We start from the raw sequence: 115,343 nt of genomic DNA on the forward strand, positions 1-115,343 counted from the left end.
AAAAATCTTTTGATCTTCTGGTAACTCATCTTCTTGGAAAATGGCTTGTGCGTCACACTCAGGGACACATAAACCGCAATCAATGCATTCAATTGGATTAATGACCATAAAGTTAGGGCCTTCATGAAACGCATCAGCAGGGCATACCGCCACACAATCAGTGTATTTACATTGTATACAATTATCGCCTACGACAAACGCCATGATAAAAAGCTCTTAAGTTAGTCAAAAATTAAAGAATGGGGATAATACTCATCCCAAAACAAAATTCAACATTATGTGGAATGAATATTCACTCAAATTGCCGTCTACTTCCAATTTAGTATGACAGACAAATCAACTTAACGTAAAATGCGCGCCATTGTGAGCCTTACTGCTTTCTGCATAAACGAATTCTAAATAAGCGAATTGTTTACCGCTAGAAAACGTAAAGCTAAGACACCTATTAAAACGAGACATCAGCATGATACGTTTAACCGAAATTAAACTTCCTCTAAACCACGAACAAGAAGCTATTCAAGCGACTATCACCAAGAAGCTAGGTATTAGCGATGAGCAAGTTCTGTCTTATAACATCTTTAAACGTGGCTATGATGCTCGTAAAAAATCTAAAATTCTTCTGATCTATACACTTGATGTAGAAGTTGAGAATGAAGAAGCACTACTTGAAGAATTCATCAGCGATCCTCATGTAAAAGTCACTCCGGATATGGAATACAAATTCGTCGCTAAAGCGCCTACCGTTCAGCAAGAGCGCCCAGTGGTTATTGGCTTTGGTCCATGTGGTTTGTTTGCGGGTTTGATTTTAGCTCAAATGGGCTTCAACCCAATCATTGTTGAGCGTGGTAAAGAAGTTCGTGAACGTACTAAAGACACATTTGGTTTCTGGCGTAAACGTACACTAAACACAGAATCTAACGTTCAGTTTGGTGAAGGTGGCGCGGGTACATTCTCAGACGGCAAACTGTACAGCCAAGTGAAAGATCCTAAACATTACGGCCGTAAAGTGATTGAAGAATTCGTTGCAGCAGGCGCACCTGAAGAAATTTTATACGTAAGCAAGCCGCATATTGGTACTTTTAAGCTGGTGACCATGATCGAAAAAATGCGTGCAAACATCATTGCACTAGGTGGTGAGATCCGCTTCAGTACGCGCGTGGATGACTTACATATGGAAGACGGTCAAATTACAGGTCTAACGCTTTCAAATGGTGAAGAAATCAAAACTCGTCACGTAGTATTGGCTGTTGGTCATAGTGCTCGTGATACTTTCGAAATGCTTAATGACCGTGGTGTGTACATGGAAGCGAAGCCTTTCTCAGTCGGTTTCCGTATTGAACACAAGCAATCCATGATTGATGAAGCTCGTTTTGGTAAAAACGCAGGTAACCCTATCCTTGGCGCTGCCGATTACAAGCTGGTTCACCACTGTGAGAATGGTCGTACCGTTTACAGCTTCTGTATGTGTCCAGGTGGTACGGTAGTAGCCGCGACATCTGAAGAAGGTCGCGTTGTTACCAATGGTATGAGTCAGTACTCGCGTGCCGAGCGTAATGCAAACAGTGCGATTGTTGTTGGTATCGACCCTGAGCGTGACTACCCAGGTGACGCACTTGCTGGTATTCGCTTACAACGTGAATTAGAAGCAGGTGCTTATGTGCTTGGTGGAGAGAACTACGATGCTCCTGCTCAGAAAATCGGTGATTTCTTAAAAGGTCGTGATCCAAGTGATATTAAAGAAAATGGTGTTGCTCCTTCATTTACTCCAGGCATCAAACTGACTGATATTTCTAAAGCACTGCCTGATTTCGCGATTGAAGCTATTCGTGAAGCTATCCCTGCATTTGAAAAGAAAATCAAAGGTTTCTCTTCTGAAGATGGTTTGCTGACTGGTGTCGAGACTCGTACTTCATCTCCAGTTTGCATTAAGCGTGGTAAAGACTTCCAAAGCATCAACCTAAAAGGTTTCTACCCAGCTGGTGAAGGCGCAGGTTACGCAGGCGGAATTCTTTCTGCAGGTATCGACGGAATCAAAGCTGCGGAAGCGTTAGCCATTTCAATGGTTGAACAAGCTCAAGCAGAAGAAACAGAGACGGCTTAAGTTTTAGTTTCAGTAAGATGTATCTAGAAAAAATTAAATCCAGAGCCTAAAAGCTCTGGATTTTTTGTTAGGTGCAATTTGTTAAGTCTTAGCTGATAAAACTAAAAGATAGAGAAATTCTATCTACGCTTTGACTTACCTCTAACTCTAACCTTAGTCCAAATATTAATACTTCTCAGGAACAAATGTTTGCTCTTCAAGCGGCGCTCGGATGTAACCATCTTTGTTGATTTCAGGTAGTTCGATGTCTGGGTAAGCAATATCCTGATACTCAATTTGTTCCAGAAGATGACTGATACAATTTAAACGAGCCTTTTTCTTATCATCAGATGGCACAACCCACCATGGACACTGTTTGGTGTCTGTATAAGCAAACATTTTATCTTTTGCTTCAGAGTACTCCGCCCAACGGTTACGCGACTCTAAATCCATAGGGCTAAACTTCCAGCGTTTTATCGGTGTATCGATACGCTCTAAAAAGCGTTTCTCTTGTTCTTCATCGGAAACAGAAAACCAGTATTTCAGTAAAATAATGCCTGAACGCTGCAACATACGTTCGAACTCAGGGCAAGATCGAAGAAATTCTTCATATTGCTCTTGGGTACAAAATTCCATGACTTTTTCAACGCCAGCTCGGTTATACCAACTGCGATCAAATAAGACCATTTCTCCTGCACTAGGAAGGTGAGAAACGTAACGTTGAAAATACCACTGCGTTTTTTCTTTTTCTGTTGGGGCTGGTAACGCTGAAATACGACAAATTCGAGGGTTAAGCTTTTCTGTAATTCGCTTAATTACCCCACCTTTACCTGCCGCGTCTCGTCCTTCAAAGATCACCACAACTTTGAGCCCTTCTTGCTTGACCCATTCTTGTAATTTAACCAATTCGACCTGTAAACGTTCTAGCTCTTTTTCATAGAACTTTTTATCTAGTTTGCTTTTACCCATAGAACACTCCTTTTCTATAAAAAGGTTAGCACGAGCTGCCAGAGTACGAGACTATTTAAGCTGAAAAATTAGTCAATATAACGGCTTGGTAGCAGGCTTCTTGAATATAGAGCACTAGGCAGACACATAATAGCCATTGAATGGATTTGTTTGATTGAACAGCCCGAGTATTGCTAGCGGTATCAAGGCAACATGGTAGAATGCAGCCATTCTTCTTATCATCGTATAAGACAGTTCCATCTATTCAACACGTTGAGATACCTATGCCATTTTCCAAACTTGGATTAAGCTCCCCTATTGTTAAAGCCGTTACTAAACAAGGCTACGAAAAACCGACTTCAATTCAAGAAAAAGCCATTCCGATCGTTCTATCTGGTAAAAACCTAATTGCGGCAGCGCAGACGGGGACAGGTAAAACGGCGAGCTTTGTTCTGCCTATTTTAGAAATGCTCAGCAAAGGTGAAACTCAACGTAAAAAACGCATTCGTGCGGTGATCTTAACGCCAACACGTGAACTTGCGATTCAAGTTGAACAAAACATCAACAAGTATTCGAAATTCCTAAACCTAACATCCCTAGCGATGTACGGTGGCGTTTCTTATCAGCATCAAAAAGATCGCCTGATCGAAGGTGTCGACATTCTAGTAGCAACACCTGGTCGCCTTATCGACATGTACGGTCAAAGAGCTGTGCATTTTGATGAAGTAGAAGTGCTAGTACTAGATGAAGCAGATCGCATGCTGGATATGGGCTTCATTGAAGACATCAACAAGATCATTGCTCGCTTACCACAAGACATTCAAAACCTGCTGTTCTCTGCAACCTTGTCGACACCTGTTCGCGCTCTTGCGAAAAGTGCGATCAGTGAAGCAGAAGAGATCTCGATTGCGAAAACAGACGCGTCTAAAGCGAATATTGAACAGTGGTTAGTGACTGTTGATAAAGATCGTAAATCGGCACTGTTGAGCCACATGATCACCGATGGTGAATGGGATCAAGCGCTAATCTTCATTGAAACCAAGCATGGCGCGGCAAAACTTGTTGCTCAGCTAGAAAAGCGTGGCATTCAAGCAGAAGCATTCCACAGTGGACGAAGCCAAGCGATTCGCGAAAAAATTCTCGCGGATTTCAAAAAAGGTCGTTTAAAATTCCTAGTAGCAACTGGTGTTGCTGCTCGTGGTATTGATATAGATAACCTAACCCGCGTAGTGAACTATGACATGCCCTTCCCTGCAGATGATTATGTGCATCGAATTGGTCGTACTGGTCGTGCTGATGCCTCTGGTGAAGCGATTTCATTCTTATCAAAAGATAACTTCAAAAACTTGTGCATCATCGAAAAGCGCCTTGGTCACTTAATTGAACGTCGCGTTATTGAAGGTTTTGAACCTCGAAAAGAAGTGCCAATTTCTGTACTTAACTTTGTGCCAAAACACAAAAGAGATGCTCAAAACTCACAAGACTAAAGATCTTAAAATAAATATTATTGAGTCTTGAGTTAAAAGAGAAAGGCGAAGTGCTTAACCACTTCGCCTTTAATTTAGGTAGTATTATGATCACACCCATCGCTGTTCGCCTCACCAGAGGTCAAGATTTAAAATTAGAGATCCAACGTCTAGTCACTAACAACCAAATAAAAGCAGGCTCTATCGCTTCCTGCGTAGGCTGCGTTTCTCAGCTCAATATTCGCCTCGCAAACGCCGAATTCACGAAGACGTTAACGGCCCCTTTTGAAATTGTTTCCGTGATGGGTACGCTGACAGAATCTCATCAACATATTCATATTTCAGCAGCCGACGAAAACGGTAATGTTATTGGTGGACACTTACTTGAAGGAACCATTGTTTCCCACACTGCAGAGTTAATCATCCACCGCTATGACAATATGACGTTTTCACGAGAACCTGACTCTTCCACAGGGTATACTGAGCTTGTTATTACTTAACATCACCCCAGCCACACACTTACTAACTATTTACCTCTGAGCTTAGGAGCATTTTGTGTCCACACCTTTAGCAAACACCGTTATTGTCCTCGATTTCGAAACGACTGGATTATCGCCAAACATGGGTGATAGAGCCATTGAAATTGGTGCGGTTCGTCTAGTGGATGGAAAAGTAACAGACACTTTCCAGCAGTTAATGAACCCTGGGTTCAGAGTGAGCGGGTTTATTGAGAACTACACAGGCATTACTAATAATATGCTTAGAACCGCGCCAAGTTGTGAGGAGGTAATGAGTGAGTTTGCTGACTTCATCCAAGATAGCTGCTTAGTTGCTCATAATGCATCATTTGATAAACGCTTCTTAGATGCCGAATTGGATCTGATTGGAAAAGGTTACAGTGGTGAGTTTGCTTGTTCAATGCTGATTGCCCGAAGGCTAGTGCAAGACTCCCCAACCCACAAGTTAGGTGATCTCGTCCGTTTTTTAAATATAGACAATGATGGAGTATTCCACAGAGCGTTAGCCGATTCGGAAATGACTGCAAAGTTATGGTTAGCGATGCTTCAAGACATGAGTACTACTTACCAAATCGACAATCCCAGCTTTAAACTAATGCAAAAAATTGGAAAAACAACTAAGGCTGCAGTGCCACGTTTACTTCGAAGCGCTTAATTACGTATTACAACCAAGCGTGTATAAGCTAAAAGGGTATAAGCTAAGTTTTAAAGAAAGCTCGGTTAATTTAGCTCTGCAACTACTTCTTTCAAATCTCTCAATTCTGATTGAAAGTGAGTCCATTGTTTATCTGACGCTAAAGACACAATAGTGGATAAGTAATTAGCTGAAATCTGAGCGTTATAATCAATATCCACCTTCAATTCGGCTGAATAATAAGACTCGTGAGAAAGTAACAAAGACATCAAAGTCGGTTGAAAGGTATGCCTATCGGACTTATTGTTCATGAGTTTAGAAACTTCAGCATAAATCGTACTTTGGTAATCTAACCAGCCGGCGTTGGTGTTTTTTAAATCACCAACCCACCTCAAAATCACCTCTTCTTGTGATTCACTAATAGTACCCAGCCAGCGCTTCACACTTTTGCTTATTCGCTCTTCATATCGCTCTCTTGTTTCGTTTTCAGAAAGTAATAAGAACTCTTCAGCGCTCTCTTTTTGCTTTTCCTGTAAACCAACTAGGAACTCTTTATCTTGCAGATCTGTCATCTGCATAGACAAAGCATAAATATCAGGAGCAAATTTTGAAACAATAGTTTTGAAGTGCAGAGAAAGCTGCTTTCTCTGTTTTAAAATAAAGGCGGCATCAATTTGAGATTGTTTTTGAGCCTGTATTTCAGAAATTTGTTCAATATAAAGCGGCAATTCTGAGTGTTTATGCCACTCCTGCAATAGATTGATTCGGCTCTCTAGCTCATCTTCTTGAGAATCAGTTAAAGTTACAAAATCTTCTAAGTAGTCTAAAATTAACCAATCGACGTTATTATAAACAAACTTAGTTCCGCACCCTGTCATTAACAGGCATACGATAACAAATTGCCACCACTTTAATAATTTCATTTTTAGCAACTTCCTTTCTTAGACTCAGCATACAACCTTTAAATATCAGTAACTTAATTACGATGTGAAATCTATTGAGCCCTAATACATATCTTAATTCTTCGCGACTCCAAAGTTAATCGTTTAGATAAGCACTAAGTAAGCTTACTGCAAAATGATATGAAAGGAATGGCAATAAAGAGAAACAAAAATAAACTAATAAATGCGATTGAAATATCAATTTTCGGTATGGAAATTGCATTAATTCTCATAATTACCACAGGGGGGTAAGTTATGGCCGCTATTCCTCATTATGAATGCGAAATTGAATATGAAGTCTGCTACTTCGAAAATGGCAAGATAACAACAACAAGAATTATGGCAACAAATCGCCAGGAGGCTATGGATTGGTACTTGGGGGCAGGAAAGCACATGAATGACCTCTACTCAATCAGACCAGATGAATAGAGCTGAACTCTCAGTTTTTACTTTTCATTTTAGATATTTATAAGATCTTACAAAGTTTAACCTAAGCTTTTTGCCTAGGTTAAACCTTTGAGCGATTTTTTAATCGTTTAATTCTGAATGCGTTACTTCAAAATGCGAGCGCGGAATTGACGCCCTTTCATTTTGCCTGACTCAATTTTGTTGAGTGCTTTTTTCGCTAATGATTTTTCAATCGCAACGTATGCGCGCATTGCTGATAAATTAATCTTACCTACAGATTTACCATCAATACCGCCCTGGCCAGTTAGTGCTCCTAAGATATCACCTGCACGCAGTTTAGCCTTCTTACCACCATCAATTTGGATAGTTACCATATTCGATTGATATGGTTTAGCATTTGGCTTTTCTGGCAATGTAGAAGGTTCTATTGGCATATCCATGTACTCATCAATTTGAGCAACACGGTGCATTTCTTTCTCGCTGAAGAAGCTGCAAGCAACGCCTTTCCCACCAGCTCGACCTGTACGACCAATTCGGTGAACATGCACTTCAGGATCACGAGACAGTTCAAAGTTGAACACGGCATCAAGATTATCAACATCCAGACCACGAGCGGCTACGTCTGTCGCGACTAAAATAGAAATTGTCTTGTTTGAGAATTGAACCAAAGCTTGGTCACGTTCACGTTGCTCCATGTCTCCATGTAGCTCAGTTACGCTGAAACCACGGTGGCTTAATTCATCATTCACGTTCTGAACTTCTTTCTTAGTATTACAGAACACGACAGCAGATTCAGGCTGATGATGAAGTAACAGAAGTTCTAGTGCATCATCACGCGCTTCTGTGCCTTCAAGCTTATAAAAGTGCTGTTGAATACTTGAATGATCGTGAGTTGATTCTACTTTCACCATTTCAGGGTTTTGCATAATGCGTTCAGCAACAGATTTGATCTGTTTTGGGAATGTCGCACTGAATAACAATGTTTGACGCTGTTTTGGCGCAGCTTCGATAACCGCATCCAACGCGTCTTGGAAACCCATTTCAAGCATACGGTCAGCTTCATCTAATACAAGCGTGTTCAGTTCAGATAAATCAATCCGATCTTTTTCAAGGTGGTCCAAAATACGACCAGGTGTACCAACTAGAATATGTGCACCGTGCTCTAATGAACCAATCTGCGGTCCCATTGGCATTCCGCCACATAGCGTCAATACTTTAATATTGTGAATACCACGAGCCAATGTACGGATTTCTTTTGCTACTTGGTCTGCTAGTTCACGAGTTGGACAGAGAACTAATGACTGCACACGAAAGCGCTTTACTCGCAAGTTTTGCAGTACACCTAAACCGAAAGCAGCAGTTTTACCTGAACCGGTTTTACCCTGACCAATTACATCTTTGCCCGCTAAAATAGAAGGTAAGCTCAAGGCTTGAATAGGGGTCATTTGGGCATAGCCTAATGAATCTAAGGTTGTTAGAAGCTCAGGCTTAAGGTCAATAGAAGAAAATTTAGAAGTGCTCAATGGAAATGTCCAACAGATGAAAAACAGAGTGCATTATGAGTGTTTTTTAAAAATATACCACCCATAAAATCGCTTAATATTTAACCGTAAATTTTCGGTAATTCAAAAACCATCAGTTACAGGTTTCAATATGTTATAGACATGATAAAACTCAAATGGAACTATATACCATATAATCAACATTAACGGAGGTTACCATGAAGCCACGCAAGCATAACTCCGGCTTTACGTTACTTGAGTTAATCGTTGTTATTCTGATTTTAGGGGTTTTAGGTATTGTTGCTGCTCCTCGATTTTTATCCTACTCAAATGAAGCGAATGAGACCGCTGCTACAGGCTTATTAAGCAATTTTAGAACCGGTACTAACCTATTCCAAGCAGCGTGTCTAGCAAGAGGTGGCGATACTGCAGAGCCTCAAGGTGAAAACTCATCTTCATTTAATATAGAGGGTACTTACTCCAACTTTTCGGGATCTTGCTTCCCCGTTAAAAATAGCCGAGGCGGTGTCCGCCGTGACATTAATAACGTCAGATCTTGTTATGCGCTATTACAAGAAATAACGAACTCCGATCACTATGAAGATAAGATCTACGGTAATAACCCAAGCTCTGGAGGGAGTAATAGCCGAGGAAATGTATCTGGTGCGAACTTTCAAACTGCAAAAGATGCGGGTTATGAGTTTCTGATTCACCAATCTCGTGACTATTTCTCTTATTGCCACTTTTACAGTATTGAAGGCAACTTAGAAAATGCACCATATTTACTGTATAACGCTGTCGATGGTGAAATGGTTTCAGGAACAAAAGACTTAACTAATGGTGTGAATTGGCCTGATGAACTACTTGAGTATCTTATTGCAACGGAACCGACCAAGTCATAATAAACAAAGCGTATAATAAATAGAGCTCGTAATAAACAAAGCTCATAATAAATAAAGCCAGTAATTGCTGGCTTTATTTACATTCGAATGAGCTTCAGTTTATGGCACACCGTGACCTTTTGAAGCAACCCAAACGCGATACCACTGCTCTCGAGTTAACTCTATTTCTAATGAATCAACGGCTGCTTGAACACGTTCAATTTTTCCAGAACCGATAATCGCTAATGGGTTTGAAGGCAAACGTCTCACCCAAGCGTAAATCACTTGATCAATGCTGTTTGCGCCGACTTCAATTCGAATCGCTTCCAATTCTTCACGAACCCGCACTGCTTGCTTTGTATTACCCGTAAAAATACTTCCACCACCAAGACAAGACCATGCCATCGGGCGGATACGATTCATTTGAAGCTGATCCAATGTCCCATCATGTGCCACTTCAAAATTCAGAGGGTTAATTTCAACTTGATTAGTGACTAAAGGCTTACCTAGGCGAGACTGTAAAAGTTCCAATTGGCGTGGTGAGAAGTTAGACACACCGAAATGCTTCACTTTCCCGACTTTGTGTAACTCAGTAAATGCTTCTGCAACTTCATCAGCATCCATTAGTACGTCAGGTCGATGAATAAGCAATACATCCACTTCATTAACACCTAGACGTTCAAGCGAATTATTCACCGATTGGTAGATATGCTGAGCACTCGTATCGTAATGGTTGATCTTGCGATCTGGAGTATGATCACCGCACAAGTTGATATCGCACTTAGTAACAATTTGAATTTGCTCGCGGATACTAGGTTCAAGCGCTAATGCCTCACCAAATAACTTTTCACATTGATAGTTACCATAAATATCAGCGTGATCAACCGTCGTGATACCAAGATCGATATGCTGCTTAAGAAAAGTCAGACGCTCTTGAGGCGTCATATTCCATTCTTCTGTTCGCCAATAACCTTGGACTAATTCAGACAGCTCAGGACCTTGCGGTGCTGTCGTTACTTTTGCAACCATCGGTTGTCTCCTTCATCAATAATGCAATTATCCTATGCTTGTTTTACCGAAGGCTCAACGTATAAAAGGTGCAGCTAGGATTCCTTAATGAAAAGTGTGAATCTCGCTTTACTAAAGCGCTTCTCGAAACAACTCCTGAGTTAATGTTGATCCTTCCCTTAATAATCTAACTTTAGGAGAACGATCATGACCTGTCATCCATGTGCTAATTTGATCACTAACAAGCCTACGTTGATTCATAAATGTAATCAGTTTTTCATCCACTGACTGGGGGCTTTCATTCTGCTTTGCGGCAGTGGCAAGCGCTTCAATTACATTGAACTCTTCCCCTGCAATAACTATGGATTGAATAACAAAACCATCCCGTCGTAAGTTCGCTTGCAGCATTGTATAAGAGTGAGCGCTATAAGTTGCATTAAAGCGTACAACACTGACAAACTTGGTAGGCAACTTATCTTCAGTTACATCAACTTCATCACTTTTTAGGTCAGTTTTTCCAGTCTGTTTCGTATCTGTAAGTTCTAGCTCAACATAAACTTTTTCGTTGTAGTATTTAATTTCATCACTACACAATAGGGTCGCTTCTTTTTCCCCACAATCAAATAGCTCAGCTTCATTCAGCAAACTATTGGCTTCAGGTAGAGTACTGGCTGTATTAAAGACATGGCGAAGCCACCAAGGTTCTACCTCGGCAGCAGGTAGTGATGAAGAAAAACAAAGTAATAGCAAAGATAGACAGCGGCTATTTACAGAAAAGAAGACTTGCAACAAGAAAGGTTTCATAATGGAAAACTAAAGGGGCGATACTCTGATTATATTCTTTCGAAAAGCCGATTGGGTAGTCCCGCGCTCAATTTCAATAAATAATTCACAGATAATTGCAGATAAAAAACGGACACAATTTCCCTTGCTGTACCGTATGTAAAAGTTCTTGTCGATGTGCCTATTAAAAGTAAAAACCTCTTTACAATTACATTCACAATAACTTTCTATCGGTTACTCATCATTAACATTTAATATGACATAATGGAGACAATATTAAGCGTCAATTTACAGGGAACAAGATGACTGCTACTGCATACCTAAACGATCTCAATCAACGTTATTTATCGATTCACAGAACCAAAGAAAACTTCTTCTGGGAAACATATATGGGCATCAGTGATGACCATGATGGCTCTACTCAAGCCCAAACCAAATGGACAGAATTCTTAAGTGCTGCTAGCCAAATAAAAGAAATCAAGCATCAAATCGAACAAGCAGAACAACTTCAAGACGAAACCGAAAAGCAAAACACTTTAGTTGGGCTACAAGGTTGGCTTGCGACATTTCAGGCTCACGCAATCGAATCTGAAGAGTCTCAAACACTGAAAGCAGAACTCATCAAGTTTGAAGCTGAGTTGTTCGAGAAAAAACAAAACCACATCATGACCTACACAGATGAAAATGGTCAGTCGGTTGAAGGTTCTTTACCTGTACTTAGTTCAGCAATTCGTACCAATGCAAAAGAATCAGTCCGAGAGTCAGCACACCAAGCTTTCTTAGATTTAGAGCAATGGTTACTTCAAAATGGATTCCTTGAACTTGTAAAGCGTCGTAACGAATTTGCCCGCTCACTTGGATACAAGACTTTCTTTGATTATTCAATTGTGAAAACAGAACAAATGACCACTTCAGAGCTGTTCACTATTTTGGACGACTTTGAAGAGCGTACTCGCGACAGCCACCAAAACAGCTTAAACACCTTAGCGAAAAGCAAAGGAGATTCTTCTCTTAAAGGGCATAACTTTGTGTTCTCGTTCGCAGGTGATGTGATGCGAGATCTCGACCCTTACGTTCCGTTTTCTAAATCATTACGCCGCTGGGTTGAGTCATTTGGTCGTCTAAACATTACTTACTCAGACGCTGAATTAACTCTAGATTTGCTGGACCGTAAAGGTAAGTATCCGAATGGATTCTGCCATGGACCGATCCCATCTTTTTACGATCAAGGCGAATGGGTTGCTGCAAAAGTTAACTTTACAAGCAATGCTAAACCGGACCAAATGGGCAGTGGCTATGACGGCATCAACACGTTATTCCATGAAGGCGGCCATGCGGCACACTTTGCTAATGTGAAAATGAATTCACCATGCTTCTCTCAAGAGTTTGCTCCAACATCAATGGCATACGCTGAAACACAATCAATGTTTTGCGATAGCTTACTGAATGATGCTGATTGGTTGAAGCAATACGCAATTAACGCTGAAGGTGAAGCGGTTCCTGATGACATCATCAAATCGATGATCGACAGTAAACAGCCGTTCCAAGCTTTCCAAGAGCGTAGTATTCTTGTTGTTCCTTACTTCGAACGTGCTTTGTACCTGCTTAGCGATGATGAATTAACACCAGAACGCGTAACAAAACTCGCTCGTGATACAGAAAAACAAATCTTAGCGTTAGACTGTAGCCCTCGCCCACTAATGGCGATTCCTCACTTGCTCTCTGACGAAGCTTCTTGTGCTTATCAAGGTTATCTACTTGCTCATATGGCGGTTTATCAAACTCGTGCTTATTTCACTGAGAAGTTTGGTTACCTAACTGACAACCCAGAAATTGGTCCATTACTTGCCGAGCATTACTGGCATGCGGGTAATAGTGTAAACCACAACGGAACCATTCAAAGCCTTACAGGGGAAGGTTTCAACGCTAAATACTTAGCTGATGAATGTAACCTTTCTGCTGAGCAAGCTTGGGCTGTAGAGCAAAAGAAAATTGAGCAACTTAACACGAGAAAGCGCTCTGAAGCATCTCCTCTTCAAGCTTCAATCACAATTGTCGATGGCAGCACAGAATTAGCAAGTAACATCAAATCCAACGACGAGATGTGCGAACAATTTGAGAGCTACATTTTCGAAAAATATGGCTGCTAGTTAGGAATATCCTGTAAGCTAATCTTCATCCAATTAAAGGCTAACACTGCATGTGTTAGCCTTTCTATTCTTCTATTCTTCTATTCTTCTATTCTTCTATTCTCTACCATATTGAATATTCGAGTAATAAACCCACGTTCTTTCAAGCACGCTCATAGATGTAGTTTTGAGTGGATAACGAGTGACTAACTTCTTGCGTCATACTAAAAATGAAGAGCCTTAATGCGACGATTCAGATGTATTTTGCCATTACAAAGTTTCTTAACGTCTGGCCGCGCACTTCAATTTCCTGCTCTTTAACGACTTTAAAACCAAAATGTTCATAAAAGGGACGGGCTGTAATACTCACTTCTGAGTAGAAACGTTCCAACCCGCGCTGCTTCCCGATATTCAATACATGAGTCATTAGTGCCTTTCCGACACCTTGCCCTTGGTAGTCATGACGGCAAAAAAAGTGGTCTATGAGCCCTTTAGGCTGTAAATCTGTATATCCAACAATCTCCCCATTAATTTCAGCGACAAATGGCGATAAGTTTTCCATTACACTTTTCCAAACGGATAAGTCAGCACGTTCTGGCGCCCAAGCTTCTACCTGATCTTGCGAATAATCTTGAATATTAATATTTCGAATCGTGTAAAAGTGAAGATCCCACAACGCTTCAGCATCTGATTCCTTATATAACCTAATAGTAAGCACTTTGTTTTCCCCATTATTGCTAAAAAGAGCGTGTTTAGTATTACTACACAGAACGCATTTAGCCATTGTCGATAATATTGTTGGTAAAGAATAATGCTGGTAAATCATACAGCTGTAAGATGATCGAAAGCACCTTCCCGGGCTTACCACTTAAGAGAGTGGGTTACGTTGTACATCCGTATACCTGTCTTTTATCTCTGCTAAGTCGTTATACGACAGAATGAATGCCTTGACCACATCGGGGTCAAAATGGCAGCCAGACTCCGATATGATTAAGTCTTTCGCCTCTTGATCTGTCCATGCTCTTTTGTATGGACGAACGGAAGTTAATGCATCGTATACATCGGCAATAGCAATTATTCGAGCGGATAAAGGTATCATCTCACCCGATAGCCCATATGGGTATCCAGAACCGTCCCATTTTTCATGATGCGCAATAGATATATCTTTCGCCATTTTAAGAAGAGGACTGTTGTGATCACCAATTATTTTTGCGCCAAATGCAGGGTGCTCCTTCATGGTTTCCCACTCGTCTTTATCTAACTTATCGGGCTTATGAAGGATCTTATCTGGAATACCGATTTTCCCGATATCATGCATTGGTGCAGCCGTTAATAAGTCTTCACACCATTCACTTGTACAACCGTAGTTTTTTGCTATGGCTTTTGAATAATGGCTCATCCTTATTACATGCATCCCTGTATCGTTATCTTTAAATTCTGCTGCGTTGCCCAATCTTTCAATAATTTTTCTGTTTGCTGTTATCAGCTTTTTATTTGATCTCGAGCTAATCCGAATCGTTGAGGTGATTGCTCCAACAGTAAAAAGCGTCATCGCCCCAATGATCAAAACAATACTGTTTCTAAAACCATAGTGCTCAGCAAGAACCTCATCTACATCCATTTTTGCCACAAATACCGCTTCGAATGAATCCTGCCAACTTGCGACAACAAAGACATCATTACCAAGGTGATCTTTTGTCCGTATTAGCTGACTTAAATCTCCATTCTTAGATGGCATAGGGATATTGAGGTTACCATTGCAATTTCCGGCCTTACACCGAGACAAAATTGAGCCACTTAAATCAACAGCAATAACTTCACCGGTATTTTGGAAATACTTTTTATAACTATCAGGGAAATAAATTTCATCAGTGACAATGTTGGTAACGATTACACCAACAATTTCTCTCAAGTTGTCATTGATAATCGGTACTAACAAGTACAAGTTACCTACGTATTGATTAAGCTCTTGGTCATATCTCCCTCGAACAGGAAATAGTGACGGCTTACCTTCTAACACACTTAAGAAATGAGTGTAGATATCATCATTAAACGTGCTTCCATCAACTAAACCTCCATAGCTTGCCAGTGTCGCTCCTTTTGTATTCATTACAGAGAAAGAACTGGTCTCACCAATATGCAAAGAAGAGTACTTTTTTAATATCTCAACCATTCGTTGCTGCTCTGCAACGATATCATTGGTGAGCGATGAGCTAGATGTTTCGAGCAAAGATTGCAACGAATCTTTGAATTCAGAAGTACCGGCAACGTAGTAATAAGTATTTGCCATTGCCTTCATTTTTTCTTCAACACTCACCTTATAATCAACAATGACCTGGCTTAACTCACTATAAGCTTTGTTCGTTTCATAGCTTTCACTTGAATCAGATAAAGATGCGCCAACGGCACAGATAATGGTTACGAAAATAGTGACAGAAAATATGGCTATTCGAGTAAAGTTACTAGATGAAAAATCCACATCGATATCACTAGACTCAGATATCCTTAACACAAGCTTGAATACCGCCCAGAGAATAACAATAACGACTCCAAATACTGCAACAAGATACCAAATCTTAAATCTATCTCTAGAGCTGTACACCTCATCCTTAAGATACACTTCAACCTGACCCACGATCATATTGTTATGAACGATTTCTGAATAACCGTAAATAAAATAGGATCGAAGGTTTTTAGGAACATCTACCCCAAATTTAGGGGTCTGATCTTCTAAAAGGTAGCTTGCAATAATATCTCCGCTCACGGAGTCGGTAATCGCCATAGCCTTTATTTCTTCATCACCACTTGCCAGCGATTTAATTGTCGATTCAAGGCTTTCCTTATCGAGGCTGTAAACCATCGCGGCGGTTATCTTTGATATTTTATCCGCAGTTTTCGTGGCTGTATTAATATTGTGATTTAACGTGGTGGTATTGCTATCTAGGGATAAGGAGACCAGATAAAGAGCAGTAAAAATAGAGATGATGACTATCGCGTATGACAGATTAATTGTTTTAGAGAGCGTCATAACTTGTCGCCTTCTTGAATATAAGAAGAAAACAACTTATCTATGTATCCATCAGCAATAAGAGTCGAAATAGCGTTGTTCATTCTTGCCACTAAATGCTTGTGCTTCTTAGCAAGTCTAATTCTAAGAGAGTATGTTTTCATTGTTGCTGTAACACCTAAATGGTCACTTACCAGCCCTTTTGCATTGAGTACTACTCTCGGTATTAAAGTGTAATCACAACGTCCCAATTCCATCATTTTAAAAGAAATAGACTCACCTGTTATATCAACGTCTTGCAACGCTATATCAATATCGTTGAAACCAGGCATTGAACACGAAGATAGTGCTTCGAAATCTAACTCTTTAGTAGGCATGCTGCTTAATGAGGCTTTTCGATAAACAATAACTTCTTCTGATTCATAAAATGGAATGGTATACACACTGTTCTCATCTTCACGTAACTCAGTTCGCCAACTTTTATCTATGCCTGGTTCCACATCTAATTTCTGATATTTCATAAGATGACGAATTCTTGGCTGGGGCAAAAACTTGTACCTGAATTCAATATTAATCACCTCCCCTATTTTATCGAGAAGATCGATATAAGCCCCTCGATTGCTCGATTGTCTTGGGGAATTGATAAAGTAGGGGTAGCGATCTTGGTCAATTAATCCAACGTCTAAAATCTGTTTTCCATTACTAGATTCAAGAGGGCTTAACGATGCAAAAGCGATTGTTGAATTGAGTAAGCATAGAGTTATTGCTGACTTAATGATCAGTTTTATCATATTAAACCTTATCTAAGTAAGTTCGTTAATTGTGAGTCATTGAGTCTGACCTCAGTAGGCTAACATTTACCTGAAAAATAACAAATGATATCCGCTATTTTGATATTTACTGTTAGTATTAGACTTCACAGGTCAATTACGGCTAGTGATAAAGCATTTTTAAGTTATTAAGATCAAAACAGGTATTGAACATTGAAAGTAAATAAAGGCTTCACTCTCATTGAGCTCGTTGCGGCGCTTATCATTTTAGGGGTATTGGCTATTATTGCTGCACCTAGATTTATTAACCTGCAAACAGACGCAAGAAACTCTGCTTTACAAGGTTTAAAAGGCTCAATGGAGGACGCTTTTGGATTAGCTTATGGGAAGCTTGCTATTGAAGGTTATGAGAGGCTAAGTTATTTCGACTATGATGTAGAAGAAGTTTTTCCAGGTTGTACTGGCAACTGTAAGTTTTCATATGGTTACCCTGTTCCAACAGAAGATGCGCTTTCTTATATAGTGAATGGAATAGGCACGGACTTTTCTGTTGGTCAATTTCAAGGAAGCGGTGAAGAGCCTTTTGTATTTATCTCATTTCCTAAAAACATGTCCGCTTCAGGTACTCTAGTAAAAAATTCATGCTATCTAAAATATAAGATGACGACGATAGTCAGCGAAGGTGTAATCCCCCTTCCAGGTAAAATAGAACTCTTTGGGTGTGAATAGTGCCAATCACTTATTTACTCTACTTTTCAAAATTCAATTTTCTTCTTTAACTCTTTGCTAATGAAGAGCTAAACAGACTTCATCTAATTACCTTTCCAAAAGTGGCCATATAAAAAAAGCCACGCCCTGAGAGAAGTACATCGGACGTGGCTAGCTAATTAGCTATTGATGATTTACAAAAGTAGTTATCTACTCGGGATATTATACACAACCAACAAAAATAACAAACACCGTCCATTATTTATTTTTAAACATGACAGTGTTTTGATTGAGATTTTTCAGTCACCGAAAAGGGGAATATCAAGCCAGTTTTTTGAACAGATTTGCTGTAAGTATTTATGAAGTTAGCTATGTAGATATGTCGTGCTAGCCGAACATGGCTTTAGATAAAATTAAAGCCCCATAAGGGGCTGAGATTACGAAGCTCGATAATGAACAAACGAACTTCGCTGGAACATTTTCTCTTTTTTTGCGGTGTACATTGCTGAATCGGCAGCAGCTACAAGAGACTCCATATTAATGAGTACATCGTCGTTAAAAGCGATACCAATCGATATTCCAACCTCTACTTTTTCACCATCAATTTCAATGGGTTTATGGACTTCATTAATGATGCGTTGTGAGATTTTTGAAGCAATTTCTTCATTTATACCATCCACCGCTACTAGGAATTCATCCCCTCCTATTCTCGCGCATATGTCGGTTGATTTTACGCTTGATGAAATACGGTTAGCTATGATCTTTAACAGTTGATCTCCGGCATCATGTCCAAGAGTGTCATTAACGTCTTTAAAGCCATTCATATCCATAAAGAGACAACACAGTCTTTTCTTATCTGTGATTCGTTTATTCATTAATTCGTTGCAGTGCTTTCTATTCGATAGACCAGTGAGCGCGTCTTTTCTAGAAACTTCTTTTACTCTTTTGAGCCTAGCAGCCATAAATACGAGTGAGCAAATCATTAGAAGAGAACCAACAGTAACACTATAATTAAACATAATTTCTCGCTCACCAAGCGCTTTACGTTCTTTTAAGTATTGATCAAACTGTCCCCCTTTTAACTGGAAACGAACGACTGACGCATAGTTAACTTTAATAATGTTAATGGCGTCTAGAATGGCTAACATTGACTCTTTATTGCCTTTACCAGCCTCTAAATGCACCACTTCTAGCACGTTGATACTGTCTTCAAGTTCGTTCTTAGCAATGGTTCTAAGGCTTTCGATAACGTGCGGGCTAGTGGTTAAAAAGTCGTACGTCACGTATATAAAATCAATACTCGCAGCTTCTTTCGTATCTTGCTCCGTGAGCATTGCGTTAAGAGCCTTTGATTCGTACTTATAAACCTCTTTAATAAATCGCCATGAAGCCCAGTATGAAGCTCTTGTTTCATCAACGTAGCCTACGAACTGTTCTTCTTTAGCAACTTGCGCTTTATGGATCGAATTCAGAGTGACAAAGAAAACAGATAGTGAAAATAAGATTCCTAAGGTAAATAATATTCTTCTCACTTTTACGTCCTAATTTATGATCTTGATTTCACTAACAAACCAGACTTGATCATAGGCAATATCTAGAAGATTGTTACCTTGAGACTTGTCTGAAAAGTTTAATATGAGGGTAATAGGCCCCTTTTGACGAACAGGTATCCGTTTACCGTTTCTTTTAAAGGCGGCAAAATACCGTTTGTCCAATAAAGACTCTTGGGATATTTCAACCGAATAGTCATTAAGTGCCGTTACTTTCACTTCCTTGATATTCTTCACCTCAAAGCCATATATTTTAATCAAATCGTTCAAATAGATACCGTCATAGACATCTTCCTTATCTCTCCAAGGAGTAATAGTCATCATTTTTTCTGTCGATAAGTTTTCTAGTTGTTCAATTGAGTAGGTGGTTACTTTGTCAGTTTTGTTGTTAGTTAAGGAAAGGTCACTTGCAAATACCGACAGAGGGAAAATCGATAGAGCTAACAATACCGCTCTGATCGCTTTATTCTTATACATATTGCTTCTCCTGCGTGCTGGTGTTAATCACTGAGTCCAAATGTGGCAACAATACTTGAAGTTTGATCGAAAAAATAGCAGACGTTATATTCTATTTTTAAAAATATTATAATCACTCTTATAATTACTAGTACACAAACTAAGAGCTGACATGCCCCTTTATCAACCTTGGACTTAGATTTCCTTTCATAATCCAGTAAACAATCCTTAATTAATACATTGAAATTTAATATAAATTTCCGCATTCAGCTCTGCTTAAATAAGGGCGATAAGCAAAATGACAAGTGTACGTTTTTATGTATAATCACAATGCTTTTACGGAGAGAGAAATATGCCAAGAGTTAACAGAGCGACTTCTGAACGAACCAAGGAACGGATTATTGAAACCGCTGCTCGTATCGTACTTAATGAAGGTTTTGAACACCTCACTTTTACGAATATTGCAAAAGAAGCGAATATTAGTCGTTCTAGTACCAATACGCATTTCAAAAACAAAGAAGATCTTATTGAGGCTATAAAACCTAAGGTAGGAGAGGTCATTGTTCCTTTATTTTGCTACGACAGCCCAGAGAAATTTTTAGAATCGTGGAAGAAGGTCTACCTTACGGATCCTCATGCTCAAAAGCTTTTGTACAACACTCGTCACTTGGTGAGCTCTAATGAAGGTATTGATGGACTGATTAGCTTGATTCAAGGAGAAGACCGAGAAAAGGTCGAAGAAGTGGTTTTATATTGTATCGGCTACTCAATGTACAAAGGCATTTATGGTCAGAAGCCAGAGCCTATCTAATTTTAGCGCTTGTTTCTTTACCTTTTATACCTACCTTAAATTAATTTTCTTCTCAGCCTTTCTCTTCCACCTTATCAAGTAAGGCATCACTTCCTTTCAAGAGCAAAACCAGTAAAAATATGGCAAAAAGTAACAGTGGCATCCTTTCTATTGTTCGCATTTATCCATTTATCTATTTATCTATTTATCTATTGATTAAAAGTGCTCAAAGAATCAACACCTCAACATCTGTTGTGAACTTTTAGCCTATAAGTACTGCCCATTACGATACCTGAATCACAAACACTCAAATGCATATGGAAATTTTATAAAACCCTGCTATATGATTCGATTTATAAATCAATAGCTAGGTTAAAATAATGAAAAATAAAGCAATAATTTGTTCCACACTACTTTTAGTTCTATCCGGTTGTGCTTCAGTACCAACGGCGGAACCTGCGAAATCCAATCAACTAAAACAATTTGAAGCTCCTGAAAATGGCAGTGCTGGGGTTTACGTTTACCGCACGGATTCAGCTGTTGGTGCAGCTCTTAAAAAAGATGTTTTTATTGATGGAGACTGCCTTGGTGAGACAGCCCCAGGTGTATTCTTTTACCAAGAAGTAGAAGGTGGTAAAGAACATATATTGAGCACTGAGTCTGAGTTTTCTGCCAATGACATAACACTATTAACGGAGGAAGGTCGACTTTACTTTGTCAACCAATACATAAAAATGGGTGTCTTTGTGGGTGGCGCAGGTCTCGAGTTAGTTGATGAAAAAGTGGGTAAAGCCGAAGTTAAAAAAGTAGATCTCGCTATAAAGGGTAACTGTACATCTAACTAGCAATATCGACTAACAACAAACGCTTTAATATAACAGCCAACGTATGGCACTTTTAGAACTCCACCCATTTGATTGGAACATGTCTTTAAGTTTGTCATAGCGTTGGCCTGAATTTTTCAGAGCGATGTTTGCAGTTCAGCAAAGTGAATAGACAAACTCAAGGAACACACCAAATGGAAGTAAGCTGTTTAAAATGCACTAGAAAAATTGAGTCCAGTAATATAAATGTGGCAATGGATACCGCTTACTGTCAAAGCTGTGAGACACTTTCTTCTCTTTCATCCTTGCTTGAAACTACACCGAATCATAAGTTTGATAGTACTCAAACCGTTAAAGGAATTCACGTTACTGAAAGCGGTTATAAATGGTCTATTGAAGCTTCCAACCGAAGCTGGTCTGCACTTTTTTTAGTTCCGTTTACTGCTGTTTGGGCTGGCGGCTCTCTCTCGGGCATTTATGGGACTCAGTTGGCAAACAGTCAATTTGACCTTGAAGCTTCTCTTTTCGGATTGCCATTCCTTATTGGTAGTATTGTTTTAATCAGTGTCACCTTGATGAGTCTTTTCGGTCGTACCCATGTATCAAGCGATAATGGTAATGCTCTGGTTTTTATTGGGATTGGTCCTATCGGTTGGTATAGAAGGTTTGATTGGCAAAATATAAACAGAGTAACGGAAAATGAATCTAAGCAGCGTAAGTATATTTCTTTAGAAGGTAGCCGAAGAGTGAATCTAGCTTGGGGGTTAAGCAGTGAGAAAATCTATTACATGTCTAGCTTTCTAAAAACCAAACTAAACAAATAACTTTTATATGTCATAAGTTTAAATTATTTTTCTATTAAAAATGGCGACAGAGTGGCGACAAAAAAGGCAACAGTTTTACCTGTTGCCTTCTGATATTCAAAACCGGTAGTAACCTACTCCCAGTCTAAAATTACCTTACCAGACATACCAGATCGCATCATGTCGAAGCCTTTCTGGAAGTCGTCCACTTTGTAGTGGTGAGTAATGATTGGTGTTAGATCTAGACCTGACTGGATTAGCGACGCCATCTTGTACCAAGTTTCGAACATCTCACGACCGTAGATACCTTTGATAACCAAGCCTTTGAAGATTACTTGGTTCCAATCTACTGCCATGTCTGATGGTGGAATGCCTAGTAGAGAGATCTTACCGCCGTGGTTCATGTTAGTCAGCATGCTGTTGAACGCAGATGGGTTACCAGACATTTCTAGACCAACATCGAAGCCTTCTGTCATACCAAGGTCTGCCATTACATCTTCAAGCTTCTCTTCCATCACGTTTACGGCGCGAGTTACACCCATTTGACGAGCAAGGTCTAGGCGGTATTCGTTAACGTCAGTAATAACAACGTGACGAGCACCAACGTGCTTAGCAACAGCAGCAGCCATGATACCGATTGGACCAGCACCAGTGATTAGCACGTCTTCGCCTACTAGGTCGAAAGAAAGCGCTGTATGTACTGCGTTACCAAACGGGTCAAAGATTGATGCTAGATCGTCAGAGATTTCTGCAGGAATCTTAAATGCGTTGAACGCTGGAATCACAAGGAACTCAGAGAACGCACCAGTGCGGTTAACACCAACACCAGTTGTGTTACGACAAAGGTGAGTACGACCGCCACGACAGTTACGGCAGTGACCACATGTGATGTGACCTTCGCCAGATACACGGTCGCCGATTTCAAAACCACGAACTTCTTGGCCAATGCCAACCACTTCGCCCACGTATTCGTGACCTACAACCATAGGTACTGGAATTGTGTTTTGTGACCACTCATCCCAGTTGTAGATATGTACATCAGTACCACAAATTGCAGTTTTCTTAATACGGATAAGAAGATCATTATGACCCATTTCAGGTTTTTCAACCTCGGTCATCCAAATGCCTTCTTCAGGCTTAAGTTTAGAAAGTGCTTTAATTTTCATAATGTTACCTAGTTCATCTCGCCTAACCATGAGGCGAGAATCAAAAAATCGATATGTTCTACTGGATGTTGTTCTATCTAATCAAAGGATACACGAGGCACCCTTTCAAAATTAGATGATACCCATGTCTTTGCCAACCTGGATGAACGCGTCGATAGCGCTGTCTAGTTGCTCACGAGAATGTGCAGCAGACATTTGCGTACGGATACGAGCTTGACCTTTTGGTACGACAGGGAAAGAGAAACCGACAACGTAGATGCCCTTCTCTAGAGCACGCTCGGCGAATTCAGCCGCAACTTTTGCATCACCAAGCATGATTGGGATGATTGCGTGATCAGCACCGCCCATAGTGAAACCAGCGTCTTCCATGCGAGCACGGAAGTGAGCAGAGTTTTCCCATAGTTGAGTACGTAGGTCACCAGATTCTGCAAGAAGGTCAAGAACACGGATAGACGCCGATACGATTGCAGGAGCAACAGAGTTAGAAAACAGGTACGGACGAGAACGCTGACGTAACCAGTCGATCACTTCTTTCTTACCAGAAGTGTAACCGCCTGAAGCGCCGCCCATAGCTTTACCTAGCGTACCGGTGATGATGTCGATACGATCAACAACGTTGTGGAACTCGTGAGTACCTGCGCCGTTTTCACCCATGAAGCCAACCGCGTGAGAGTCATCAACCATTACTAATGCGCCATACTTATCAGCAAGGTCACAGATAGCAGGAAGGTTAGCTACTACGCCGTCCATAGAGAACACACCGTCAGTAACGATAAGAGTATTGCGTGCACCAGCTTCTTTAGCTGCGATTAATTGCTGCTCTAACTCTTCCATATTGTTATTTGAATAACGGAAGCGCATCGCTTTACAAAGGCGAACACCATCGATGATAGATGCATGGTTTAGAGCGTCAGAGATGATAGCGTCTTCTTTACCAAGAATGGTTTCGAACAGGCCTGCGTTTGCATCAAAGCAAGATGTGTAAAGAATCGTGTCTTCTTTACCAAGGAAAGTAGATAACTTTTGCTCTAGCTCTTTATGAGAGTCTTGAGTACCACAAATAAAACGCACAGAAGCCATACCGAAGCCGTGCTCATCCATTCCTTGCTTGGCTGCTTCAATAAGCGCAGGATGATTAGCAAGACCTAAATAGTTGTTTGCACAGAAGTTTAGAACTTCTTCACCGGTAGAGATAGAAACTGCAGCTTTTTGAGCAGAAGTGATGATGCGCTCAGACTTGTAAAGACCTTCAGCTTTTACTTCTTCGATTTGGTTTTGAATTTGTTGATAGAATGCAGAAGACATTATCCAATTCCTTCATAATTATTATGAAGCAGCTTTTTCGCTGCCTTATGTAGGGGAAGTACAAATTGGCTTGGTAGCCATTTACACTGTAAAACTAATGACAATATTCTAGTAGAACATTGCCGTTTCTATTATCCCTACAAACGGAAAAACATTAATGAATCTAAGGCACAAATTAAATGTAAGCTAAGTGACGTATAGCACAGTTAGGTTGTGGTTTTTCACGTCACTGCTCGTTTTTTCTTTTTCCAGGTTGGCTAAAGCAAAATCTCGAATCAATCATGTCGAGTTACGAGAATATGTATTTATCCATCATCGTCACCATTTTGCCAATCTCAGGCTTAGTGATCGTGTCGTTTGCTCCTAAAGCAATCGCTTTTGCACGGTTATCTTCACTCATCAATGATGAGAACATCACAATCGGTGTTACTGCATAAGCTTCACTATCACGTAAACGCTTAAGAAGGTGCATGCCATCCATTCTAGGCATTTCTACATCAGTCACAATTGCATCGATTAAATCATCAATAGGTAAATTCTCAGCCTTAGCAGATTCAGCAAGCTCCATTAGCTTGTCATGACCTTCACCACCATCTTTACAAGCAATAACGTTGTAACCTGCCGATGTCAGCGTATCTTGAATTAGGTTTCTGATAAACGCAGAGTCATCAACGACCATAATAGTTTTGCCATTACGCTTGGTGATCATTCGCTGGTTCAGATCAACCGACTTATCTACCGTGACGTCATACTTCTCCATGCTCAACTCTGGGTTGATATCCGCAATGATTTTTTCGAAATCTAGGATCATGATCAAGTTGCCATCTTTACGTACAACCGCAACAACACAGTCTTGTTCACCCGCTTCTAAGAATTGGCTTGGCGACTCCACATCATTCCAAGAAATACGGTGAATACGGCTAATGCTATCAATAAGGAAACCATTCGTCATTCTGTTAAAATCAGTCACGATAACGAATTTCTTCTCCATATTTTCGCTAGTACGAACTCCAAGCCAGCCACCTAAATCGACCAAAGGCGTCAAAATGTCACGAGAAGAAAACACACCTACCATATGAGGTTGAGCATTAGGATAGTCCGTCGTGTCTGGTACTTGAATCACTTCACGAACTTTCGCAACGTTAATACCGTAGTAGCACGTTTTTGTACCACCGTTTGGTAGCTGTTTAATTAAATGAAATTCAATAATCTCAAGTTCATTTGTTCCGCTTTCTGTCAATATCGTACTGTTAGACTGACTCATATTTTTTCTTCTTTGTGTTATCTATTTATTATCAGTGACTTCAATTTTACTGCGCACTGGAATTAATATGTTTTAACCCTATCAATAGCTTGTTGCAACTTTTCAATGAAGCAAAGCTCGACATCTTTTTCAAATACGTAAAGTACATCTCTTTCTTACGCAACAAGCTTCATCTTTAAATCTAAATCATTCCGGTAGGATACATATTCAGGTAAGTACACTATACCGACAATTTTGATTGCCCATTATACCGCCATCCCACTCAAAGGAAGAATAAAGGATCTGATTATACAACTTGGTATAATATTACATCTATCATTAAGGTAGGAGTACATCAAAGAAAGATCTAGAAACGCACGCTTACAGAATGAAAGCCGCAAAACTGTATCAACAGAATTACGGCTTATCAATCAATATAGTATTTAATGGCGTGGAAAGCCGAATTCAGAAATAAATCATCCCACTTAAAGCTAAGTTTGAGTAATGGGTTCTCGCTGAACACTGTCTTCAGTTCTTTCTGCTAACCAGTACAGCCACATCATCACTAGGCACAAAATAAAACAAAGCCCAAAGAGCCAATTCGAGTTGAGTGACTCTATGACAATGCCTCCAATTAAAGGTGCGATTGCAAAACCTAGAGAATACAAAGCCGCCGCGCCAAAATATGAACCACGTAAATGAGGAGGAGCAAGGCGGTCAATTTGAACATTTAATGTAGGGAAAGCTATCACCTCACCCATACTTAGTATGAAACATGCAATTGCCCAACCAATAGGCCAGTCTGCAGGTGTTAGCAAGAAGCCGACTTGAGCCAAAGCCATCAATGCCATTCCAATACGAGTTCTTACAAATAGAGGGACATGCTCTAGCCATTTGAGCATTGGAAACTGAAAGATAATGATCGTCATTGTATTTACGAGTACGAGCCCTGCCACAATTTGAGCCGCGTCTGAAATGGATGACCGAACAATAACTTGGGGTATAGAAGACTCTACCTGAGCATACACAAACATCATGATGAAGTTTGCTATCATCAACTTTACAAAAATATTGTCTTTACGAATCACATGCAGTGTCGCGGTAAAGTTAGGCAATGTTGATGGGTCTGGTTTATTAAAACTTTGGTTGCGTTCAATACCAAATAATAACCAAAAACCGTAAACCACGTATGTAGCACCGGCAATAAAGAATAAATTTTGAGGATGCGACAAACCAAGAGTAATACCCAACAAAGGTCCTAATGCACCACCTAAATTAAGTAAAAAATATCGGATATTCAGTGCCAATTCACGATCTTTCGGGTCATCTAAATTATCACCTAGCACCGCTTTTGCTGGGGCTTCTATCATTGGTCTCATTAAACCAGTGATAATAATTAGAATATAAAATTGCCATATTTCAGTTGCGAGACCAATACCAGTATAAGCCAGTGATGCCACCCAGCTTCCACATACCATGACCCACTTTCGCCCGAACTTGTCAGAAAGGTAACCTGAATATAACCCAGTTCCGGCACCAACCACGGCAGATGCTGCGAGCATCCCGCCCACTTCTATCGCAGAAGCACCAAAATCTTGATACAAAAACACAATAAGAAATGGCCAAGCCATAAAGTAACTGGTTCGCGCCAATAATGTACCGGTTAACACCGTCCAAACTGAGAAATTGAACCTTTTAACTCTTTGAACTTGAAACAAACTGTCCTTTTTTTCCATATAATCTCCCTATTAACTGACTGCTGATTTACATTTTGTTATTGCAACTTTTTGTTGCTTATTATTCGCCCAGTATATGATTTTGTTATGTAAAATAAAGCTTTCATTTATAAATTATTCCTTCAGCATTATTTGTAGACATTTACGAGTTGCCTCCCTCTTTATTTAGGCTATTTAATCAACTAAAACTAATTGAGTTAACTCGCTTAATCATCGTCATCAGATAGCGTGAAGCACCATAATCTAAGCCATAGAATTACTTACATAGCAGATTTAACTAACGGCTTACCTCTCATTTTTAACTTGATTCGTTTGGCGTATAGGGTAGTAAACATGCTTGCACTCGCAATCAAGACTATCCCGGTTATTTGCTGGTCGGTGAACCTATCGTCAAAGAACATCACTTGCCAAATTGCGGAAAAAAGCAGATTAGTAAATATCAACGGGGCAAGCTGAGAGCCACTTTCAGCTAGTTGGTAGGCTTTTGAACGAAAGATTTGTGTATTGATAGTCAACAGAGCAAGTAAGATTACAAAAGCAATGACTTTCCAATCCAATAAGCTATTCGCTTCCCACAGCCCGTCCCCTTGCGATTGCCAGCCACTTGTTAAGGTAATAGGAAAAATCATGATTCCAGCAATAAAAAACGTCCAAGCATTCGTTTCTACTGGTGTTAGAGTACTTTTTGATGCTCGATATAAGCTTAATTGCGATCCGGAGTTGAACACCCCAGCCAATAAACCAAACAATAGTTCACTCTTAAATTGGAAATGAGATAAGTCACCCGCCATTAATATTACGCCACAAAAGGTGAACAATAAGCCTAATATGGTTGATAACCTTATGGTGGCACCAAAGATTAGCTTTTCTAACAAAGGAATAAATAGAGGACCCGTGCTGAATAGTACAATTCCTTCAACAAGAGATAACGTTTGTAATGATGTTAGAAAACACCACTGACAAGCTGCGATACAAAAACCACGAATCAACAATGGCTTTAGCATCGTTGAAGGGATAACTCTTATTCGTGTAAGCATGAGAAAGGAAAACAACATTAAACAAGGCACCACAAACCTTAAAAAGCTAAGTAGTTCAACTGGGGTTAATTGCGCTAAATTTTTTGATAACAAGCCAGTTATCGACAAACTGAATGTCGACAGCAGCATGAAATATGTAGCTTTGGTAATATCAGACATAATTATCACCTCCTAATGCGCTTATATTAAGAAAGTGACGATAAGAAAAATAGCGAGTAATATTGACAAGACTTGTAAGGAAAACTTACCAATGAAAAAACTCGTTCCCTTAAAATCTATTTACGCTTTCATCGCAGTTGCAGAAACAGGCAGCATGACAGAAGCCGCTAGTCTTTTATTTGTAAGCCATTCAGCGATTAGCCAAGCTATAAAGTCACTAGAGCAACAAATCAACAAGCCACTTTTTCAAAGAGTGGGTCGCCGGGTTGTACTAAATGAGGACGGAAAACGATACTACCGAAAGGTTGCCCCTGCACTAGAGCAGATCATTGACGCGACAGCAGAGGCGGCTCACGTCGCTAATGAAAATAGAATTACTTTGAACATGGTTAACTCACTCGCGATGCACTGGTGGATCCCTAGAGTACCGAGCATCCAAGCTTTTTCTCCTATGCTTGATATAAGAATTTCTACTCTAACGGGAGCATTCAACTTAGATAGTGAAGGGGTTGATATTGCTCTAGTACATGGTGTACCCGATGAGTGGCAAAATTTCCATTGTGAAAAGTTAGGTAATGATGATCTCGTGCTGGTTTGTAGCCCATCATTACTTGAAAACCTTTCCGTGACTCAAGCTCATACCATTAACCCAAATACTGACCTTTCTATTTCTTCTACTACAAGCAGCCACGACACCGCGAATACAAACTTAGCCGCTGAGTTGAAAACCCTGCTGAAAAGTCAGCCAATCATTGGAGTGATCAATAATCGTAGAAAACACGACTGGCAAGTTTGGTGTGATAACTATGGATTCGAACTGCCTAACTTCCATAGCCATTTAACTTTCAATGTATCCATACAGGCGGTGCAAGCTGCGACACGATCACTGGGAATATTGGTGACTCACCGACTATTTGTAAAAGATGACATAAGTCTAGGTTCATTAGTGGAACTTGGAGAGCCTGTTGTAAACCCACATCAAGACTTCTATTTCGTGTGCTCTAAAAACAAACTAAAGCAAGAAAGTGTGTTAAAACTAAGATCATGGTTACAAAATGAGTTTGCTCAACCGGAGCCAAGCTTCAATGTAAAACAGCACTGATAACATCTACTTAAAATAAGTCATTTAATAAGGAATCATTATGATTGTCACAACGACCCAATCTGTTGAAGGGAAAAGAATCGTTAATTATAAAGGTGTGATTGCAGGAGAAGCTATTCTCGGTGTGAATGTATTTAAAGATATGTTCTCAGGCATTCGTGACCTAGTCGGTGGTCGCTCCGGTACCTATGAAAAGGAGCTAGAGAAAGCACGCTCTTACGCCTTTAAAGAATTAGAGCAAAAAGCGCACGACTTGGGCGCAAATGCTGTAGTCGGGGTTGATATTGACTACGAAGTCCTTGGACAAGGCAATGGCATGTTAATGGTTTCAGCAAGTGGAACCGCTGTTGTCGTAGCTTAATTGCAAGTAATCACCTCTTAATGACCAACCATCACACCTTACTGGCTCAACATAGGTTCAATGGTTAATCATAGGCTTAATGGCTCAATATTGGTTTAATGACTCAGTATTGGCTTAATGTCACAGCATGATTTAGCGGCTCTATATTTATAGTCTAGCGAGCCAATATATTGCTCTATTTCGCAGCTCAGAACTAGCAAGTCCTAGTCTGAGCTTCAGTCTTATAAACCGCCTATTGAAGTGACATTTATTCTTCTAGAAGTGCTTCAAAACGTTCCAGACCTCTTAGCATTTCAAAGTCAGGTTCATCAGCAAGCAGCTCTCGCATAGAGCCACTGGCTCCAATCGATCGAACTAGATCATCAATGGCTTGCCCTTCGGCCCCTAACCTCGCATAGGCGCAGGCTCTTTGGTAAAGCGCATGAGCATTTTGGTCATCCACCTCTAATACTCGATTACAGAGGCTCATAGCCCAGTGATACTCTTGCATTTCCATCGCAGCGTCCGCTTTGTATGTTAATGCTTCTAGATCTCCCGGGCGGATTTTTAATATTTCATCGTAGGCTTCTATTTTTTGCTCAGCTGTTTGAACACTTTGAGAACGAAGCCATAAGTTATGTATCTCATTAATGATTTCGATCTCTCGGTTATTCTCAGAAATAATTCGAGTTTTACGCTTTAAATCTCGCTCCAGAGCTAAGAATTTTTTCTCATATTCTTGCGCAATCTTATCCAGTCTCTGATCTGCCATTTCCTTGGTGTTATGTTTAATTTCTTTGAACGTCTGCCAGCCAATTAATGCCACCAGCGACGCTACACCTGCAATGATGTAGAAAAAGTAGGTCACCGTGACATTGACATAATTTAGCGACTTATCCGCGACTTCAAGTTCGCGATCGGTAATCTGAATAGTCAGTCGACGCTCTAAGTCCTGTTGTTGAAAACGAAGCTGCTTCAATTCATCGAGAATATAGCGCTCCATTAAAGGTCGATCTAAATACTCTTTCTCTGAATATTTCACATCTTCAGCGCTAAAAACTGAAGCAGTAAACAAAGCGAACATAAAAACGAGTAGTGTGCGAAACATCGCTAAATCCTTTTACTTGTTGATTAAATTAGTGAGACTTCTAGTACAAGTTAGCATTCTATCTTCTTATAGTAGCTGTTCCCTTGAGCCAGATTTAACATATTAACAACATCAGTACACCACCTCAGCGAGATAATTTAGTAAATATCAAACTATCGAATCCGCTTTATGCTGTTCAGAAACGATAAGAGCACCCTTATAGGTGCTCTTATTCATCATCTTACTGCTCATTCAACTCAATAAAGAGAGAGAAACCTTAAGAAGGTTTATTCAGCATGATTATCCACTGTTCACATTTAGCTATGAAGCCTTGTAAATATGCCGTCGGATTTGCTAACTTTTCGCCGCCTTTAACATCAGCTCCGGTCACACGCCAAAAGTTATTAGAAATTAGATTTCTGTGCGAAACAAAATCTTTAATCTCATTTGTATTCATAGGCAATTTGTCGCCAAAAGCTTGCTCGTATAAGCTGAGAGCAAGCTCTAATTTTTTAGGGCTTCCTTTTAAAAACGCCTCAGGTGTAATACTCAGAACTTTTTTTTCTTTTTCACAGCTATGCTCTGCCGTTAGTTGTGTAATTACCAGGTAAAGTCCAAATTCAACTTTCTGAGCTTCTAAAAGTGCACTACCAAGTAAAGTGAGTTCACTCGAATTATTTTTATTAACTTCTGCAGCAGCGAATTCTGTCACTGTATCAACCTCAATCATTTCACTTATACATTATGTTTAATATATCTATAGCTAAAACATCCACACTTAATATATTTGTGCTTAATACATATCTTTATCTAATAAAGCCAGTGTCTAGTAGATACCTGTTTAACCTATAGATTCAAAGGAAAATTAGACAACATCATCCCATTGAACAGCTTCAACTAAACTTACACGGGCTGAGTCAAAAACAACATAACTAAGAGTTTTTTCACTTTTGGCTATTTGTACATCGCCTTTAAAACCAGTTCTACTCAGTTTTTTTGCTAACTGTTGCGGGGCTTTATCAAAAACAACATTTAAAAATGGTAGTTCTTTTCCATGGATAATTCCCTGTTCATTAAACAAATCTAAAGATTTAGAAAAATGGTCTGTATCCGTAAATTCAATTATTTCAACTATTTCTTCCAACAACATCTTTCAATCATTCCATAAAAATCATAAGGTTAAATATAATTAGCTTCTATGTTATTTATACTTTATGTAAATAACAAAAAACCAACGCCCTCCAATAGCGGTAACCCACAAGCGAGTTATCAACCTAAACATCAGAGCAGCATGCTACGCGTGTTTTGCGTCATAATAACATATTGTCCGAAGTGAAATATGTTGTCTAGACCTACCTTTGCCAGCAAGGATAACAGCTTGCCAGCAAAATAAACCACAAGAAATCTAAGATCATGGTACGTCTATGATTCTATTATTATTCCCATAAAAAAGACCAGAAGTGATGGCTTCTGGTCTTCTAATTTTGGTTGCGTTGTGACCAACACTGAATTTTGTATCAGCTACCTCAGTTATGTATCTTTTTTGACTTAACTAACCTTGGACTGAGCGACTTACTCACTCTCATCGTGATTGTATATATGAACATCTCGCTGCGGGAATGGAATGCTGATGTTTTCTTGGTCAAAACGTTTTTTAACCGTTTCAGTCACATCCCAGTAAACTTCCCAATAATCTTCCGTTTTTACCCAAGGGCGAACCACAAAATCGACAGAAGATGTATTTAATGTATGTAACTTCACTATATGTTCTGGTTTCTTCAATACTGCAGGGTGGTTGGCTAAAATATCGTTTAGTACGACTTTTGCTTTATCGATATCGTCTGCGTAACCAATTCCAAAAACCATGTCGACACGGCGTAGTTTCTCTGCGGTGATATTATTAATCACATCCCCCCAAATTTTATTATTCGGAATGACTAAGATTTGGTTATCGATCGTTTTAACCGTTGTCGAAACTAAACTCATATCTTTCACAGTGCCTTGCACACCAGCAACTTTCACCATATCTCCGACATCATATGGGCGATAGATCAAAATCATTAAACCAGAAGCAAAATTAGACAATGTATCTTGTAGGGCAAAACCGATGATCACACCCGCAACACCAAAACCAGTTAATAATGGCGCAAGTTCAATACCAACCTGTGAAAGTGCAACGAGCAAACCAATGAATATCACACCCTTTGAAGCAATAGATACAAAGAAGTCTTGCATTAAGACACTGAAATCCATTTTTGAATGTGAAACACTCTTTCTGACAGTTTTACTGGTTAGACGCGATAAGACTCTGGTGATGTAAAGAATCCCTAGAAACAAGGTTAATTTAACGATCATGGATGGCGTGTTCTCAAACGCCCAATCTTTAAAAGAAGCTCCCCACTCTTCTAACAAGCCAAAGGCTACGTCGATATCCAAAACGTCAGCATTTATGTCACCCGTTGTCGCTAATAAAATTTTCCTATAAACCGTAACATCAATGCCTAAACCAGCCATTAAACCAACTGTAGATTCTAAGCTTAATGCCATAATGTTCGTGCGTTCACCAAGCCTAACAATTTCAGTCGTGAGCAGTGTTTTTTCATCAGCACCTACATACGTCAAACGCTTCTTAATATCTTGAACTTGAGTGTCGGTATAAAAAATTGCATTCGTCAGAAATTCAGCGCGATTTTGTAGAGCACTCTTTAACTCTGCGAGTGGCTCCACCACATCTAATTGGCGAGCCTGAGACCAACGCAATGTCTCTGCGAGTTGACGGTAATAAGTGTCCATCGTACTAATACGCTTTTGAACTTCCACCTCTAAGCTCTTTTTTTCATCACCTGATGATTTGCGACTCAACTTAGTTAATTCGAGTATTTTAACTTCACTTAATCGCAGCAATTTCTGTAATAACGTAGCTTGCTCGACCAAAACCATATTGAGCTCTTCACCTGCACCAGCCGCAACTTGTGCACCAATAAATTCTCGCAATGTTTGGTTTTTACGCCTTAGAATATCTTCAAGGAAGGATTGTTCGAATTCGTGTGCAGATTCTAAGATGATGTAATCTGCTGATAATTTATTTTGGACTTCTACCACTCTATCCAGATTTTCTGCAAACCCAAATGTTGAAAACAACGTGAGCATTAATACAACGCTGCCTATTAACTTCCTCATACCTATTCCTTAGTAACCGTTAAAAGCTTTCCTCCTAGAATAGTAAATAGCACCTAATTAACAATGAGTTATTTAACCTAAATAGAAATATATGAATGAGCTCATATTAAATGTGTGGGTAATCTTCCATATTTATAGAAAGTACGTTTATCTCCCCTAAAACGAAGGCGCTTCCACTGTTCATTGATTGATGTGCGAATGTTTACATTTGAGTGTTAGTTTTGAATGAGGTGATAGGTAGGGAGCTTTAATGTCCACCTTGAGAAATCTAAGGGTGGACATTAAATACATGCAATAACGTAAAAGGCTAGCTTAGGGGTGGCTAATAATTAAAATCATGTTTAAGAGGCTTTACTACACTATCTAGTCCTTCGACCTTTAACGCTAAGCATAGCTGCATGAGTTCACCTAGTTCGCCTTCTGGGAATTGCTTTTTATTAGCGAACCAAAGTAAATATTCTTCAGGGAGGTCAATAAGCACTCGTCCCGCGTATTTACCAAACGGCATAGGCATTCTTGCTAATTTAACTAAGTTCTCTTTCTGTAACATGACCGATTATTCAGGCTTATCAATTTTCTGTAGAGTAACACTTAAGCGATCAACCCAAAAGTTGATTGCATCTTTAGGGTCATCAAGTGAATCCAACATAGTGGAAAAATCTTTATTCCCAGCTTGCCTATCAACGACCGCAAATAATGCATCACCATTTTCAGCGTCACTGACCAATAGCTCGATAGTGGCGCTACCTACGTTAGTATGCTCACCCGTGGTGATCTTTGAGATAGTCGAGATTGCTAATCCATAGGGTAGAACGCTGCTGGTTACCGCTAAAATTGGATTTGGTGTTTCCACATTACTTAAAGCAATACTTAAGCGAAGTGAGCGATCTGTGGGTGACTCTACAACCGGTTTGTGTTCTTTAATTGTATCGCTTAATCGCTGAACAAAATAAGCCGTCAGCTCTTCAATTTCTTCATCCGAGATTGAGTCCTCCTCGGCAAGAACAAAAACCTGATCAATGACAACTGAATCGTACTTATCTAACTTTCTCTTTAACCTATCAGCATCTCTTAAACCAATTCTCGCCCATACTAAATCTACGCCGCCTTCAGGACCAGGTCTAAAATCTTCATAGCTTGTAAACTTAGTCGCATGAGTTCTAGGGGACTGAGCACACCCAAATATAAGTATGCTCATCAATGTAATAAAGGCTAAACGGGATAATTGAGATGTCATTAAAGTGCTCCTATCTTTTCATACAGAATACTATTCCACTCGTGAAATTTATATGAATAGAGAACATTCTTTAGAGAAAGTTATGAAATGCATCTAAAAAAAGCCTGTCATTAACAGGCTTTGGGAAGTTCAACAGGTTGTCCATTGAAGTACAAACATTTGATAAAACTACATTTTAAAACAAGTGTCTGCCCAACGCGCTAGTCCAGCCGTAACAGAACCAAAATAATTACCACTGACAATTGGCACATTCGGGACTGCTTGCTCAACCGCTTGGCGTAAAATTGGAGACCGAGCAGAACCACCTGTCATATAAATCACATCCGGCGCTTTTTGCCCTTGCTGTATTGCTTCTTTCACTAATTCAATCATTTTTGACTTAGGTGTTTCGATCGCTTCAATCATTTGCTCAACCGAAATATCAATTTCAACTAATTCAGAAGCAACGTTCACCGCAGCTTTGAATTGAGCTGAATCCGCTAAGCCAATTTTGGCTTCTTCGGCACGGCGAACAATACTGTAGCCTAATGTGTCTTGGTACACCTTAAGTAAACGATCAAGCTTTGCTGGCTCGGCGGCTTCTTTACGTAATAATTTAAGAGCATTGAAATTTTCACGGGAGTAGAAATTTTTCTGAGCTTCAACGTTATTAATAGCAATCGGGTTCCAGAATTGAGTAAGAGGCATATCAATACCAGACGTACTCTTACTCGCTAAGCCAAATGGCTGCATAAACTGTTTGAATGCCAGGTAAATATCCAGATCATTACCGCCCACTCGCTGACCACTGTGAGCAAGCAAACTTTGAGTACGATCAGTTCGTCCTATCCAACTTGGTCCCATGTCTAATAATGAGCAATCTGTTGTACCACCACCAATATCCACAACAAGCACGGTTTTGTTTTCTTTTAGCGTACTTTCATATTCAAGACCTGCGGCAACGGGCTCAAATTGAAACTCAATATCTTTAAAGCCTGCACGCCTTGCAGCACGATACAAAATGCTCTCAGCTTGTCGATTGGCCTCTTCACCACCACGACCGTGGAAGTTAATTGGGCGACCAATCACCGCCTGTAATATTTCTGTTTGGGTAGTCAGCTCGGATTGGGTCTTAATATTTGCCATCATTGAACAAACCAGATCTTCAAAAAAGCTAATTTGAACATCATGTAAACCGTTGGCACCTAAGAATGATTTCGGTGATTTTACGTAATAAACATCTCTTGGGTCTTCAAGGTAAAGATCTAAGGCAGCTTGCCCAAATGCCATATCTTCTCGAACAAGTTCAATGCTCTCGTCTCTGTTTGCAGCGATAGCTCTGCGAAGAACTTGCTCACCAACAGTATCACTTGGCTTAATATTTAAATGGCGAAACAAATGCTCTGAAACACTCTCACGGGTGGGAGCACAAACAGTGGACGGAATATAATAATTGTCACCTTCTAAAGGTAATAACGTTGGTTGACCATCAAGCACAGCCGCAACTGAACAATTCGCGGTACCATAATCAAATCCAATAAACATAGTATCCTCCACTCAAGAAAAGGGGAAAGATGCTACATCAAACCTAGAACGATTACGAGTGTTGGTAAGCACTTAACTCCAGAAATTCAGCAATTTACCCTGCGACACCATTGGTGATATTCATCACAAATATTGTACAAAGATCAATATAACCACAAAAACTGTATGAATTTTAAAGTTAGTATTATCAGTAATTTAAATAACTAGCAGTTAAAGCATAATAAAAACGATATAACTAATAAATAAATAGTCTTTAGTTTACAGCACTTTATAAAACCAACATCTTAATCAAGTTGAATAACAATATGATTCACATTGCTTGGCATGTTTGACGCAGGTAGTTCTATTTCCTAAGTTTTTATTGGACTTAAATAAGTACAGACAACTGTTTAGGATGAACAATGAATAAAAATAAAATTGTATTAGCACTCGGCTTAACATCAAGCTTAGGCTTAGTCGGATGTTTTGATAGTGATAGCTCTAGCGGCTCCGCATCTTCATCTGGTTATAGCGTTACGGCAATTGATGGCTACTTACAAAATGCCCAAGTCTGGCTCGACTTAAATGGTAACTTTGCATTGGATGCAAATGAACCATCAGCGACCACAGGGGCTGGAGGTAAAGCTACTCTCGATGTTAACGGCATACCTAACCCCGAAAGTTACTCTGTTATTGTTAGGGCAATAAAAGGACAAACCATTGATGAAGACACTGGGACTGAAGTTGCCAGTGATTATGTAATGTCAGCGCCTGCTGGTCAGCAAGATGTCACCCCTCTTTCCACCTTAGTTCACGTTATTTTAGAACGTGATGATTCAATGACCGAAGAACAAGCGGTTATGACAGTCGCGACACAATTAGGCATTGAAACCGATGAAGTTCTCGGAGATTTCATTGAAGACGGTAATACTGCCGCCGCATTTGGTGCGGAAAGCTTAGTTGATAACAATATACTCCCAACCACAACAGAAGACCTTGCAAGTGATGCAGATGAAGATAATTCAGGGTCAACCCTACTGGATGACGCTCAAGCAGTTAATGAAGGCGTAGCGAATTATATAGATGAACTTGAAGCTAATTTAGAAGAAGGGGAAGAACTCGACATAGACGATAATCTGGTTCTGATCATTGATGAAAACGATCCTGATGGCTACGTGATTGAAACCGATTCAGACGGTGATGGCGTTATCGACGACAACGACTTTGCCCCTGATGATGCAACTGAATGGGTAGATTCTGATGGCGATCTTACTGGTGATAACGCCGACTTGGATGACGATAATGATGGTACCCCTGATTTAGAAGATGACCTTCCTTTCGATCCAACAGAAACATCAGATAATGATAATGACGGCATTGGTGACATCAAAGATCCTGATGATGATAACGACGGTATTCTAGATGGAGATGATTCTTCACCGAATACGCCAGATTTATCCCCAATTGAACAAGTTATTGCGTTCATGCAAAACAACAGCACATTCTACAGTTTATGGGCTGATGAAGACTCTTACCAAGATTCCATGGGTGAACAACAAACCGATATCAGCATTTTCATGGAAGAGTTCGAGGTGGCAAATAACATTGCTTCACTTCAAGCAAACTATGAAATTCAACCTGATGGTGCGATGTGGGAGCAAGATCTATACGACGAAGATGACCAAGATATAGCGTTAACCTCTACTGGATGGGTAGCCTTTAACGATGTGTTTGAGATAGCTATTTCGAGTGATTCTGTCAGTGTTTATCCAAAACAAATCCCGGCTTTAACTTCTACAGCATTTGGATATGTTAAAGCATTAGCAGGACAAAGCATTGCTGATAACGCTGGTGAACTTTCGGATTACGTCGACACTGAAGCTGTCTTCCCGGAAGGGGCTGAAGGTGGCGTTGTACAACTCACACCAGATACTGATCAATACTTCTTATGGAATCAACCATGGTTCTGGCGTGCTTCTGGCAATACCGATGATGATGGACACAATGCCGTCACGTTTGATGAGTTAATGGTAGCGGCCGCAGATAAAGCTGAAACCGGTGATGTTACTTCAAGTGTGAAAGGTATCTCGTTAGGTTGGGATATCGGTGTGCAATTTGTCGATGATAATACAGCGGTATACGTCTCTATGGATTGGAGCTGGAATGAGCAAACCAACATGCCTGGTAATGTCACGGTTGTTGGTTCTGGTACATGGGAACAAGTAACCGTAAATGAACAAAGTATCATTACGTTCAATGTACCTATGGCAGCGAGCGATGCATGGGGAGACAATTGGGATGAAGATACCAATAAACTCATTCTATCGATTTACGACAATAAAGTTTATCAAGGCGATCGATTCGAAGCAGGAGAGCGAATTGAAGACGATGACGGCTTCTTACTCAATGAAGTTGCAAAAACTGCACTGCTTGGTGCTATTAACCTAGAGGGTTGGTGTCCTATCACTGAGGTTGAATCCGGAGCGACACTTGCAGACTTCAAAGCACAGTTAGAAGGTTGTAACCTCGAAGAAATGCAACTTGAAGGTGAAGTCCTATACCGAGTGAATGGTTCGAGACAAACACGAACAGAAGCATTTGCTGCAAATAACCAATTACTTCGTTTCAAAAATGGTGAACCAAGAGATAACTATTGGAACATAAATGAAGACGGGCTATTAGAAATCGGTGACGATGCTAATAACCTTTGGGATTACCGAGCTTACATCTCTGACGGTAGTGAAGAAGATCAATTACGTATCGCCAATTATGACCCAGAAGCTGGTGAAATTTGGATGGGTACCTATATTGAACTTGACCTTGATGCTGCCTTAAAAGAATGTAACACCAATGATTCTGAGTGGGATGACGTCAATGAAGTTCCAACTACTTTCTTTAGCTATGCTCAATATCTAGAAGCCTTAGATGGATGTAAGGACGAACAAAACTATCGAGTTCCTAAGTTTAGTTCTGACTTCATTTCAGATGAGCTTGTGTTCCACTCCGATGATGAACGCTTAACATTCTACGGGGAAGGACACGACACGGAAACTGCTGGTACGGGTCAATTTGAAGAGTTCAATGAGAATGGCGAACTTATCGCTGATGCAACCATGACCTTCACTTGGGCTATGCATGATGAAGAACGTGGCATCATCGCTTTGAGCTTCTCGTATACTGATGATAATGACGCAGCACAAACTGCAACAGACTATATGGCACTTGCTTATAGCAACGGCATAGAGTTCAACGTTAAAGTCTTTACTACTTCAACCGAGTGGCAAGGAAACGACATCAATTCAACGGGTGAAATTTGGTTTAATAACTATGCGCACCCAGATTCTGAAGGTGAGCTAACTGCATTAGGCTTTTTGAGCGAGGATGTTGTGAACCAACCTTAGAGATCGGTCAAACTGTAGAAGTGCTAAAAAAAGACTCTACATAATCAAAGAAAGTAATCATGAAGCCAAACATGCGACAGTATGTTTGGCTTTATTTTTATAAGCCCCTTAAATTAATATAAGCCCCTTAAATCGAAATAGTTCCACTTAATACGAATCTCAATCAACTTGTGCTAGAGTCCCTCTCCTCTTTAAAGCTAACGGTCTTAATAATGAAAACGCCTTGTAAAGCAGCATGTAAAAATGAGGGTGGTATTTGCAGTGGCTGCCACCGAACAATCAACGAGATTATGGGTTGGAGCAAACTTTCTGATGATGATAGAAAGATAATTATGGATAAGTTAGACGGTACAAGTACAACACACACTTGCCCGCAATGTGAAAAATCCGCGCAATGTGACATTAGTATGGGCAAAGAAACTTGCTGGTGCTTTGAGCTTGAAAAAAGAGACACAAGCTCTGTCCCTAAAGCTGGCTTATGCATGTGTAGAAACTGCCTGACGGCATTACCAGTTGAATAAATACAATATGTTGATTGCCAATAGTAAGAAGATCAAACAGCTGACCTTCTTACTTCTTACTTCTTACTTATTACTTATTACTTATTACTTATTACTTATTACTTATTAGCAAGAGCTTGCTGAGAAAATTGAACACCTTCCCAGCCAAATTTGATAAAGTTTCGAATATTTTGATGATCTTCATTCTCAGGAAATTCGAGCACATCTTTACGGTAAAACTGCCCAAAACAAGCCAATGTTTGGTCTACAGATAACTGCTGCAAGTTACCAAAAGCAAATATCTTGCATGACCCATTATTTTCACCAGCAAGATTCATCACTTCACCATTTTTAAATTCACTTGGTGAAAAAGTGTAATTCGCTTCAATTACCGATATTGTTTCTTCAAATTGAATACTTTCAGGCGAGGAAGTGAGTTTCGTTAAGAATGAATTAAGTTCCATTTAAGTGCTCCTTAGCAGTTGATGAATTAAAGTCTACCCTGTTTCACTTTGTTAAGTAAAAGATAATTCCTTCCGTTGTAAACCACGCTTTAAAAATTGGTTTAAGGAAATCACTATTCGCTTAGCGAATACATACCTTCAGCCAGTCTAGGTATATACTGATATAAATAATAATATGGACATTGCTAAATGTTGAATGAAAATGATTGCTTACTTGGAAACAAACCAACGCAATTAGACCTGTCAAAATGGCAACAAACCGTAGACCTAATCTCTGAAATTTATAACTCGGCATGCGGCACTATTGTTCAAATGCGTGAAGATGATTTTAATGTGGTAGTTGCCAGCAAAAATGAAGATAACTTTCTCAAAGAAGGTGACAACTGGCCACGTTCCATACAAAGCTTTTGCCGAACGATCATTGAAACCAAGCAAGAACTTTATATACATGATGCATTGGACAATCCAGATTGGGTAAACGCGCCAGCGGTAAAAAGTGGGCATGTCCAATCATATTGTGGTCTCCCCATTTATTGGCCGAGTGGAAAAATTTTTGGCACCATCTGTGTAATCGATACTAAACCAACGGAATATAACGAAACACTTCAGGCATTATTAACTCAGTTCTGTCTTCTGATTACAGCTGACCTAAAAATGATTTCTGATTTCAATAAGATCAAAGATCTTGCCATCACAGATGAACTCACAGGAGTGAGCAACCGAAGAGGCTTAAAAACTCTAGGGGAGCAAAAATTTAAAGATGCCCGCAGATATCAACATGCAATTGGCGTCGTATATTTAGACATCGATAACCTAAAATACGTAAATGACAACTTTGGTCACCACGCAGGCGACCGTTGCATAGTTACTTTAGCCAAGGTGCTTCAAGATAACTGTAGAGAGAGCGATATCATCGCTCGTCTGGGTGGGGATGAATTTATCATCATTTCTTTAATTGGCTCACGGCGAGAGTTGATGTTGATGGCAAACAGAATGGAAGACAAATATAAGGAAGCAGCCAACGCTAATGTTCAGCTCAATAATACTTCCATTAGCTTTGGTGCCAGTATTGTTGATTGCTACAGCCCCCTGTCATTCGAAACACTGTTAAGTGAAGCAGACCAAAATATGTATCGACACAAACAAATGAAAAAAGCCAAGAAACAAACCGAATAGTTTATGCAACCACTTCTAGAAGTGGTTCTAAATTTATCAAGCCCCTAGGTAATGTCACGTTGGTTTATAAAATATGAATTAATACGCATACAAATCGGTGAAAAAACTGACATCTATAGTATTGAACGTTATATTAATCATATACATAATCAATATTGAAATTGAATGAACTCAACTACAGATAAAAAAAACGATTTGAGTCGATACCTAAAATCAGGGATTAGAGCTGCAGCGGTTATCAACTTCGGGCCAAATGACTCAATCCCTGTTAACGGAATTTATATTGGCTGCAAACAAGAACAATACCTAATCATTGAACTCTCACAAAAGTCAGTCGAAAGTTTAACTCTACGCAAACTCAATAATGTAGACATTGTGGTTCGAGCCGTCACAGACACAGAACTCGGACATATTGTTGCTTTTAAAACCAGTATCCTAAGCTCAATTTCTAAACCTGCACATTTACTGTTTCTACGTCCACCAACGAACTATGCATCTAAACCGATCAGAGAGCACGAACGGTATAAAATCGATCTCGAGTGCCAAGTCCATTTCGGAACTCTTTTATTCGATGCAACTATTTTAGATTTCTCGGTTTCTGGTTGCGGGCTCTACTTTTCAGAACAGTCTGATATCGAAAACGGCATAAAGCTCAAAGTTCAATCAGCATTAAGTGCGCACTTACCAGACGAATTAGTTTACCAAGTAGTGAGCAAAAAGAAGCATAACAAAGGATGGTTGATTGGGGTTCAATTTAAAGAACCAGTAGAAATGAATGAGAACCTCAAAAAAGAGCTTTTAGAACAGGCTTTCCTTTCCGGCTCTCTCTGATTTATTTGGTAAAGAAATGAAGACTCTCATGTAACTTCTTTCTATCTAAAGCGTGCTTATTAAAGCGCTAAAGCATTCGTTTAAGTAAGGCAATTATCTATGAACAGACACAACTGCATGCTAAGTTCCCATACTTGTCACTAAAACCCGTTCAAACGATGAATCAGCTATTTACGAAATGCTGTTTAAAATGAACAAAAGCTTGGTGTAGCGCCTTTTCTTTAATTGGTTTAATAATGACATAGTTTGCACCAGCGGCAAGAAAGCTTTCCCGCGTAGACTCTTGTGTGTCTGCAGTACAAGCGTAGACTGGCGTAGATATATGAAACTCTTCTCTAATACGTTTTGTTGTTTCAACTCCACCAATGTTTGGCAGTTGGTTATCCATCAAGATCAAGTCAAACGACTCCTGCTGAACTATAGCAAGAGCTTCTAACCCATCTTTGGCCCAAGTCACTCTCATCCCATACTTCTTACAAAATGCCTGGGCAATAAAAGCATTGGTGTGATTGTCTTCAACAAGAAGTACATTCAATTCAACATCAAATAACTCTTTGGTGTCTAGTTCAAAAAGACTTGGTTCCTCGGGTAAAGTTCGTGTGACATATTCCACTGGAATTTCAACAATAAACTCAGAGCCAACCCCTTTAAAGCTCTGAACTTTAATATCACCTTGCAACATATCAACAAGATTCTTTACTATCGCAAGCCCTAACCCAGTACCACCATACTCACGGGTAGTCGTTTCTTCTGCTTGCATGAAAGGTTCAAAGACAACATCTAACTTGCCCTCTTCTATTCCAATACCGGTATCTTTCACAGAAATAATCAAATCAGCAGTATTGGTATTAAAATCTGAGCCTAAGTCAAAAGTGACAGACACTTGCCCTTGATGAGTAAACTTGATTGCATTACTCAAAAGATTGAACAGGATTTGATTCAAACGAACCTGATCGGTATTAATCTCAAGTTTGTCCGTAACTCGGTTATCTAAAATTAAATGTATCTGTTTATCTTCACAGAGTGGTCTATAAATACTATTCAGCGTACTAACGATATCTGATAGAAGGAATGCTTTTTTCTGAATGCTAAACTGCCCTTGCTCAATTTTTGAAAAGTCTAAAATATCATTCAAAACAGCAAGTAAATGTTCTGCACTATTACAAAGCATATCGACCTGTTTAATATTACTTTCGTGATCAACCGTTCGCTTGAGTAATTGTGAAATACCCAAAATACCATTCAATGGCGTGCGTATTTCGTGGCTCATTTTCGCAAGGAAATCGGCTCGAATATTGGCCAGATTTTCCGCTTCTTTACGGGCAATATTAGTTTGTTTTTCGGCATCAATCAGTTTTGTGATGTCTTGACCTTGCACCACCACGCCTGACACATCATGTTCTACCGTTATCGCAGAAATATTCCAACGGAATACCTTAGTTCCGATAGGCACATTGATACCTGTTAGTTTTGCTCCATCTAGAACCATTTTGATATTAGGCAGCATTTCTTGTTCAAATTTCTTGGCGAACATACGCTCTTCTTCATCATTTACAGATAAAGCCATTTGAGCCGCAGGGTTCATCTCAATCAGCACACCAGATTCAGACCAAACCAAAATAGGAGAATGTGAAAAGTTGAAAAGGTCTTGAAACTTTTGGTTTTGCTCTGCAATGCGCTCAAAAGCATCAGCAAGAGTGCAGCCAATATGATGAAATTCATAAATTTCAGAGCCTTCAAATTTTTGATGGGAATCACCTTCACTCGCGGCGCGGGTATAGTCCATCAATTTATCTAACTCTCCTGAAACCCGTCTCTGAATCCATGATCTTGCAAAAAACGACAATGAAAGAATTCCGATTACGATTACTACAATCGCTTTTCCGTAATTCTGTTCTAATTCGATAACATTATTATTCTTTTGAACCGCTCGGATGATGAGTGGTGTTTCCACATGATTAATCGTTATAGGGACAACCGTAACAAAGTGTTCAGCAAGTTCACTTTTAGATCCATAACGTAAGACATCTGAAATTGAGTAGCTTTCGCTCCCCTTAAAAGTTGAAGTTACAGGTTGACCGTGAGCTTCAATAATGATGTTTTCACAATTACTTCGTTGCTGGATAGATTCAGCTAATGAGAAGTTATTGTCGAGGATGACGGCTATATATAACTGCCCTAACACTTCACCAGATTCATTATCAATAATTGGAGTACGTCGAGACAGCAAATGGCGCTTACCCATATCTGTATCTAGCTTTAAAAAATGCCAATTACTGCTAAAAGCAACTTCATTGGATACATTCTCTAAACTTTTATGAGTGAATCCGTAAAACTGGGCATTGCCATCATCCCATTCAAGACCATTGTGGGTGGTGATGAAACGTAAATCTGGAGCGTGATTTGGCTCCCTTTGATCTATCCCAAAAAAGAAATAGTTCAATTCATCTTTATCGCCACTTTTAAAGTAACTGCGAAGAGTTTCATTATTCGAACTACTGTCTTGATGTATTTGCAAAACCGAAAGACGGTAATCAAACATGTTCTGAATCAAGCTAGAGGTTTGTTTAATAGTTCGGTTGGTTTCTTGCTTAATAATATTACTGCTAGTTTCATAGTTATGAATAAGCACGCCAATAGCCATCACACCGATAACCAGTATGATAATACGAGTGATTAGTCTTGCTAGGGTGTTACGAGGCATAATGGCGTAGCTTTTTTTCATTACTGTCCTGAATATCTAAACGCGCGAGCTTTAAGCCGAGACACTCGCTCCGGGGAATCATTTTTAGTGACTATGGCAAAATCTCCAGAATATACAGTCGGCACAGTATACCCCTCTAGATCCCATTTAATGCCTTCAGCCATGGCAATGCCAGTGTCGTCATTCATTCTCATGACGGTCACGTCTAACTCACCTTTTTCGAGTGCTTCAAGTTCAGCAGAACCGCCACCCCAACCGTTGACTAAAATATCTGTGCGACCCGACTCTTGAATTGCCTGAGCGGCACCAAGGGCTACATCTGTTGCACACGCATAAATAAAGTCTAAGTCTTCATTTTTTTGGATACTGAGTTTTGCGGCTTTATAAGCACTCTCTTTGGTTGCTTTTGTATAAAACGACGAGGTGAGTTTAAAGTCGGTCTCTGAATTTATGTCATGAATAAATGTATCACCACGAGCATCACTAATATAACCTTCAGAACGGTATAACACCGAGTACTGAGCGTTTTCTTTAGCATTTTCTTTGAAGTAGTCAGCGAGTTTCAAACTGCCTGTTGCATGATCAAAACCCACATACATAAATGGCTGACGTTCTTTCCATGCTCTTACCGGAGTGGTTATATTCTGTAAGATTAACTTTGTGTCGGTAGCATTTAATACATGCTCGATGAATTTTCGGTGTCTAGTTGTATCCAGAGTGAAAATCAAATAATCCGTTTTATTCTTAATTGCTTCTTGTAAAGAAATGCTTTGTTGAGTGATATCGCCATTAACACGAGTAAAAACTTGGTTAATTTGATAATCAATTTTCAACCGGTCTAAACGCTTTTCAAACGCTTGAATATTCCTCACCCAATAATCTGAAATTTGCTGCCCAGGATAAACTATAGAAATAGTTATAGGTTTATCTTGTCTTATTGTTAATGGCTTGGGACGATTTTGAACAACCTCATTCAGCTTCTGAGTTAGCTCATTTTGCTCCGAAAAATGATCAAGGAATTCTTGATATTCCCAATAATCATTTAGTATATGTGTTCCGTGCGACATGGCGGGACTAGAGCATAAAGCCATCCCAAGTAACATAAGTGAACGTTTCATTTTTTTCTCATTTGTTATGAGCTACTTTGGCTCATTTTCTTTACCTAGCACATTGTCATATCGAGGTATGACTTATGCCCATTATGTAGGACATATAGAAAAAATGATAGAAAATTAACATTACATTGGAACAACGTTCTGTTTTTGTTTTTTAGAGAATTTTATCAATACGACTTCATCATTTAAACGGATAAAAGCCACCATTTAAGGTGGCAATATTTATGATTGTAATGGGTGATTACTTCCCACTAGCTGATAAGTATCGACAAGATTAGACAGTGTGCTAATTAAAAAGTTAGTGCTAAGTTACCCGAAGCACCAAATTGATTATCACCAGCGTAACTTGCTGCTAAATCAAAGCTAACCACATCCCATGGGCTTATCCCGATACCTGCCGTTAATGAATCATCTAATGTATCTTCTAAATCAATCTCATAACCAGCTCTTAACTGAGCCCAGCCCCAAGCATTGCCTTCGATGCCCAAACGGATAAATTGAGTGTCATCGTCAAGGTTTTTAAAACGCTCTTGAGCGGTTAGGTCAGCATCAGCGGCTAGAGTGAAATATTCATGAGCATACGCAAAACCAACCGTTGCTTGAGGATTTAGCTCATAAGCCCCTGTAGTACCTTGCGAAAATTTAACTTCTTGAGCAATGACATCTTTCACAGCGAAACCGACTTGATAGTTGTCTTTATACCACATGGCACCAATATCAAAGTTAAACGCGGTTTCAGACACCTCCGACTCATCATAATCTTCCAAATCAAAGTCTTTTACTCTTTGGCGGTTAGAATATGTCGTCAGCTCTTGGTATTTTGGTGAAACACCAAATGAAAACCTTTGCTCATTAATCGTGAACTCTTTTGCAAATGAAATACCAAGCTCAGCATATCCAAAAGCCGCCATCGCAACATATGAGTCGTTATATCGGTTCTCTACATCAACGGCAGAATTACCCGTATTGTCTGCAATTTCTTCCACCGCAATCACTTCAACATATCCACGAGAAAATAAGTTTGTCGAAATAGCTTTGATTGGAAGTGCCACAGCGATACTCGCGCCAGCCGTCACAGCCAATGGTGAATTCCCTTGCAAGTCATCCATGTAAGCGTTCAGTTGGTCGATGTCACTTTGGGAAGGAATTTGGCCGTTGTTGATCATGTCATCATATCGATCAATAGCGTCTTGTAGATCATCTAGGGTGGTAAGTGAATCATCTGTATCTCTTGCTGTTACCCCTATTGCTGGTAACAAAAGACCAAAATCGTCATGTTCACGAAAGTTTGCGCCAAGCGCAGGGTTATAAAAAGGAGCCACTAAGTAATCAGCGGATGCTACACCCGTATTACCCATTGCATTACCACGTCCGTCAGCCACGTGGTTTGCTGCATTTACTGACAATGTTGTACACGCTAAGCCCACTGCCAACGTTAACTTGTTGAATTGTTTCATATCCGTATTAACCTTATTATTTTATATGTCGCATAAATAAGATTAGCACTATCAATGGAATATATGCATCAATAACCACAAATAATGAGTTGCCCATCAACAAGCTGCAGCGATGTTTGCAAAGATATAATTTTCTCTTTTTTAGTTTTTGTCAGTTGCTTAATGGCATATTCCATTTTGAGAGCAATACTTTTGGATTCAACTGAGAGGTGCCATTCAAGCGTTAGAGGTCCTTTGCCTTTTAAAGCTTTTGCCCCTTTACCTGTTTGGTGTTGTTTAAAACGCCGTTCAAGGTTATTTGTCACTCCACAATACAATGCATTGTGGCAATTACGGATTAAGTAGACGACCCAATCCGCATTATCATTAGTGGTATTCATTCAAAGAGAATATTCAAAATAAAAGATTTAACCGCTATGCATTACAACAATGAATTCACGAGTTCTTTTAGCTCACGTAACTCTTCTTTTAAGCTCGCAACTTCAGACTCTAGTTCAGCAAGCTTTTCATCATTGGCCGCCGAAGGTGCCGCCTTGCCAGAAGAAAAACTGGTAGGTGCTGCACTCTCCATAGCTTCAACATCCACTTCACCACTCAGTAGATGTTGGTAACGAGACTCACGTTTACCCGCTTCACGTGGTAACTTCACCACAAGAGCACCGGCTTCTCTTACTGAAAGCCTATCTAACACAGCCTCTACTTCTTTAACATCGCTAAACGCAGCTAAGCGGTTAGTACGAGTACGAAGCTCTCCAGGCGTTTGAGCACCACGTAATAACATGCAACAAATGATGCCTCGCTCTTGCTCAGAGAATTGCAGATCACCAAATTCCGTATTACAAAAACGATGTTGGTATTTGTTCACGCGGCTATTAAAGCTACTTTCATCACTCACTAAGCGGCGATTAATCAATCCATCAACGGCATCCAAAACATCAGATTCTGATAGTGCCAAAACAGGTTCACGGTTACTTTTTTGATTACAAGCTGTCGTCAAACTATTCAGAGTCAATGGGTAATGGTCCGGTGTTGTCACTTCTTTCTCAATCAAACAACCAATGATTCTAGCTTCAATAGGTGAAAGCACAATATTCATAATTTTTCCTTATTATTGTTTTGAATTCCATCTAAACATTTTTGAATGTTTACGAACTTATAAGCTAGTGTTCAGACAAAATAGGGACTTTACGTTTACGACCTTGCTCATCAATCATTATGATTTTAGAACGATTTAGCTCAATTTCTATCACTTCTAAATATCTGCGCTCTTTAACGTACGCAGAGCGAATTTTCTCATGCTCTTTAGAGTAGCCAGGATCATAATCATCTTCGAAGTCATCCTGTATTGTTTGTTGATTCATTTCGCATTTTCATATCAATGTTATTTCTAGCGTAGATAATATAGTGAACTATCGATGAAAGACAATCGTCCTTCTATGTGAGTGTCCAATTAATACACAACCTTACTTTTGCTTTGATCTAAAGACTGTTACATCGCCATTTGATGTGTTTTAATCAAAGACAGACAACGTATTATCAAGATTAGGAAAAGGGAATCTATGAGCAGCGTATTTGAAATCGTGAACCAAGCACGTCGTAAAAACAAACTTAAACGTGAATTGCTAGACAACGAAAAGAAAGTTCGTGACAACCGTAAGCGTGTTGATCTACTTGATAACCTTCTGGATTACATCAAACCAGAAATGACCCATGATGACATTCTTGGCATCATTAAAAATATGAAAGCCGATTACGAAGATCGTGTTGATGACCACATCATCAAGAGCGCTGAAATTTCTAAAGCGCGTCGTGATATCAGCCGCCGTATTCGCGAATTAACAGAAGAAGATAAGCAAACTCAAGGCAAGAAGTAGTTTACTTCCCTTAGTTCGATTATTTTACAAACTCACGATTAGTCGTGAGTTTTTTATTACTTGCTAATTAAACCCAGCTACTTAACCTCCTCAGTCAATTCTAAACAACGTCTATACTCTCTACATCTCTAAAGGAGCTAGACTATGTTTTCACATCTATTGGCAGCACTACTTCTTACTACGACACAACCGCATTCTGAAGCTTTACAAAAGCTTCAAACCGACGACATGGAAATGACCTATGATGATTTAGTTGTTGATATTCACGGTTATAAAGTGCCCACCAGAGCCGCATTCAGAGGCTGGATTCTTCTCAATCATGCTGAAGACAAAGTGCTGAAGATTGGTACACAGTTAAGAGAGGCTGGTATAACCACAAAAATGCCACTGCATTTGATTCTATTACAAGGCACCGACTGGGTAATGAACAATACAACCTTGTTCACGCTGCCAAACGCGCAACATCTTCCTAATATGATTAATACGCTGAAGTTTATTCAAACGTACATAGAGCCCGAACTTGGTATCGTTATTCCTGTATCAGGTGAGCGGACTGATATTTATAATAAACAAGCGGGAGGAGCACTACGGAGCAAACACCTAAACTTTTGCGCTTTAGATCTTGTTCCTTCACAAGATATTAGCCGGTCTGATCTGCACACAAAACTGAAAGCTATCCACGCTAAAGTAGGGCAAGAGTACAATGTGGGCTTAGGCTTATATTCCGGAGTACGCTTTCACATAGACACATGTGGATTTAGGAGCTGGTAAAAAAACACCAAAGGGTCAATTGGACTCACTACAGGTAAGGTCTTATTGACTCAATAAGTCATAAGAAAAACCCTAAAACATTGATCTAAATCAATTTAGGTTTTTGGCACGAATATCGCTATAAGAATAATAGTAGTTATCATTATCTTTAGGTGATTAATATGTCTAGCTCAACACAACGCTTTCAAACTCTTTTATCTGTATCGAACATAGCTTTGCTATTAACTGCTACGCTCATGCTTGTAAGCGTGATTATGGCATACCCATTAGCAGACAAGTTTTCTTTACCCGTACAAATCGCAGCTCACATCAGCACGATCTTAATTGCAGCTTTTTTGAAAATCAGTTATGTCACACGCTGTTTGGCTCAATATAACCTAGGGTTAGAGGTTCGGTAAGTTCAGCTAAATAGATAATTTCCAGATCGGTTTGGTTAATAGCCAGCAGAAATACCTCTGTGCAAATAATGGTATAAATGCTGGCTTAACCCCTTACTTGATTTTTCATCTTGATCAGTCTGATGAAAAATACGAAATAGCCCCGCTCCATTCAGCAAATCAGTTTAAGCTAGTTGCAGCGTGTTAAATAAGTCGTAGAGCTGATGTGACTTATAAGGCTTAGGCAAATACGCGTTCATTCCTGCATCAAAGCAATGCTTAATATCTTCATCTAGCACACTGGCAGTTAGTGCAATGATTGGCAGCTTTCCAAGACCTTGCTGGACTTCCCAATCTCGGATTGCACGTGTCGCAGTAATACCATCCATGACAGGCATCATACAATCCATCAGAATCGCATCAAATTGCCCACCTTGAGTAATTGCATCAACCGCTTCTTGTCCATTACTCGCCACTAAATAATCGTACCCCGCTTTCTCTAGAAAAAAACTGGCTATCTTTTGATTCATTAAGTTATCTTCAACGATCAATATTTTCCTATTAAGTGGACGGCGGTTTAGATCACTCCCAATCGCAGCCTTTTGATTATTCAGATGCTCTTTGAGCTGCGGTTTATATTCATCCAATGCAACTAGACTGTTGAAAAAGCGCTTACCGAGAAAAGGTAAAGTATGAGTTGAATGTACAGCTTCATGAATCACATTTGTTTTAAATAAGTGATGCTGACATACGATAATTTTTTGTTGCGGGTACTTTAAATGTAGCTCTTCAAGATCTTTATTGAGTGAATGATGCATGGTGTGGCAGTACAGAATGAAATCATAATCTAAACTATCGCTTTCTAAATTCTTCACTGATGGAAACAATTCAACTGTGATACCATTTCTCTCACATTCTTTATGTAACTGACTCACATAACTAAATGAATTAGAAATGATCACTGCGCTTTTCAGGTGTTCCAGCACTTTCTCACGGCTTTCCACCACATCCGCAGAAATATTGAATTTAAATGTAGAACCTATACCTTTAATGGAGTTTGCTTCAATCTTGCCATCCATAAGTTCCACTAATTGGCGACAAATCGCTAGACCAAGACCAGTACCACCAAACTGACGAGTAATACTTCCATCTTCTTGAGTAAATGGTTCAAAAATAGAATCGAGTTTTTCAGATTCAATGCCGATACCAGTGTCAGATACATGAAACTCCACCATCCCTTGCGAATCAGATAGTGCGATATAAGTCACCGAAGTGATGATAGTACCGGAAGGCGTAAATTTGATCGCATTAGATAATAGGTTTGTCAGTACTTGCCTTAATCTGTGCTCATCAAAAAATAATTGAGGGGGAACATTGGAATCTATATTAATTTCTAATTCTACATTCTGACTGATCGCTTTAGACAGAATGACACTGACTGAGTCATATACCGCCTCTCGTAAATCGGAGGAATTTGGCGATAATGTCAGGTTACCCGATTCGATTTTGGATAAATCAAGAATATCATTCAATAGCACGAGTAACGCGTGAGAAGATGACTCAATATCGGCAAGCACTTCTTTCTGGCTCACATTCAAATCACTTTGAGATAAGATCTCTGCCATGCCGATGATACCGTTGAGTGGTGTTCGGATTTCATGGGACATATTTGCCAAAAAAGCACTTTTCGCTTTATTGGCAGAGACAGCATCTTCTTTAGCCTCAATTAGATCAAGAGTATGCTGCTGTTCTTTAAGCATGATTTTATTTACAGCGTGAGCAAAAATGGCGAGCTCGTCATTACCTTCAACTTCTATCTTTTTCGGTGTTTTATCATCTTCATCTCTTTTGAGCATTCCATGTAGAATAATAGATAGCTTACGATTGATCCGTAATGAAGTGCTATAACCAAGTGAAATGACTAACACTGCCGAACTCAAAAGCAGCAAAGTCATGAATAAAATGTTTCTCTTCTGCTCTTTAATTCGATCAAGTAATTGTGTTTTTAGGCTTTCAGTATAGCCATCAATAACAACGAAAATATTTTCATGTCTTTGCTCTAGACTTTTAACATAGTCATAGATTTCACTGGGCTGCGCATTTTCACTCAAAATACGGCTTCTAATACGAAGGCTTTCTTGATAATCACTTTGAGAAAACACTTTAAGCAATTCACTGGTTTGATGCGAGGTAGCACCAAACTGTAAGAACCTTTCTAAATATTGTTCTTGTCTCTCGACTGCACCAAGGTAATTAAGAATTCCAGAACTCTTTGATTGCGGATCGATATATAAACAAAAGCTATGCCAAGCTTCCTTTTGCATCCAAAAAACAAATTGACTTAAATCTGAATAAAGCTGCTCAGACTTTGAAATATCATTATTTGTAATGTTTGCATTAATTTTTATTATTTCATTTAAGGTTTCTTGTAATACATCAAAAAACCAGTCTCCCACTGATCGAGTTTCCTGAATGGAAGCTCCCGACATTTCATTCACGATATCTATCAGTTCTTCAATTTCAGAAGAAAGCTCCAGTTGAGACTGATAAGACAACAATTGTTTGTTTTTTCTATCAAACTCCTGAAGGGTAGTGTTAATCTCATCAAGAAGAACTTCCCTTTCAGCCATACCTGATTCGCTGGTCAATAAATGGTATGAACTATTAGAAAGTGATCCAAATAGTTGTAACAATTCTGTTTTTATCTGCGTTATCTCATACCCGTCAACTTTACTCTTATTTTTAGAAAACTCATTAACAGTTAAGCCAAATATAATTAATACAGAAATTGTAGAAAGAATTATGAGTCGAAGCCTAATTGAAACATTTATCATTATAATAATCACTCCCTTCCTTGAAAGTAATTGTACCTAGCCTATGTTAATAGTAGTCAATAAATAGAAATAATTGTTCAAAATGGACTTTGGAATAAAATATAAATGACAAGATGGTCGCTTCTAGTCGTTCTTCCGACGTTACTGTTAGCAATTTTAATATCTTCTGCTATTAAGGCCGAAGAATACGCTGTGATATCAATGAATTCAGAGCTTCTTCAATTGAAATCCATACAGGTTAAAATGCTATACAGAGGCAAAATAGACCGTATTGGAGAGCATCATATTAAGTTACTGGATCTTCCTCCCAAATCTGACCTTAGAAAAAATTTTTATCTCTCTTTACTCAATAAAAACCCATCACAAATGCAATCTATCTGGGCGAAGCAAAGCTTTTCTGGCAGAGCTTCAGCCCCATTCCAATTGCAAAGTGAGGACTTAGAAAGTGTGCTTATATGGCTTAAAAGCACGCCTACAGGCATTGCTTATTACCCTATAGAACAATTGCCTACCCACGTAAAAATACTATATATAATAAAAATTAAGGAAGAGTTATGAAGATAGCATCTCTACTCTTGTTGGCTGTCTACTCCTCGATATCAGTCGCTGCGATTGATGTAACGGATACCTTTAGAGTAAGTGGCTTTGGTACACAAAGTGCGACGGTCACCGACCAAGAGATTCCAACGTTTTATCAATTGAATATTAATGATGAGTGGTGTTTTGACTGCGATACTACTTTTGGCATTCAGTTAGACTGGGAGATCAACAATGCACTTAGAAGCTCTGTACAACTAGTCAAAACACCTAATGATGAGTTTTCTGACCCCAGCCTAGAATGGGCTTATGTTGCATATCGAAATGGTGAGTTAAACACCAAACTGGGGCGACTACGTATTCCCTTGTTCATGATTTCAGAATATTACTATGTGTCTGAAGCCTACCCTTGGCTTCGTCCCCCTCAAGATGTTTATAACAGCGTATTCGGCTTTACTTATTTTGATGGCGCATCCATAGAGTGGAGCTCCTGGATAAATGATGAGGCACACTTACGCCTTCTTGCATTTGGAGCAACACCTAAAGAAACCAGTGAAATCGTTCAAGGAAAAAATATAACCATAACATCAAGAGATGCTATAGGAGTCACAGCAGAACTGAATTTAGATGACATCCATTTTAGAGCGAGCTATTTGCACGCAAACTACAAACAAGACTTAGTCCCATCAGTGACTGGCTATCAAGATCTTGAGCTATTCACACTAGGAGCGAATTACTTGCTAGGGAACCTAAACCTAATGTCGGAAGTCATATTATCCCAGGACATTCATAGCAATTGGTATTTCAGTGCTAATTACCTATTTGATTCATGGAGCCCGTACATCACGTACAGCCAGCGTAGAAAATTAAGGGATAATGAATCATTACTGATTGGTGCAAAATACTCTCTACTTGCCAATGTAAGCACTTATATTGAATGGCAGCATGTTTGGGGGCGCACAGAATCGATCAGTGGGCACTTTACAATCCCGCAAAATCCAACTCAAAAGATACAAACGAATGTAAACGTCTATTCCATTGGATTATCGTTTACCTTTTAAGTTGAAGTTGAGATCTGCACCACCTGCAAAGTCGGCTGAATTTGTAATTGTTGCATTCAACTTTGATGTTAGTACTTTTCATCAAAAATTAAGTCTCTACATCTATAAATGTCAACATCGATAATTACGTAAAAACCACCTTATAACCCCAGAAAATTACAATATTTCAGTCATTTCACCTTCATTTAATTTTACTAGCAGAATAACAATTCATACCCTACAATCCCGCCACATAAAAATTACAAAATAAAAACATCCCAATACAGGACGTTTTCAGAATGATTGATAGCTAATGGATTTCATTAGTGCATTTATGACACTGCATATAATCATTAGCTTTAAACCATTCATTTTTAAGACATTAGTTATAAAAAAGAACAGCACTAAGACTGTCACCGTGATGATTTAATTCCCCCATGCATTATGGCAACCCTACACTCGCCATAATGCACCCAATAACGTGAAAAAGGTCCCGAGTTAAGATGAGCCCTGAAAAGCACCTTCTAGACTGGCAAACTAGCCAAACGATTGCTGAATCAATTTCGCCTACTTTAGGTCAACTTTATCGTCAAAAAGGCGTAGAAGTTATCCTCTTTGGGAAAACCCTGGTTAATGCAACCACCATCGACATAATTAAAGCTCACCGCATAGCAAAACGTTACACAGGCTCACTTCTTACACCTGAACAAACTCAACCTATTATTCAACATCTACTCAATATGGACCTTTCTCCGTGCCGTATTGATATTGGTCGCCTAGCTCACATGTTCTGGGAAAATAGAGAAGACACCACAGGCTTAGACGATTTCCTACAAACTGCACTTTTAGAGTCGTTAAATGGCGAAGCGATGACAGAACCTCGTGACGTTGTGCTTTATGGATTTGGTCGTATAGGTCGTTTATTGACTCGCTTGCTTATTGAGAAAAGCGGCCCTGGTTATCCATTACGTTTACGTGCGATTGTTGTACGTGGCGGCAAAAAAGGCGACTTAGAAAAACGTGCAAGCTTGCTACGTCGTGACTCAGTGCATGGCCAATTTAACGGCAGCATTGTTGTTGATGAAGAACGAAAAGCCATCATTGTGAACGGCAATTATATTCAGGTGATTTACGCTAACAAACCTGAAGATATTGATTACACCACTTACGGCATTAATAACGCGCTTGTTGTTGATAACACAGGTGTATGGCGCGACTCTGAAGGTCTAAGTCAGCATGTGGCATGTAATGGTGCGAAGAAGGTTTTACTTACCGCTCCAGGTAAAGGCGATATTAAAAATGTTGTATTCGGGGTAAATGAAGATGTTATTCAACCTGAAGACACCATCATTTCCGCAGCAAGCTGCACCACAAATGCCATTACACCAGTACTTAAAGCCGTTCACGATAAATATGGCGTACTTTCAGGACATATCGAAACCGTTCACTCATTCACTAATGACCAAAACCTTATCGATAACTTCCACTCTGGTGATCGCCGTGGTCGTGCTGCTTCATTAAACATGGTCCTCACTTCAACAGGTGCAGCAAAAGCCGTCGCTAAAGCAATGCCTGAAATGGCAGGTAAACTAACGGGCAACGCAATTCGTGTTCCAACGCCAAATGTTTCAATGGCTGTAGCTAATTTGAACCTAGAAAATGGGACAGATAAAGAAGAGTTAAACAGCTATTTACGTGAGATGGCACTGACTTCTCCGCTTTCAGCGCAAATTGACTACACAGATTCAACTGAGATTGTATCAACTGACCTAGTGGGCTCACGTCACGCTGGTGTAGTGGATGGTGTAGCGACTATTGCTCAAGACAACCGCGCCGTTCTTTACATTTGGTACGACAATGAATTCGGTTATAGCTGCCAAGTTGTACACTGCATGGAACAAATGATGGGCGTTCGTTACAAAACGTACCCTAGCACCTAAAATAACGGTATGAATCGCTAAGTAATTAGCAGTTATGTCACAGGCTCCACAACATAATAATGATAAAAGTACTGCTGTATTCAAACAGATTCAATAGTAACTCGACCCCATGAGATTGTTATTGAGTCGTTTAAATACAGCTCCCCCATTTCGCCGCTCCTAGTTGAGCGGTTTTTTTATATATGAACATTATGTAAGTAAGGCAAAGAAACAGACACTACTTAAAATAAATCGAGTCACTTTTGACCAATTATCAGCCATTTCCTACAACAAAACCATCATACGAGGTCCAGTTTTTATTGTACGATACAAAGAAGATTAACCTTAATAATTGAAATGTTATTTAAGCTACAATATATGCAATAGGTTCTTGACTGATTTTCCAGCCATTGTATTGTAGCAAACGTTTGCATTTAGGGGTTTGTGCTTAAAAATCGCGACCTAACAGGTCGTTATGTCTTAAAAACTTGAGTTTAAGTAAAACTCTTAATGCCCTCTCAAGTGAAAGGAAAAACCATGAGATTAAATGATACAATCGCAAAAAAGGTGATTCTAGCAACCACCCTAATACTCCTCTCTATTTCTGTTGTTAGTGGTTACTTCTCCCTCCAATCACGTTATGCAACAGTCGAAAACAGCGTGAACCAAGAACTCAAGCTAGTTACAGACAACACCGCGAGTTCAATTAAAGAATTCTTTCGTGAACGCTCTCGTGTTGTAACAACCCTAGCTTCAACAAGCTCTCTTACCGATTGGTTCAAAAATTATACTGAACGCGGCTCCGAAATCTCAGAAGACAAAGCCTATCAGTCAATTGTTCAATCATTTAAAAGCATTTCAAAACACGACTCTTACATCAAATCAGTCTTTTTTGCGCCAGCAAGTACTCATGAGTATTTTGATATAAACGGTCGCTACAACGATTTAACTTACTATACGAGTAAAAGACCTTGGTGGTCTGAAGCCCTAAGTAAAGATCGCCTATTCATTACCGAACCTGAAATTGATGCAAATGATGGAAGCATTGTTACTTCAATCAAAACCACAGTAAAAAATAACCGTGGTCAGTTAGTTGGCGTACTCGGTATTGATATTCTAGGTACAGTGATCAAAAAAGACCTGATTGATCAAATGAAGTATGACGGCGTGGGTAAAGGCTTCTTAATTTCCTCAAACGGTCGAATCATTGCCTTTAATGATAACAATCAGATTGATATGTCAAAGTTACCGTCCCTGTCTGATATCGACCAAATTTTTGGTAACACAAGTGGCTTTACTCAACTATCGAAAGATGCCGTTGCGAATGATGAATTCAGCAGCGAAGTGGTTTTCGAAGGTAATGACTACGTTGTGCACACTGAATCTATTGTTGATAACACAATGGCTTTAGACTGGCGTATTGGTTTCATGGTGCCTAAATCATTAATCACTGAACCGATTCGAGCAACATTCTGGACAACTTTACTGACTATTGCAGTCTTCTTAATTACATCGGCTCTAGGTTTATTTGCGCTAATTAACTACTTCGTATCAAGACCTTTACGTGAAGTGGTGTCCGCTATGGATGATATTGCTAATGGTGAAGGTGATCTGACACAACGCCTGCAATATGAGAAGAATGATGAGCTTGGTAAACTAAGCCAATCTTTCAACAACTTTGTTAGCGACATTCAAAGCACGACAATTTCTAGCCTTGAGGCTAGTCATGCTGTGAGTGATGATTCCACTCAACTGAATAGTCTTGCCAACACGCTTCGCTCTAATATCTCTCATCAAAAAGGGTACATCGAGCAAATAGCGACGGCGGCTAATGAAATGACTCAGACCATTCATGGTATTTCTGATCACGCGAATAATGCTCAACAGCAAGCATCTGGCGCGACTGAACGTTCTCAAGAAGGGCAAAATCTAGCAAGTGAAGCCACTCAGTTAATGAATGACATTTATGAAGACGTATCTAAGTCTGAAAAAGTGGTTAAAGTTCTGAATGATAACGCTTCTTCTATCAGTAGCGTGCTTGAAGTTATTCGCGGTATTGCAGACCAAACGAACCTATTAGCACTGAATGCAGCAATTGAAGCTGCTCGTGCGGGTGAACAAGGTCGCGGCTTTGCGGTTGTAGCCGATGAAGTACGAACACTTGCTCAAAGAACGCAAGAATCAACAGTTGATATTGAAAGCATTATTTCAACGCTTCAGGAATCCGCAGGTAATGCTGTAGATTCAATGCAAGTGGGTCGCTCTAAAACCGAACTTGGCGTACAAACGATTATGTCTGTTGATGAAAAACTGAAAGACATCCGACAAGCAATCGAACTAATAGACAGTCAGTCTCGTGAAATTGCTTCTATGGTATCTGAGCAAGCTGCTGCCTCTGGCGAAATCAGCAAACAAACAGTCGCGGTTGATCAACTGGCCGAAAGTGGCGTGAATAGCACTAACGAAATGGTTGAGCGTATTGACTCTCAATACCAAACCGTTAATAAGCTGACAGAAACCATTAGTAAGTTCAAAGTGAGCTAACTTTCTAACATCAAAGCTTCTTTGATAATTGAGAGCCATTTAAATCGACAGTGATTGTCGTTGCAAAACGGCCATATCACCAAAAGCAAAATAACTAAAAAGGAGATCACAGCGGTCTCCTTTTCTATTTCAGTATTTCGTTAACAGGTAAGCACCAAATCATAGAATCAGTTTAGTGACACTTCTACATCTGCATTAATGGTACTAGAACAGGCAAGTACATAACCTTGCTCTATCTCTTCATCAGTTAATGTTTCTATACTCGTTGAAGTGACTGAGCCTTTCGTTACCTTACACTTGCATGAACCGCAGATACCACTTCGACAAGCTGCAATTACTGGTACACCACCTTTCTCAAGTGAATCAATCAATGGGCTACCTTGCTCAGCTTCAAGCTCAACGCCAAATGCAGGAACAAATACATTTACTGAACCGCTTGCTGCATTCTGTTCAGTTGCTTGTTCTTCATTATTTTCAATGTCACAGCTCAATGATTCAGCAGGCGTAAAGCTTTCTTGGTAGAAGTTACTCATATTAAATTCGAGCTCTTTCAAGTAGCTTTCAATATCGTGCATAAATCCAATTGGACCACACAAATAAACGGTTCTATCTAAAATATCGGGGCTCAGTGTAACCAACCAATTTTTATCTAATCGGCCTTGAGGAAATGCAGTATCTTGGTTGTCTTTTAGTAACAGCTTTAAGTGAAAGTTATCGAACTCTTCATTAAGTTGATTAAGCTCTTCAAAATAAATCGTTTGTCTTTTATTTCTCGCCATATGGATAAAATCAATTTCGATTTTACTGTCTGAAGCAAGCCAGTATTTCGCCATTGCCATTACAGGTGTAATGCCACAGCCGGCACTCACAAGCGTCACTTTATTAGTATTGGACGGCAAACAATCAATGCAGTTAAAGCCACCAGCTGGTTTCAACACTGAAACTTCATCACCTTCATCCAGTTCATCAATAATGAAGTTAGAAACCAAACCACCTTCAACTCGCTTCACTGTCAGTTTTAAGCGGTTTTCATCTGGGCGAGAGCTAATGGAGTATGCTCGGTAATCCAGTTTCTCAGGCATATGCAGGCCAAGAGTAATGAACTGCCCCGGTTTAAAATTAAATTTGAGATCTTGTGGAACACTACCAAGTTCGAAGCTTACTGTATCTTCAGTTTCATACCACTTTTTAAGACAAACTAATGAGATAGAGTCACTTTCAGACCATGCATACATAATTCAGAACACCTTTTAAAGAAATAGCCAGCCTAATAATCAGCTAGTGAAAATAGGTTTTATTAAATACGTAAATATAAAAAGCCTCGGGGCTTAAACAAGCACTCATGAAAGTACTTATCTTTGCCTCGAGGCTGATTCATTACGCCGCTAAGATTGTTTTAAGATCTTGCTCAGGTGTAGAAATTGCTCGCATATCAAACTCAGCTTGCATAATTTCAAGCAAGTTTTCAGTTAAAAATGCAGGTGCAGTTGGGCCGGTATAAATACCTTTAACGCCAAGTGCAAACAATGTCAGTAAGATAACAATCGCTTTTTGTTCAAACCAAGAAAGGACTAAAGTCAGTGGCAATTCATTAATACCGCAATCGAACTCTTTTGACAGCGCCAAAGCCAGTTGAATAGCAGAATAAGCATCATTACATTGACCCACATCCAGAAGACGAGGAATACCGTTAATGTCACCAAATTGGTTCTTGTTAAATCGGAATTTACCACAAGCTAAAGTCAGGATAAGTGTGTCTTCAGGCGCTTGAGTCGTGAAATCTGTGTAGTAGCTACGTTCTGATTTATCACCATCACAACCACCCACTAAGAAGAAGTGTTTGATGTTACCTTCTTTCACTTGGTCAATCACAGCAGGTGCGGCTTCCATCAAGGCATTACGACCAAACCCGACAGTGATCATTTGCTCAATTTCATCATGCTTGAAGCCTGGTTGAGATAAAGCACATTCAATCACATCGCTGAAGTCATCACCTTCAACGTGAGCAACGCCTGGCCAACCAACGATGCTACGAGTAAACAAACGGTCACGGTACTGACCCACATCTGGGTTTAGCAGACAGTTTGAAGTCATCACGATTGCGCCTGGGAAGTTAGCAAATTCTTTTTGCTGATTCTGCCATGCACTACCGTAGTTACCTGCAAGGTGCGGGTACTTATTTAATTCTGGGTAACCGTGTGCAGGAAGCATTTCACCATTCGTGTATACGTTAATGCCCTTGCCTTCAGTTTGTTGAAGGATTTTTTCAAGGTCATGCAAGTCATGCCCTGAAACCAAAATACAGTGACCCGCTTTCGTTTTAACATTTACAGCGGTTGGCGCTGGGTGACCAAAAGTATCGGTTTCGCCTTTATCTAGCATCTCCATTACTTTGTAGTTCATTAGACCAATTTGCATTGATGTATCTAATAACTCTTTAAGATCACTTGGGTCTTTACCTAGGAAAGCCATGATCTCATGGTACTCACCTTGGATAGCTTCATCTGTTTGACCAAGAACCAGAGCATGCTCCATGTAAGCAGCCGCACCTTTAAGACCGTACAAGCACAATAAACGTAAACCAATTACATCTTCATGCTGTGATTCATGACCACGGTTAACGGCCGCTTGAGGCGCAAGCGCGAGCAGTTCCGCAGAATCGGTAGGAAGATCGAATTTCGCCGCAGGAGAAAGTTCTGGAATTTCAAAGCCAGTTACAACAGCTGCCGCTCTTACTTTTTCTTCTAGTCGTTGTTTAAATGCATGAGATTGCTGTGCAAATTCGATAATGCGTGCAGGATCAAAGTTCACATTTGTTAATGTTGCGAAAAATGCACGAGGTGCCCATTCATCGATTTCTGTGTCAATTACACCACAAGTACGGCCTAAATTAGCCCAAAAAGAAACACCTTGAAGAGAGTGCACGAGCACATCTTGTAAATCAGAAACTTCCGATGTTTTGCCACACATGCCTTGAGAAAAAGAACAGCCTTTAACAGCTGGGGTTTGAATGGTTTGTTCACATTGAATACAGAACATAGAAATGGGCTCCAGTAATTTTTATTAACCACAAGTACTTTGCTTGCGGTGACTTATTTACAAGCCCTATAGAGCATCAATCGTGCCAAACTTTAACTTTCTGATTTAAAAGGAATTATATATTTAACCCTATTTTAAGTATGTATTTATGACTACAAAATATGACATCAAATAAACACCTTAAAGTCAAAAAGACCTGAAAATAAAATAACAATCGCGTTCATGTTTTGTTCATACACATATCGCTATAGTGCTAAAACAAAGAAAGAGGAAAGAATTATGAAGAATATTTTAATTACATTTGTCGCTTTAATTACTGGTTTCATGGCTCTAATTACCAGTCTACTTCTCGCTATCCCATTGGCTATTGCAGCCATGATCACAGGTAAGCGCTTACAAAGTAAAATGAAGAAGCAAGGCTTCTACTCTGCAGCTGGACCACAGGCTTCAATGCACGGTCAAACTATGCATAGTCAATCAACAATGCACCGACAGTATGCGACGCACTCAGGGGCAAGTACTGCAAAATCAAGTGTGATTGAAGGTGAATACGAAGATCTTTCAGCACAGAAGTAACGTATTAGTTGAATCAGAAACGTAAATAGCAAATAGAGTCATACATACAAAATAGCTCCCCCAAGCGATGGCAAATGTAAATATACCTGCCATCGCTCAAGTCACTAACAAAATAATCAAACTTATCACTTGAACGTCATTCACTATTAATGAATGCACCCTTCATGACATTAAAGAGAATCTCGCAAACGCACTATGATGAAACTTACTATTACCAGTATCCTTGCTATCTCCTCAATTGCCCTTGCTGGCTGCTCAAAAGAGGTCATCGACCCTGCATTCCAGAAATCCGATCACCTACCTAATTTCAAGCAAACTTCCTTCACAGATTACGTGGAAGAAACTCAGGAATGGCTACTTTCTCACCGTGTATTCATGACAAATGACAAACAATTCGAGATAGATGCAAATTCACCAGCTCAATACACTCCGGCGAATCCAAACGGGCAAGCGGTATTGTTGGTGCATGGTTTGGGTGACTCACCATACTCTTTTCATGATGTTGCGACACATTTAGCGGATCAAGGTTACTTGGTGCGAACCGTATTGCTTCCGGGTCATGGCAGTAAAGTGGGTGATCTACAATTGCCCACCCTTCAAGATTGGCAACAAGTCGTGGATCATCACACTCAATTACTTCAAAAAGACTATGATGCAGTCTGGCTGGGTGGATACTCAACAGGCGCAAACCTTGTTACCTCTCAAGCCATTAATGACCCGTCAATCAAAGGATTAATGCTTTTTTCACCAGCTTTCCAACCTTTTTCTCCAGCAGTGAAATTTGCGGGCATGGCTAGCCACATCATGACATGGGCAGATCAAGATCCTGAGGATAACCCTCTCCGCTATAATTCATTGCCTATGAACGGAGCATCTGTGTACTACCAAACTTCTGAAGTCGTTAGAGACGACCTGGAAAAAGGGATTTACGAAAAGCCAGTATTCATCATGATGAGTGAAGGCGACAGCGTTATTGATACTGAGTTTGTCCGAAATACCTTCGCTAATACAATGACCAATAATAGCAACATGCTTATTTGGCAAAGTGAGCACTCGCTAGATGAGCCTAGATCTAAAACATTCAGCATGGCACTTGAAGAACAGAGAATATCGAATGGTTCTCATATGGGCTTACTCTTCTCTCCTGAAAATCCATATTATGGAGTAAACGGTACGGAAGTAATTTGCAGTAATGGACAAGGCTCTAACCTAGAAAATGAATGCTTGGCGGGTAGTGAAGTTTGGTATTCATCTTGGGGATACACTGAACAAGGCAAGAACCACGCAAGGTTAACGTATAACCCATATTTCAATGAAAGCATGCAAGCTCTTGATCTGATGTTAAAAACATCGAATTAATAGCTTCTAGCTTCTAGCTTCTAGCTTCTAGGACAAGTTAAGCGTAAACCAATAGTTAAAGCTCATCTAAAGTAAAAGGCTCATACTTTTCTGTCACTGTTTTCACATAAGTATGAGAACAAGAACAGAAAAGCATGAGCCTTTTATTATTTGCTTGGTGTAGGTCTGTAACTTTGAAAACAGTGATTCTTAAACCATTGCTCTAATTTCAACCACTGAAATTTTATTCATCTAAAACCTTTATTTATCTTAGCTAATAGTCTTAAACGGTCACCACAACACGCACAGCTAATAGGATAAGTACAACGCCAGACAACCTGTCTATCAGCTGAGCTTTAGAACGAATGCGATCAACAACCAAAGGGCTAGATAAGATTAAAGTAATGAAGCTGTACCAAAGCCCATCAATAATAAGTGGTGTAGAAACAATAATGATTTGATTGGTGATGTCATTGCCTAATGCTACGAATTGACTGAACAAGGCAATAAAAAACAAAGCAATTTTGGGACTTAAAAGTGATAACAAGAATGCTTCACGGGCCGATTGCCAATAACTCATTTTTTCGCCAGCTTCGAGCTTAGCCGCAACCCCACCTTTAGATCGAAGTGCATTAAAACCTAGGTAAGCTAAATAGCCAGCGCCCGCATAGCTTATCCCTTTGAACACCAATGGTGACTGCTCTAGTAAAACGGCTAACCCAATGATTGTCGCAAACGCATACAAGCCAATTCCAAAGGCGTGTGCCCACGCGGCAACAAGTCCATTAAGACGCCCACCAGCCAAACTATGTTTCGCGATCATTGCGAGGCTAGGGCCTGGCGACATTGCACCAAGTAAACAAATTAAGAGTAAAGAGAACCAAACTGTCAGTGTCATATATTTTTTCCTTGGCAAGCCAGTTCATACTAGATCCACATTGGGTTATAACAGTATTTATTTAAAAGAGAATATCATTAAAAGAAATGCTGAATTTAAACCATGCACCCTGTATCAAGCTCACCGATAAGCTATCGAATAACCTCAAAGTAAAGCGACTTGGGTATTATTTGAAATCAAAGGTTATCATTTAGGTTATGATTTTAAATCATACTGATATTGTAGCTTGATCGCAGCATCGCTTTACACGCTTTTTCACGAGCCCACTTATGTGCAGAATCATTGTCGTATTTTGGATGCCACATCAGCCAATATTTATGGCTTTCTGTATCAAAAGGAAGTGAGTGATAAGTCAATTCAAAGTGACGAGATAAATTCACAGCAATGTGCTCAGGCACGATCATGAGATGATCACCTTGTGATAATACATTACAAGCCGATGAGAAGAATGGCACCTGTAATGAGACTCTTCGCTTGTAACCTAACTGTTTTAAAATCACATCAGCATGGGTGTCTTTATCCCCACCGCCTGTCACTTTAATATGTGGAAATGCCACAATATTATCTAAAGAGATTGTTTTTTGCTTGGCTAATGGATGACTCGAACGCATTAAACATACTGAAAAATCTTCCCCTAGTTTCAGGCTGGAAACATTGTCAGGCTTCTTTGGCAACATGGTGGATGCAAGGTGAATGCCCATCTCATTCAACGCTTCTAAATAGCTTGGCTGCCATAGGCGATAAGCCAAATTAATTTGGGGCGCGTGTTGGGCTATTTCTGCCACAATATCTGGCAAAATATATTGAGCAACATAGTCACTTGAAGAGAGTACCCACTCCCCTTTCCAATCTTTGGGTTCAAAGGGTTTATCATCTAATAAGTGGTCAAATTCACTAAGTAAATCATCCAGCTTATCTTTGAGTAATAGTGCTCGATTTGTGGGTACCAATTTATTTCCATCGCGTACCAATAAAGGGTCACCACATAACTCTCGCAATTGCGCAAGCTGTCGGCTCACAGCCGATTGGGTGATGTGCAAACGCTGGGCCGCTTTGCTGACATGACATTCTTCAAGCAATACATGCAGTGAGCGCAGCAAATTTAAATTAATGTTCCCTAACATTATTCACCCATTACCTGAACCCATTGGCGTCTCCATTCTGGAGCGGGGAAGCTTTCAGGCCAAAATTCGACTTGTTTACTGATCAAACCATCTTCAACCGTATGAAAAGTGATAGCCCTTTCAAATAGCTTTCCATCAGACACGCTCACATCCGTTACCACCTGATTACGTTCCGCAACAATGCTATTCAGAACAAACGTCCATTTGCCGCTGGCGGGATATTGTGAGTTAATTTTGGCAAAGTTTTCTCTGCCGAAAATGGTTTCATGAGACTGAGGCCATTGAACCACACAATCGATGGTCAATAATTTCGATGCCAGATAAAAGTCATTCGTTTCCATTGCCGCCCAAAAGCTAAGTACCACTTCCTTTGGTGCCATACCATCAAAGTTCGTTTCATCAGAAAAAGTATTTTGGGTAGGAGTCGAACCTTCATAAATGATACTTGATAATAGATAGTCCGTTTCAGCTTTAGATCTCATGGTTATTCTTCATTATTGGAAATATTCATATTTGGGAAATACAGGTTTATTGAACTGAGGTGAATTCGAGGATATTCGTTTCACGTTTTTAAAATCACCTCTCATAATTCAAAGCTAATCGCAGTGATCAACTAGAACATGATTTTTGTTTATTAAAAAACTCAGCTAAAACGGTATGAGTCATAAGGTGGCGTAATTCAGGGTAAAGCTGTAGTTGATCGCGTATTTGGTTCAATCGCCCCATACTTTCAACTTCGACATACAACATCATATCTGTCTCACCACTAATAGAATGGCACCACAATACACCGTCGATGCTTTGAATTTGTTTCGAGTATGATTCGCAATTGTGCTCACAGCTCGACATATCAAACTTCAATAAAATATAAGCGCACACATTTCGAGATTTCTCTTGCTCTGCCAACTGTGCGTAGTAACCCAAGATCACTTTATCATTCTCTAATTTCTTGATTCTCGCCGTCACCGCAGATCGTGACAGATTGACATCCCGAGCAATATCACTCACTGAGCATCGTGCGTTTTCTTTGAGAATTTCTAAAATTTGGCGATCGAACTTATCCATATTATTTAAGCTTCCACTGCTTGTTCTATTTCTACCGTCTAATTTGCCACAATTCATAGCGTTAGAACAGAAAGCGGCTTTCAAGATCACAACATATTCGCGCATATTGCCTTTTCTTTAATCAAAGTGACGGAGTATTACGACGTTTCGCTAGCTGTAATATGCGCTTTAAAACGATATTCTTTCTATTCAGTGGATTCACTTGCAATTAACAAGACAAATTAAACGGCATATCGGGCAAGGAAAGCGAATGGCACAACTCAAGCAAGAAATCACCCTTATCTCTGGAATAGGGCAACTCTCCACCACCCTTCTTGGGACTGGTTTATTTATGATCCCTGCAATTGCAGCAGGCATTGCCGGTCAGTTATCGCTGTTAGCTTGGCTGCTTTTGTTTATCGCAATATGCCCTATAGCCTTAACTTTCGCCGCTTTAGGTAAACGCTACCCAAATGCAGGCGGCACTGCTTATTTCGTCCGCCAAGCATTCAATGAACGTTTGGAAACCAGTGTGGCTTGGTTATTTGTGAGTGTAATTCCTGTTGGTGTTCCTGCAGCTGTGGCGCTTGCTGGTGGGTTTGCTCAGCAATTACTCCCAGCTCCTTTCAATACTTCACTCATGGCACAGTTTTTCACGGTTGCTTTACTGGTTTTGGTGAACCTCATGGGCAGTAAATCCTCGGGTCGCTTACAAACCGTCATCGCTCTTTCTATTTTTACTCTCGTGGGCTCATTTATTTGGAAAGCCGATATTGGCACTCAAGATATTACTTTTCCTGCCATAACTAGCGAATCAGTATGGGCAGTTGGCGCTGCGCTTGGAGTGATGTTCTGGTGCTTTGTCGGAATAGAAGCGTTCGCCCATATGGGTGAAGAATTTAAAAACCCACAAAGGGATTTCCCAATCGCTATTATCACGGGCTGCTTTGTTGCTGGTGCCGTCTATTGGGCATGTTCTGTGGTCATTTTAAAATTAGGCGCTTATGGCTCACCTGAATTCGATGCCACATCCATTCCATGGATCACCCAGCAATTATTCGGTGACGGGCTAAAAGTCGTAATTAGTATTCTGGGGTTTTTGGCTTGTTTTGCCAGTCTTAACCTTTATACCCAAAGCTTATCTCGTATGATTTGGGCACAAGCGAGACAGCATAGACCCGATAGCCATATAGCGAAACTATCACGTCAAGGTGTCCCTTATGTCGCCACTTTCGCAATTGGCTTCGTAGTATTAGTTTCTTGCAGCTTTGGTGAACTGTCTGGGTTAGATTTGGAATTCTTTCTTAAACTCGCAAATGGCATTTTCGTCTTAGTGTACTTACTAGCAATGCTCGCGGCTTATCAATTGCTGACTGGAGCTTCAAAGTACATTGCAGCGGTCTCATTAGTACTTTGTGTATTAGTCTTTGTATGCCTAGGATGGTCTATGTTGTACGCCGTTTCTATCTTCACGCTGTTATCATTGCCTTGGCAAAAGTGGCTTAAAAAAACAAAGCCACAAACCAATATCGAATAATGCTGTTAGCGTTAGGTAGTGTTAGGTAGTGTTAGCGCTAGATGATATTCCAGGTGGTCGCGGTAAATAATAATCGCGCCACCTGCAAGTAAACGTAAACCATATCAATAAAATAAATTACTGATTACTGATAGAAAAGTTGCGCAATCTCTTTTACTTTTGAATCAATGTCTTTCAAACGAATATTTCCAAACCCAAGTACGACACCTTGCCAAGTACGAGTTGGGTTAGGAACATATTCATACACACCAAGCGGACGTACCACAATCCCCTTTTCTTTTGCCCTTAATTTCCATTCCTGTTCTGTAATATAGCCTTGCCATTTTATGGTGACATGCAAACCTGCCGCTTGGCTAATAACATCAACATCGTCAGCAAATTCTCTATTGACCGCTTCAACCATGGTTTGATGTTTTTGCTTATACAATCGGCGCATTTTACGGATATGTCTGAGCAGGTCACCTTCACTAATAAAATCAGCCAATGCTGCTTGGGTATGAGCAGCCGAATCTCCCGTTAAAGCATCTTTAATTTCTAAACACCTTGGAACTAGGCTTTCTGGCACAACTAAATAACCAAGTCTTAATCCATTAAACATCACTTTACTTAATGACCCGACATACAAAATTCGGTCATCGTGTCGTATTTTACTCGCAAGCCCCTGCATGCTGGTATAAGGACGATGAGCGAATTGAAATTCACTGTCATAGTCATCCTCTATCACCCATGACGAGCTTTGGTGCGCCCACTCAATCAATTTTAAGCGTTGTTCAGTATTCAGCGTCGTTCCCATTGGGTATTGATTACTGGGTGTCAGGTACAGAGAATGAGCATCACTAGTAAGAATGGTATCTAGGCTAATTCCTGACTTTTCATGAACAGGGACGCCTTGCCTTTTAAGTTTCAATAAATTGATGATTTTATGCATTTGAAGGTAGCCCGGTTCCTCCATTAAGATCTCATCATCTTGTTTTAAAGTCGCCATTAAAGCGATTGAAATGGCTTGCTGTGCCCCCGAAGTAATAATAATTCGGTTCGGATTGCACTTCACAGATCGACTACTTGCCAGGTAATCACTTAAGGCTTGCCTCAATGGTAAATACCCTTGCAGGCTTTGATTGCCAGCTAAAGTTTTACGAGTAATATGCCTTTGTAACAACCGTTGCCACTTCGCAAACGGAAACTGTTCTAAATCAGGGACTCCCGGCGCAAAACCGGCATTTAAGTCAAAGCTGTCCGAGTCATCAAAACTTCTGATTTCATCTTGAAACGTACACTGAGTTTGATGCTCTAATTCACGCGTTTTCTCTTTTTCAATAGAGGTTGAGTCTTCTGAGTTTGAATCTAAATTGGCATTTGGACCATTCTTAGCATTTATACTATTTCCCTCGCTTACATTCAGATTTGAAGTCGCGTTAATATCAGAATGTAAATACTGCTCAGGCTGTTCAACCATGACATAGTAGCCCGACCCGGTTTTACTCTCGATATAACCTTCAGTAACCAGTTGCTCGTAAGCATAAATTACCGTGTTTCGGCTTACTTCTAATTCAGAAGCGAGCTTACGAGTGGACGGTAATTTACTCCCTTTATTCCATAATCCATGGATAATTTTCTCTCTAACAGCATGAAATAACGCACTTTGTCGACTGCTGTATTTTTCGTCTAAGGTTAGGTCACCGATATCGATAGGCTGCATAACTGGATCCAAACACTCTTTAAAACTGGTTCTATTTATCGAACCAGTTAATCGCTATCTTTCTAGAAAAGCAATGAAGGAGAGCGCAATATGTTATCTAACACTAAAAGAACAGAAATAAAAAAAGGCGCGCATAAAGCGGAATTTGACCAAGAGAAACTGTATAAAATTATTGATGAAAGCCTCATCGCACACATTGCCCTTTCAGGAGAAAAAGGTCCTGTGGTCATCCCAATGTTAGCGTGGCGTGTCGATAATATGGTTTACATCCATGGCGCTAAAAACAGTCGACTATTAAGAGGGCTTAAAAAGGGAGAGCAAACTTGCTTAACTTTTACTCTTTTTGATGGATGGGTGCTCGCTCGCTCTGCATTTCATCACAGTGCACACTACCGTTCTGCGGTTGTATTTGGTCAATTTTCAGTCATCGATGACAACGCTGAGAAAGATCGTCTATTGAATATATTTATAGAGCAAATTGCGCCAGGAAGAATTAACGATATTAGACTGAGTAACCAGAAAGAACTGACGGCGACAGAGCTACTTGCTATTCCTTTAACGGAAGCTTCCGTCAAAATAGGTAAACACGGTGTAAATGATGATAAGGCGGATTTAGACATTCCAGCTTGGGCTGGTATTCTTCCATACCGAACCGTTGTGGGTCCACTAGAGCCAGTTTCAGATTTATATGAAGGTATTGAAGAACCTGATTATTCAAAAGCTTACGGTAAAAGGTGGCATCAACATTAGTCTAGCCAAGTAGATTATGTAGAGACGGGTGAAGGTATCTTGAACAGATATTTCTAGCTCCCGTCTCAATCCATTTATTTCAAAGACATTATCTTCATTTAATGTTTACTTGAGGCCGAGTGGACAAACCTCGGCTTTATCCATTCAATCTAAAGCGTTCAATATATTGTTTAGGGGTTAGCCCCCTGTGCTTCTTAAACATCCGATTAAAACTAGCAATATTTGTATAGCCTAATCGGTTTGAAACTTCATCTAAAGGCACCAAATGCCTTAGCAACTCAACAGCCGTGTTACTGAGTACATACCCCATCACCGTCGAGAAATTCACACCCAACTTATGCAGCCGTCGCTGAAACTGTTGTTCAGAAAGATTCAATAAACTCGATACCTTCGCTAACGTCGGCAAACCAAAATGCCGGCTATAGTTTATAGCTTCATAGATCACTTTATATTCATCATTTGGATCCGGCATATTTAGATAATCATCAAGATCACTAAAATTCATCGCCAATTTCCCCTTTATTGGAGATGGATATTGATTGGTAGAAAGCCGTAAATCCGCCTTCAGCCAAATTTCCGTTCTTGGTTGCCCCCATTCCACGTTACAACCAAAATAATCAACATAAAGTTTACTGTTTTCACAACGACCAGCCACCAGCACACGAGCAGGTGAAAAATTGTCACCTAAATAACGGCGTAGGATTTTCATCATAAAAATGACGACTCGAATACTATCGTGAACTTTTCCTTTATCAGAATAAGAAGGGTTGTCGTAAGACCACTTAATCAAAGGACCGACTTGAGCACCAGAAAGGTAAGCTCCAGATTGTAAGCAATGCAGTCCCATGTTTACTCTACGAATAGTCGAAGCCAAATCATGCCCAGAGAAAAACCAATGACTAAGCGGTCCAATTCTTTCTATATCAACCAATGGGGCAAGTTTGAGTATAATATCAGGGTCTTGTGTCTCCTTTGCTAGGTTGACATACCACTGGCTCACCTCACTCACCGGTATCAAGTTCATTGGATTTTTAAACACTGATTCGGGAATCCCAAGCTTAGAAGTGAGTAATGGATAATGAGTCAGGGCATGCTGATATATCCCATAAATTCCAAGTGTTCTCAAAAAGTGGATATTATTCTTCAATGTGACCTCAACGAATACGTATTCATTAGAAATTTCAATTACAGATTAGCTCAAATAACCACTCAATTCGAACTAATCTGTAATTATTTTACCTTTATGGTCACGTGGCTTCACAATCACCCCATCAATAAGAAATAGGGGTTATCAATGAGTCTACTTAGTGTCCCATTTGTTGGAACAGGCGCAGACACTGCATTACATGTTGTAGCAGGCGTTGTGCTTGTAGCAACAATCGCAGCGGCTTGTTACGGCTTTTGGCGTTTCCATGAGCTACCAATCAATAAAGCACACAGTAAAGATCATCATCAACTTGGACTGATTACAGCTCTCACATGGATTGGATTCATCTGGCACTGGGTATGGGTTTTAGCCGTGATACTGGCTTTTGTTGATATGGAAAAAGCCATCATCAATCTTCGAGATACATGGCATGCGAAACCACAACCTGAAACTAAATCTGATGAGGAGAATCAATCATGCTAGAAGGCTTAGCTATTTGGGCTCTATTTATCTATCTATTACGACTAGTAGGCATGCCTTGGAATAAAGGCACGAAATCATTCGCTTACCTTGGTGGTACTGGGTGGCTGCTATTTGTTTGGGTAGGCTTAATTAACTACACACCAATGGATCTTTCTGGTGGTTCAGTGGTGCAATCTCCCCACATTCAATTGCGCCCAGATTCAACATCGGTAAAAGGTAAAACGACAAAAGTTCATATAGCGCCTAACCAAGAAGTAATGGAAGGTCAGCTTATCTACGAAATTGATGATACAAAATTCATTATTGCGAAAGATAAAGCACAAGTGAAACTTGAATCTGCACATGCTGAATTAGATACCGCGAGCCAAGAAGTTGAAATCGCAAAAGTGAGCTACCAGTCTGCATTAGCTGATATTGAAACATCCAAAGCTCAAATTGAATCAGCAGAAACCGATTTATTGCTGCAGACTAAAACACTGGCTCGTTACAAACAGCAAAATAAAGTGGTGAAGCACACCATTACGGAAACCGACATTGACCAACAGACCGCGGCGGTAGATTTAGCCAAACACAATGTGAAAACGCTACAGTCCCAATTGGGTAAGAAACAAGTAGATGCAAGCAATGCTGAATTAAACATTCATAAAGCAGAAACAAATGTTGTTCAAAAGAAAACGGATGTAGATTCAGCGCAAGCTTCGTTGGCACAAGCGCAATGGGATTTAAACAGCACGAAAGTAACCGCCCCAACCGATGGATTCGTTACCAACTTCATTTTGCGTGAAGGTCAGCGTGTATCACTGATGCCAAGAATTCAAATGTACACCAATGAAAAATATGTGCTTATGCGAGTAAATCACCAGGCAATTCGAAACGTAAAAGTGGGACAACCAGCAGAGTTCGCAACTGCGGTTTACCCAGGGAAAATATTTACAGCAACCGTAGAAGGAATTGTTGAAGCGACAGGTGAAGCACAAGGTTCATTAATGGGCTGGGATGATTCAGTAAGAGCAACGACTGGCAAAAACCTTCAAAACAAACACCATTTTGTACGTTTAAAAATTGAAGAACCTGATGGCTACGACATCCCAGTGGGGGCAGTTGGTCTCGCATGGGTGAGTGGTGATAAACCAATCAGCTTCATGGCGTTTTTAGATGTTATTCGTGGAATAATTATTAGAATGAAATCCCAGCTTTACTTCTTCTATTCGATTTAAATCCAGGTTTTCAACACGGTACATCAAGGTTAGGTCAATATGGTTACATCATATTGACCTTTTTACTTTGTTTTTTAGAAATTACATATTTCCATATCTCACCCAAGACTTGTGCTCACACCGTCGCAAGCAGATGCCAATTCGCATTTTGCAGTTTCACAATGCGAAATAAAAATACCAAAACGCAACAGCATTGAACAAATATGCACCAAAATGCTCTGAAATCACCATTTTTCATTGATGAAAAGTTGGCACGCTAACTGCAATATATAAATTGACCCTTCTTAAGCCGAGGGTCACCTAGCCAACTGACGTTGTTAGTGAACTCTCATTGTTCACACTATATATAAGCCAATTGCGGTTATTGCAATTGGCTCTTTTTTTATCTATTGCTCGTAAACGTCACTACCATCTACTTATAGTTCTGCTTCACTTGCACTGACCAACTTTCAACACATCTTCTGTGTGAAACGACTCCCGTTTTGACCTGTCAGTACTAAGCACTGTAAATGACTTCGCTACACTACTCTCGTTCAAGCAACCGAGTGCTCTTATGAAAACAGACTATTCAATAAAACTTCTCCCTGTAATTCGATATCTAGAAAAAAATTTCAACGAGCCACTCAATTTAAAGCAAGTTGCTGAGTTAGCCTGCCTATCGCCTTATCATTTCCATAGAATCTTTAAAGCTGTGACGGGGGAAACTCTCAACGAATTTATTCGGAGGCTAAGGTTAGAGGCCGCCGCCAATGAACTTTTCTATACAAAACCAAACATTACTTCTGTCGCATTAGGATATGGGTTTTCAAGCTCTCAAAGCTTAGCAAAAGCCTTCAAACAGCATTTTGCACTTACTCCGAGTCAAATAAGGGAATGTGAAAATATTCATGATTTTTCGGTACTTCTGAGAAGCAGCAAGATTGGACACTCACTGCGCAAGATTGGACACGCCGGAAAAAAGACACCGCAATACACTGGATATGAACGAACCTTATGGAGCAACAATATGGAAATTAAGACATTCGAATCAAGCCAGATCGCTTACCTACGAGTTACAGGTCCTTATGGTGAAAACTATGACCCAGCACTTGGCAAACTTTACTCTTGGGCAGGTCCTGAAGGATTAGCAGGCAATACTTCGATCTTTATTTATCACGATAACCCTGAAATTACTGCAGCTGAAAATTGCCGAACTGATTTATGCCTAATGATCGATGAATCAATCACGCCACCTCAAGGGTTAGAGGTGAAAAATTTTACTGGCGGGAAATATGCAACGGTTCGAAAAACCATTACTGATAAGTCCCAGTATGGATCTACATGGGATGAACTCATCGCCCAAGTCGTTGATCAAGGACTAGACACTGATGACCGCCCTTGCTTTGAACTTTATCACCACTACGACCTTGAAAAAGGTCACGCTGATGTAAGCTTCTGTACTGCTATCAAATAGTTTAAATCTTAATCCTTTCAATACCTCTAACTTCTACCAGAAACCCACTTTTACTGTCTGCTCACAGAGAGTGAAAGTGGTGTGGGTGCAAATTCAAAGTACCATATTCAAATCACAATTTTTACAGTTAATCATTCATAAGCATATAATCGAATTTATCAAGTCAACACAGCTTAATAAACAATCATCACACCAATAGTAATCGATTCCTTATTATTTTTAATAAATAATTATGAAAACTTAATTGACTGTTTTTTAAAGCTTTTAAAATAAAAACCTCAGACTATCAAGACTTCATAATTAAAACTTTATTGACTAATCTATCTATATCACCATAATGCGCACGTTTACCTGAAATATGGTCAATATAATTTAAATTAATTGTAATTGCGGAGGTGTAAAATGGCTGATAATAACTACAGTCTCGGGCCGGTACCAACATCGGCTAGGAAAGGGGTCGCTTCACTTACTATGGTAATGCTCGGACTCACTTTCTTCTCTGCAAGTATGTGGACGGGAGGTTCACTGGGAACTGGGCTTTCTTTTGACGACTTTTTCCTCGCCGTACTAATTGGCAACTTAATTCTTGGTATCTACACTTCATTTCTTGGCTACATTGGATCTTCCACAGGTCTTTCCACTCACCTTCTTGCTCGTTTTTCTTTCGGAACTAAAGGCTCTTGGCTCCCTTCGGCGTTACTTGGTGGAACTCAAGTTGGTTGGTTTGGTGTAGGTGTCGCAATGTTTGCTATTCCAGTACAAAAAGCGACAGGTATTGATACCAATACATTGATCATAGTTTCTGGCTTACTTATGACTGCAACCGTCTATTTTGGTATAAAAGCACTCATGATCTTGTCTGCGATTGCTGTTCCGTCTATTGCTATCTTAGGCAGTTATTCTGTCTTCACCGCAGTAGACAGTGTAGGCGGTTTAGAACAGCTTCAGCTAATAAAGCCTGAGACACCAATGGACTTCTCCGTCGCGCTTGCCATGGTGGTGGGGTCTTTTGTTAGTGCCGGTACATTAACTGCCGACTTCGTACGCTTTGGTAAAAAACCTGCCAGTGCAGTATTAGTGACTATGGTGGCTTTCTTCATCGGTAATTCATTAATGTTCATTTTTGGCGCGGCAGGTGCTGCAGCGACTGGGCACTCAGACATTTCAGATGTCATGATTGCACAAGGCTTATTACTTCCTGCAATTATTGTACTGGGCTTGAATATCTGGACCACCAATGAGAATGCTCTTTATGCTTCAGGTTTAGGTATTTCGAATATTACAGGTCGTTCAAGTACTGCTATGTCTATAATTAATGGCATCATTGGTACTATTTTCGCTCTTTGGCTATATAACAATTTTGTGGGCTGGCTAACTTTTCTATCACTTGCTATCCCACCAATTGGTGGCGTAATAATTGCGGATTTTTTCTCGAACCGTAAACATTACAAAGATTTTGCAAAAGCAGAGTTCAAAACCGTTAACTGGGCTGGCATTATCGCGGTCGCAATCGGTGTAGCTGCAGGTCACTTCCTACCAGGCGTTGTGCCTTTAAATGCAGTTTTAGGTGGGGCGTTTAGCTACCTAATACTTAACCCTCTAATTAATAAAAAAGCACTGACTTCTCAGGCGGCTTAAGGACTCATTATGACAACCCTACTTATCAAGAATGCCAAAATTCAAGACCAAGATGCCTTGAAAAATATTCTGATAGAAGACGGTCAATTCAAACGTATTCTCAACATAGATGAGCCACTAGATCACCAAGGAGACACTCTTGATGTTGAAGGCGGCCTTGCTGTCTCGCCATTTTGTGAGCCACATATTCACTTAGACACTACCCAAACGGCTGGTGAACCTAATTGGAATATTTCAGGCACTTTATTTGAAGGCATTGAGCGTTGGTCAGAACGTAAAGAACTGCTTTCAATAGAAGATGTAAAATCAAGAGCGAAACAAACTCTGAAATGGCAAATTGCTAACGGCGTCCAGCACGTTCGGACTCATGTGGATGTGTCAGATCCAACATTGATTGCATTAAAAGCGATGGTAGAAGTCCGTGAAGAAATGAAAGAGTGGGTAGACATACAAATTGTCGCTTTCCCGCAAGAAGGAATTCTTTCTTATCCAAATGGCAAAGAGCTGTTAGAAGAAGCCGTAAAACTTGGTGCCGATGTAATTGGTGCAATTCCACATTTTGAGTTTACTCGTGAATATGGCATTGAATCTCTTCATTACGTATTCGAACTGGCACAGAAATACAATTGCTTGATCGATGTTCACTGTGACGAAATTGACGATGAACAATCACGCTTTGTTGAAACACTAGCGGCTCTCGCTCATAAATTTGAGATGGGTAATAAAGTAACAGCGAGCCACACAACCGCAATGGGTTCTTACAACGGTGCTTATGCTTCTCGCTTATTCCGTCTACTTAAAATGTCTGGCATTAATTTTGTCGCTAACCCCTTAGTGAACATTCACTTGCAAGGCCGCTTTGATGATTACCCTAAACGCCGTGGTGTTACCAGAGTAAAGGAAATGCTCGCTACGAATATTAATGTATGCTTTGGCCATGACGACGTATTTGATCCATGGTACCCACTGGGCACAGCAAATATGCTGCAAGTTTTACACATGGGCTTGCACGTTACTCAAGTGATGGGCTATGACCAAATCAATCAATCACTTGATTTAATCAGCAAGAATTCAGCCCGCACTCTTAATATTCAAGATAATTACGGTATAGAAGAAGGCAAACCTGGCAGTTTACTTATACTTCCTGCCGAAAATGGTTTTGATGCTGTTCGTCGCCAAGTTCCAGTTCAGTACTCAGTTCGTCATGGTAAAGTAATTGCAGAAACTCAGTTAGCAAAAACCAAGATCAACCTTGATCAAACGGAAGATGTTAACTTCAAACGTTAATCATCAATAAAGTCAATAAACAAGGGAGCGCACGCTCCCTTTTCCTTCGAAAATAACCAGCAATTTTTTTTCGTAAAAACTCAATCAAAGTGTGTACAGCCTCTAAGAATGTGTTACCATGCTCTCGCTCTGTTAGCCAGAGTTATTTAAGTTAGAAAAGTAAAATTGACATGTAAAATCGTTACCCGTTTTTGTAAGTAGTTTTTCCTTATTTCTTAGCAATATTAAATAATTCAATTATCAGCGCATTGCAGAAGACTGCAATAAACAATTAAAATTTATGAATAAGGGACAAATTATGTCTAACACAAATACTGGCACTGTAAAATGGTTTAACGAAGAGAAAGGTTTCGGTTTCATTTCTCAAGACAACGGCGGCGCTGACGTATTCGTACACTTCCGTGCTATCGCATCTGAAGGTTTCAAAACTCTTAAAGAAGGCCAAAAGGTTTCTTTCGAAGTTGAGAACGGTCAAAAAGGCCTACAAGCAGCTAACGTTGTTGCTCAATAATAAGCATTTAGCTTAAGAATTTTAAAGCGCTGATTTTTATCGGCGCTTTTTTGTTTCTATTGCGTTATTTTCCCCCACCTCAATTTCATTCTGCGGCACTTCGTACTATTAAATTCATATGAACATCCTAATTTGTGTCGATTTAATATAACCCGACCCCATTAATCATATAATTTTTAAAGCAAATTACGCAAAAATCCGCTAGTCTTATCTTTAAGTCACTCCCGTTAATATTCCTAGTTGCAGTAAGAATAATGAAAAAAGATGAATTTCAAAAATCGACCGCTAACTTAAAAAAAGCTGTTCCACTCATGATGAAAAACAGAGTGTCTACTACACCTGCAAATTATGCGTTGTGGTATACCTATGTTGATAATGCAATTCCTCAGCTAACGAAAGAAATGGATAGTGTTCTAGAACAATATGGCATTTGCCCCCCTACAGTTGGCGACACTCTTTACACCAACTATGTAGCCAGTAAATCAGAAACCAATATGAATGAGCTTCGTGCGAGTATTGAAGTTTTGGTGACAGAGGTTGCGCATTCAATGAATGATACTTTAGCGGACACTTCTGCATTTTCAGAAATGATCGACAAAAGTTTAGGGGATCTGTCTAGAGTTGAGAATGAAGGCATGTCTATCGATGAAGTTATGGGGCTTGTCCGACAGCTTGTTTCTGAATCAAGAGATATCAGACACTCGACTCAATTTCTAAACTCTCAGCTAAATAATGCTTCAAGTGAAATTAGCCGCCTAAAGAATCAACTTGTAGAAGTTCAAAAAGACGCGCTGTTTGATAGTCTATCTAGCCTTTATAATCGCCGCTCATTCGACAAAGACCTCCGAACTCTGTGTGAAACGAATCAAGCGATGTGCTTAATACTTCTCGATATCGACCATTTCAAATCTTTTAATGATACCTATGGGCACTTATTCGGTGACACCGTGATAAAAAGTATTGCTCGCAAACTTCAGTTAAGCAGTAGAGATGGCATAAGTGCCTATCGATTTGGTGGTGAAGAATTCGCTTTAATCGTACCAAATAAATCTTTGCGTATTGCAAGACAATTTGCTGATACTAGCCGACGTACCATTGAAAAATTATCCATAAAAGATCGCCGTAGCGGTAAGCAAGTTGGAAATATTACCGCTTCATATGGTGTCGTTGAGTTTAAGAAAGGGGAAAGCCCAGAATCACTGATTGATAGAGCAGATAAATTACTCTACGAAGCAAAATCACTTGGTCGTAATAGAGTCATGCCTATATAAAAGAAGACTCTTTTAGTGACTATAGTTCTAAGACGAATATCGTTTGAACATGCTTGGCTCACTCAAAGAAGCTTAACGTTTTGTTTATAGCCTACTCTTTAAATAGTTTCATTTAATAGCACAAAGCCTCGATATTTCGAGGCTTTGTCATTCTTAAAAATAGAACCCAGTACTTCCCTTGTCTGAGCGCTATTAATTTCTTAAGTACCATTAATTTCTTGAGCACCATTAATTCTTTTACATTATGTGTGAATCACTGGAGGAGCACTAAAATGGTTTTTATAGGTGATAACAGTAATCAAGTCTGTAGTCTTCACCACTTTTCGCTTTGAACTCTTTATCTTCACTGCATGCTTTAGGCTTACCTTTCTCATCACCTTTTACCAAGCTGATCCAGTGTCGCATTGCTGCAGTGGACTCATCCATTGCACTTCTATCTGATGTCATATCTTTAGGCGCTTGGCTAAAGGTTGTGCATGTCTCTAATTGAATATCGTCAATATCAACCAGTTCAACACACCCTGTTCCTTTGTGGCTGCCGAACATTACTTCTAGGTGGCTACCACTGCCATCTCTTAACAAAATTGAGTCTGGGTCGCACTTCTCTCCCATGTAAGCAACAAATTGTTTTGGGTGCTGTAAACCACTGTGCTGACCATTTTTAAAAAATGCCAATACGTGTCGGTAATCGATAACATAACTCGTCACGTCTTGATGTGAGCCATTTTCTAGTGGGAAAAGTCTATCAAGTAGCTGTTTAGCTTTGATCTGCTTTTCACTTTGTCGGTTTGAACTGATTGTCTCTACGGCAAAGACAGCTTCAGCGATAAATGGTTTTGTTTGTTTTTGGATTTCTGTTTTATCGAAAGTAAGCATATTCATAGTCTTTCCCTCTTGACTAATTCAGTGACCATTCACTGTTTCTCTTTAACCAGTAAGTTTTAAAATTGTAAATTGAAGGTAGAAAATCTAATTTCAATCCGATATTTATTATGAAAACTTACAAGCTCATTCAGTAATAATGTGTTCTAGAGCAATAATTCCAAACTAACGTTTAAATACTTTGTCATTTTGTGAATTGCTTAGTTTGTAGACTAACTCTTTTTTACTTACAATTTCACAACAAAAATTTTACAGTGTGAATTTTACAAATATGGCCTTGTCAAAAAGTTTAGTTCGTCAGTCACATTTTCTTGGAACCAAAATTAGGAACCTAAGAAAAAGGAACCATCTCACGATGGAAGATCTTTCTGCGCGCTGTATTCGCATCAACCCAGAATACGCCCCTTCCGTTTCTTATCTATCGATGATCGAGCGAGGAAAGCGAGTACCAAGTATTGATATGCTTGAAGTGGTTGCTCAAGTATTCCAAAAAGACCCCACATGGTTTTTGGATGACGAGCCAGAACAGCAGGCCATTACCCCAGACAAAGGAAACCGAGGTGGTATCCGTGGGATGGCTTTAGAGCCCAGCTTTTTATTCTCAAATGACATTTTGCAAATTGCCATTCCAGAGATGCTGTCGCAAACCGGGATTTCAGGTAAACAGTTTGCTCACCTGTTGATACGAGCCCATCAAGAAAGTAACCAAAACCACTTCCCCGATCTTGAGCGTGCGGCTGAAGAAGTTGGACTCAAACGGCTTAACTTAGGTGTTGAAGACCTCATTGATATCGCGCGGGATTTAGGTATCCAAATTCGCTGGGTCACTCGAACGCCAAAAGATGTAGTAGACGAGCTAGGTATAAACGCCAAGCAACTAGTGACTTCATTTTTTGAACCACCAGGAACCATTTACTTAAACGAGATACTCAAAGAATACCCAACTCGCTTGAAGTACGATTTATCCGTTTATATCGGTCACTGTATCTTGCATAGTAAAGAAGGTCTTAAAAGTGTTCTGTCTGTTGGCAATAACAACACTTGGGACGACACTCAATCTGCTTCATCTTCACTATTGAACTCTCAAGATATTCTTCAAGCTTGGCGTGATTTTGAATCCAGTTTTTTCGCAGGCGCTCTACTTTGCCCCAAGGTTCCATTTAGGCAGTTACTTGACCGAACCGGCTATGAAATTGATGTCCATAAACGCGCAGGCGTTTCTCCATCAGTAGCCATGAGAAGAATGACTGTCGTTTCTCCTTACCCTCATTGGCACTATTTCGATGCTTACGGTCCAGGGAAGTTAAAAGCCGTTTACAGAGGAAATGGCATACCACTTCCATGGGGAAACATGAGAACCGTTGCCGATCCATGTCAACACTGGGCAGTGTTCCGTAGGTTAACCGAACCAAGAGCCGGAAGCTCAGCACAAATTTCAATATTAAATGTTGGAGACGAGCCTCGTATTTATTGCTGTGAGTCCGTCAACATGACAGATCCAGCAGGAAACAACCGAGTTCTATGCGCTGGTATTGACCTTAATCCAGCAATCGATGCTCAAGGTGGAGACTCAAGATCCATAGCCGAAGAGCTGAAAGCATCTTGTGTGAGCAACGGAGGTTCAGTCATCATTCCAAATAGTATTAAGAAAGATCTCACTACTATCGCAAAAATTCTCAATATAAATTGGATAGAAAGAGGAATAGAAACCGAAGCTCGACTAATTTGTTCTCGAGGTGCGGAGTGCCCGCGCCAACCAAGTTGTTACTCTAAGTGTGGAGCATAAATCTTGTGCATCATTCTTAATGTTAAGTAAGTGTTCAAGGCAAAGTGAAAAACAAAGAACGCAAATAGTAATGGCAGGAAGAGTGGAACATTGCCTAGCAATGATTTGGTTGTTCGTGAATTTTAGGCAAAAAAAAACCAACCACAAATCAGTGATTGGCTATATATTTTTGTGAACAATATTAGGTTCACTAACAACGTCAGTTGGCTAGGTGACCCTCGGCTTAAGAAGGGTCACTAATACTAATGCAGTATGCGTGCCAACTTATAAAGCACCATTTATTAGGCATTCAAGCGCTTATTTACGACAATTACCACTTAACATTTGCATATTGCAATCGCAAAACGCAATTTAAAATAGATTTGCTAGTGAGCCCCTTATCAGCAATCAACTTTGCGGCTTACTTTCTAGCAGTACCGAGTAACTACAAAAAAAAAGAGGGATAAATTACTCAATAGTGTTATTGACAATAAAGACAKATATTAAAGTGTGATTTGCGTCGATGTTTACATAGGAAATTCAACACCTTAGATCCTATACTCAACCCATCAAAGTAACTATTAAACGACTCTGTTCAGGAGAATGTTTTGAACTCTATTCTACGTCGGTTCCCGCTTTATCTAGTGGTCACTTTTATTGCGGGTGTTCCACTGCTTATATCACTAATACTCGCCACCTTGTCAGTTTTTGACTACCGAGAGCAAGCCAATACATCAAATCAAGACCAGGAAGCGGTACAGCTTGTTGCACTTTACGACAACCTAGCCCATAACATCGCAGTTGAACGTGGATTGTCGGCAGGCGTACTTGGTAGTAAAGGTAACCCTACTCAAGTCTCTAACTTGAATAAGCAACGCAAAGTCGCAGACAAACACATTGATGCTTTGATTCAATATACTCCTCAGTACCTATCACAAGAATTAACACTCAAGTTAAGTAAAGACATTCAACAGCGTTTACGTACTATTTCAGACATTCGATCTCAAGTTGATAGCTTAAAACCTAAAGCCTCTCCTTTTGCCTACTACTCAGATATCAACCAGCTTGCTATTGATAACTCAGCCATGCTGCTTGCCAACATATCAAATGCAGAGATAACCACTGTGGGCGCTTCATTGATCTCGATTGTGACGATGAAAGAAAAAGCAGGGCAGGTTCGAGGAGCACTTAATGGCGTATTCGCACGAGGTAGCGCTACCGCAAAGCTCTTTACGAATATCCAAGGCTATATTGAACAAGGTAGCTATGCGATGCGTAATGCACGTATCGAAATGCCAGACGTTTATGAAAGTCAATTGACGAGCCTTACTCAGCAAGATAGCTGGAAACAAGTCGTCAATATACAGAATAGTTTTCTAGCTCAGTCTAATCATTTGGATTCAGTAAAAGGTCCAGATGCTAGTGCTTGGTTTTCATTAGCGACAGACCGAATAAAGCTACTCAATGGTCTACGTAGTGACTTACAAGAAAGTATGATCAACAAGTCAAATAGCAATGCTGAACGCGCCAACTTTTTGAGTAATTTATTCATTTTACTCATCATAATCGTGGGTTCTATTCTTTTACTTTCCATTATTTTATGCGTCCAGAATCTAAAAAAACGCGTAGGTTTCTTAACGTCTAATTTAGGTCAAATGTCGACACAACGAGACCTGACTGTTCAACTGAATATGGATGGTAAAGATGAAATTTCACAAATTTCGTCAAGCATTGATGCTCTTACGGTCAATATCAAGAACCTGCTGTCAGATGTGACTAAAACAAACGAGCACAGTACGATTCGACTTGAGACGATTGTGAGTAACTCACACAACCTAGGCAGCAGTAGTCAAGCCACAACAGCGAAGTGTGAAAATATTGCCACAGCTATGACAGAATTATCTCAATCAAGTTTAGAGATAGCTTCATCAGCGGAAAGAGCTCTATCTGAAACTTCTGACATGAAAGGACAAGTGACAGATTGCCTAAATCAAAGTGAAGCATCTTTTGCTTCTGTTGAGGGGTTATTAGCTCAAATTTCCGAAACGCAAAACTGTATGACAGAGCTTGAGAAAGATACTCATAGCATTGGTCAAATCGTAGCATCCATTCAAGGGATCTCCGAGCAAACCAACTTACTCGCCTTAAATGCTGCAATTGAAGCTGCACGAGCTGGTGAGCATGGACGCGGCTTTGCAGTAGTGTCATCAGAAGTTAGGGATCTAGCACAACGCAGTAAAGACGCAACTGAGAATATTAGCCAGCTACTTGAAAAGATCACTGAGAATACTCGTCGGTCAGTCAATAATATGGATAAGAGCCGAGAGGCAAGCGATGGCACATACCAATCCGTTCATGTAGTGAATGGAAGTGTTCAGCAACTTGAGACCGTCATAGAGCAGCTCAGTGAGCATATAACGAGTATTGCTAACTCAACAATCGAGCAATCGAAAGCCAGTGAAGAAGTCGATAAAGACGTAGATACGCTTAGTGAAATAGCTCAAAGTACAGGAACTTTGGCTAATGACTTGAATACCATCGTAGATGATTACAAAGTTGAAGTTGCCGATGTTCAACTAAAGCTGAGTGAGTTTAAATTAGGCTAATTTAACGACTCATATCCGATACATTCGCCAACAAGCTACTCATTAGAAAAAGGCATAAAAAAGCGCAAAGACTCAATATGAGCTTTGCGCTTTTTATTATTCAATAGCATTAAGGCTTTATGCCACCTTAATGATCACTCGAGCTAATCAATACAGATTTTAGCCTAGCTCTAAGTTATTTATCTAAATACAGCCTAAGTAACAATAACTATCCGTTCGCTTTCGGTGCTGATGAAGGCTTTGAGTTACGAGAAAATGGCTTCTTCGAACGGTTACCTGCAGGCTTCTTTGAACCATATTCTGATGGCTTATTGTCACTATTCGAACGGTTTGTTGCTGGCTTTTTACCACCATTACCGCGTCTGTAGTTATTTCCATTGTTCTTAACAGAATTATCATCAGCTGTAGATTGAGCACCTTCACCTGACTTATTAGTAGGCTTATTCGCTGTGTTTGGTTTACGTTTTGGTGCTGAACCATTACCCGCTACGTGACGCTTGTTTTTTCCAGCTGGCTTATGACCGCGAGAGTTTTCACCTGAACGTTGACCATCGTTGTGCTCTGTTTTTGGCTTTTTAGGTTTCTTCTGTTTGATAGGACGAGTATCTAAACGTGACTCCGGCAGTTTGTTTACTGGAGCAAAGCCTTCAAGCTCATGGCGAGGAAGTACTTGCTGGATCAGGCGTTCAATGCCGAATAGGTCAGACGCTTCATCAGCAGAAACCAATGAGATCGCTTTGCCAGCTTCCCCAGCTCGGCCGGTACGACCAATACGGTGAACATAATCTTCAGAGACATTAGGTAAATCAAAGTTCACAACTTGCGGTAGCTGAGGGATATCAATACCACGAGCGGCAATGTCAGTCGCCACTAATACGCGAACTTTACCGGTTTTGAAGTTTTCAAGTGCTTTAGTACGAGCACCCTGGCTTTTATTACCGTGAATTGGAGCTGAAGTGATCCCTTGTTCATCTAAGAAACGAGAAAGCTTGTTCGCGCCATGCTTAGTACGGCTAAAGACCAAAACTTGGTGCCAATCATTATCTTTGATTAGCTTCGCTAGCATCGGTGCTTTTTTCTTTTGATCTGCCGGGAAGATGCTTTGCTCTACAGTTTTAGCGGTTGAGTTAGCTGGGTTTACTGAAATCTCTACCGGATTATTAACTAAACCTTTTGCTAAACGGCGAATGTCATCAGAAAACGTTGCTGAAAATAGCAAGTTTTGACGCTTCTTAGGAAGGAAAGCTAGGATTTTACGAATGTCACGAATGAAGCCCATATCAAGCATACGGTCTGCTTCATCCAAAACCAAAATTTCTAATTGATCGAATCGAATCGCATTTTGGTTGTACAAATCTAAAAGGCGGCCTGGAGTAGCTACCAATACGTCACTACCTTTACGCAGTTTCTGCATTTGCGGGTTGATCTTCACACCACCAAATACAACACTCGACGTAATATCCAAGTGTTTAGAGTACTTCACTACGCTGCCATTCACTTGTGCAGCCAGTTCACGAGTTGGGGTTAAAACCAAAGCACGAGCTTGGTTAGGCTTAACACGAGGACCTTTTGATAAGATTTCCAAGATAGGAAGCGTGAAACCTGCCGTCTTACCAGTACCCGTTTGGGCCGCAGCCATAACATCGTTGCCTTTTAGAACAGCCGGAACAGCTTTTTCTTGAATTGGCGATGGCTTGTCGTAACCTTGCTCTTCAATTGCTTTAAGGATTGGAGCAGAAAGGCCCAAAGAGGTAAAACTCATAGATTATTTTCTCTGTTTGATAACATGAAGATAAAGCCGTAATCATCAGAATGACTATGCGACTTCATACTATTACTCAATATCGAGTAAAGCGCGATATTCTGAGGCTTTTCCCTACTTTCAGCAACCAAAACTTTCCAAGAAAAAATTCTACTTATTTCACAAAATTGGGAGCATGGAGTGCCTGACGTTTTTCTTCATACATTCGTTCATCGGCGGCTCTAATTAATGCATCCACATCTTCATAGCATGAGTCGTAGGTCACCCACCCAATACTCACCTTCAGATATATTAAATCTTGCTCATAGATCACTGGCGTTCCACAAATCACTCTCTGTAACTTCTGGCTAATCGCTCGGGCGTCAACATCGTCTTTCACTCGGGGCAATAAGATTAAAAATTCATCACCACCAATTCGAGCCACAATGTCCGAGCTTCTAAGTACGCTTTTTAATCGTTCAGCACATGCCACAAGTACTTTATCCCCAGCGGCATGCCCATAAGTGTCATTGATTGCTTTGAATTTATCCAAATCGAGATTCATCACTGCAAATGTTTCCGTGCCATGCTTGCGAGCACTATCAAACTGCTGTTTTAAGCTGTATATGAAATAACGTCGATTCGGTAACTTAGTTAATTCGTCATGAAGAGAACGGCTACGAGCCATGGTATACAACTGATAAATAGTCATAAACGCTAAAGAGAGTACAAACAGGAGTACATAACCGACCAAACGAACAAAGTACACTCGGTACCAAGGCAAGTCGGCAAGTGCATCACCATCAAGTGAGGCTGCTATGTACCAACTTCCGTAAGGGAAGTTCACCTGTTCAGTGGCAAAAGCATCTTCAAAAACTGAAGAGTCACCATAAAAAATAGCACCTTCTTTACCTGTACTATTGAGCCCTCTGATACCAAGTCGGTACTTTAATTCGAAATTCTCAACGCCGACATCTTTGAAAAGTGACTGGAAATCAATAATGGCGCTGCACACACCCCAATAATCTTTGTTAAAAGGGGGATCAGTAAAAATAGGGTTTCTTGCAATGAGGCCTTTTCCCCCTTGAACCAAATCGACAGGTCCAGAGATGAATATTTGCTCAATTTCATGGGCAATTCTTACCGACTCCCACTGATCGGGGACATCACGATAAGCCACGCCAATCGCCTTTTCATTGCCTCTGAAAGGGTAGACGAAGTTAATGACATCATCCTTTGCTAACCCAATGATCTTGACATGGGTTCCTTCTCGAATGATGTTTGCAGCGATTTTTTCCCACTCTTTGGGACCAGCATCTGGGTTGACTGTGATTAATGTAGAGAGGCTATTAAGAACATAAATATCAGAAACAATGGCAGCTTCTAAACGAGAACGAATTACAGACAAGTGCTTTTTAGCCTCCGCCGCAGACTCATTTTTTAAAAATGAAACCTGGTTTCGGTGAAAAGATTCGACCGCTCCTACTGCTAACACAATAAACGAAAAAGCGAGGACTCTCACAGACCACTGTTTATTTAACCAATTTAGCATTCATGCTCCACTGTACTCCTTAATTTCATAATTAATTAAGGTCAGTTTTATTTATATAACTATTACTAAGAGTAAACTAAATGTTAAAGAAGTGCATATCTGAATGATGTGATTTTGAAGTAAAGCAATAAGAAAATCATCATTAAAAGTTGATATAAATCTGACACTTCGCCTCAATTAACTATGGCTCTACTCAAAGCAAACCAGAAAATCAGCTGTTGGCTTCATATAAATATATTATATAAAAACAAGTTGGAAGACGATTAACCAATAAAACTGACTTATATTTGACTGAATACTCACACGATCCCCCCTTCCTACTGCTAGTTTATTTGAATCTTGTTCATCACCCGGACCTATTGATATGAAACTAACAACACTCTCAGGTGGTATTGCGCTGGCTGTTTTTCTGGCTTTTGGCTCTTACGCAAACGAGTCAATTAGTGTTACAGAGTCTAGCCACTCTTCAGCAGACAACGTGTTGATACAAAAACCTGCATTAAATCGTCACTACAAAGAAGGGGCCGATTTGATTAAGAATACGTATGAAAGCCAACTTTATACTCTTCCTGCATTCAAAGAAGGGCACTATGGGCTTCGTATGTATCGCCAAACCCTTGATGATAAGTATTCGGCTGCAGTGTGGAGTGATATGGCTCGGGTTGCTCATAAATTGAATCGCCTCTCCAATGAAGTGCACACTCTTGAACAAATCGTCCTTTATTCAGAAAAACGAATAACGTCATATCTCGATGAAACTGATGAACGAAGCGTTCGACGCTACAACATTACTAAGCACATGCCAGAGTACTTGTATCTGGGTGTTGATTTGCTGGGTTCGATGGCTAGAGCAAATGAATATGGGCTAGAACATAAAAATGATGAGAAACTACGTGAGATTATTAGACGCTATGATTTCTCTCACTATGTATCTAACCAAGACATGGTTAAGGCATGGGCTGCCCAATTAGCTAACCAAGTATATTGGCTAAGACAATTAGGTGAGCAAGACGTTGTCGATGAATTCGTGAAGACATTCAAAGACGCTTACCCTGACGAAACGGATAAGAAACTAAGCCAACAGCAATACGGTAATAAACTGTATGGCATGACTCATATTATCTTTGGTGATTCTGAGTACTATCAACATCAAGTAAGTGAAAAAGAACATCAGTGGATTTACGATTATTTCAGAGACAACATCGATACCATTCTACTACGAGCAAAAGAAGACGTGATTGCTGAAGTCGGGCTGACATTTTTACTCGCAGGTTTAGAAGATGATCCAGTCGTAGAAAAAACACGCCAAGCTATTTTGGCTTCTATAGACAAGGAAAAAGGCATGATCCCATCTGTTACTGGAGATTTTGATCTCCAGTACGGTGAGCATAGAAATGTACTAGCGATAATGTTACTTGATTGGCAAAAAGTGAATGAGGCACCAACTTACATTGGTCAACCTGAAGTTTTTTCAAATCTACCTTATGGGCTTAATTCGAAGAAACTATAAAATACGACACTTAAGGCAGCCACTCTATAAAGTAAAACTTCGACTGCAAAATGTCACTTCAATGACATTTAGCAGTCGATATTACCTAGTTCAGTTCTCAATAATAATTTAGATTTCATCAACAATTGATAGAAGCATAATAAATATCTGATTCTGTTTTCTGGTTGAATTCATAAAGTTCGCCATCAATTATCACTTTTAAGTTTTCGATATTTCGTGGTTTTTCGTCAACCGTAACTTCAAAGCCTCTAATATGTGAATGGTGATAAAGTTGCCCAAACGACCCAAGAGCTACTGGCTTTCCATCCAAAACAAGAGAAGTATTTTCTTTCTTAACTTCGTATCCCTTAGTCACTATTAGCACTCTCAGTGGCGCTTGCTCTCTGTCATCTGGAAAAACACTCATTTCCCCATTTTTTAAGCCGTCATATTGTGCTCGGTGGTATCCACAACTTTGAGACTTAGTTAGTTCGATCTGCTGAGATTCAACAGGCTTAAAATATGTTCTTTCGGTTGGGTAGACAACACAGCCAGTAATGAATGAAGTTGCTAATAAAGTAATGAATAATTGAATCTTCACTGAGTTTTTACCTTTAGTTTTGCTTCGACATAAGTTATGAATTGAATCTTAGTGATTCACCCCACCGTTGTCTGTAATGATTTGTAAGTCATTTATTACAAAACTTTTTAGTCGCTCTACGCTCCTGTGATGGCAACAACTCTGAGGATAGCAACACCATAAATATCCAATAACTAGTTAACCAAAAACCAGAAAACTCACATCGCCTTCGACATAACATAATTAGCCGGTATTGAATAATTGATGCTATCGCCACCCCACATTGCGTTTTTAATATTTAAATTTATCCATCTCTGTATTCAAGTTATCTGCCTGCTGAGACAAACCGCCTAACACTTCATCCACGTGGTTCACTTGTTCTGATACTTCAGTAGAGGCATCAGCAATAGAAGTAATGCTTGAGCTTATCTCATCAGTCACCGCTTTTTGCTCTTCTGTAGCTGCTGCAATTTGCACGTTCATATCATTAAGTTCCGTTAACATGGATACGATTTGCTCCAACATCTGGGTGTTTTCGGCACAAGTACCCACACCTTTAATGACCGATGAATTCGCATTTTCTATGCCTTTAGAAACGCTTTGTGTCTCTTTTTGTAACGATTCAATTTTTGAGCGAATTTCTTCTGTCGAGTCTTGAGTTCTGCTTGCTAAAGAACGTACTTCGTCTGCTACAACCGCAAAACCTCGCCCTTGTTCCCCAGCCCTTGCCGCCTCAATTGCTGCATTCAAAGCCAGCAGGTTGGTCTGCTCTGCAATGCCTTGAATTACATCCAATACTTCAGCTATCGAGTTACTTTCATTATGCAGGCGAGTAATGGCTTCAACGGCTATTTTCATTTGTGTATTAATTTGTGACATTTCATCCCCGAGAGATTGTCCTACATCTTTACTCTTCGAGCCCGTTTCATTAGCTGCTTTCACATAATCAGCAGCTCGGTTGGCGAACTGTGCCACCTCAGCAATTGAAGCACTCATTTCGTTCACCGCGGTAGCGACACTATCAGTACGGTGGCTTTGTTCAGAAACCGCTCCGCGAGTACTGTTCATATTTTCAGACATAGACAGGGTGTTGTGATTCAGAGTCTCCGTCGCAACAGCGAATTCCTTGATCATTCCTTGTAGCTGCTCAAACAAAGCATTTAATGACACAGACAAGTCCGTCATTTCATCCTTGCCTTGAATGTCCAATCGAGCGGTCAAATCGTTTCTTTGACTGATTGATTGCACTTTAAGAGAGGCATTTCTAATTGGACGTGAAATATTGTTCCCTACCAGATAAGAAATTCCTACAGACGCGGCGATAATGACGACAATACTGACAATTACGGTATCCATCACCGCTGAATTCAATACCGCGACATCCGCTAATGCTTCATCTTCATCAATCTCGGTTAAAATCCCCCACTTAAGACCGGCTGCATCAATAGGAGCATAAGCAGAAAGCACTGCGACACCTCTATAATCATTGACGATTTCTACCCCACTTCCTCCTGCTAAAGCTTGAGTTGCCGTAATAGAATTAACGGGTTGAAAACCAATAGATGAACCTTTGCCGTCAATATTAGAAATCACATCAGACGGTACACCCGAACGGTTTAATGCCGCCAAGTAATCTGCTTTATTTTCAATGAGGAATCGTGATTGGCTTCTCAGCAATAAATCAGGTCCTATCAAGTAACTTTCCCCACTGCTGCCTAATCCAGCCTGAGCCCACTCTTCAGAAAACGTCATAATTTCATTAATCGCATCAACGGGCATTTGAAATACTACGACACCAACTCTTTTTCCATGGTCGAAAACAGGGCTTGCAATAAACGAAGCCGCCGCTTCATACGAAGGATAGTAAGGATAAAAATCTTCTAAAAAATAACTATTTTTTGAAAGATTCTTACTTTGACGATAAGCCTTACCTAACCCACTTGAACGGTATGGTCCCGTCTCTAGATTAGTAGCAAAATCGAGCTCTTTAAATACGGAATATACGACGTTGCCATCAAGGTCGATAAGGAAAATATCATAAAAACCAAAAGCTTCTAGATAATGGCGTATAGGAGAGTGATATTCTTTATGAGCAACGTCGTAAGCAGTATTTAAGCTATCGAAATCAAGTAAGTGCTTCTCACCTAGCCCATGCTTATTCGCACTTATGTAGCGAGCCTGTAGGGCTTTACCAGTTTCGGAAACTTGATTTAATTTACTGAGTTCATTGGCAGGAGTTTGACCATTTCGAGTTCGATAAGTCGAACCGAACTGGTTGCTGTAATATTGTTTAAGCTGATTGATATTTTCGGTGGTGACCTTTTCAGTCGGGTAGCTATTAAAAGCTTGAGTAAAAGCGACTAAGGCTTGCTCTGTTGAATGATCATCTGCCAGAGTTTCTACTTGAAGCTTTATTTGGTTGAAGTACCGCTGAATTTCATTTTTTTTAATTTCACGTACTGACAGTAGCTGATCGGACGCTCGTTCATAGAGTGCATGCTTAGAAAGACCAGATGCTTTCCAACCAACAAAACCACCACTTACGACAACACCAATCGCGCACAAAAACGTACAAGCGACGATTATCTTGGTTGCAATTTTCATACTAAATCCTCGTAATACACGGAGTAATTTTTAAGCCATATGAAAATGCCAACTTACTTTTATAAAAATACTACTTTATACAAATACAACCGAATAGCAGTGCTATAAATTGCACCTCTCATTAGTCTAGACTAGAAATTTTACCCTTTCGATTAATTCTCTCATTCAATGGAATCAATCCGCTTACTCATATAAATCGATCTAAAGTGATAATTTTAACCACTTAGTTTCTAATACTTTTTCATTACAACCGTAAAGTCATCTTGCGAATAACCATCAATAATAACAACGTTATTACACAGCGTTCTACAAAAGCGATACACACCTTGTTTATTGTATCCGGTGAGTAACGATTGTTCAGGGTAAGTATTTGAGTCCAATAAATTAAAAATGACGCATTCACTCGCCATCTCATACATATGAGTAATCACTTTCGTTAAGTAGTTTTCATCTCGAGATTTATAATTAAGCGAACCACTTGCAATGACAATATCGCAAGAACTGACATTTACGGAACTCAAGTCACCCGCTATGAATTCGCAACGAGGATCGCGGTGTTGAGCTTTTGCTTGCTTTAAAAAATGCGCTTGTTGATCAACACCAATGTAGCGCTGTAAAGAATAGAGGTTTGAAAGGTAATCAAATAATTGCCCGTAGCCACAGCCTAAATCGACCACTGCGCGGTTTTCAAATTCTGTCGCATACGCAATAGCGGAAAACCTAGCAATCTGAGCGTAATGGCTTGACCAGCCTAATGTACGCGCATGGCTTTCTTGAGTTGCGTCTTTCCAGATTTTAACTCGCTTGCGGTGATACAAATAAACTTTCAGTCGATCGCGCCAATCCATTAAGAAAAATCTACGTAAACTTCACGCCCTGTATCCAATGACTTATTTTGATACTTCCAATGGTATTGGCTCAAAAGCCTTTCTGTTAATTCTAACCCAAGCCCAAAACCTAAGTTATTGTCTTCATTTGTTCCATCAACATTTTGATTAATAACGTGGACAGTCAAACCATCTTGAACAATCGAAACGCACCCTTCTTCAGTATGTTGAAATGCATTACGCACCAAGTTCGTCAATACAATTCGGCACAATCCTTCAGGTAGAAGACTAGAAGATAAGTCCGTTTTTAAATGGATTTCGACAGACTTCCCATTGAGAAGGTATTCAAGATCATGAGTGAGTTGTTCTATTATTTTACCTAGCTGGATAGAATTCATAGGCAAGTCTTTATCTTCTTGGCGAGTCAGCCACAATAGAGTCTCAGTTAAGTCAGTCATAGTGAAACCAGCGCGCTTGATACGGTCAACCACTTCTAATTGTTTCTCTGGGCTTTTACCTTTTTGAATCAACTTTTCAAGCAATTCGCTGTTTGTTCGAGTAACGGCAATTGGCGTTCGTAATTCATGGCTCGCATAACCTAAGAATTTTTGTTCCCTTTCTAACCCGTCCTGCATTGAACTCACGCTGTTTCTGATAATGCCTGCTAACGTGTTTAATTCACTGTAGTGGAAGTCAGGAATACTCCTTTCGATATTATCTTTATCGAGTACTTTCGCCCAATTTTTCAATTCTTCAACAGGGGTCGCTACTTTGCGGAGTATTAATATCAAAATGACAAAAAACAGAACTATCGCGGCAAGTGCTGTGACTAAAATAGTAATAAAGTGAGGCAGAGCTTTATCATCAAAAGAATTACCAAGCTCTTGTTTGAATATGGCTGACACATAACGAACTTCATCCCCATTCATGACTTTCATTGCAAAATAGCCGGCTTTAGGAGGCGCAAATAAGGACTTACCGATGATCTCCTTGGTTATTTCGTCAAAGCCCACTTCCGCTAACTTTAAGTTATCTTGAATTTCTTGTGGCAAATCATTCCACTCAGTCGCTACCGTAAATTCTTGAGCAGTAACAGGGTGCCCAGGAGCCGCAGCCGCTTGATGAGCTTGAGCACTCATCGAACCTCGCATTGCCACGTCCATGCCTGAGATAAAGTAGCTCACACTTAACGCAGACATGATCACAATCGTGGTGATACCCGTGAGCAGCATCGCTAGTAATACATATAACCTTAAACTCGGTCTTATCTTCATGATTCAGACGGTTCCTTTATCGCAAAGCCCTTACCTGTCACTGTGTGCACCAATTTTTTGTCAAAGCCTGTATCTACTTGCTTACGCAGGTTAAAGATGTGTACTTTCAAGCTATTGCTATCCGGTTGCTCTTCGCCCCATACCCCTTGCATGACTTTTTCACGAGAAACCGTCTTGGGGCTTTCACGCATCAGGATTTCTAATATTTTGAATGCCGTAGGGGAAAGTTTGAGGGGCTTTCCAGTCCGGTAAGCTTGCTGTTGCTGTAAATCGATATCGAGATCCAACACAGATAAACGGCTAACCTGCCCACTTCGACGTTTCGCTAGTACTTGAGCTCGCACAATCAGTTCTTCCATCGCAAAAGGCTTCACCAAGTAATCATCTGCACCCATAGAGAAACCCGTAAGCTTATCGTCTAACGTATCTCTGGCCGTCAACATCAAAATTGGTGTATCAATGCCTTGCGCACGAAGTTTCTCGCACACCTGTAATCCACTCATTTTAGGTAGGTTAAGATCTAAAATGATCACATCATATCTTTGATTGCCGTTCTTCTGCTGGTTCTCTATTAAACTAAGTCCAGCCACACCATTAGCAGCATGATCACATTGAATATCTTCTAAATCGAGATAATCAATCACTGCCGTGGCTAAATCTAAGTCGTCTTCCACCAGCAGTAATTGAAGTTTATCGGTGATCATATTTACCTCTACGTTTAAAAAGATTAAAGGTTGGAAACTGAAATAGCTTACCACCGCCTGAACATCTTGCCAGACAGTGGCGATTCTTCTGTTAACTCATTCAGCTTTGTCTACATACTATTAATAACAGATATTATTCAGACACTTTCAACTCAGTCTGCAATTGAGTGTTTTGATCAGTATTAAATCGAGCTTTCAAAGTTGTAATAAATTCTTTAATTTCACACTGAATCATCAGTAATGACGGCGTTAATATTAGGGTAATGAATGTGGCAAACAAAATACCATACCCAAGCGCTGCAGCCGCTGGAATTAAGAATTGAGCCTGTAACGATGTTTCACTTAGTAACGGTGTTAAACCCGCGAAGGTCGTGACCGATGTCAGTAGCACGGCTCTTAATCGGCCAGTACACGCTTGAACAATCGCATTGCGTGCAGACATGCCCTTTTCTTTAATTAGTTCATTAAAACGAGAAACGAGTAATAAGCTGTCATTTACCACCACACCACTCAAAGCCAAGATACCATTTAACGATAAGATGCTGATTGTTAAATCATTCCACCAATGCCCTAAAATAGCGCCAACGATACCAAATGGAATAGCGGTCATTATGATAAGTGGTTGCACATACGATTTTAGTGGAATCGCTAACAAGGTATAAATCGCAATCATTGCCAGTAAAAACATACTGGTCATTGAGCTGGCAGTTTCGGCTTGCTCTTCCGTTTCCCCAGCAAAGTTTACAGTTAAGCCTGGGTACTGTGTAAGCAGCTCTGGAACTAAGTTTTGTTGTAACTGATTTACCAGCTCGCCTGGAGCCATAATGTCTTTATCTAAAACCGCAGTGATATACACAGCTCGTTGACTATCAATTCGCGTAATTTCTGAAGCTTGGTAATCCGAGTAAATGTTTGCAACTGTGCTTAAAGGCACAACCTTACCATCGCTGGTTCTCACATTAGCTTGGTTTACATCAGCCATGGTTTGACGATCGTCTTCTGGGTAACGCACTCTCACTTTTACTTCGTCTTTACCGCGCTGAAATTGCTGAACAATGTCACCACCAAAAGATTGTAATACTTGTTTTGCTAAGCTTGCTGTATCAAACCCTAAAGCTCGACCTTGCTGAGTGATTTCAAAACGATACTGTGACTCACCTAAGTCAAGGTTATGATCAATGCCACTTACGCCAGCCACACCTTCAAGTGTTTCCACTAATTGATTACCCGCCGCGCTTACTGACTCATCACTCCACGCTTTTAGTTCTACTTTGAAGTTATCGACCATCTCCATTTTTGACAGAATCTTTAGCTTCTTCACGCCTTCCATTTGACCAACAGTCTCTTGCCAAAGTTGTGCGAATTCGTTAGCTGAATACACGCTGTCACTGTCTAACTCAATTCTTACTTGCCCTGAATCGTCACTGTCCGCAATGACTTGTAGGCTCAGCAATTCACTCTCTTCGTCTGCTGCGCTGTACTGAGATCTTAAACCTTCATCAACCTGAACGGCTGCCGCCTCTAACTCTAATAGGTTCGTTTGCGTTTGCCCAAAGCTTGCATCATTTTGCATCGACATATCGGCAGTCACTGTATCACCCGGCATATCAGGGAAAAAAGCAACTCTCACATTGCCTGTCATTGGCAAACCAACCACTAAAATGAACAGTGAGATAAACACCATGATCACCGCGTAGCGAAGTTTTAAAGCCCAATCAATCACTCGGCTATAGATACGAACGTTGAACCACTGTAGAGCACTGTCAGCCCCATGTTGAATACGGCTCCAAACGCCTTTTTTCTCGCCTCGGTGGGTATTAATGTGCGCTAAGTGAGAAGGTAAAATAAACTTCGACTCAACCAATGACAGCAACAAACAAATGGTGACAACCGAACCAAACTGAGCGTAAATTTGCCCCATTTTTCCATCAACATTTGCCAGCGCTAAGAATGCTACAACCGTTGTTAACACACCGAATATAGTCGGAGACGCAACTTTCATCGTACCGCGAATCGTGTTGTTGATTGAGTCTCCTTCTTCTTTTCGAGTGGTATAAATACTCTCTCCCACCACTACGGCATCATCAACCACGATTCCGAGTGCCATAATGAAGCCAAAAGTCGTCATTTCATTGATGGTCAGCCCCATAAAGCTGTCAGTCATGAAGAACAAAGTGCCGCAGAAAACAAATGGTAGACCAGCAGCCACCCAAAACGCGACTCGTACATTAAGAAATAACGCCAGCACAATGAACACTAGTCCAATACCCGTTAATGCGTTTTTCACAAGCAAGGCTAAACGGTCTTTGATCATGGTACTTTTGTCGTACCAGGTTTCAATTTCTAGACCATCTGGGAGTGCATTACTTGCTTCCCAACGATCAACTACTTGCTGAGCTTGTTCCACAATACTCACAACGTCGCCATATTCATCCATGACGATTTGTATCGCAATCGCGTTTTGTTGGTTATAACGAGACAATACAAAGGTATCGTCGGCAAACATATCTTTAACTGTCGCGATATCCCCTAATGTAATTTGAGTACCATCGCTATTCGTCACGACCGGAATAGCGTTAAAGTCTTGCAGTTCATAAGCTTGCTCAGACACTTTTAAACGAACAGTTTTATCCCCGTTACGTAAACTGGTTGATAGCGCAGTGGATGATTCAGCATTAATCGCTTCAGAGACATCCGTTAAAGTCAGTCCATAGGCTTGTAGCTTACTTTCATCAACTTCAACCGAAATCATTGGGTCGACTTTAGCTTTAATTTCAAGATCGCGAATCGCAGACTGGCCCAGTAAATCCGCTTTCAGTTGCTCGGCTAAATCTTGTAATGTGGCTCTGTCCGCTTCACCGTATAGCTGCACCCAAAGCGCGTGATCTTGCATTCGAGCTTTATCAATTACTGGGTTGTCCGCCCCTGAAGGCAAGTTATTGATGGCATCGACTTTGGTTTTTACATCTGTCAATAAAGTATCTAAATCGTAGGTACTTTCTTTTTCGATTGAAACATGGCTGCCATTTGCATCTGAAGTCGAAGTAATGCGTTTGATGCCCGGCACGGTTTCCAAAGCATCTTCAATTTTAATCGCTAGCCCTTCTTCTGCTTGAATTGGGTCACCACTGTCATAGGTGACTGAAACCGTCACAACATCAGGTTCTAAACTTGGGAACGCTTCTTTACGCAAAGAATTCAGCGAGAATAAACCAATCAAAATAACACCAACTAGTAATAGATTTGATGCTACCGAATTATTAGCAAACCAAGCTATTGGTCCGGTGTGCTTTTCCTGATTTTCATGGTTGCTTTGAACTTCTGGAAGTTGAGTGTTTTCAGACATAATTAACCCTCAACCTTAGCCATGACTTTCATTCCCACTTGGAAACTGCTCAACGGACGTTTCACTACGTGAACAACTGCTTTGGTGCTTGTATTCAGGTCGAAATCCAAGCTATTTGGATCAATGTAAATCAGACCATTTATTTCAAACTGAGCTTGTGCTGAAGATTTTGCTAGTAACCCTTGTGAGTCCACCACCCAAACATCACCCTGCTGTGAAAGTGCAGAAGCAGGAAGTTGCCACAATTGATCCAAAGCTTTACCCGAGATAACCGTCTTAACAAACATACCAGGATAAAGATCTTCCACTTGTTCAAGTGGGTTTGCGACCACAACAATCAGCGAACGCTGACGAGTATCTTGTGATAAATGCTGCTCGACTCGTTCAACATTGCCCTGCCACTGATGCGCGCCATCAGAGCTTTCCAAAGTTACTGGCCAAGAGGTACTTTGAAGCTGTTGGTTATCTAAAGATGGTAAGTTTTTCCATTGGCTTTCTGATAATGGGACCGTCACCTCTACTTCATCGATGCTATATAAAGTCGCAACTTGAGTACCCGGTTGAACATAGCTGCCAGGTTGAATATCTCTCGTCACCACTAACGCATCAAATGGGGCTTTCACTTGCGTTTTCTCAAGATCTTGTCGTGCTTTTTTAAGCTCTAATTGCGCATTTTCAAGGGCGGCTGTCACTTGCGCTAATTGAGGCTTTCTCAACACTAGCGGAGAATCCGGTTCGCCTGATAAACCCGAATGTTCCCATTCTGATTTAGCTTGCTCACCTTGTCTTTGCTCTTCTAATAAATTCAATTTTGCTTGAGCAACATTCGATTTTGCTAGCGATACCGCTTGCAGGTAACTGGTATCATCAATACACGCAATCACGTCACCTTTGTTAACCACTTGCCCCGTTTCAAAAAGTGTACTCACACTTTCAACACGCCCGCTCACTTCAGCTGAAAACATCAGCTCATAACGTGATTTAACTTCACCATGACCAACAACTTCTGCTTGGTACTCACCAGAAGTCACATTAATGATGGAGACCTGAGGTAATTTAGAAAGCGCTTCTTTTTCAGAAGCTTGCTCTGTTTTCGAACCTTGTTCTTTTGTGTGAATTTGACTCTGGCTAGATGGTAAGTCTCCAGATTCAGGTGACACGTTAGGAGGCTCAGGTTGCACATGAGAAGATAAAGCCGACTCTGGGGCTTTTTTCACTGGCTCCATTTGAGAGCCATTAAAAGCCACCGCTGCAAATATGCTTGAACCCGCGATAAGAGTAATTGCGATAGTTAGTTTGTTGAGTTTCATGCGGATGCTCCTAAGCCAAGTGCTAGACCTAAATCAATTCGGTTTATTAAACGGTTATAAATTGTTTGTGTGAGTTGTGCTTCAAGATCGTAGGTTTGTTGCTGAACGGTAAGGAGATCAAAAATGTCGACTAAACCCTGACGATACTTTTCTTCGTAGCTGATAAAGCTGCGTTGAGCGCTTTCTAAAGCAAGAGCTAAATGTTGTTGCTGAAGGGCTAAAGAGCCTTCTTGCCCCATGGTATTTTCAACTTCATTCACCGCATTAAGCAGTGTTTCTTGATAAGCCCAATAGCTTTGCTCTGTTGTTAACTGTGCCACTTCCGCTTGTGACTTCAGTTTCCCACCTTGGAATAATGGTGCTGATACTTGCCCTAATGCGCTCCATAGCGGACCGGTCAATAACGCTTCACTTGGCGACTCTGCCATGTCAGTTAAACTAGCTGAAAGACTAATAGAGGGAAGCATCGCTTTATAAGCTGCATCCGTTCGTAGTGCTTCCGCTTCAATGTTTAAAAAAGCAGATTGGAGATCAGGTCTGCGAGATAAATTTTGATCTGGCATCACATCTAACGGATTTAAGACTTCAGGGAAAACAACCGGAATAGACACGTCTAATGACTCGCCAACCCACTGGCCCGTTAACAAAGTTAGGCTACGTTTACTGCTTGCAAGTTGCTCTCGGTAGTCAGCTAAGGTTGCCTTCGTTGATGCGCTGTTAGATTTAGCATTATCGAGGTCTTCTAAGCTTCCTAAACCAGACTTATATCTGGCTAATACCAAATCTTCATTGTTCTCAAGAACCACTAAACGCTGTTCTTCAATCGTCACTAGCTGCTGTTTCAGGCTAATTTCTAGCCACGTGCGCATTAAGTTCGCCACCACTAAGTCTTGTGCACCTTGTAAGCTGGCATGAGAACTCATCACATCTTTCATGGCAGCATTACTGCTGTCTGCCAGCTTTTGCCACAAATCCAGCTCCCAGCCAACAGTAAGGTCGGTGGTATAAGTATCGTCACTGTCTTCTTGCGCTTTACCACTGAAGCTGGCTTCAACGGTTGGCAAACGGTCAGCTGCGGTTATACCTTGCTGCGCGTAGGCAATATTGAGTGCCACTACGCTTTGCTGCAAACTCGGGTTGGTTTCAAGCGCTTGAGTAATGAAGGTGTCTAATTCAGGTAAGCTCACCAAATCCGTGATTTGTATGGATGGTTCAGTTTGGTTGTTTTCACTACCTTGAGCCGATAAGTGAGGTTGTTGAACAAGATCCAGCAACAATTGCTGATTTGTAGAAGCGGTAGTCTGTTCAGCTAGGGCCGTGTAATCCGCTTGATTCGTTGAGCTGCAACCAATCAAGCCGACTAAAGCCAGCGAAAGTAGGGATTGTTTTAAAGGAAGATTCAGTGTCATCTTCATGTCTCCTGTTAGAATGGAGACAAATTTAGCAACAGAGAGGTTAAGGCAGGGTTAACGCTAGCTTAAAAATAGAATTTATCGAAAAGAAAAAACAAAAGTCAGTGCCTACATGTGAAACAGACTGCTGAGCTCCACTTACTACTTACTAACGGGTTACATCGGATAGTGACTAGTCTTCTTGCCCCGGAATAAAACTCGCCAATTTATAGCCGATAGCGTAACTCACAACACCTATCGTAAAAAATATTAATAAAGTGAATGCGGTGGCGACAAACGAAGACACGCCAAAACCCCAGACAATGGTAAAGATTAATCCTTGAAATGCTTCTTGTGGCCACTGTGACATTGGAAAGTGTGAGCCACCAACGATGATATAGGATGCGCTAAACAACCCACACAAGACCGCAGCGATACCGAAAATAATTTTGAAGTTCATAACGTTAACCTAATCCATAACTTGGAAATAATGCTTTATTAGCAATAACAAATAATGACACTTTTAACAGTATACATCACCTGGTGAAGACCCACTATGATGACAAATAAGCAGCATTTCGATTTTGTAACGAAGTGCATCCAAAAAAATTAAAAAAAATTCACATTATTGTAGCTTATAGAGAATGTCATACCTATAATGCGCGCACATAAGCCTATTTTACGACCAATAATAATGTTTAAGCATTCATTAGCAAGAGCCGTTTCCCTTATTTCAGATAACCCGTATATCAACGGAGTCTGTAATGTTTTCATAATGCTCCTGCCCGTATCTTTAATTTCTGCATTTTGCATGCTACTTGGCAATGCCACGTCTTATTTTGAGTTACATGAGTTTTCACAACGCCTGTACAGCATTAGTACCCTTGTATGGCAGCTGTTTCCTATATTATTGATTGTCTACTATTCCCAGTTTTTAGCTTCTATGCATAAGCTGGAAAGGATCTCATTAATCACCCCCTCGATCGTAATCTACTTTATTGTCAGCTATCAATGGGAGCTACTGAAAGTCGGCACGGTTATTCCAACGAACTATCCATTAGCCATCTTGCTGCCTATGGCTATCTGTTTCTGTTTAAAACTCACTAAACAAAAACGAAAACGCCAAAAAATAGAGCTGCCAAATGTGGTCGAAAAATCCATTGAGATGATCCTATCTTGCTCTGTATTAGTCTTTTCGTTCTCGACAATCAGTTACATACTCAGACATATCATCTTTGAAGATGTGGTTCTTGCCAGCTACTTCCCACACTTAGATCCACATTCACTGCTGGATGGTATTGTGTATGAATTGGCTCGAAACCTATTTTGGGCGATTGGTGTAAACGGACACATAGTACTGGCTTCTTACAAGAGCGAAATCTACCACATGAGCATGCATTTGGTAGAGCAGCACCAAACACTTGGGACGCCATTACCTATACTAACCAGTAACTTCTATGATTTTTATGCGGGGTTAGGTGGTGCTGGAAATACCTTATCTTTAGTCATGTGCATGATACTGTTCTCACGCAATGACAGTTACAAAAAACTGGGGTGTGCCGTTCTAATACTGAGTCTATTTAATATCAATGAACCCGTTATTTATGGCTTACCGATCATGTTTAACCCCATTTTGATCATCCCATTTTTAACCATTCCTGTACTCAGCTTAATGATCGCATATTTCGCCACCAGCCTTGGTTTTGTTCCGCCAATATCAGAAGTGATGAGCTGGATGACTCCCCCTTTAATCAGTGGATACGTAGGTACTGGGAATTCAATAAACGGCGCTATTTTACAAGCACTCATTATTGGTATTGGCGTACTGATCTATTTCCCATTTTTAGGAAATATGAAAATCTAGGGCGAACTCGTCATATCTTCACCAACTCAGCTTCGAAAGAGTTTTTTAATAATGATGATGTATCAAAAGGCCAGTCCATGAATACATTCATCCCTCACCTCTCAAACAATATCTCAGCACAAAAATGCTTGAATGAGTTACAAGAAAGCGGTGAATTTACGCTATTCTATCAACCGCAATACGATATTACTCACCAGCAAGTCGTTGGGTTAGAGGTGCTCATTAGGCACAAAGGCTACGATGGAAAAATCACTCCTCCCTATTTCCTATCCAGTTTTGCCAGCTTAGGTATTATGCAAGATCTCGATTTGTGGGTGATTGAAACAGCCTTACACGAGGTAACTCCTTTTGCGGATTCTGAGAATTTCAAAGTCTCCATTAACGTTTCATCTGACACTTTGTTAATAGACAATTTTGCAAGTAGCATGCGTAAGTTAGTGGATAGCAGCGCCCTACAAACTCACCAGGTAGAGCTTGAAATAACAGAAGATGTACTGGTCAAAGATGAGAATAAAACCAAGCAAACGGTGGATGAACTTAGAGCCTCTGGTATTTCCGTTGCGCTGGATGACTTTGGTGCAGGTTTTTCATCACTTGGTTATTTATCTAAATTTGAATTCGATAAAGTAAAAATTGATCGTTCATTTGTACTCAACCTATCCAGTGATAAAGGCAAAGAACTGTTTAAACTAACCAGCCAATTGGTACAAGTTGGTGGGGCAACGGTGGTGGTTGAAGGCGTTGAAGAGAAAGAAGAACTTGAGTTCATTTCAAAACAAAACATCAGCCTCATTCAAGGTTTTTACTTTTATAAGCCAATGCCTTTTGAAAAAATCATAGAACTGAACTTATATTCGACATCGAGCTCATTGGCAGCAAGTTAATAGGCAACTAACGTTCTAATTAGTAAAAATCTTATTCAATTAAAATCCAAAGTAATAAAAAGGGCATACCAGAATGTATGCCCTTTTTTCTAAGCTTATAAAAGGAAGAAAATACCCGCTAAACAAGCACTCATTAAGTTAGCTAATGTACCCGCAGCTACGGCTTTCAAACCTAGGTTTGCCACTTCAGCACGTCGCTCAGGTGCAATCACACCAATAGATCCTAATTGAATCGCAATAGAACCAATGTTTGCAAAACCACATAATGCAAATGTGATGATCACTTGGCTGTGCTCAGAAAGTAAGGCTTTGTTTTCCACAAAATCAATGAAGGCTACAAACTCATTCATCACGATTTTCTGACCAATATAAGAACCAGCCATAAGTACTTCATCTGCCGGAATGCCTATCAGCCATGCTAAAGGTGAGAATAGGTAACCGAAAATCGCTTGCAGTGTAATGCCAGCAAAACCAAACACTTCACCTAAACTTTCAAGACCCGTGTTCACCATTGCAATCACACTCACAAAGGCAATCAACATAGTACCAACGGCTACAGCCACCTTCATACCATTCATTGCACCACTCGCTAGTGCGTCAATTACATTGCTTTGATCAGCTTTATCTAACTCAATGTGCTCGTAATCACTTGGCGTTCCGGTTTCTGGAACAATGATTTTTGCCATAAGCAAACTACCAGGCGCAGCCATAAAACTTGCCGCAATAAGGTATTTAAGTTCAACCCCTAATCCTGCATAGCCGCCAAGCACACTACCAGCAACAGAAGCCATACCACCCGCCATCACAGCGAACAATTCAGAGCGAGTCATGCTTTTTAAGAATGGGCGAATAAGTAGAGGTGACTCACCTTGAGAAAGGAAAATATTACCTGTCGCAACCAAAGATTCTGCTTTACTTGTGCCTAGCAATTTTTGAACTGCACCACCTAATACTTGAATCACTTTTTGCATGATGCCTAAGTAATACAGAGCTGAGATTAATGCACTGAAAAAGATGATGATTGGCAGAACACGAACTGCGAAAATAAAGCCTTCTGTCGCTAAGCCACCGAATAAGAAAGCAATACCAGCATCCGCAAAGCCAAGTAAACTTGAAACACCGCTGCTTAAACTGGTTAATGCAATTTGACCCCAAGGGAAATAAAGCACTAATGCTGCGAAGCAAACTTGCAATAAGAAAGCTCGGCTGACTGTTTTCCAGTTAATCGCGGAACGACTTTCAGATAATAGGTATGCGCAAGCCATCAGCGCAAGAACGCCAACAAAACCAAATAAAATATTCATATTGTGTCCTAAGAATCCTTAAAGAGTGAATAAGTGCCAAGCAAATGACAGCAAAGGAACAGGACAAAGGATCGCAAGCAGAAAGCTGCGAGATTGCGTAAGTAGCGGCTGTGTAGATAACAGCGATAGGAAATGTAGCAATGGATTTTTCATGTAGATCACCTTATACAAGCAGTGGAACGTAGCTGGTCCAGTCCTTGGGGTCATTCACAAATCCATGTGACGGCTTGTATTGGCTAAGCTTCGGCTTAAAACCGGAAGAGAAGTATAAATAGATAAACGAGACTTTCATCACATTTTTTCAGGCAAACGTTCGCGCGATTATTTATTAGGCATAATCATTAAAATTAAAATGAAATCGATATCATTTGTTGTCATTTAAAGGACGACTTTACACCTCACCATCAGATCATAAATAAAAAAAGCCTACGTTATACGTAGGCTTTTTAACGATTTCTTACTTTTATTTAGATAAAAATAGGCGCTTTAATGCTTTGAGTAACATACCTTGATGCCTCATCATAATTCGAGATCTTGGCAACCAATTTGAGCTCCAAAGCACCGTTTTTGCATGAGAGAATGTTTGGAAACCTTCAAATCCATGGTATCGACCAATACCCGATTGACCGACACCACCAAATGGCGCGTCGTCTGCTGATATTTGCAGTAACGTTTCATTAATTCCTACTGAGCCGCTATGCGTTTTATCTAAAATATCACGCTTAATGTTTGGATCATTAGTCATAAGGTACAACGCCAAAGGTCGTGGCCTTTGGTTAATGTATTGAGTGCATTCTTCCAACTTGTCATAAACCATTACCGGCAAGATAGGACCAAAAATCTCTTCTTTCATGGCTAGCATTTGATCTGTTGTTTGAGTCAGTAAGTGAGGCAGCATTAACCGGCTTTTACTAAGTTCATCAGCGGCACTCTCATTCGCCCCCTCGATGGTGATATTTTGTCTATCAATCGTATGTAACTTAGCACCTTGTGCAGTGGCATCTTCAACCATATTCAGCAATCGCTGGTGTTGTCTCTCATTGATGATATGACTAACCCCTTTCACTTTGCTCTTCTTGATGTAGATCTTCTGGAATCGTTTCAAGTACAAATCAACAAACTGGGTCTCTTTCCCTTTCGGCAACATCACATAATCAGGAGCGATGCATATCTGCCCAGCATTTATGGATTTACCAACTAATATCGCATCAACAGCTTTTTTCAGATCGGCATCAGGGGCAATAATAACCGGTGATTTCCCACCAAGCTCTAAAGTGATAGGAGTAAGATTTTCTGCGGCTGCTTTTGCGACTAATTTGCCAACAGCAGTGGAGCCCGTAAATAAAATATGATCAAAAGGCAAAGCACTAAAATGTGATGAAATTTCTGCCTCTCCTTCTACACATTGAATGTGGTCTTCGAATTCAGCCAAAATCTGAGTTAGAACTTTATTGGTGTGAGGGGTATTTTCGCTCAGTTTCACCATCATTCGGTTACCTGAAGCAAGCGCGGTTGCGATAGGGGCAATGCTCAACACAATTGGGAAATTCCATGGCACCATGATCCCTATAACACCGAGAGGCTGATAATGAACTGCGACTTTAGATGGAAGTAGCATTATTCCTGCTGCTCGGCGCTGAGGTTTAGCCCACTTAGGCAACTTTTTAAGCGTGTAATTAATATGGTGAATGGCAGGCATTAAGTCGCAAATGGTCGAGTCAAATTCACTACGATATCCATAATCTTGCTTTAGTGCTTCAACCAATAATGTTTCAGACTCAAGCAAACGAGTTTTTAACGTGTTCAACCGAACCATGCGATCAGTAATTAGGCTATAAGGTTCAGCCTCATACGCTAATTTTAGATTGGAAAATATCTGACGAAGTGCCGGTAAACTTAACTCAGTTGTTTCAGAATATTGAGCATTCATTGGAAGTCCACTTAATGAATATTGACCCTATTCATATAACCTACCTCCGAACCGGCTTCAAATTTCACCTGAGAATTTGTGAAGCCGTATTATGTTTTGAAGCCCAACCATGAATCAAGCTGTTAAAAACATATGACTTTTAAGTACGATCAATATTCTTGCGATAAATGCTCTTACATCACTCGTACAAACTCATACATCCCATCATTCTTAGCTTGCTCTTTAAAAAGCAAAACACCATTGTGAAAAGTTAAGGCTACCCAAAATTCTGAAGATTCGTAATAGTAGGTAAATACGCCATCTCGCCTGTCTTCTATTTGCTTTGGCGTCCCTAAAACTTTCTCAACTGCCGCTATTCTTGTTTGACCATCAATCAATGTACTTAAATCAAACGATTCTGATGCGTCATCATCAATACAACCGACTAACCCACCTAGAAATACACTCAGTAACAGCGCTATAGACACAAGCTTTTTCACAACACACTTCCTTATTTCTGTTTTGCGCATTGTAACTGCGATTAAGCAGTAGAAATGTAACGCCTTGTAAGCAGCATAAATACACTTGGAGAGCTTAGAAAAAGTAGGATTTAGTGAGATGAAAATTACGATGTAGATTTAGAAAATAATAAGCAGGTGTCGCGGGCATTAAAGACTGTTTAGTCTCTAGCTCGCTTTTGGACAGACAGAAATGAGCTTCGGAGAACCAAGTATTAACAAATCACGAATTAGCATAAGTATGGAAAGTCACTAAGCTCACTGTCCAGTATTGATTGTGCACATCACGGTCTTGCTTTTACACAAATCTGACATTGATGAATGCCATAAGCTATCGATATAAACATCAATATATTGTATTATTACATCCGTATTTATACTTATTAGGATTTTCTATGTTGATTCACGAATTTTCGAATAAGGACGTTACCGCTGAGCATGTAATTTTAGCTCAAGCAATACTAGCAGGGACTGCTCAAGGTGATAAAAGTAAAGCACAGCGCTTTATGATTTTTGTAAATGAGATTCCCGATGCGCCGACTGTGCAAAGCCTGATTCCACGCTTTAGTCAATTTATGAAGCGCTTTAAAGCCAGCTAACATTCAGAATACGTTACACAGGGATGTGTAATTAAGATCACCAATTCCCCCCTAACCGCTACCTACTTTTAAACTCTACCTGACCCTATGCTCGCTCTATAACTAGCCATTGTTATCGGAGGACAATAGAGTTTGATCAATTTTAAAAACGTTTCTGGACAACAACGTTTTAGGTTGATAATACAAGGTACTTAGTTCCACTCCAAAGAAGTTATTCCATTTCCGCAAATCACAATCGCCTAGATTTCATTTCTATTGGAACGTTTATTCCGCTAAATTATTCCAAAACCAAACAAGAACCATCGATTATATACATAGGAAGATTATGACTGAATTTGAAAAGATGATGGCTGGTGAAGACTATGATGGCGGCGATCAAGCAATAAATGACATTCGTGATAACACCTCAAGGCTCTTACTTGAACTCAACCAAACCATTGTTGAGTCTCATCGCCAGAAAGTTCTAGTGCAGTTGATGGGAGAAATATCTGCCACTAGCATTATTCGCTCTCCATTTCATTGTGAAATAGGCAAAACCATTTCTATTGGCAAGAGTAGCTTCATCAATATGAATGTCACAATGTTAGATGGAGCAAAGATCATCATTGGAGACAACGTATTAATTGGACCAAATACTCAGCTCTACACAGCAAGTCATTCTTTAAATCACCTAAAGCGCCGTCAGTGGGCAACCATATGCAAACCAATAAGTATCGAAGATGATGTGTGGATTGGTGGGAACGTTGTAATTAACCAAGGGGTTACTATCGGTGCTCGCTCCGTAATTGCAGCGGGCTCAGTTGTGAACACTGATGTTCCTCCAGATTGCTTATATGGTGGTACACCTGCCAAACTAATCCGTCGCATTGATTAAACTGCGTAAGGTAACTCAACGAAAACCAAGGTGCTGTCCTTGGTTTTCTCTTTTGAATTCACGAATTCAGATCATTTATTAATAGGTTAACGTGACACTGACTTGTAAAGGGGCACAGGCTTCTCAGAAGAGAAGAAAAGCCTGTATAGGCGCTACTCAGCATTCAAACCAAGTTTTGCAGCCTAATACTGATTCGCCAGATCTCTTCAAGCTTAAATGGTCTTTTGATGCCGCTGCACTTTCCAGAAGATAGCTTTCTCATGATGACCTACTCTCAATTTTGTTGGTCAAGATGAAGTTCGGCAGTCACATTTAGTAGGGTTCAGGAAGAATTGAAACGGCTATGGACAAAAGTTTCTTAGAGTTTCAACTTAACCTAGCTAAAATCGTTCAATCAAGAAGTCCAGGAACAAACGAAGTCGCTTGGGTTGATACTGGCGGCTCAGGTAAATCACGTTCAAATCTGCGCCCGCAGAAGAGGTCGATGCGTTGAAGTTCTTCATATAGCCATTTAACACCGTCACTAGACGCTGATGTTTGATGTCTTCTTGCACATCGAGAATCGATTTCAACGCAATACCCGCCCCATCTAACGCCCATTGACGAATCACTTCGCCATCATCAGAAAACCGTTTCGGTACGACAGTAACAACATTGTGTTGCTCATCATCTTGAAAGTGCCATGTTTTCAACTCTTCATTGCTGCGAACCATGGCTAAACAATCGTGCTGTACTAAATCTTGTGGCGTGATTGGCGTGCCTTTCTTTGCCAAATACTGAGGAGAAGCACAAAGCACTCGGCGACTAGACGCCAGTTTACGAGAGATAAGATTGCTGTCGGCTAGCTCCCCATATCGGATAACGATATCCAAACCGGAATCAGCCAAGTTGGATAAGTTATCGTTCAAATACAGATAAGGGATCACATCGGGATAGAGCTGACTAAATTCCGACAGTATTGGCGAAATGTATTGCTTACCAATATCACGAGGAGCCGAGATTTTAAGTGTGCCGCGCACTTCTTTGGTGCCAGTTTGGAGTAAGTTTTCCGTCTCTTTTACGCTGTCGATGATTTCCAAGCATGCCTGATGGTACATAGCACCAGAGTCCGTCAGTGAGATATGCCTTGTACTGCGATTAAGTAATTTCACCCCATAACGATCTTCCAGCGACTGTAATCTTGCCGTTACTGTTGCTGGCGATAAGCCGAGTTCTCTACCAGCCGCCGCCAACCCTTGGTTCTTCACTATACTGACAAACAGCGTCATATCCGAAAACTTGTCCACATTCCCTCCTCAAACTTCATTATTCACCTGAACCGAATAATCAATTCAAATATTACCCAATTATCAAATTTCTTCCAACCAATATACTGACCACATCGAAACAAGATTAGAGAAACAAATCATGAAAACAGAGAAAATCGTTTACGTCGTACTGGGTGGCACATCAGGTATTGGTGCAGAGCTTAGCCAACAACTTGCAAGCGACAATGCGGTTGTCCATGTAGCAAGCCGCAAAACAGGGTTGGACATCAGCGATGAACAATCGGTTTACCACTACTTCGAAACCATTGGTGCTTTTGACCACCTGATCGTCACAGCAGGTTCTTATGCTCCGGCAGGCAAAGTGGTGGACGTGGAAGTTTCCCAAGCAAAATACGCTTTTGATACCAAATTTTGGGGCACCATTAACGTGGCTAAACATGGAGCTCGCTACATCAAGAAAGGCGGCTCAATCACGCTAACTTCCGGCATGTTATCGCGCAAAGTTGTTGCTAACACCTACGTAAAAACCGCGATCAACGCTGCCGTTGAAGCAACCACAAAAGTACTGGCGAAAGAATTGGCTCCGATCAGAGTGAATGCGGTCAGCCCAGGTTTGACTAAAACTGACGCGTATCAAGGCATGAACGAAGACGACAGAAATGCCATGTACCAACGCACAAAAAATAGCTTGCCGGTGGGCAAGGTTGGCAAAGCCAGTGATGTTGCAAAAGCTTACCGACTTCTGATTGAAAACAGCTACATGACCGGCGCCGTAATAGATGTCGATGGTGGCGCACTGCTTGGCTAGCAACACACGCTTGGCTAACAGCAAATAAAACTAGGTGCCAGAGCAATAAAAAAACGTGGCACCAATGGGTTCAAACGAAATAAAAAAAGAGACTCCCTCATGAATAAAGAAAAAATGCCGCTGCAGGTATGGATCTTATCACTTGCAGCTTTTGCTATCGGCACCGCAGAATTTGTTATTGCAGGAATCCTTCCTGAAGTCGCCAACTCTTTGTCCATCACGGAAGGGCAAGCGGGTTACCTAATCAGTGCCTACGCACTTGCCATTGTGTTTGGCGGTCCGCTACTTACGATTTACTTAGCGCGCTTTAACAAGAAAGCCGTACTGGCTGGGCTAATGGTGCTGTTTATTCTCGGTAACATATTGTCCGCTTTCGCGCCGAACTACTTTGTATTGATGGTCAGCCGAGTGATCACGGGCTTGGTTCAAGGTCCTTTCTACGGCATCGGTGCCGTGGTAGCAACCAATTTGGTTTCAGAAAAAATGGCAGGTCGTGCGGTCGGACAGATGTTCGCGGGCTTAACGCTGGCTAACGTTTTAGGTGTGCCTGGCGGTACCTGGATTGGCTTGCAATTTGGCTGGCACACCACTTTCTTGGCCGTTGCCGCTTTTGGTTTAGTGGCTCTGTTCTTTATCACTTCAGTGGTCAAATCCACCGGTCATGCCGAAGCAAAAGATATAAAAGCACAGTTGGCCGCGTTCAAAAACCCAATGCTACTTATCAGCTTAGCGATCACCGTATTTGCTTGGTCGGGGTTCATGACTCTGTATGGCTACATCGCCCCTATCGCCATGCACATCACGGGTTTTGGTGAAAGTGCCGTAACTTGGATTCTGGTTATCGTTGGCGTCGGTCTGATTGTTGGTAACACCATGGGTGGTCGTTCATCGGATAAAAACCTACAAAAAGCATCTATGTTCTGGGCTATCGCGATGATTGTGTCACTCGTACTGGTCGGAATCACTGTAGAAAGCAAAGTGCTGTTCATTGCCACCGCCTTTGTATTTGGTATTGCGTCATTCGCTAACGTACCAGCAATGCAACTTCGAGTAATGAACCACAGTGGTGAAGGTCAGGAATTAGCAGCGACGGCAAACATCTCGGCGTTCAACTTAGCTAATGCCTTTGGCGGTTTCTTAGGTGGCATGGTGCTCGATAGCCAAATGGGCGCAGGCATGATCCCTTACTCAGCCAGCATTGTTCCACTGATTGGTTTGCTATTCATCGCCAAGGCGAACCGCAAAGAAAGCAGACAAACCGAGTTAGCGCCAAGTTTCAACAACTAATTTCATCCCTACTGGTAGTCCTGACTTAACGCCTCCCGAACAATCGGGGCTACCCAATACAAATCAATAGGAAAACACTATGAAACTCTACATTTACGAA

101 protein-coding genes and 1 pseudogene (2 of these 102 running past the window's edge) are annotated in these 115,343 nt (G+C 40.3%); 45 read left to right on the forward strand and 57 right to left on the reverse strand.

Annotation, left to right across the window (positions count from 1 at the left end; genetic code table 11):
* Positions 1-204, reverse strand: the 5' portion of a protein-coding gene (gene fdxA / locus L4C37_RS04065; protein ID WP_273293702.1) for a ferredoxin FdxA. It extends 120 nt beyond the left edge of the window; only the first 204 of its 324 coding nucleotides appear in the window; it begins with the start codon at positions 202-204; its stop codon lies beyond the left edge, outside the window.
* Positions 205-463: 259 nt separating this feature from the next.
* Here fdxA and L4C37_RS04070 point away from each other — a divergent pair, with 259 nt between their 5' ends.
* Complete coding sequence (locus L4C37_RS04070) at positions 464-2,101, forward strand: NAD(P)/FAD-dependent oxidoreductase (RefSeq protein ID WP_429767952.1); 1,638 nt, start codon at positions 464-466, stop codon at positions 2,099-2,101.
* A gap of 165 nt (positions 2,102-2,266) precedes the next feature.
* Here the strand turns inward: L4C37_RS04070 and ppk2 are convergent, their stop codons facing one another.
* Positions 2,267-3,049 carry a polyphosphate kinase 2 gene (ppk2, locus tag L4C37_RS04075; protein ID WP_429767953.1) on the reverse strand — a complete coding sequence of 261 codons (783 nt, stop codon included), beginning with the start codon at positions 3,047-3,049 and terminating at the stop codon, positions 2,267-2,269.
* A 263-nt stretch (positions 3,050-3,312) separates the two neighbouring features.
* Between ppk2 and L4C37_RS04080 the strand changes: the two genes are divergently transcribed.
* The 3 genes from L4C37_RS04080 to L4C37_RS04090 all read left to right on the forward strand — a co-directional run bounded on the left by L4C37_RS04080 (position 3,313) and on the right by L4C37_RS04090 (position 5,667).
* The gene (locus L4C37_RS04080) at positions 3,313-4,515 is read left to right on the forward strand and encodes a DEAD/DEAH box helicase (RefSeq protein WP_137373765.1); all 1,203 of its coding nucleotides are present in this window, start codon (positions 3,313-3,315) and stop codon (positions 4,513-4,515) included.
* 86 nt (positions 4,516-4,601) lie between these two features.
* Entirely contained in the window at positions 4,602-4,994 is a 393-nt protein-coding gene (locus tag L4C37_RS04085) for a PPC domain-containing DNA-binding protein (protein WP_429767954.1), read from the forward strand.
* 55 nt (positions 4,995-5,049) lie between these two features.
* Entirely contained in the window at positions 5,050-5,667 is a 618-nt protein-coding gene (locus L4C37_RS04090; RefSeq protein WP_273293699.1) for a 3'-5' exonuclease, read from the forward strand.
* Between the two features lie 65 nt (positions 5,668-5,732).
* On the opposite strand, the gene L4C37_RS04095 is transcribed toward L4C37_RS04090, so the two are convergent.
* Positions 5,733-6,569 carry a DUF6279 family lipoprotein gene (locus L4C37_RS04095; RefSeq protein ID WP_273293698.1) on the reverse strand — a complete coding sequence of 279 codons (837 nt, stop codon included), beginning with the start codon at positions 6,567-6,569 and terminating at the stop codon, positions 5,733-5,735.
* A 273-nt stretch (positions 6,570-6,842) separates the two neighbouring features.
* Between L4C37_RS04095 and L4C37_RS04100 the strand changes: the two genes are divergently transcribed.
* Positions 6,843-7,016 (forward strand): RNA helicase, encoded by a 174-nt coding sequence (locus L4C37_RS04100; protein ID WP_137373762.1) that lies wholly within the window; start codon positions 6,843-6,845, stop codon positions 7,014-7,016.
* Positions 7,017-7,138: 122 nt separating this feature from the next.
* Here the strand turns inward: L4C37_RS04100 and dbpA are convergent, their stop codons facing one another.
* Positions 7,139-8,518, reverse strand: a complete 1,380-nt coding sequence (dbpA, locus tag L4C37_RS04105) for an ATP-dependent RNA helicase DbpA (protein ID WP_429767955.1) — start codon at positions 8,516-8,518, stop codon at positions 7,139-7,141.
* A 197-nt stretch (positions 8,519-8,715) separates the two neighbouring features.
* Here dbpA and L4C37_RS04110 point away from each other — a divergent pair, with 197 nt between their 5' ends.
* Entirely contained in the window at positions 8,716-9,399 is a 684-nt protein-coding gene (locus L4C37_RS04110; RefSeq protein ID WP_429767956.1) for a type II secretion system protein, read from the forward strand.
* Positions 9,400-9,498: 99 nt separating this feature from the next.
* Here the strand turns inward: L4C37_RS04110 and L4C37_RS04115 are convergent, their stop codons facing one another.
* Both L4C37_RS04115 and L4C37_RS04120 read right to left on the reverse strand, forming a co-directional pair.
* On the reverse strand, positions 9,499-10,407 hold the full coding sequence (locus L4C37_RS04115; RefSeq protein ID WP_429767957.1) for an aldo/keto reductase: 909 nt from the start codon (positions 10,405-10,407) through the stop codon (positions 9,499-9,501).
* 111 nt (positions 10,408-10,518) lie between these two features.
* Entirely contained in the window at positions 10,519-11,190 is a 672-nt protein-coding gene (locus tag L4C37_RS04120; protein ID WP_429767958.1) for a hypothetical protein, read from the reverse strand.
* Between the two features lie 281 nt (positions 11,191-11,471).
* Between L4C37_RS04120 and L4C37_RS04125 the strand changes: the two genes are divergently transcribed.
* Complete coding sequence (locus L4C37_RS04125; RefSeq protein WP_273293694.1) at positions 11,472-13,319, forward strand: M3 family metallopeptidase; 1,848 nt, start codon at positions 11,472-11,474, stop codon at positions 13,317-13,319.
* 232 nt (positions 13,320-13,551) lie between these two features.
* Here L4C37_RS04125 and L4C37_RS04130 read toward each other — a convergent pair whose 3' ends face one another.
* The 3 genes from L4C37_RS04130 to L4C37_RS04140 form a co-directional block, all read right to left on the reverse strand.
* The gene (locus L4C37_RS04130) at positions 13,552-14,016 is read right to left on the reverse strand and encodes a GNAT family N-acetyltransferase (protein WP_137373756.1); all 465 of its coding nucleotides are present in this window, start codon (positions 14,014-14,016) and stop codon (positions 13,552-13,554) included.
* A gap of 150 nt (positions 14,017-14,166) precedes the next feature.
* The gene (locus tag L4C37_RS04135) at positions 14,167-16,326 is read right to left on the reverse strand and encodes an HD domain-containing phosphohydrolase (RefSeq protein WP_429767959.1); all 2,160 of its coding nucleotides are present in this window, start codon (positions 16,324-16,326) and stop codon (positions 14,167-14,169) included.
* On the reverse strand, positions 16,323-17,096 hold the full coding sequence (locus L4C37_RS04140; RefSeq protein ID WP_429767960.1) for a substrate-binding periplasmic protein: 774 nt from the start codon (positions 17,094-17,096) through the stop codon (positions 16,323-16,325). Before L4C37_RS04140 ends, L4C37_RS04135 begins: the two co-directional genes overlap by 4 nt.
* 192 nt (positions 17,097-17,288) lie before the next feature.
* Here L4C37_RS04140 and L4C37_RS04145 point away from each other — a divergent pair, with 192 nt between their 5' ends.
* Positions 17,289-17,804 carry a type II secretion system protein gene (locus L4C37_RS04145; protein ID WP_429767961.1) on the forward strand — a complete coding sequence of 172 codons (516 nt, stop codon included), beginning with the start codon at positions 17,289-17,291 and terminating at the stop codon, positions 17,802-17,804.
* A 416-nt stretch (positions 17,805-18,220) separates the two neighbouring features.
* Here the strand turns inward: L4C37_RS04145 and L4C37_RS04150 are convergent, their stop codons facing one another.
* Together L4C37_RS04150 and L4C37_RS04155 are read right to left on the reverse strand one after the other, a co-directional pair.
* Positions 18,221-19,315, reverse strand: a complete 1,095-nt coding sequence (locus L4C37_RS04150; protein WP_429767962.1) for a GGDEF domain-containing protein — start codon at positions 19,313-19,315, stop codon at positions 18,221-18,223.
* Positions 19,316-19,324: 9 nt separating this feature from the next.
* Complete coding sequence (locus L4C37_RS04155; RefSeq protein ID WP_429767963.1) at positions 19,325-19,810, reverse strand: hypothetical protein; 486 nt, start codon at positions 19,808-19,810, stop codon at positions 19,325-19,327.
* A 331-nt stretch (positions 19,811-20,141) separates the two neighbouring features.
* Here L4C37_RS04155 and L4C37_RS04160 point away from each other — a divergent pair, with 331 nt between their 5' ends.
* The 3 genes from L4C37_RS04160 (at position 20,142) to L4C37_RS04170 (ending at position 22,227) form a co-directional block, all read left to right on the forward strand.
* A complete protein-coding gene (locus L4C37_RS04160) occupies positions 20,142-20,600 on the forward strand; it encodes a TetR/AcrR family transcriptional regulator (protein WP_137373752.1) in 459 nt (152 codons plus the stop codon).
* 359 nt (positions 20,601-20,959) lie between these two features.
* Complete coding sequence (locus L4C37_RS04165; RefSeq protein WP_137373751.1) at positions 20,960-21,424, forward strand: DUF2846 domain-containing protein; 465 nt, start codon at positions 20,960-20,962, stop codon at positions 21,422-21,424.
* A gap of 173 nt (positions 21,425-21,597) precedes the next feature.
* A complete protein-coding gene (locus L4C37_RS04170) occupies positions 21,598-22,227 on the forward strand; it encodes a hypothetical protein (RefSeq protein ID WP_372265454.1) in 630 nt (209 codons plus the stop codon).
* Between the two features lie 113 nt (positions 22,228-22,340).
* Here L4C37_RS04170 and tdh read toward each other — a convergent pair whose 3' ends face one another.
* The 5 genes from tdh to L4C37_RS04195 form a co-directional block, all read right to left on the reverse strand.
* On the reverse strand, positions 22,341-23,372 hold the full coding sequence (gene tdh, locus L4C37_RS04175) for an L-threonine 3-dehydrogenase (protein WP_004730216.1): 1,032 nt from the start codon (positions 23,370-23,372) through the stop codon (positions 22,341-22,343).
* A gap of 111 nt (positions 23,373-23,483) precedes the next feature.
* Entirely contained in the window at positions 23,484-24,677 is a 1,194-nt protein-coding gene (locus L4C37_RS04180; protein WP_137373749.1) for a glycine C-acetyltransferase, read from the reverse strand.
* A 289-nt stretch (positions 24,678-24,966) separates the two neighbouring features.
* Positions 24,967-25,941 (reverse strand): chemotaxis protein CheV, encoded by a 975-nt coding sequence (locus L4C37_RS04185; RefSeq protein WP_372265457.1) that lies wholly within the window; start codon positions 25,939-25,941, stop codon positions 24,967-24,969.
* 470 nt (positions 25,942-26,411) lie between these two features.
* The gene (locus tag L4C37_RS04190; RefSeq protein WP_137373747.1) at positions 26,412-27,656 is read right to left on the reverse strand and encodes an MDR family MFS transporter; all 1,245 of its coding nucleotides are present in this window, start codon (positions 27,654-27,656) and stop codon (positions 26,412-26,414) included.
* A 260-nt stretch (positions 27,657-27,916) separates the two neighbouring features.
* Positions 27,917-28,852 (reverse strand): DMT family transporter, encoded by a 936-nt coding sequence (locus L4C37_RS04195; RefSeq protein WP_372265458.1) that lies wholly within the window; start codon positions 28,850-28,852, stop codon positions 27,917-27,919.
* A gap of 91 nt (positions 28,853-28,943) precedes the next feature.
* Between L4C37_RS04195 and L4C37_RS04200 the strand changes: the two genes are divergently transcribed.
* Both L4C37_RS04200 and L4C37_RS04205 read left to right on the forward strand, forming a co-directional pair.
* A complete protein-coding gene (locus L4C37_RS04200) occupies positions 28,944-29,954 on the forward strand; it encodes a LysR family transcriptional regulator (RefSeq protein ID WP_429767964.1) in 1,011 nt (336 codons plus the stop codon).
* A 40-nt stretch (positions 29,955-29,994) separates the two neighbouring features.
* Positions 29,995-30,315 (forward strand): heavy metal-binding domain-containing protein, encoded by a 321-nt coding sequence (locus L4C37_RS04205; RefSeq protein ID WP_273296655.1) that lies wholly within the window; start codon positions 29,995-29,997, stop codon positions 30,313-30,315.
* A 247-nt stretch (positions 30,316-30,562) separates the two neighbouring features.
* Here L4C37_RS04205 and L4C37_RS04210 read toward each other — a convergent pair whose 3' ends face one another.
* From L4C37_RS04210 to yegD, 7 genes are all read right to left on the reverse strand, one after another.
* Positions 30,563-31,402 (reverse strand): tetratricopeptide repeat protein, encoded by an 840-nt coding sequence (locus tag L4C37_RS04210; RefSeq protein ID WP_273296657.1) that lies wholly within the window; start codon positions 31,400-31,402, stop codon positions 30,563-30,565.
* 256 nt (positions 31,403-31,658) lie between these two features.
* Positions 31,659-32,111, reverse strand: a complete 453-nt coding sequence (locus L4C37_RS04215) for a hypothetical protein (protein ID WP_372265460.1) — start codon at positions 32,109-32,111, stop codon at positions 31,659-31,661.
* A gap of 135 nt (positions 32,112-32,246) precedes the next feature.
* Positions 32,247-32,531, reverse strand: a complete 285-nt coding sequence (locus tag L4C37_RS04220; RefSeq protein ID WP_137373741.1) for a hypothetical protein — start codon at positions 32,529-32,531, stop codon at positions 32,247-32,249.
* A gap of 422 nt (positions 32,532-32,953) precedes the next feature.
* The gene (locus tag L4C37_RS04225; RefSeq protein WP_429767965.1) at positions 32,954-34,561 is read right to left on the reverse strand and encodes a mechanosensitive ion channel family protein; all 1,608 of its coding nucleotides are present in this window, start codon (positions 34,559-34,561) and stop codon (positions 32,954-32,956) included.
* Positions 34,562-34,883: 322 nt separating this feature from the next.
* Positions 34,884-35,111 (reverse strand): DUF3820 family protein, encoded by a 228-nt coding sequence (locus L4C37_RS04230; RefSeq protein WP_137373739.1) that lies wholly within the window; start codon positions 35,109-35,111, stop codon positions 34,884-34,886.
* A gap of 6 nt (positions 35,112-35,117) precedes the next feature.
* Positions 35,118-35,798: a DUF3313 domain-containing protein gene (locus L4C37_RS04235; RefSeq protein ID WP_137373738.1), complete on the reverse strand. Its 681-nt coding sequence runs from the start codon at positions 35,796-35,798 to the stop codon at positions 35,118-35,120.
* Positions 35,799-35,966: 168 nt separating this feature from the next.
* Complete coding sequence (gene yegD / locus L4C37_RS04240) at positions 35,967-37,322, reverse strand: molecular chaperone (protein WP_273297143.1); 1,356 nt, start codon at positions 37,320-37,322, stop codon at positions 35,967-35,969.
* A gap of 401 nt (positions 37,323-37,723) precedes the next feature.
* Between yegD and L4C37_RS04245 the strand changes: the two genes are divergently transcribed.
* Together L4C37_RS04245 and L4C37_RS04250 are read left to right on the forward strand one after the other, a co-directional pair.
* A complete protein-coding gene (locus tag L4C37_RS04245) occupies positions 37,724-40,702 on the forward strand; it encodes a hypothetical protein (RefSeq protein WP_429767966.1) in 2,979 nt (992 codons plus the stop codon).
* A 212-nt stretch (positions 40,703-40,914) separates the two neighbouring features.
* Complete coding sequence (locus tag L4C37_RS04250) at positions 40,915-41,223, forward strand: DUF1289 domain-containing protein (RefSeq protein ID WP_429767967.1); 309 nt, start codon at positions 40,915-40,917, stop codon at positions 41,221-41,223.
* Positions 41,224-41,321: 98 nt separating this feature from the next.
* Here L4C37_RS04250 and L4C37_RS04255 read toward each other — a convergent pair whose 3' ends face one another.
* Positions 41,322-41,666, reverse strand: coding sequence for a HopJ type III effector protein (locus L4C37_RS04255; protein WP_429767968.1), 345 nt, complete (start codon positions 41,664-41,666; stop codon positions 41,322-41,324).
* A gap of 189 nt (positions 41,667-41,855) precedes the next feature.
* Here L4C37_RS04255 and L4C37_RS04260 point away from each other — a divergent pair, with 189 nt between their 5' ends.
* Together L4C37_RS04260 and L4C37_RS04265 are read left to right on the forward strand one after the other, a co-directional pair.
* The gene (locus tag L4C37_RS04260) at positions 41,856-42,842 is read left to right on the forward strand and encodes a sensor domain-containing diguanylate cyclase (protein ID WP_429767969.1); all 987 of its coding nucleotides are present in this window, start codon (positions 41,856-41,858) and stop codon (positions 42,840-42,842) included.
* Positions 42,843-43,007: 165 nt separating this feature from the next.
* The gene (locus tag L4C37_RS04265) at positions 43,008-43,673 is read left to right on the forward strand and encodes a PilZ domain-containing protein (protein ID WP_137373732.1); all 666 of its coding nucleotides are present in this window, start codon (positions 43,008-43,010) and stop codon (positions 43,671-43,673) included.
* Positions 43,674-43,836: 163 nt separating this feature from the next.
* On the opposite strand, the gene luxQ is transcribed toward L4C37_RS04265, so the two are convergent.
* The 6 genes from luxQ to L4C37_RS04295 form a co-directional block, all read right to left on the reverse strand.
* Positions 43,837-46,398: a quorum-sensing autoinducer 2 sensor kinase/phosphatase LuxQ gene (gene luxQ / locus L4C37_RS04270; protein ID WP_429767970.1), complete on the reverse strand. Its 2,562-nt coding sequence runs from the start codon at positions 46,396-46,398 to the stop codon at positions 43,837-43,839.
* The gene (locus tag L4C37_RS04275) at positions 46,398-47,495 is read right to left on the reverse strand and encodes an autoinducer 2-binding periplasmic protein LuxP (RefSeq protein ID WP_137373730.1); all 1,098 of its coding nucleotides are present in this window, start codon (positions 47,493-47,495) and stop codon (positions 46,398-46,400) included. Before L4C37_RS04275 ends, luxQ begins: the two co-directional genes overlap by 1 nt.
* Positions 47,496-47,782: 287 nt before the next feature.
* Positions 47,783-48,949, reverse strand: coding sequence for a conjugal transfer protein TraF (locus L4C37_RS04280; RefSeq protein WP_273296811.1), 1,167 nt, complete (start codon positions 48,947-48,949; stop codon positions 47,783-47,785).
* A 68-nt stretch (positions 48,950-49,017) separates the two neighbouring features.
* Positions 49,018-49,329 (reverse strand): GIY-YIG nuclease family protein, encoded by a 312-nt coding sequence (locus L4C37_RS04285; RefSeq protein ID WP_137373728.1) that lies wholly within the window; start codon positions 49,327-49,329, stop codon positions 49,018-49,020.
* A 41-nt stretch (positions 49,330-49,370) separates the two neighbouring features.
* On the reverse strand, positions 49,371-50,045 hold the full coding sequence (locus tag L4C37_RS04290; protein ID WP_429767971.1) for a YceH family protein: 675 nt from the start codon (positions 50,043-50,045) through the stop codon (positions 49,371-49,373).
* A 64-nt stretch (positions 50,046-50,109) separates the two neighbouring features.
* Entirely contained in the window at positions 50,110-50,310 is a 201-nt protein-coding gene (locus L4C37_RS04295) for a hypothetical protein (protein WP_372265472.1), read from the reverse strand.
* A 198-nt stretch (positions 50,311-50,508) separates the two neighbouring features.
* Between L4C37_RS04295 and L4C37_RS04300 the strand changes: the two genes are divergently transcribed.
* The 3 genes from L4C37_RS04300 (at position 50,509) to L4C37_RS04310 (ending at position 51,992) form a co-directional block, all read left to right on the forward strand.
* Positions 50,509-50,823: a DUF496 family protein gene (locus L4C37_RS04300; protein WP_137373725.1), complete on the forward strand. Its 315-nt coding sequence runs from the start codon at positions 50,509-50,511 to the stop codon at positions 50,821-50,823.
* Positions 50,824-50,967: 144 nt separating this feature from the next.
* The gene (locus tag L4C37_RS04305; protein WP_273296814.1) at positions 50,968-51,594 is read left to right on the forward strand and encodes a D-Ala-D-Ala carboxypeptidase family metallohydrolase; all 627 of its coding nucleotides are present in this window, start codon (positions 50,968-50,970) and stop codon (positions 51,592-51,594) included.
* A 161-nt stretch (positions 51,595-51,755) separates the two neighbouring features.
* Positions 51,756-51,992 (forward strand): hypothetical protein, encoded by a 237-nt coding sequence (locus tag L4C37_RS04310; RefSeq protein WP_137373723.1) that lies wholly within the window; start codon positions 51,756-51,758, stop codon positions 51,990-51,992.
* Positions 51,993-52,156: 164 nt separating this feature from the next.
* On the opposite strand, the gene L4C37_RS04315 is transcribed toward L4C37_RS04310, so the two are convergent.
* On the reverse strand, positions 52,157-54,745 hold the full coding sequence (locus L4C37_RS04315) for a hybrid sensor histidine kinase/response regulator (protein ID WP_429768042.1): 2,589 nt from the start codon (positions 54,743-54,745) through the stop codon (positions 52,157-52,159).
* Positions 54,746-54,910: 165 nt separating this feature from the next.
* Between L4C37_RS04315 and L4C37_RS04320 the strand changes: the two genes are divergently transcribed.
* The 4 genes from L4C37_RS04320 to L4C37_RS04335 all read left to right on the forward strand — a co-directional run bounded on the left by L4C37_RS04320 (position 54,911) and on the right by L4C37_RS04335 (position 60,845).
* A complete protein-coding gene (locus L4C37_RS04320) occupies positions 54,911-55,363 on the forward strand; it encodes a hypothetical protein (protein WP_429767972.1) in 453 nt (150 codons plus the stop codon).
* Positions 55,360-56,403: a porin family protein gene (locus tag L4C37_RS04325; protein WP_429767973.1), complete on the forward strand. Its 1,044-nt coding sequence runs from the start codon at positions 55,360-55,362 to the stop codon at positions 56,401-56,403. Before L4C37_RS04320 ends, L4C37_RS04325 begins: the two co-directional genes overlap by 4 nt.
* Before the next feature lie 482 nt (positions 56,404-56,885).
* Positions 56,886-58,322 carry a glyceraldehyde-3-phosphate dehydrogenase gene (locus L4C37_RS04330; RefSeq protein ID WP_429767974.1) on the forward strand — a complete coding sequence of 479 codons (1,437 nt, stop codon included), beginning with the start codon at positions 56,886-56,888 and terminating at the stop codon, positions 58,320-58,322.
* A gap of 516 nt (positions 58,323-58,838) precedes the next feature.
* Positions 58,839-60,845 (forward strand): methyl-accepting chemotaxis protein, encoded by a 2,007-nt coding sequence (locus tag L4C37_RS04335; protein ID WP_429767975.1) that lies wholly within the window; start codon positions 58,839-58,841, stop codon positions 60,843-60,845.
* A 167-nt stretch (positions 60,846-61,012) separates the two neighbouring features.
* Here L4C37_RS04335 and L4C37_RS04340 read toward each other — a convergent pair whose 3' ends face one another.
* Positions 61,013-62,080, reverse strand: coding sequence for an FAD-binding oxidoreductase (locus L4C37_RS04340; protein WP_429767976.1), 1,068 nt, complete (start codon positions 62,078-62,080; stop codon positions 61,013-61,015).
* Between the two features lie 142 nt (positions 62,081-62,222).
* Complete coding sequence (gene hcp, locus L4C37_RS04345; protein ID WP_429767977.1) at positions 62,223-63,884, reverse strand: hydroxylamine reductase; 1,662 nt, start codon at positions 63,882-63,884, stop codon at positions 62,223-62,225.
* A gap of 279 nt (positions 63,885-64,163) precedes the next feature.
* Here hcp and L4C37_RS04350 point away from each other — a divergent pair, with 279 nt between their 5' ends.
* Both L4C37_RS04350 and L4C37_RS04355 read left to right on the forward strand, forming a co-directional pair.
* On the forward strand, positions 64,164-64,460 hold the full coding sequence (locus L4C37_RS04350; protein WP_137373717.1) for a hypothetical protein: 297 nt from the start codon (positions 64,164-64,166) through the stop codon (positions 64,458-64,460).
* A 195-nt stretch (positions 64,461-64,655) separates the two neighbouring features.
* Positions 64,656-65,819, forward strand: coding sequence for an alpha/beta hydrolase (locus L4C37_RS04355; RefSeq protein ID WP_137373716.1), 1,164 nt, complete (start codon positions 64,656-64,658; stop codon positions 65,817-65,819).
* A gap of 262 nt (positions 65,820-66,081) precedes the next feature.
* Here the strand turns inward: L4C37_RS04355 and L4C37_RS04360 are convergent, their stop codons facing one another.
* The 4 genes from L4C37_RS04360 to L4C37_RS04375 all read right to left on the reverse strand — a co-directional run bounded on the left by L4C37_RS04360 (position 66,082) and on the right by L4C37_RS04375 (position 68,885).
* The gene (locus tag L4C37_RS04360) at positions 66,082-66,696 is read right to left on the reverse strand and encodes a LysE family translocator (RefSeq protein WP_137373715.1); all 615 of its coding nucleotides are present in this window, start codon (positions 66,694-66,696) and stop codon (positions 66,082-66,084) included.
* Between the two features lie 203 nt (positions 66,697-66,899).
* A complete protein-coding gene (locus L4C37_RS04365) occupies positions 66,900-67,820 on the reverse strand; it encodes a LysR family transcriptional regulator (protein WP_429767978.1) in 921 nt (306 codons plus the stop codon).
* Positions 67,820-68,200, reverse strand: a complete 381-nt coding sequence (locus L4C37_RS04370; RefSeq protein ID WP_137373870.1) for a nuclear transport factor 2 family protein — start codon at positions 68,198-68,200, stop codon at positions 67,820-67,822. The genes L4C37_RS04365 and L4C37_RS04370 overlap by 1 nt, the downstream gene beginning before the upstream one ends.
* Before the next feature lie 229 nt (positions 68,201-68,429).
* Positions 68,430-68,885, reverse strand: coding sequence for an Lrp/AsnC family transcriptional regulator (locus L4C37_RS04375; RefSeq protein ID WP_137373869.1), 456 nt, complete (start codon positions 68,883-68,885; stop codon positions 68,430-68,432).
* 250 nt (positions 68,886-69,135) lie between these two features.
* Between L4C37_RS04375 and yjeH the strand changes: the two genes are divergently transcribed.
* Positions 69,136-70,401: an L-methionine/branched-chain amino acid transporter gene (gene yjeH / locus L4C37_RS04380; RefSeq protein ID WP_429767979.1), complete on the forward strand. Its 1,266-nt coding sequence runs from the start codon at positions 69,136-69,138 to the stop codon at positions 70,399-70,401.
* 124 nt (positions 70,402-70,525) lie between these two features.
* On the opposite strand, the gene pdxR is transcribed toward yjeH, so the two are convergent.
* The gene (pdxR, locus tag L4C37_RS04385; protein ID WP_429767980.1) at positions 70,526-72,100 is read right to left on the reverse strand and encodes a MocR-like pyridoxine biosynthesis transcription factor PdxR; all 1,575 of its coding nucleotides are present in this window, start codon (positions 72,098-72,100) and stop codon (positions 70,526-70,528) included.
* Between the two features lie 90 nt (positions 72,101-72,190).
* On the opposite strand from pdxR, the gene L4C37_RS04390 reads away from it, so the two are divergent.
* Positions 72,191-72,850 carry a pyridoxamine 5'-phosphate oxidase family protein gene (locus L4C37_RS04390; protein ID WP_137373711.1) on the forward strand — a complete coding sequence of 220 codons (660 nt, stop codon included), beginning with the start codon at positions 72,191-72,193 and terminating at the stop codon, positions 72,848-72,850.
* 136 nt (positions 72,851-72,986) lie between these two features.
* Here the strand turns inward: L4C37_RS04390 and L4C37_RS04395 are convergent, their stop codons facing one another.
* Positions 72,987-73,997 carry an AraC family transcriptional regulator gene (locus L4C37_RS04395; protein WP_429767981.1) on the reverse strand — a complete coding sequence of 337 codons (1,011 nt, stop codon included), beginning with the start codon at positions 73,995-73,997 and terminating at the stop codon, positions 72,987-72,989.
* A 147-nt stretch (positions 73,998-74,144) separates the two neighbouring features.
* On the opposite strand from L4C37_RS04395, the gene L4C37_RS04400 reads away from it, so the two are divergent.
* The 7 genes from L4C37_RS04400 to L4C37_RS04430 all read left to right on the forward strand — a co-directional run bounded on the left by L4C37_RS04400 (position 74,145) and on the right by L4C37_RS04430 (position 81,857).
* Entirely contained in the window at positions 74,145-74,480 is a 336-nt protein-coding gene (locus L4C37_RS04400) for an MFS transporter (RefSeq protein WP_137373709.1), read from the forward strand.
* Positions 74,474-75,697, forward strand: a complete 1,224-nt coding sequence (locus tag L4C37_RS04405) for an HlyD family secretion protein (RefSeq protein WP_137373708.1) — start codon at positions 74,474-74,476, stop codon at positions 75,695-75,697. Before L4C37_RS04400 ends, L4C37_RS04405 begins: the two co-directional genes overlap by 7 nt.
* A 553-nt stretch (positions 75,698-76,250) precedes the next feature.
* The gene (locus L4C37_RS04410; protein ID WP_429767982.1) at positions 76,251-77,150 is read left to right on the forward strand and encodes an AraC family transcriptional regulator; all 900 of its coding nucleotides are present in this window, start codon (positions 76,251-76,253) and stop codon (positions 77,148-77,150) included.
* Between the two features lie 402 nt (positions 77,151-77,552).
* Entirely contained in the window at positions 77,553-78,788 is a 1,236-nt protein-coding gene (gene codB / locus L4C37_RS04415) for a cytosine permease (RefSeq protein WP_429767983.1), read from the forward strand.
* A 9-nt stretch (positions 78,789-78,797) separates the two neighbouring features.
* A complete protein-coding gene (locus L4C37_RS04420; RefSeq protein WP_429767984.1) occupies positions 78,798-80,075 on the forward strand; it encodes a cytosine deaminase in 1,278 nt (425 codons plus the stop codon).
* Between the two features lie 298 nt (positions 80,076-80,373).
* Positions 80,374-80,586, forward strand: coding sequence for a transcription antiterminator/RNA stability regulator CspE (cspE, locus tag L4C37_RS04425; protein ID WP_004730009.1), 213 nt, complete (start codon positions 80,374-80,376; stop codon positions 80,584-80,586).
* 254 nt (positions 80,587-80,840) lie between these two features.
* The gene (locus L4C37_RS04430) at positions 80,841-81,857 is read left to right on the forward strand and encodes a GGDEF domain-containing protein (protein ID WP_429767985.1); all 1,017 of its coding nucleotides are present in this window, start codon (positions 80,841-80,843) and stop codon (positions 81,855-81,857) included.
* A gap of 279 nt (positions 81,858-82,136) precedes the next feature.
* Here L4C37_RS04430 and L4C37_RS04435 read toward each other — a convergent pair whose 3' ends face one another.
* Positions 82,137-82,739, reverse strand: coding sequence for an aldolase/citrate lyase/malate synthase family protein (locus tag L4C37_RS04435; RefSeq protein WP_273293955.1), 603 nt, complete (start codon positions 82,737-82,739; stop codon positions 82,137-82,139).
* Positions 82,740-83,010: 271 nt separating this feature from the next.
* On the opposite strand from L4C37_RS04435, the gene L4C37_RS04440 reads away from it, so the two are divergent.
* A complete protein-coding gene (locus L4C37_RS04440) occupies positions 83,011-84,525 on the forward strand; it encodes a DUF3612 domain-containing protein (RefSeq protein WP_137373702.1) in 1,515 nt (504 codons plus the stop codon).
* A gap of 587 nt (positions 84,526-85,112) precedes the next feature.
* Positions 85,113-87,110, forward strand: coding sequence for a methyl-accepting chemotaxis protein (locus tag L4C37_RS04445; RefSeq protein ID WP_429767986.1), 1,998 nt, complete (start codon positions 85,113-85,115; stop codon positions 87,108-87,110).
* 208 nt (positions 87,111-87,318) lie between these two features.
* Here L4C37_RS04445 and L4C37_RS04450 read toward each other — a convergent pair whose 3' ends face one another.
* Together L4C37_RS04450 and L4C37_RS04455 are read right to left on the reverse strand one after the other, a co-directional pair.
* Positions 87,319-88,872 carry a DEAD/DEAH box helicase gene (locus tag L4C37_RS04450; protein ID WP_429767987.1) on the reverse strand — a complete coding sequence of 518 codons (1,554 nt, stop codon included), beginning with the start codon at positions 88,870-88,872 and terminating at the stop codon, positions 87,319-87,321.
* 154 nt (positions 88,873-89,026) lie between these two features.
* Complete coding sequence (locus tag L4C37_RS04455; protein ID WP_429767988.1) at positions 89,027-90,403, reverse strand: diguanylate cyclase domain-containing protein; 1,377 nt, start codon at positions 90,401-90,403, stop codon at positions 89,027-89,029.
* A 364-nt stretch (positions 90,404-90,767) separates the two neighbouring features.
* Between L4C37_RS04455 and L4C37_RS04460 the strand changes: the two genes are divergently transcribed.
* Positions 90,768-91,913, forward strand: a complete 1,146-nt coding sequence (locus tag L4C37_RS04460) for a DUF3541 domain-containing protein (RefSeq protein ID WP_429767989.1) — start codon at positions 90,768-90,770, stop codon at positions 91,911-91,913.
* 118 nt (positions 91,914-92,031) lie between these two features.
* Here the strand turns inward: L4C37_RS04460 and L4C37_RS04465 are convergent, their stop codons facing one another.
* From L4C37_RS04465 to L4C37_RS04505, 9 genes are all read right to left on the reverse strand, one after another.
* A complete protein-coding gene (locus L4C37_RS04465; RefSeq protein ID WP_429767990.1) occupies positions 92,032-92,493 on the reverse strand; it encodes a hypothetical protein in 462 nt (153 codons plus the stop codon).
* Positions 92,494-92,763: 270 nt separating this feature from the next.
* On the reverse strand, positions 92,764-95,076 hold the full coding sequence (locus L4C37_RS04470; RefSeq protein ID WP_429767991.1) for a methyl-accepting chemotaxis protein: 2,313 nt from the start codon (positions 95,074-95,076) through the stop codon (positions 92,764-92,766).
* A gap of 230 nt (positions 95,077-95,306) precedes the next feature.
* On the reverse strand, positions 95,307-95,924 hold the full coding sequence (locus L4C37_RS04475; protein ID WP_273293947.1) for a class I SAM-dependent methyltransferase: 618 nt from the start codon (positions 95,922-95,924) through the stop codon (positions 95,307-95,309).
* Positions 95,924-97,177, reverse strand: a complete 1,254-nt coding sequence (locus L4C37_RS04480) for a sensor histidine kinase (protein WP_273293945.1) — start codon at positions 97,175-97,177, stop codon at positions 95,924-95,926. Before L4C37_RS04480 ends, L4C37_RS04475 begins: the two co-directional genes overlap by 1 nt.
* Positions 97,174-97,881 (reverse strand): response regulator transcription factor, encoded by a 708-nt coding sequence (locus L4C37_RS04485; protein ID WP_429767992.1) that lies wholly within the window; start codon positions 97,879-97,881, stop codon positions 97,174-97,176. Before L4C37_RS04485 ends, L4C37_RS04480 begins: the two co-directional genes overlap by 4 nt.
* Before the next feature lie 133 nt (positions 97,882-98,014).
* A complete protein-coding gene (locus L4C37_RS04490) occupies positions 98,015-101,227 on the reverse strand; it encodes an efflux RND transporter permease subunit (RefSeq protein WP_429767993.1) in 3,213 nt (1,070 codons plus the stop codon).
* 2 nt (positions 101,228-101,229) lie between these two features.
* On the reverse strand, positions 101,230-102,537 hold the full coding sequence (locus L4C37_RS04495; protein ID WP_429767994.1) for an efflux RND transporter periplasmic adaptor subunit: 1,308 nt from the start codon (positions 102,535-102,537) through the stop codon (positions 101,230-101,232).
* Positions 102,534-103,946 carry a TolC family protein gene (locus tag L4C37_RS04500; protein ID WP_429767995.1) on the reverse strand — a complete coding sequence of 471 codons (1,413 nt, stop codon included), beginning with the start codon at positions 103,944-103,946 and terminating at the stop codon, positions 102,534-102,536. Before L4C37_RS04500 ends, L4C37_RS04495 begins: the two co-directional genes overlap by 4 nt.
* 175 nt (positions 103,947-104,121) lie before the next feature.
* Positions 104,122-104,388 (reverse strand): hypothetical protein, encoded by a 267-nt coding sequence (locus L4C37_RS04505; protein ID WP_137373689.1) that lies wholly within the window; start codon positions 104,386-104,388, stop codon positions 104,122-104,124.
* 234 nt (positions 104,389-104,622) lie between these two features.
* On the opposite strand from L4C37_RS04505, the gene L4C37_RS04510 reads away from it, so the two are divergent.
* Together L4C37_RS04510 and L4C37_RS04515 are read left to right on the forward strand one after the other, a co-directional pair.
* Positions 104,623-105,792, forward strand: a complete 1,170-nt coding sequence (locus L4C37_RS04510; RefSeq protein ID WP_429767996.1) for a PTS transporter subunit EIIC — start codon at positions 104,623-104,625, stop codon at positions 105,790-105,792.
* 77 nt (positions 105,793-105,869) lie between these two features.
* On the forward strand, positions 105,870-106,676 hold the full coding sequence (locus tag L4C37_RS04515) for an EAL domain-containing protein (protein ID WP_429767997.1): 807 nt from the start codon (positions 105,870-105,872) through the stop codon (positions 106,674-106,676).
* A gap of 95 nt (positions 106,677-106,771) precedes the next feature.
* On the opposite strand, the gene L4C37_RS04520 is transcribed toward L4C37_RS04515, so the two are convergent.
* The 4 genes from L4C37_RS04520 to L4C37_RS04535 all read right to left on the reverse strand — a co-directional run bounded on the left by L4C37_RS04520 (position 106,772) and on the right by L4C37_RS04535 (position 110,389).
* A complete protein-coding gene (locus L4C37_RS04520; RefSeq protein WP_137373688.1) occupies positions 106,772-107,980 on the reverse strand; it encodes a NupC/NupG family nucleoside CNT transporter in 1,209 nt (402 codons plus the stop codon).
* 18 nt (positions 107,981-107,998) lie between these two features.
* Positions 107,999-108,133 carry a hypothetical protein gene (locus L4C37_RS04525; protein WP_257217114.1) on the reverse strand — a complete coding sequence of 45 codons (135 nt, stop codon included), beginning with the start codon at positions 108,131-108,133 and terminating at the stop codon, positions 107,999-108,001.
* A gap of 310 nt (positions 108,134-108,443) precedes the next feature.
* The gene (locus tag L4C37_RS04530) at positions 108,444-109,910 is read right to left on the reverse strand and encodes a coniferyl aldehyde dehydrogenase (RefSeq protein ID WP_429767998.1); all 1,467 of its coding nucleotides are present in this window, start codon (positions 109,908-109,910) and stop codon (positions 108,444-108,446) included.
* Between the two features lie 173 nt (positions 109,911-110,083).
* Entirely contained in the window at positions 110,084-110,389 is a 306-nt protein-coding gene (locus tag L4C37_RS04535; protein ID WP_137373686.1) for a hypothetical protein, read from the reverse strand.
* A 413-nt stretch (positions 110,390-110,802) separates the two neighbouring features.
* Here L4C37_RS04535 and L4C37_RS04540 point away from each other — a divergent pair, with 413 nt between their 5' ends.
* Both L4C37_RS04540 and L4C37_RS04545 read left to right on the forward strand, forming a co-directional pair.
* Entirely contained in the window at positions 110,803-111,006 is a 204-nt protein-coding gene (locus L4C37_RS04540; protein ID WP_171735609.1) for a pyrophosphatase, read from the forward strand.
* Positions 111,007-111,331: 325 nt separating this feature from the next.
* Entirely contained in the window at positions 111,332-111,880 is a 549-nt protein-coding gene (locus tag L4C37_RS04545; RefSeq protein WP_429767999.1) for a sugar O-acetyltransferase, read from the forward strand.
* A 175-nt stretch (positions 111,881-112,055) separates the two neighbouring features.
* Here L4C37_RS04545 and L4C37_RS04550 read toward each other — a convergent pair.
* Positions 112,056-112,142 (reverse strand): annotated as a pseudogene (locus L4C37_RS04550) (integrase); the annotation flags it as partial.
* A gap of 118 nt (positions 112,143-112,260) precedes the next feature.
* The gene (locus L4C37_RS04555) at positions 112,261-113,166 is read right to left on the reverse strand and encodes a LysR family transcriptional regulator (RefSeq protein WP_137373683.1); all 906 of its coding nucleotides are present in this window, start codon (positions 113,164-113,166) and stop codon (positions 112,261-112,263) included.
* Between the two features lie 121 nt (positions 113,167-113,287).
* Between L4C37_RS04555 and L4C37_RS04560 the strand changes: the two genes are divergently transcribed.
* The 3 genes from L4C37_RS04560 to L4C37_RS04570 all read left to right on the forward strand — a co-directional run.
* The gene (locus tag L4C37_RS04560; protein ID WP_273296213.1) at positions 113,288-113,956 is read left to right on the forward strand and encodes an SDR family oxidoreductase; all 669 of its coding nucleotides are present in this window, start codon (positions 113,288-113,290) and stop codon (positions 113,954-113,956) included.
* A gap of 99 nt (positions 113,957-114,055) precedes the next feature.
* Positions 114,056-115,243: an MFS transporter gene (locus L4C37_RS04565; protein WP_429768000.1), complete on the forward strand. Its 1,188-nt coding sequence runs from the start codon at positions 114,056-114,058 to the stop codon at positions 115,241-115,243.
* Positions 115,244-115,322: 79 nt separating this feature from the next.
* A protein-coding gene (locus L4C37_RS04570) for a GrxB family glutaredoxin (RefSeq protein WP_429768001.1) crosses the window boundary here: on the forward strand, positions 115,323-115,343 show its 5' portion. 609 nt of this gene lie beyond the right edge of the window; the window shows 21 of its 630 coding nt (coding positions 1-21); it begins with the start codon at positions 115,323-115,325; the stop codon falls past the right edge of the window.

The sequence above is a fragment of the Vibrio kagoshimensis genome (assembly GCF_050337535.1).
Lineage (GTDB): Bacteria > Pseudomonadota > Gammaproteobacteria > Enterobacterales > Vibrionaceae > Vibrio > Vibrio gallaecicus.

Coding starts and splice junctions, on each gene's coding strand:
- L4C37_RS04095 (WP_273293698.1), bottom strand. CDS start 6,569: ATGAAATTATTAAAGTGGTGGCAATTTGTTATCGTATGCCTGTTAATG.
- L4C37_RS04375 (WP_137373869.1), bottom strand. CDS start 68,885: ATGGATAAGTTCGATCGCCAAATTTTAGAAATTCTCAAAGAAAACGCA.
- L4C37_RS04515 (WP_429767997.1), top strand. CDS start 105,870: ATGAATACATTCATCCCTCACCTCTCAAACAATATCTCAGCACAAAAA.
- L4C37_RS04430 (WP_429767985.1), top strand. CDS start 80,841: ATGAAAAAAGATGAATTTCAAAAATCGACCGCTAACTTAAAAAAAGCT.
- L4C37_RS04165 (WP_137373751.1), top strand. CDS start 20,960: ATGAAAAATAAAGCAATAATTTGTTCCACACTACTTTTAGTTCTATCC.
- yegD (WP_273297143.1), bottom strand. CDS start 37,322: ATGTTTATTGGATTTGATTATGGTACCGCGAATTGTTCAGTTGCGGCT.
- L4C37_RS04275 (WP_137373730.1), bottom strand. CDS start 47,495: ATGAAACGTTCACTTATGTTACTTGGGATGGCTTTATGCTCTAGTCCC.
- L4C37_RS04225 (WP_429767965.1), bottom strand. CDS start 34,561: ATGAGGAAGTTAATAGGCAGCGTTGTATTAATGCTCACGTTGTTTTCA.
- L4C37_RS04215 (WP_372265460.1), bottom strand. CDS start 32,111: ATGATTGAGGTTGATACAGTGACAGAATTCGCTGCTGCAGAAGTTAAT.
- L4C37_RS04545 (WP_429767999.1), top strand. CDS start 111,332: ATGACTGAATTTGAAAAGATGATGGCTGGTGAAGACTATGATGGCGGC.
- L4C37_RS04355 (WP_137373716.1), top strand. CDS start 64,656: ATGATGAAACTTACTATTACCAGTATCCTTGCTATCTCCTCAATTGCC.
- L4C37_RS04070 (WP_429767952.1), top strand. CDS start 464: ATGATACGTTTAACCGAAATTAAACTTCCTCTAAACCACGAACAAGAA.
- L4C37_RS04530 (WP_429767998.1), bottom strand. CDS start 109,910: ATGAATGCTCAATATTCTGAAACAACTGAGTTAAGTTTACCGGCACTT.
- L4C37_RS04310 (WP_137373723.1), top strand. CDS start 51,756: ATGTCTAGCTCAACACAACGCTTTCAAACTCTTTTATCTGTATCGAAC.
- L4C37_RS04450 (WP_429767987.1), bottom strand. CDS start 88,872: ATGAGTTTTACCTCTTTGGGCCTTTCTGCTCCAATCCTTAAAGCAATT.
- L4C37_RS04360 (WP_137373715.1), bottom strand. CDS start 66,696: ATGACACTGACAGTTTGGTTCTCTTTACTCTTAATTTGTTTACTTGGT.
- L4C37_RS04160 (WP_137373752.1), top strand. CDS start 20,142: ATGCCAAGAGTTAACAGAGCGACTTCTGAACGAACCAAGGAACGGATT.
- L4C37_RS04230 (WP_137373739.1), bottom strand. CDS start 35,111: ATGTTACAGAAAGAGAACTTAGTTAAATTAGCAAGAATGCCTATGCCG.
- L4C37_RS04180 (WP_137373749.1), bottom strand. CDS start 24,677: ATGTCTTCTGCATTCTATCAACAAATTCAAAACCAAATCGAAGAAGTA.
- L4C37_RS04200 (WP_429767964.1), top strand. CDS start 28,944: ATGAAAAAACTCGTTCCCTTAAAATCTATTTACGCTTTCATCGCAGTT.
- L4C37_RS04235 (WP_137373738.1), bottom strand. CDS start 35,798: ATGACATCTCAATTATCCCGTTTAGCCTTTATTACATTGATGAGCATA.
- L4C37_RS04350 (WP_137373717.1), top strand. CDS start 64,164: ATGAAGAATATTTTAATTACATTTGTCGCTTTAATTACTGGTTTCATG.
- L4C37_RS04100 (WP_137373762.1), top strand. CDS start 6,843: ATGGCCGCTATTCCTCATTATGAATGCGAAATTGAATATGAAGTCTGC.
- L4C37_RS04400 (WP_137373709.1), top strand. CDS start 74,145: ATGAGTCTACTTAGTGTCCCATTTGTTGGAACAGGCGCAGACACTGCA.
- L4C37_RS04460 (WP_429767989.1), top strand. CDS start 90,768: ATGAAACTAACAACACTCTCAGGTGGTATTGCGCTGGCTGTTTTTCTG.
- L4C37_RS04155 (WP_429767963.1), bottom strand. CDS start 19,810: ATGTATAAGAATAAAGCGATCAGAGCGGTATTGTTAGCTCTATCGATT.
- L4C37_RS04435 (WP_273293955.1), bottom strand. CDS start 82,739: ATGAATATGCTTACTTTCGATAAAACAGAAATCCAAAAACAAACAAAA.
- L4C37_RS04560 (WP_273296213.1), top strand. CDS start 113,288: ATGAAAACAGAGAAAATCGTTTACGTCGTACTGGGTGGCACATCAGGT.
- L4C37_RS04080 (WP_137373765.1), top strand. CDS start 3,313: ATGCCATTTTCCAAACTTGGATTAAGCTCCCCTATTGTTAAAGCCGTT.
- L4C37_RS04480 (WP_273293945.1), bottom strand. CDS start 97,177: ATGAAGATAAGACCGAGTTTAAGGTTATATGTATTACTAGCGATGCTG.
- L4C37_RS04220 (WP_137373741.1), bottom strand. CDS start 32,531: ATGTTGTTGGAAGAAATAGTTGAAATAATTGAATTTACGGATACAGAC.
- L4C37_RS04205 (WP_273296655.1), top strand. CDS start 29,995: ATGATTGTCACAACGACCCAATCTGTTGAAGGGAAAAGAATCGTTAAT.
- L4C37_RS04290 (WP_429767971.1), bottom strand. CDS start 50,045: ATGAATATTGTGCTTTCACCTATTGAAGCTAGAATCATTGGTTGTTTG.
- L4C37_RS04485 (WP_429767992.1), bottom strand. CDS start 97,881: ATGATCACCGATAAACTTCAATTACTGCTGGTGGAAGACGACTTAGAT.
- L4C37_RS04540 (WP_171735609.1), top strand. CDS start 110,803: ATGTTGATTCACGAATTTTCGAATAAGGACGTTACCGCTGAGCATGTA.
- L4C37_RS04115 (WP_429767957.1), bottom strand. CDS start 10,407: ATGGTTGCAAAAGTAACGACAGCACCGCAAGGTCCTGAGCTGTCTGAA.
- L4C37_RS04265 (WP_137373732.1), top strand. CDS start 43,008: ATGAACTCAACTACAGATAAAAAAAACGATTTGAGTCGATACCTAAAA.
- L4C37_RS04295 (WP_372265472.1), bottom strand. CDS start 50,310: ATGAATCAACAAACAATACAGGATGACTTCGAAGATGATTATGATCCT.
- hcp (WP_429767977.1), bottom strand. CDS start 63,884: ATGTTCTGTATTCAATGTGAACAAACCATTCAAACCCCAGCTGTTAAA.
- L4C37_RS04510 (WP_429767996.1), top strand. CDS start 104,623: ATGTTTAAGCATTCATTAGCAAGAGCCGTTTCCCTTATTTCAGATAAC.
- L4C37_RS04170 (WP_372265454.1), top strand. CDS start 21,598: ATGGAAGTAAGCTGTTTAAAATGCACTAGAAAAATTGAGTCCAGTAAT.
- L4C37_RS04250 (WP_429767967.1), top strand. CDS start 40,915: ATGAAAACGCCTTGTAAAGCAGCATGTAAAAATGAGGGTGGTATTTGC.
- L4C37_RS04440 (WP_137373702.1), top strand. CDS start 83,011: ATGGCCTTGTCAAAAAGTTTAGTTCGTCAGTCACATTTTCTTGGAACC.
- L4C37_RS04280 (WP_273296811.1), bottom strand. CDS start 48,949: ATGAAACAATTCAACAAGTTAACGTTGGCAGTGGGCTTAGCGTGTACA.
- L4C37_RS04505 (WP_137373689.1), bottom strand. CDS start 104,388: ATGAACTTCAAAATTATTTTCGGTATCGCTGCGGTCTTGTGTGGGTTG.
- L4C37_RS04475 (WP_273293947.1), bottom strand. CDS start 95,924: ATGGATTGGCGCGATCGACTGAAAGTTTATTTGTATCACCGCAAGCGA.
- L4C37_RS04260 (WP_429767969.1), top strand. CDS start 41,856: ATGTTGAATGAAAATGATTGCTTACTTGGAAACAAACCAACGCAATTA.
- L4C37_RS04140 (WP_429767960.1), bottom strand. CDS start 17,096: ATGATAAAACTGATCATTAAGTCAGCAATAACTCTATGCTTACTCAAT.
- luxQ (WP_429767970.1), bottom strand. CDS start 46,398: ATGAAAAAAAGCTACGCCATTATGCCTCGTAACACCCTAGCAAGACTA.
- L4C37_RS04365 (WP_429767978.1), bottom strand. CDS start 67,820: ATGTTAGGGAACATTAATTTAAATTTGCTGCGCTCACTGCATGTATTG.
- L4C37_RS04495 (WP_429767994.1), bottom strand. CDS start 102,537: ATGAAACTCAACAAACTAACTATCGCAATTACTCTTATCGCGGGTTCA.
- L4C37_RS04420 (WP_429767984.1), top strand. CDS start 78,798: ATGACAACCCTACTTATCAAGAATGCCAAAATTCAAGACCAAGATGCC.
- L4C37_RS04565 (WP_429768000.1), top strand. CDS start 114,056: ATGAATAAAGAAAAAATGCCGCTGCAGGTATGGATCTTATCACTTGCA.
- ppk2 (WP_429767953.1), bottom strand. CDS start 3,049: ATGGGTAAAAGCAAACTAGATAAAAAGTTCTATGAAAAAGAGCTAGAA.
- codB (WP_429767983.1), top strand. CDS start 77,553: ATGGCTGATAATAACTACAGTCTCGGGCCGGTACCAACATCGGCTAGG.
- L4C37_RS04330 (WP_429767974.1), top strand. CDS start 56,886: ATGAGCCCTGAAAAGCACCTTCTAGACTGGCAAACTAGCCAAACGATT.
- L4C37_RS04370 (WP_137373870.1), bottom strand. CDS start 68,200: ATGGCACCAAAGGAAGTGGTACTTAGCTTTTGGGCGGCAATGGAAACG.
- L4C37_RS04470 (WP_429767991.1), bottom strand. CDS start 95,076: ATGAAAATTGCAACCAAGATAATCGTCGCTTGTACGTTTTTGTGCGCG.
- yjeH (WP_429767979.1), top strand. CDS start 69,136: ATGGCACAACTCAAGCAAGAAATCACCCTTATCTCTGGAATAGGGCAA.
- L4C37_RS04135 (WP_429767959.1), bottom strand. CDS start 16,326: ATGACGCTCTCTAAAACAATTAATCTGTCATACGCGATAGTCATCATC.
- L4C37_RS04390 (WP_137373711.1), top strand. CDS start 72,191: ATGTTATCTAACACTAAAAGAACAGAAATAAAAAAAGGCGCGCATAAA.
- L4C37_RS04245 (WP_429767966.1), top strand. CDS start 37,724: ATGAATAAAAATAAAATTGTATTAGCACTCGGCTTAACATCAAGCTTA.
- L4C37_RS04325 (WP_429767973.1), top strand. CDS start 55,360: ATGAAGATAGCATCTCTACTCTTGTTGGCTGTCTACTCCTCGATATCA.
- L4C37_RS04185 (WP_372265457.1), bottom strand. CDS start 25,941: ATGAGTCAGTCTAACAGTACGATATTGACAGAAAGCGGAACAAATGAA.
- L4C37_RS04410 (WP_429767982.1), top strand. CDS start 76,251: ATGAAAACAGACTATTCAATAAAACTTCTCCCTGTAATTCGATATCTA.
- L4C37_RS04120 (WP_429767958.1), bottom strand. CDS start 11,190: ATGAAACCTTTCTTGTTGCAAGTCTTCTTTTCTGTAAATAGCCGCTGT.
- L4C37_RS04525 (WP_257217114.1), bottom strand. CDS start 108,133: ATGAAAAATCCATTGCTACATTTCCTATCGCTGTTATCTACACAGCCG.
- L4C37_RS04455 (WP_429767988.1), bottom strand. CDS start 90,403: ATGCTAAATTGGTTAAATAAACAGTGGTCTGTGAGAGTCCTCGCTTTT.
- pdxR (WP_429767980.1), bottom strand. CDS start 72,100: ATGCAGCCTATCGATATCGGTGACCTAACCTTAGACGAAAAATACAGC.
- L4C37_RS04085 (WP_429767954.1), top strand. CDS start 4,602: ATGATCACACCCATCGCTGTTCGCCTCACCAGAGGTCAAGATTTAAAA.
- tdh (WP_004730216.1), bottom strand. CDS start 23,372: ATGAAAATTAAAGCACTTTCTAAACTTAAGCCTGAAGAAGGCATTTGG.
- L4C37_RS04125 (WP_273293694.1), top strand. CDS start 11,472: ATGACTGCTACTGCATACCTAAACGATCTCAATCAACGTTATTTATCG.
- L4C37_RS04335 (WP_429767975.1), top strand. CDS start 58,839: ATGAGATTAAATGATACAATCGCAAAAAAGGTGATTCTAGCAACCACC.
- L4C37_RS04190 (WP_137373747.1), bottom strand. CDS start 27,656: ATGGAAAAAAAGGACAGTTTGTTTCAAGTTCAAAGAGTTAAAAGGTTC.
- L4C37_RS04195 (WP_372265458.1), bottom strand. CDS start 28,852: ATGTCTGATATTACCAAAGCTACATATTTCATGCTGCTGTCGACATTC.
- L4C37_RS04340 (WP_429767976.1), bottom strand. CDS start 62,080: ATGTATGCATGGTCTGAAAGTGACTCTATCTCATTAGTTTGTCTTAAA.
- L4C37_RS04305 (WP_273296814.1), top strand. CDS start 50,968: ATGTTTTCACATCTATTGGCAGCACTACTTCTTACTACGACACAACCG.
- L4C37_RS04500 (WP_429767995.1), bottom strand. CDS start 103,946: ATGACACTGAATCTTCCTTTAAAACAATCCCTACTTTCGCTGGCTTTA.
- L4C37_RS04285 (WP_137373728.1), bottom strand. CDS start 49,329: ATGAATACCACTAATGATAATGCGGATTGGGTCGTCTACTTAATCCGT.
- L4C37_RS04110 (WP_429767956.1), top strand. CDS start 8,716: ATGAAGCCACGCAAGCATAACTCCGGCTTTACGTTACTTGAGTTAATC.
- L4C37_RS04320 (WP_429767972.1), top strand. CDS start 54,911: ATGACAAGATGGTCGCTTCTAGTCGTTCTTCCGACGTTACTGTTAGCA.
- L4C37_RS04405 (WP_137373708.1), top strand. CDS start 74,474: ATGCTAGAAGGCTTAGCTATTTGGGCTCTATTTATCTATCTATTACGA.
- L4C37_RS04300 (WP_137373725.1), top strand. CDS start 50,509: ATGAGCAGCGTATTTGAAATCGTGAACCAAGCACGTCGTAAAAACAAA.
- L4C37_RS04490 (WP_429767993.1), bottom strand. CDS start 101,227: ATGTCTGAAAACACTCAACTTCCAGAAGTTCAAAGCAACCATGAAAAT.
- L4C37_RS04210 (WP_273296657.1), bottom strand. CDS start 31,402: ATGTTTCGCACACTACTCGTTTTTATGTTCGCTTTGTTTACTGCTTCA.
- cspE (WP_004730009.1), top strand. CDS start 80,374: ATGTCTAACACAAATACTGGCACTGTAAAATGGTTTAACGAAGAGAAA.
- L4C37_RS04520 (WP_137373688.1), bottom strand. CDS start 107,980: ATGAATATTTTATTTGGTTTTGTTGGCGTTCTTGCGCTGATGGCTTGC.
- L4C37_RS04255 (WP_429767968.1), bottom strand. CDS start 41,666: ATGGAACTTAATTCATTCTTAACGAAACTCACTTCCTCGCCTGAAAGT.